This is a genomic window from Legionella sp. D16C41, from assembly GCF_048541585.1.
GTDB lineage: Bacteria > Pseudomonadota > Gammaproteobacteria > Legionellales > Legionellaceae > Legionella_C.
Genome location: NZ_CP183303.1, coordinates 1,535,755 through 1,651,097, shown reverse-complemented (window position 1 = coordinate 1,651,097; position 115,343 = coordinate 1,535,755). Strand labels below are relative to the sequence as shown.

The following is a 115,343-nucleotide window of genomic DNA, read 5'->3' as shown; positions in this document are numbered from 1 at the left end:
GCTTTTTTAAGCATGATTGTTAGTTTATAGTATAAAAAGTATTTTCTTCTGAATTGCTTAACTGTTTTTAACAACAGGCTCATGAGTAAAACATAATCGATTAACAATTATCTTTTTTTGTATTTTATTATTAATTGAAAGAGTAAAATGACCGTTACAAGCCGCTTTTTTAAGTATCGGCGTAAAAATTAAATAGTGCTTTGATTGAAATCCTTGCCAATCTATTTTAATTGTTCTCGTATATTGTTGCCAAACTCTTATTATATTCTCTTTATCAGGCTTATGTTTTTTATTATCAATAAATAAAACCATTCCCGCTGACCAATTAAAGTTGTCTAAAGGAACAAGTGCTAAAGTAGTGCCTTGAGCAAGCGCTTTATAACGACCATATCTGATAGCACTTTTTAATTTATCACTAATAATTTGTAATTGGTTTTTTTCATAAAGCTGGTAATCAGAAGAAGTAGAAAATAAAAATAACAGGCTAACAATACTTATTACAATTAAAAGCTCAATTAAGGTAAATCCTTGCTTATATATCATCTTTAGTTAATAACGCTTGCAAATAAAGTAAATCTTGATAAGCTTTCTTTTTATCACTTGGTTTGCGCAGTAAATAAGCAGGATGATAACTTACAATAAAAGGAACTTCTCTATAATGGTGTAATTGTCCACGCATCCGATTAAGTGGTTGCGCTTCTTTAAGCAAATATTGGCCTGCAAAACGACCTAAAGCTAATAATAACTTAGGCGTTACTAGCTCAATTTGCTGAGCAAGATAGGCGCTGCATTGATTAATCTCTTCAGGCCTAGGATCCCGGTTATCAGGCGGTCGACATTTTAAAACATTGGCAATATAGACATCTTCCTCTGTAAGTCCAATTGTATTTAGCATCTGGTTTAACAACACACCTGCTCTGCCAACAAAAGGCAATCCCTGTTTGTCTTCATTAAAGCCTGGCGCCTCACCAAGAATCATTAACTTAGCTAGGGGATTACCACGCGCAAAAACAGTATGAGTACGGCTTTGAGCTAAAGGACATTTAGTACAAGTGGCAACTACGTTAGCTAACTCAGCTAGTTTCTCTTTTGTACATAAATTAGCTTGACGAGGAATCCAAATATCTACTCCCAATTGCTGTAAATAATAATTATGATCCTTTTTTGCCATAAAGTATTACAATGCCCAAAAAAGCTTAATTATACATCTTAAAGTGATAATTGACTAACCATGGCTGCAGGCTCCGCTAAACTATGCTCCTCTACAATATTAGGTTGCTTAGCGGTGATCGCTTCAACTATTGGATCATTTGCTGCTAAATTTCCAGATATTGGATTAGTACTTTCAGTTTTTTTAAGAGAATTACACATCTCAGTTAGCGAAGACCACTCTATCTTTTCGAAGTCATCTATTATCCTTTTAACTTGATTATCCATAGCGTGCCATAGAGAATAATAAATGGGGTCATGAAGTGTATTTGCAGACCCAAGAAGGGTTTCAAAAATGCCTAGTTTCCGACATAAAGTTTCAAGATCAATTAATGCTTCTTTAAAATCTGTTAATAAGCGAATAAAAATATTAAGTAATAGATGAGTCTCTCCTTGTAATTTTTGTAAATAGGTAAGACACTCTAAAGGCCCCTTACTTGAAAAAGAATGTCTGGCCCATTTGTAAAGTTTTAAATCAAAAGCATTACTAAGAAAATTAAAAGGAAGTTTTAAGAAAATAGGATAGATAGCGGTAAATAAAATTATATTACTACTTAAGTCTTTAATTTCTGCCTCAGAATCAATTTCTTTAGCAATAGTCTCATTACTTACATCAGTATTATCAATATTAGGTTTCTTAAAATAACGCTTCCTGAGTTGATAAATATCATATTCATCAGAGCCTGCTAATAAAGCTTGACTAGCAAAATATTCAAACCAATCTCTTCGACCTCTATAACAAGCATAATACATAGCCTCTTGGATATTAGTAAACGTTGAATATAAATATTCTTCATTTACTGCTGCAGAATTTAAGTCATCCTGACGATAACGAGCATCGATATAATTTTTAGCAGCCTCATAACCATTTTCAAATAAACTAACTTGTTCTTGCGTACCAATATTAAATTGGGTAGAGCCGATACCAGCGGATGAAATTAGTACTACTTGATTACCCTGATTTCTCAATTTAATACGCTCACGCTCCCAAGCACTTACCGGATCTTTAACACCTGTTACTAATCCATAAATGAAATTTAGCAAAAAATTTTCTCGGTATACTCGCGTAAAGAAGTTATCAATAATACCCCGTTCATGACCATTATCAAATTGGAAAGCGATTAATGTTAAGCTGTTATTATAAGGCGACTCTAAAAAGGTAGAGTAATCATCATTAAAAACTTCCGTTGGTAAATTATTCAAAATACCGCCATCATTATATTTTTCTCCTTCAAAAATAGCTGGCTTAAAAATAACTGGAAAACTAGCAGAAATTGCACAGGCTTCACTAATTTCCATAGTCGGTGTTAAGCTATAGGAGAAATATCGTGTCTCACGCTTTTTAATATTGGTTGCTGTAACGACTAAATCTTCTCCTAAACTACAATCAGGATAGGCTTTTTTCAGATTATGAAGTGATTGAAAGGTGATTTTGCCCTCTTTAAAAACTTGAGTAGCTAGAAAATGTTTACCTTCAATAGTTTGATCTAAGTTATATAATTTAATAATTTCATTAACTTTTTTAAGCACCATAAAATCAAGCGCTGCTTTTAAAGCTTGCGTATCAGATAAGCCATACCGATCAATATCATAAAAAATTAAATGTTCTTTGCGAAAACCTTTAAAAAACTCGAAAATCTCTTTAGACGAAAAGCCTAAATAGCAAAGTGCTGCCATAACGGCACCAGCAGAACTTCCAGCAAATTTTTTATATTTAATTTGCGCGTCTTCAAAAGCTTTATAAGCACCTATATGACCAAAAAATAATACGCCACCACCGCAGTATACACTTGTATCTAAATCTGGACGCTTTTCTATAATTAAAATTTCACCATTGTCCGGCCTTTGATAAATTTGAATTTTATCTTTTTTAATTAATAATTCATGTGCTTTATGTTTTTTTACTTCTTTTGGTTTAACTTCCTCAGCAATGGTTGCAGTTATAAATAAGGACTTAATCCATCGCCATAATCGTATATACCAGCTCAGTGAAAAAATAAGACCTTGAACATGTCGGTATTCATGCATTGCTTCAATACGTTCGCTCAGGGATTTTACCTGAACTGCAAAAGGATGTGGTTCAAATAATATAGTGTTATAATCCCAGGCGTTTAAATCAGTGGCAATTAGCTGTTTAACTAAACTGTCATTTAAAAATACTCGCTTGGTATTACGTAGAGGCTTTTCTTGATTATCGTTATCGAGATGATATTTATTAGCAGTAGGTTTTGTTGCATGTTGATTTAAACCAATAAGCAAACCATGTTCACCCTCAGCTATTTCGATGCTATTTAATTGATAATCTGTAGTTAATTCTAAAGGTGCTAAATGCCATTTATATGTTTTTTTATGATGAAATAATAAATTAGTCACTCTGCCCCACCAATTAACGCCTACCTCTGAGGTATAACCTCGATAATCATTAATGGTTGCACCGCTTAAAAATGTGCGATGTGCATCTTTCTGATGTGGTGTTAAAAACCAATTTAAAAATTCGTTTCTCGCAGACTTACTTAAATGAGTAAAATCAAAGATCATTCGCTCATCATCAAATACATATTCATTTAGGGAAAATTGGGAATCAGGGGGAAGTCCATTTACTCTAAACCAGCCATAATAGGAACAAAGTAAGAATTTTTTTAATAAAATACTATTATTATTTTCTTTATCTTTCTGATGCAGTAACCCACTTAATACTCTTCCTTGCTTCATAGCCTACTCCTAATAGCCTTTTAAAAACGTTGCGTTTTTATCAGAGCTAACTATTTGTGGTTTATGCAGCACTTAAACATAACTGCACTTCTTAGCTATAGATATGCTGATTACTTTTTACTCTAAAAATTTTTTTTTATTATCCTTATGCGCTTTCGCTCTTACATTTTGAAGTTATTTCTATTTGCTATAGCAGGCAATTTGTTTTCAAAAATTTGTAAGTCACTTGCTGAATTATGTAATAAAGCGTGCTCTATCAATCCTGCAATTAAGCTCATTAGACTGTAGATTTACTCCTTGATAAATAATTAAGCTAATTAATAACTAACATAAATTTTATAAGAAATGAATAGCAAGCCACTAACTAATAAACAATTTATCACTTTTTTGTTAAATAGTTATCGTTAATTTTGTTAGCTTGCTAAAGAATCTAGAAGAGTATTAATGACTAACTTAGGATTTTCGGCGCGTGTAATCGGCCGGCCAATAACTAAAAAGTCACTACCGTTAGCTATTGCCTGTTTGGGGGTCATAATTCTTACCTGATCATCACAACTATCGTTAGTTAGACGTATTCCAGGCGTAACTGTTATAAATGATTGTTTACAAAGTGACTTAACTAATGGTACTTCTTGCGCTGAACAGACTACACCATCAAGGCCTGCTTCATAAGTTAATTTAACTAAGCGGCTAAGTTGCTCTTCTAACGGCGAAATGATCCCTAAGGAAGGTAAGTCTTGACTTGCCATACTTGTTAATACTGTTACGCCAATTAATAATGGCTTGCTTGAGCCGTAAGATAACAAAGCTTCTCGCGCAGCTTGCATCATTTTTAAACCGCCAGAGGCATGAACATTAACCATCCACACGCCTAGCTCAGCTGCTGCCTTACATGCGTGAGCCACTGTATTAGGAATATCGTGAAACTTTAAATCTAAAAAAATTTTATAGCCTTGAGCAACTAAATTGCGTACAAAATCTGGGCCAAAAAGAGTAAACATTTCACTGCCTATCTTTAAGGCGCATTTGCTTGGATCTAAATTTTTAATTAAATTAAGTGCATCTTTTTGGTTAAAAAAATCAAGCGCTACAATAATTTTAAAATTCATTTAATTCGTTACTCGCATATTGTGAAGACAGTTTTTTACAGCATTTACTACTGTTTGTTGTTCTTTCAAAGTTAAATAAGGGTGCATAGGTAAACTTATTACATGTTTACTAGCCTTTTCTGCATTGGGGAAATCTCCTGCCTGGTAATTTAAATAAGCTAATGCTTTTTGACAATGCAGAGCAATGGGATAATGTATGGCTGTAGGAATACCTAAGCGCTGTAATTCGTTTTGAAAATCCTCTCGATTAGGTACTTCTATTGTATACTGTGCATAAACGCTTTTATTATGGGGCAAAATAAAGGGCGTCTTTACAATATTCGCAAGTAAATCATCATAACGTTTAGCAACAGTTTGACGTAACTCGACTTCATGAGTAAATAATTTCATTTTCTCTAATAAAATTGCAGCTTGTATTGTATCCATACGACCATTGAAACCTATACGCCTATGAAGATAACGTTGTTCTTGGCCATGGTTACGTATTTCACGTAATTTTGCTGCAATATCATCATCATTAGTGAAACAGGCACCTGAATCGCCATAACCACCAAGCGGTTTTGAAGGAAAGAAACTTGTACAGCCTATTGTTGATAGTGCACACGAATAGTGTCCAAAATGAGTCGCGCCAAAGCTTTGTGCACCATCTTCTATGACTGCAATCTGGTGTTTATTAGCTATATCATTAATAGTAGCCATATCAGCACACTGGCCATATAAGCTAACAGGCATAATAGCCTTCGTTTTAGAACTTATAGCAGCTGTTATTTTACTGGAGTCAATATTATAAGTATAAGGATCAATATCAACAAAAACAGGTTTAGCTTGGCATAAAGCGATGACTTCTGCAGTTGCAAAAAAACTAAAAGGACTCGTGATAACTTCATCACCAGGCTTTATATCTAAAGCTAGTAAGGACATTAACAAAGCATCTGTTCCACTAGCATTAGCGATAGCATGCTTTACGCCAATAAAATCAGCTAATTTTTTTTCCAAAGCTGCAATTTCTGGTCCCATAACATATTGACCATGATTAAGTACTTTTTGAATACTATTTAAAATCTCAGTTTCGATTAGTTTATATTGTTTTTTTAAATCGATAAATTGCATAAATTTCTCTAAAATTTAATAATTTTAATAAGTGTTTTACAGATAAAAGGACACATTTTAAATTCTATAAATCATTTATTAAATAAGTTAGTATTTAAAGTGTCTATAAAGTATGGTTTTAAACCTTCTCTTAACTACACCGGGTTATTATTTAAAAAAATTAACTAATCGCCTTCTAACCCATAAACGGGCTTCATTTTACCCCACTGTTTACAGCTTGGGCAATGCCAGTGTAGATGTTTACCACCAAATCCACACTGACCACAACGATATTTAGGTTTGTTTTCCAAAAACTTGCTTGTTATTGTATATAAGATTTGCAATTTGGTCTTAACCTTGCCATGAGCACTTTCTAAATGCCAATAAATTAGGCGATTTAAACCTTTAATTGATGGGTAAGTACTTAATTTTTCTGAAACAAAATCAATAGCTACATCCATACTTTTTTCTTTCTGTAATTCATCAGCAATAACAAAAATGGTTGATGCACGAGGATTAATAACGAGTGTTTGTTGTAAATACTCAATGCATTCTTCCATAGCGTCTAACTGGCGATAACAATATACTAAGGGTTCAATAATTTCTGTTAGATAATCTGGGTCTTGTACTGGGACACGCTTTAAAGAGCGAAGTGCCTGTTTATAACGGCCATTTTTTATATCTAGAGAAGCTTGCAATAAACTTGCGCGGACTGATGCTTTATCAATAAGTAAAGCCTGACGAGTAGCGCTTTGCGCTTTATCAAATAAATTAATTTTCAACGCTTGCTCAGCGATTTCACAATAATAATGTGCTGCTTGATGCTGCAAGCTTTGGCCTGTAGAACTTTCTAGCTTTTGAATAATGTCTAATGCCTTTTCCCAAGCTTTTTCTTGTTGATAAATAGCTAATAAACCGTGCAAGCTATGAATTTCTTGATTACCACCAAGCTTGACAGCCTCTAAAAAAATTCGTTCAGCTCTATCAAATACGCCCGCACTCATATAATCTTGGCCTAAGGCACGCAAGGCTTCTTTGCGCTCAGTAAGACTTAACTGTGGTCTAGCAATAAGGTTTTGATGAATGCGTATTGCTCTATCAACTTCACCACGTCTTCTAAATAGACTGCCTAAGGCAAGATGTGTTTCAACAGTATCACTATCAACATCAAGCAGTTTAATGAAAACATCTACAGCTTTATCCGGTTGCTCGTTTAATAGATAATTTAAGCCAACCACGTATTCCCGTGATAAATAATTGCTATTTTTGGTGCCTTTAGATGAATAATTACGGCTAGCAACCCACCAGCCAGATAATGCTGCAGCAGGTAACAACAAAGGCCATAAATTAATCATGGAAAGATCCCTATCAGAATCAAGGAGAGCAACTTATTGTAATGCGATTTAGGATCATTTTGCTAGTACTATGTAAGCTCTTCCTAAATTAAATTTATTTTATTTTAATACAATAAGATATGTAAATAATTAGATTTTGTCTAGAATAAAAAAGATACAATTCTTATGTATCATTCCCGCGCAAGCTGGAACCTAGTGCCATACAGACACGGTACAAGCAATAAGATAGATTTCCGCCTACGCGGAAATGACAAGGTATCTTAAAGGATACCAATACTAGCTAGATTTTATTGTGTCATTCCCGCGCAGGCGGGAATCTATTCCTATACAGGCACAGTACAAGCAGTAAAGTAGATTTTCGCCGACTTGGAAATGACAGCGTTCTTAAATTGACGCCATTAGATGAGCTATTTCAAGGTTATGGTTGATCTTTTAAAGGCATAGTTCTTAAATTTTTAATTTCTGTCTCAGTAATTTTTAATTGATTTCTAACTTTAAAACATTCTAGTTTGAGTCGCCAATAACGATACAAAAAGAGTAAAAAACCAATAAAAAACCCTACTCCTAAGGTCAAAGCTATTAGTAACGAAATAGGTATTGTTAGTGTTGCAACATAGAAGTTTACTTGCACTGAAGCAGCATTTAAAGCGGCAAAGCTTATCCCTAATAATATCAAAAATAAATATAAAATTATCATTAATATACGCATCATTAATCCTTATCTTAGAGGAATAAGTAGGTTTATCTGCTTATAAAAGTTCAGTGTTAATTATCCAACTGCTTTTAGTGAAATGACTGGAGATAAGCATAAATCCTATTTTAGCTAGATTTAGAGATAAAAAAAGCGTAGTTAACTACGCTTTTAAAATATCATTACATCATTTAATTGACTATTCTGCTTCTTTATGAGCCATTTTCTCTTTAAGTAGATCCCCTAAAGTAGTTGCGGCTACTTCGCTACGAGAATATTTCTTAATAGCTTCAGCTTGCTCATGAGCATCTTTTGCTTTTACAGAAAGAGAGATAGTACGGTTTTTCTTGTCAATATTAACAATTTTAGCCTCTACTTCATCACCTTCTTTAAAAAGAGTAGTAGCATCATCGACACGATCTTCAGATAATTCATTAGCACGAATTGTTCCCATAACATCACGACCTAAGTCCACTGTTACAGTTTTTGGTTCAATACTAACTACTTTACCTTTAACGATAGCGCCCTTGTTATTTTCTTCAACAAAAGTTGCAAAAGAATCACCCTCAAGCTGCTTTAAGCCTAAAGAGATACGTTCTCTTTCTGGATCAATAGCTAAAATAATTGCTTCAAGCTCTTGACCTTTCTTAAACTGCTTAACGGCTTCTTCACCTGGAACAGTCCAAGAAATATCAGATAAATGAACTAAGCCATCAATATCACCTTCAAGTCCAATAAAGATACCAAAATCAGTAATTGAACGAATCTTACCACTTACTTTTTGACCTTTACTGTGAGTTTGTGCAAATTGATGCCAAGGGTTACCTACACATTGCTTCATACCGAGAGAAATTCGACGACGTTCTTCATCAATTTCAAGAACCATCACATCAACTATATCGCCCATAGAAACAACTTTACTTGGATGAACATTCTTATTAGTCCAATCCATTTCAGACATATGAACTAAACCTTCTACGCCTTCTTCTATCTCAACAAAGCAACCATAGTCAGTAATATTAGTGACTTTGCCTTTCATCTTTTTGCCGACTGGATAACGTTCTACTAAGTCAACCCATGGGTCATTGCCAAGTTGCTTCATGCCTAGGGAAACTCGATTACGTTCACTATCAAAACTTAAGACCTTAACTTTTACATCTTGACCAACGGTAAGAACTTCACTTGGATGTTTTACACGTTTCCAGGAGATGTCAGTAATATGCAATAAGCCATCAATACCGCCTAAATCAATAAATGCACCATAATCTGTAAGGTTTTTAACTATACCATTTAAGATTTGTCCATCATGCAAAGAATCTAATAAAGCTTGTCTATCTGCACTACTTTCTTCTTCTACTACAGCTCGACGAGAAACAACAATGTTGTTTCGCTTCAAATCCATTTTAATAACTTTAAATTCAAGCTCTTTGCCTTCTAAATAAGAAGGATCACGTACAGGTCTGACGTCAACCAAGGAACCGGGTAGGAACGCTCTTATAGTACCAATTTCAACTGTAAAACCACCTTTAACTTTACCAGAAATTAAACCGGTAACAGTATCATTATTTTCATGCGATTTTGACAATTTACGCCATGCTTCTTGACGTTTTGCTTTCTCTCGGGATAGTAACGTTTCACCAAAACCATCTTCAACAGAATCTAGAGCAACTTCAACGCTGTCCCCAATATGGATTTCCAGCTTACCATTTTTATCTTGAAATTCTTCTACAGCAACAATTCCTTCAGATTTCAAACCAGCATTTAAAGTTACATAATCATCATCGATATCAATAACTTTTGCGGTGATTATAGCGCCAGGATAAAATTGAGCACCAGCGATGCTTTGCTCGAATAACTCTTTGAAACTTTCAGACATGTTAATTAACTCTCTAGTAAAAAAAATAGCCATGTGACGTCCAGGTCACAAAGCCTCCCAATATTCAGTTACATCTTATACTAAGTCAGTCATTAACATTAGCATAAGAAGCTTAAACTCCGAATTTCATAACAATTGTGATTTAAAATCCAGATGCTTGTTCACTAATTTTAAAACATTATTGAACACTTGTACAATCGTTAAGCCAGTTGTATCAAAAAGAATTGCATCTGCAGCTGGTGTTAAAGGCGCATGTTGACGGCTCGTATCACGCTTATCGCGCATCAATAATTCCTTAATGACTTCGGCGAGGCTAACATCAATTCCACTATCTTTCAACTGTAAATAACGCCTATGTGCACGAACCTCAGGGGTTGCATGTAAAAATATCTTTAAAATTGCGTTAGGAAAAACAACTGTGCCCATATCACGCCCATCTGTTACCAAGCCTGGAAATTGGGCAAAAGCACGCTGTCTAGCCAGTAATGCCTTTCTAACTTCAGGAATAACTGCGATTTTTGATGCATCTTGACCACATTGCTCACTTCTTATTGCTTCATAAACCTCTTGATTATCTAGGATTACTGTACATTTTAAATGAGGATCTGTTTCAAATTTTACATTTAGTTTATGCGCTAACTCTACAATACTATTAACATCATTAAAATCTATTTCTTTTAATTTAACAGCGTAAGCTAACACGCGATAAATTGAACCACTATCAAGTACATTCCAATTTAAATGATCAGCTAACATATAGCATAATGTACCCTTGCCAGTTCCACTAGGGCCATCAATTGTAATAACAGGAACGCTATTATCTTCCTTCATTACGTTCCTCCTCAATAGCTAGTTGAATCATATTAGCTGTTTTGACAAAACTTGGGAAAGAAGTAGCAACGTTCTCACAATTTTTTATTTTAATTTTATCCTTAGCCACCGCTCCAGCTATGGCAAAGGCCATGGCAATACGGTGATCATGATAGCTTTCTATTTCACCACCTTGTAAAACACCACCATTTATAAAAACCCCGTCAATAAAAGCCTGTGTTTCTATTCCGAGTCGCTGTAAACCATCAACCATAGCACTAATTCTATCACTTTCCTTATTACGTAATTCATTAGCGCCATATAAACGAGTTTGCCCCTTAGCACAAGCAGCAGCAATAAAAATAACTGGAAACTCATCAATAGCTAAAGGCACTAAAGTTGTAGGAATATCAATACCTTCTAAAGGGGCATAGCGGACATGCAAATCAGCTACTAACTCTTCACCATAAAGTCGCTTATTTTTTAGTTCAATGTTCGCGCCCATCTGCTTTAGAATTTGAATAATGCCAGTACGTGTAGGATTTATGCCAACATTCCTTATTAAAATATCAGAATCAGGAATTAAAGTTGCTGCTACAATAAAAAAAGCCGCTGAGGAAATATCTCCTGGAACAATTATATCTGTACCAATGCACTCAGAATCTGCATTAATTATAATTTTATTGTCGCATTTGCGAATTGGGTAAGAGAATGTTGTCAACATTCTTTCCGTATGATCCCGTGTTACTCCAGGTTCAACGATAGTTGTATCACCATCAGCATATAAACCTGCCAATAGCAAACAGGATTTAACTTGAGCACTAGCCTCTGGCATTTCATAAGTAATACCTGTTAAAGATTGGCCTCCCTTAATAAATAAAGGCGGCTTACCTTCAGTCGTACTTATATCAGCTCCCATCTGAGTAAGAGGTCTACTAATTCTTTCCATAGGCCTTTTAAGTAAACTTGCATCTCCAGTTAAGACACTGTCAAAAGGTTGAGCAGCAAGTAATCCGGTCATAAGTCGTATACTTGTACCTGAATTACCACAATCTATAGTCGTACTAGGTGGCTGTAACCCATATTTACCTACACCATGGATAATTACACGCTGGTCTATAGGGCCTTCGATAGAAACACCTAGAGAGCAAAATGCCTTTAAGGTAGCTAAACAGTCTTCACCATCCAAAAATCCATTAATAGTTGTGGTACCATGAGCAATTGCACCCAACATGATTGCTCGATGGGAAATTGATTTATCACCAGGAACGGTAATATCACCGTGTAACTGCTTAACTGGACTACTAACAAAATCAAGAGCACTCATAAAACATTATCCTTGGCAAAATCATTCATAAATTCAATTAAACAATCAACACCTGCGATAGGCATAGAATTATACATACTCGCTCTAAGGCCTCCTACAGCTCGATGGCCTTTTAATGCTAATAACCCCCTCTTAGCAGCTTGTTTAAGAAAAGCCTCTTCAAGCGCATCATTAGCTAGCGTAAAACAAACATTAAAAAGCGATCTAGCATTTTTATCAATGTGGCACCGATAAAAAGGTGTACTATCAATATAATTATATAATTTTGCCGCTTTCTGACAATTTTGTTTATACAGTTCTGCTACACCACCTTGTTGTTCTATCCACTTAAACATTTTTAATGCCAAGTAACAATTAAAGGTAGGCGGTGTTGCGTAAAGTGATTTACTTTTAGCATGAACACGAAAATCAAGCATTGTTGGCAGTTTCTTTTGCTTGTTACTTTCAACTAAATCTTGCCGTATAATAACGATTGTTAAACCTGAATTAGCAATATTTTTTTGTGCTCCAGCAAAAATTAAGCCGTAATCAGCAATATCAACAGGCTCTGCTAATAAGCAAGAGGTCATATCGGCAACTAAAGGTATATTGGCATGTTGCGGCGGTGGCGCAAAACGCACCCCGTTAACAGTTTCATTTGGGGTATAGTAAATATAGGTAGTATTTTCTTTAAATTGCCATATTTGTTTTGGAGGTATTGCTAAAAATCCTGCTTCTTCACTAGAGGCAATAATATAGGCCTTTTTAAGACGTTTTGCTTCCTCATAAGCCATGGATGACCATATGCCTGTAATAAAGAATCCTGCCTGCTGACCTGTTTTAAGTAAATTTAGTGGAATCATACTAAATTGTGTTCGCGCAGCGCCACCTAAAAACAATACATAATAGTTTTGCGGGATATTTAAAATTCGGCGCAAACAATATTCAGCCTCTTCCATAAGCGCTATAAATTCTGATGTCCGATGGCCTAATTCCATTACAGACATCCCTAAGCCTTGCCAATTTAATAATTCCTGTTGTGCCTCAAGCAATATCTCGGTAGGCAACATGGCAGGGCCTGCACCGAAATTATAACCTCTATTCATTAGTCATTTCTTCGGTAGCAATTAAATCGTCTTCTGTTCCTTCAAGTTCTACAATACGTTGCATACTAACTACTAATTCACCAGCGTGTAAGTTCATTAAACGAACACCTTGAGTATTTCTTCCAATTACTGATAATTCATCTACTCTGAAACGAACCAACGTGCCTTTATCTGTAATGAGCATAGCTTCATCCCCGGCTTCTACTTGAAGCGCACGAACTACTTTACCATTTCTTTCATTAACTTGAATGGAAATAACACCTTGGCCGCCACGACCTGAAACTCGATATTCAGCAATATCTGTTCGTTTACCATAGCCATTTTCAGTTGCGGTTAAAATAGTACCTTCTGATTTAGCGACAACAAGAGATATGACAGACTGGTTATCCTGCAGGCGAATGCCACGTACACCGCGCGCCGTTCTACCCATTGGCCTAACTAATTTTTCATCAAAGCGAATAACCTTCCCTGCATCAGTAAATAGCATAATATCTTTACTGCCATCAGTAATATCAACACCTACTAAGCGATCTTCTTCATCTAAATGGACTGCAATAATTCCATTCGAGCGCGGTCTACTAAACGCTTCAAGCGGCACTTTTTTAACCGTACCATGTTTAGTTGCCATAAATACGAAATAACCCTCATCATAACCTCGCACAGGTAACATGGCATTAATGGCCTCACCTGGTGCTAAAGGTAAGATATTAATAATAGGTTTACCTCTTGAAATACGGCTAGCTAAAGGCAATTGATAAGCCTTTAACCAGTAAAGCTTTCCATGATTTGAAAAGCACAATAGTGTATCATGAGTGCTAGCGATAATAAGTTTTTCGATGAAATCCTCGTCTTTAACATTCGTTGCAGACTTACCCTTACCTCCTCGCCGCTGAGCCTGGTAAGCAGATAAAGGCTGATATTTTACATAGCCTTCATGCGATAACGTTACCACTACGTCTTCTTCTGTAATTAAATCTTCAATAGTTAAATCTTCTTGTGAAGCTATAACTTCAGTACGACGAGCGTCACCAAATTGAGTTCTAATTTCAATAAAATCATCATGAATAACTTGTAATAATCTATCGGGTGAAGCAAGAATATCTAATAGATCCTTAATATGTTCTACAAGCTCTTTAAATTCTTTAATAATTTTATCTTGTTCTAAAGCAGTTAAGCGATGTAATCTTAATTCTAAAATAGCTTGCGCTTGTTCTGGTGAAAGTCGATAACCAGCTTCTGATAGCCCAAATTCTGCTGATAAATTATCTGGTCGGCAAGCATCACTACCTGCACTCTGTAACATGCTTTTTACTAGTCCCGCCTGCCAAGTCTTTGCCAATAAGCGTTCTTTTGCATCTTGTGGGGTTGGCGATTCCTTGATTAACTCTATCATTTCATCAATATTTGCCAGAGCAATTCCTAACCCTTCTAATAGATGTGCTCTATCACGTGCTTTTTTAAGTTCAAAAAGAGTACGTCTAGTTACAACTTCGCGCCGATGCTTAATAAAATACTCTAGAACTTGTTTTAAATTTAATGTTCTTGGCTGGCCATCTACTAAGGCTACCATATTGATACCAAAAACATTTTGCATCTGAGTATGAGCATACAGATTATTTAAAATAACTTCTGCTACTTCACCCCGTTTTAGCTCAATAACAACACGCATACCTTGTTTGTCAGATTCATCTCTTAATCCTGAAATGCCTTCAATTTTTTTCTCCCGAACTAATTCGGCAATTTTCTCTATTAAGCGAGCTTTATTTACTTGATAGGGCAGCTCTGTAATAATAATTGCATGCTTGCCGGTATGAGCATCAGTTTCAATCTCAGTACGGGCTCTAATGAAAATTCGCCCTCGTCCCGTTTGGTATGCTTGAACAATACCAGCTCTACCATTGATAATAGCCGCCGTAGGAAAATCTGGCGCTGGAATATAATCCATTAATTCTTCAATAGATAAGCTTGGGTCTTTAATTAAAGCAATGCATGCATTTAAGACTTCAGTTAAATTATGAGGCGGGATATTAGTAGCCATTCCTACAGCAATACCCGAAGAGCCATTAACTAATAAATTAGGAATTCTAGTCGGTAAAACAGAAGGAGCAAATTCTGTTTCATCATAATTGGGCACAAAATCAACGGTATCTTTCTCTAAATCTGCTAATAAAGCATGTGCAAGCTTAGACATACGTATTTCGGTATAACGCATTGCTGCTGCTCTATCACCATCTACTGAGCCAAAATTTCCTTGGCCATCTATTAAGAGATAACGCATAGAAAATGGTTGCGCCATACGTACAATGGTATCATAAACTGCTGTATCGCCATGTGGATGATATTTACCTATTACATCGCCCACTACCCTTGCAGATTTTTTATAAGCTTTATTCCAATCATTTCCCAATTCATTCATTGCAAACAAAACCCGTCTATGAACTGGCTTTAAACCATCGCGTACATCAGGTAACGCGCGGCCTACAATAACACTCATTGCATAGTCAAGGTAGGACTGCTTTAATTCATCTTCAATATTAACTGATATAATTTCTTTGGCAGAATAAATCATGGTGAACAAAGATCCTTATGCAATTTTAAAAATAAGATTTTGTAAGGATACCATACAGATAGCTTTAATTGAATCACAATCACAATCAAGCTTTTAGGACTTAAAAGCATTAAATGCTTTTTCTTTTATATCAATTATATTATTGTATTAAAAGAAACACTTATGCACCAATAATTTAAACACCAAACCCTTAAAAAACCCAAACTGTATTATAATTACACAATTGGTATAAAAAAAACTGTAGACTCATTGACAGCATTTTTATATAGTCTTGGGCTTTAACGCATCTAGGCTCTCAAGCCATTACTCAGGAGACGCTATGACCAAAAAATTTGCCGAACTTAGGCTAGAGGGCCATGAGCCGGTAGAATTACCAATCTATAGTCCTACACTTGGTAATGATGTTATTGATATTAACAACCTAAGTCAGGTCGGCTTATTTACTTTTGATCCAGGGTTTGTTTCAACTGCTGCTTGTGAATCAAAAATAACCTTCATCGATGGCGATAAAGGTATGTTGCTCTATAGAGGATATCCTATTGAGCAACTTGCTGAAAAGAAAGATTTTTTAGACGTCAGTTACTTACTTTTAAAAGGCGAATTACCAGACGAAGAAGAAAAAAAGAGTTTTGTTAGTCTTATTAATAACCATACTATGGTACATCAACAAATGTATCAATTTTTAAATGGGTTTCGACGCGATGCGCATCCAATGGCCATTATGGTTGGAATAGTTGGCGCTTTATCTGCGTTCTATCATGATTCTACTGATTTAAACAATCAGCATGATAGATATATGTCTGCTATACGTCTAATTGCTAAAATGCCAACGCTTGCTGCTATGAGTTATAAATATTCAGTTGGGCAGCCTTATATGTATCCCTTAAACAAAATGTCGTATGCTGAAAATTTCTTGCATATGATGTTTGGTGTGCCCACAGAGAATGTTACACCTAACCCAATCATTGTTAATGCAATGGATACTATTTTTATTCTTCACGCTGATCATGAGCAAAACGCTTCAACTTCAACTGTAAGGCTTGCAGGTTCAACAGGGGCAAACCCTTATGCCTGTATATCAGCAGGGATAGGTGCTCTATGGGGACCTGCTCACGGCGGTGCTAATGAAGCATGCCTTAATATGTTAAAAGAAATTGGTGATGTTAAAAATATTAACCATTACATTAAGCGTGCTAAAGACAAAGATGATCCATTCCGCTTAATGGGCTTTGGCCATAGGGTTTATAAAAGCTACGATCCGCGTGCTAAAGTCATGCGTAAAACCTGTCATGCTGTATTACAAGCTGTAGGTGCACTAGATTCACCTCTCTTTAAACTAGCGATGGAACTTGAGCGAATTGCCCTTGAAGATGATTACTTTATTGAAAAGAAACTCTATCCAAATGTAGATTTTTACTCTGGACTGACATTAAGCGCAATTGGCATTCCTACTAATATGTTTACCGTTATTTTTGCCCTAGCAAGAACTGTAGGCTGGATGTCTCACTGGATGGAAATGGTTGCCAGCCGCTCTAAACTCGGCCGGCCACGTCAGCTCTATACCGGTGAAAAAACTCGAGATGTGCCTTAGTCACTTATTAGACCTCTTGCATAATAGGGTATGCGGAGGTCTATTCTTATAGCATCTATCTATAAACAGTCCTTTATTTGCTGATTGTTTAAAAATTATAAACATAATTTTAGACTTAATTTAAGGAACATTTGCCTAAGGATTCTGGCTTGATAGCTTTCTCTATAGGAGCTGCTGGGCTTTGAGATGTAAAAAAAGTATAGCCATAAGTAGCTAGAGTAGAAAGTGGTGGATATTGCCCTTCCAGTAAACTTAAATCTCTTCGATTTGTTACTATATCAGTTAAGCATTTAGAACGTTCATAAATTCTGATAGCGGAAATAGCTACATAATTATCATTTACTTTAGCAATAGCTAATGCATTTTGATGCCTATCATTTTCTTTAATTACACTCGCTCCTGCCTCCAATAGTACTGTAATTAACTCCATGCTTTTTTTAGATTTTTTACAGGCAAGCATAAGCGGCGTATCGCCATTACAATTTGTAGCATCAACATTTATACAAGTGTGCGTTAATAATAATTTAACTAATGACAAATTCCCAAACTCACACGCTAAACCTAAGGCTGTTGTGCCATCAGAAAGGCAAGCCATATTAATATCAAAACCATGTAAATACATTAACAAGGTCAGGATACGCATTTGATTACCATCTATAGCAAATTCTAAGGCAGTTCTAATTTCCTCTGGCGTTAAGAGGTAGCGCCTTGAATTATGTAACTTAACAAGCTCCGCTATACTTTGTTCATCACCGCTTTGCGCACAAATAGCTATAAAGCTAACCTCACGGCTATTTTTAAAAAGAAAATGCTTATGAGTAACTGGAAACATATCATTTAGCGCTGCTAGTTGCTTTCTTAGCGTTAAATTATCCAGGGCAATAAAATCAAAATTAATAATAAATTGGGCTTGCTCATTAAAACTAGTATTTAACTGATAACTTAATTGCTCATCATTAAGTATAAGATAAGGATAATCAGGTGATTGCCGATATAGGTAATTAATATCAAGCAATAACCAACCGCGCACATCTTTTTTTAAGCCTATTGAATGTCTCTCATTACTTATAACTATGGCTAAATTGTCAAATTTTTGAATTAAAAAAGCTAAATATTTAAAGTATTGTATTACCTCTGATGAGGTAGAAAATGCTACCGTTTTAGTAAAAACCCGCTTAATAGCTAAATCACCACAAATTAAACCTTGCTGAGCAATATTAATAATATTATCGACATTAGTTTGGGTTAGGCGCTTATTATAGAGCTCTTCATAGTTATTAGGAGATTGCGCAATGCAAACAGCTTCAATAAATGACTTTACTTCTAGTAATTGATTTTCTTGCTGATTGATTAATTGATGACTTCTAATCTTTCGCGTAATCACTCCCAACTTAGAAGCAAAATGAGCTTTTTCGTTTCTGACTAAATTAAGTCGTTCATAAAAAACAGCTTCTCTTACTGCAACGACATCCTGTGCCCAAGTTAACGTAAAACCAAAACAAATTCCTCCGCCAGGTTTATAATCAAACCGCTCCATTAATCTAATTAAATCATTATGAGTTAAACTATTGCTGATCTTAACTTTAGTAGAATCTAAATTGGTTGACTCCCAACTTATGTATTTATTAAGAGATAAACTAAGCTTTGCTAACATATTGTATTTAATCACAATAATTAGCATAAATAGAGTTAATAATAGATAAACCATAATTTCATTAAATCCTTTAATAAAAAACTAATGGCTTTAGAGGTTTTCTTAAAATTAAATTTCAAGCTTGAGCGCGAAACCAATTAAGTGTTAATAATGTAGCAGCATCTAATAGCTGTCTTTTATCCATTAACTCATATACCTTTTCTCGCTCAATAACCTGAGTGATAATTTGTTCGTCATCAATACCATGCAACTTGCCTTGTGGCGGCTTTGCTACTTCTGCATAAAACAGATAATTTTTTTCCGTTAATAAGCCTGGACTTTTATAAACATTAGCAATTAGCTGCAAATTTTTTATAACAAGTCCTGTCTCTTCCTTGACCTCACGACAAGCTGCTTCCTCTGGACTCTCTCCTGAATCAATATTTCCTGCAACGCATTCTAAAATAAAACTATTGTCATTAGTTGCATTTAAAAAAACACCTGGTCTAAATTGTTGGCAAAAAATAAAACTATCTAAACTAGGAAGATAAAGCAATATTGAAACTGAATCTGACGTTGTAATAACTTCTCGTTCAGATATCACAATAGCCTTTTTCTGATTAGCTAAACTTAAAACTTCGAAATTATACTTAGCTAGGCTTAAATATCCTTTATGTAGAGACTTTTCTTGAAGAATTTTTGCTTTTTTATCCATAATAATAAAATTTTTATTTAGCTTACTTAATTTTTCCTGAAAATAACTGCCTTGTCATTAAGATTATTAATTAATAATTTTAATCTACACAAATTATTAAAATTATGAAATGATTAGTTTGCATGCTTTGCATAAGATATAAAATAAAAAATAGCTTTAGCCTTCTTTTACCGTCCCGCCACTTATGCGATAGATTCATTAATCGCTGGTTTTGGGCTAACTATGGAAAGCAGGTCTGATGAAAAGTGTTTTTCAAAATTTTTTATTTTTGATCCTATGTAAAGGCTTGCTGTTATTAACTTATTTTAGGAAGCTTATAATAATGAAAAATAAAGGACTTATTAGTTTAATGGCACTGACTTTATCTGCCTCTAGTTATGCCACTGACTTAGCATCTAGGCATTATGAGTTTGAGCCTAATCAAGCAAAAATATTGACAAACCCATTTGTATGGCAACTTTCAATGAAATGTAAATTAGTGACTAAATCGAATAAGAACGTTTTGACTGCTGTGATGTTAAAACATTCTGGCAAAGTTAATAACCATGCCCTTAAAGAAGGTCAGCACGTATCGATTAAAGTTAAAAACAATGATGATCTAACCATCAGTGTTGATGCTAGTGCCGAAGTTGAAATTACCAATCATGGTAGCTCAACTGTAGTCGCTAACTGTGAAATTCAGTAATCTAATTAATAGATTTTCTGCTTTCTGAAAGGCTATATTTAGTGCATTTAAACAAAAAATCATATTTTAAAATAATAATGTAGCATGTTACACAGTGCATTTTAAGTATAATTTTTAATTAATTTGTAATTAAATTAAGCCTTTCACTAAGATTTAATCTTTCTATAGCCTCACCCACTAAATTTTAGAAAAGTCGCAAGTGAAAGAGGCAAAGGATGCACAGAGAAAGCTGAAAGAGCTTGCAACGAAGTATAAAGCTTAATGGCTGATGATATATATTATAAATTTTTATTTTTTTATAGCACCTGGATGAGATTCCTTTAAAATAAATGCAGCAATAATAAAACTTATAAAAAAACAACAGGGCATGACTAGTAGGGCTTTGTTATAACTTATCAAAGAATAAACAGGGATTTCATTTTGCTGCCATTGACCACTATTATGTAGAAAAATACCAACCAAAGGCTGAAATACTGCGCCGCCAATAAGTACTGATAAGTTATTAAAACCTGACGCTGTACCTACCAATTCAGGTGGATTATTATCTTTAACTACAGCAAAGCTAACTGTTTGACCACCAGCACCAAGCCCTAATACAAATAGAATTAAATACATCCAGTTTATGCCAATATTAGGCACATACAATAATAGAATAGTTGCCAATAAACCTAAAAGTGCACTAGTAATTAGCGCAATACGACGACTATAAATCCTATCACTTAACCAACCTAATAAAGGACTACCAACGCCAATACCTAACCAAATCATGCTACATAATCCTGAAGCGGCAAGGATTGTAATGTGAAATTTTTGTTGTAGATACGGTACCCCCCATAACGCTGCAAATACAGCAATTGGAGTCCATATCGCACAGGAATAAGCGCCAACAATCCAAGTATAGGCTCGGCCGCATACTTGTATAAGACGTTGCCACTCTTCACGTACATGACGCTTGGCTATGATCTGCCTGTGCTTTTCTGGATAATCACGAATAACTAACCAAATTAACAAAGCCAAGGCAAGGCCAATGAGTGCTAATACAAAACTTGCTTGCCGCCATCCTATTGCTTGAATTAAAGAGGCTAATGGCATTTCACCAAACATTGCCCCTACTGAACTCATTAATTGAGCAATTCCTGCTAGTAGAGCAAACTGTTGCGGCGGAAACCATCGAGAGACAAGGACTAAAACACCGATAAAGGAAAAAGCAGAACCAATTCCAATTAAAAATCGCCCTAATGCTGCAGTAAAAAGAGTATCAGTTGAAGCAAAAAAAAATGAGCCAATGGCACATAAAATCAACGCTCCAGTCATTAATTTACGTGGACCATAACGATCAAACAGCAATCCAGCTGGTAGTTGCATAGGCGCATAAGCATAAAAGTAAAAGGCAGAAACAATTCCAAACCCGGCAGCACCAACTTTAAAGGTTTTCATCATTGAATCAGCCATTACACTTGGTGCTACTTGTAAAACAAATTCATATAAATAAAAAGTTGCTGACAAGATAAAAATTATATAGGCATTTAATTTAAGATAATGCCCAGGCTCTGAATTTACTGCTCTCAAAATACTATCTTTGTCTAAAAGAAAACATGCATTACACCGCAAGAGAATTTAACTTGTCAATCCCTGCAGGATAAATTGCTCCTAAAATTGTAGGATGTTTGGCACCGGTAATTGAATTAAGATTGAGTGCAATGTTATTTAAGGTTTTATCAGCTAGCCAAGCAAACATGGCTGCTTCAATAAAATCAGGATTAATATTGATTTTTTGCGTTGATAAAACCCTAACGTCTGGAAGTAGATAAGTGAGTTCATTTAGTAAAGCATTATTGTGTGCTCCGCCGCCACAAATAAATAAATGGTGAGAGTTAGAAATTAATCCTTTTACGCTTTTGGCGATACCCATTGCTGTTAGTCGCAGCAGAGTCGCTTGTATATCTACAGCGCTATAATCATCATTAAAATAGCTTCTAAGCCATTTTAATGAGAAATATTCTTTACCAATACTTTTAGGCGCTTGACGTAAAAAAAAGGAATCTTGTAGTAAGCTATTTAATAAAGGCTTTATAACTGTACCTGAGGCTGCCCAATCACCATTTTTATCATAATCAACACCTAAGTGCTTATAAACCCAAGCATCCATTAAGCAATTTCCTGGACCAACATCATATCCACTAACATCATGCTCATTTTTAAGATAAGTTAAGTTTGCTATCCCGCCTACATTAACAACAGCTAATGGAAAACTAAAATCGCGAAAAATAGCCTGATGATAAATTGGTGCAAAAGGTGCGCCCTGGCCGCCAGCCACTAAGTCACGTGTTCTAAAATCAGCTACCACAGTAATTTTAGTCATTTCTGCAATAGTATGCGGGCATCCCAATTGAACGCTATAAGGGATATCTATTGCAGTGTTATGGCAGATAGTTTGCCCATGGCTACCAATGGCCGTAATATTTCGTGCACTTTGGTTACTTTTCTCTAATAACAATAAAACTGCTTTCGCAAATTCTCTGCCCAACAAAGTATTTAACTGACTAAAATAACCTAAATCATGAGCCTCTAAGCTCATAGTCTCTTTAAGCCTAACTTTAACCTCAGGATCATAAGGGCAAGTTATACCGTTAATAATTTCATTTTTAGTAAGATTAATTAAAGCAACGTCAATTCCGTCCATACTTGTCCCTGACATAATTCCAACATATAACTTCATGCCTGTATCCACTCCAATCCAATATTTAGACCTATTTTAAGTTAAAGGTATAAATCAATTAAGTTGAGTTAGTAGTTGCTTCCGATAATACATTGAAATTAATGCAATAGGCATTGTTTATAGAAATTAATCGAACTTGCAAATGAATTTTAACACTTCGCTATTTAAGTTTTTTAAATAATAATTTCTGAAATACTTCTTTTAGACATTTATCTGGATTTATAACCATTTCTCGGCTACGCCAAGCAACATGTCCATCAGGCCTTATTAAGACAGCGCCTGTGCTATTAATTTGATAAACTGATAGCCATTGCCCTGCTGGATCTTGTAAATCTCCCTGCTCCCCAATACGATAACTTATGAGGAGTACATTACTATACTTTAAAGCTGCCTTATGCCAAGCATCCGTTTTATCCGAACATAGCAACACAAAATTCTTATCAAAAAGATCAAGTGTTGATAATATTTTTTTCTCTTTTTCTAAAATATAATGAGGCGCTCTACAACCAGGCAAAGTTGACGGCTGATAATCAGATAAATCGGTAGGCGATGAGAAGGCCTCTTCGGCAATAATTGCCCCTTTTTCATAGCAAAAACCTAAATCCAAGTTAATTTGATTAACATGCTCATTTTGCTCTTCTATTGCAGCGGTCATCGTTTTATAATCACCACTTTGCAATGCTGTAAAAATTTTATTATAACGTAAGGCGTTTTTAGTACTCCACTGAATGTTGTGATAAGCAATAGGAGCACGCTCTTCAAAATAAGTATCTAACAATGCTTCCTCAGCATAACCCTTAATAACAGCGGCTAATTTCCAGGCAAGGTTATGAGCATCCTGAATACCAGTATTCATACCCAAGCCCCCTGTAGGGGGTAATCGATGCGCAGCATCACCGGCTAGCAAAATTCTCTTAACACGATAGCGTTCTGCAATCAATGCAGCCATTGTCCAGAAAGCTTTATTAATGAGTTTTATGTCAATAGTTTCATCTTGAATAATTTTTTTAATTTCTTGCAAGCAAAACGCATCGGTAAAACTTTCTCTTGATAAATCCGGGCGAACATCATAACGTATGCCAACTAACCATTTACGTGCCCCATCTTTAGATAGTAGTATTGTTCCCATAATATCTTCACGAGTAAAGATATACCCAATACTAGGCCTATCCTGCATGTATTTTGCTAAATCCATTTCACAATAAATATTACAAAATTCACCTAAATTCTCTCTACCTAGCATACCTATATTAAGTAGCTTTCGAGCAGGACTTGAGGCTCCATCTGCAGCGACTAAATAAGCTGAATTAATATGATATACTTTACCGCTTATGGTATCTTTTACAGTGGTTACTACGGATTCTTCTGTCTGCTTTATAGCAGTCATTTCGGCATTAAAATAATAAGTAATTTCGGGATAATCTTTAACCTTATTTAATAATTCTTGCTCGACCCAATCTTGGGAAATTAAAGCAATTGAGGTTGGGCTGTGTAGAGCTGGTCTAGGTTTAGCACTAATTCGAGTAAGCTCTTTTCCTTGTAAGGATTCAAACCAAATAAAGCGAAGCGCTTCTTTAGGTAATTGATATTGTCGTAAAGCGGCTTCCATTTCCCAAAGTCTAAAAATTTCCATAGTCCTTGTATTAATTCCACGCGCCTTAGGATGACTCGTAGTAGAAGCATGCTTTTCAATAATAATACTCTTAATACCTTGGCGAGCAAGGCCAATAGCCATACTTAAACCAACCGGACCGGCTCCAATAATAACAACTTGGGTTTTAGTTTGCATGGGGAATTAACCTAATTAATAATTAAACTAGTTTAAAACAACGCCTAAAATTTAGTGTAGTCTGACTTGCAACTTCTTCATAGGTAATTCCTTTAAGCTTACTAATAGCCTCAGCTACATACTTTACTAAAGCTGGATGATTCTGTTTTCCGCGATAAGGTACCGGAGCTAAATAAGGTGAGTCCGTTTCAATTAGTAATCGGTCTAGAGGTATACTTCTAGCTACGTCATGCAAAGCTGCTGCGTTTTTAAAGGTTACAATGCCTGATAAAGAGATATAAAAATTCATATCTATGGCTCTTTTAGCAATATCTAAGTCTTCAGCAAAACAATGCATAACACCGCCAATCTGGCTTGCCTTTTCCTCAGCCATAACCTGCAAAGTATCTTCTGCCGCTTGACGCGTATGAATAATTAGGGGCTTTTCACAAGCAATAGCTGCTTGAATATGTGCACGAAATCTCTCTTGCTGTTGTTTTTGCGCGTTCAATTCAAGCACACGATAATAATCAAGCCCTGTTTCACCAATAGCAATACAAGCTGAATGTTGTTTAGCTAACTCTACAAGTGTTGCCGCGCTAGGCTCGTGCTCTACTAAATTATTAGGATGTAAGCCTACTGAAATTTTAACTTGTTTATACTGATTAGCTATTTCACAAAGAATTGGGTAATCAGTCAACTCTACACAGACGCATAGAAGTGACTCCACACCATTTTGAAAAGCAGCCGCTAATACATTATCTAGTTGATTATCAAAATCGTTTAGGTCAAGAAGGTTTAAATGACAATGTGAGTCGATTAACATAGCTATATTGTGTCAGTTATTTGCGATGATTTTAGCATGGCAGCTAAATAGGTTTCTATTTTATTTTTTAATGCCGGGCTTTCTTCACCTATGAATTGTAGGCCTAATCCAGCAGGCTTGTTACCTTGCGATCCACGCGGTGTAATCCAGGCGACTTTAGCAGAAATAGTATATGGTTTAGTTTCATTAAGTAATTTTAATGATAATTGTACTTGAGTACCCAAAGTCAATACTAAATTTGTTCTTATAAATAATCCGCCATTGGTTATAAAAGGCATATAAGCTGTATAAAGAGCAGCTTCTGTTGGAAAATTTCCATTTATAATAGGCACGTCAATCATTTATACTCCTACTCGCACAGAAAGCTTAACAATAAATCTTCTAGAGTCAGTAATTGATTTATAGTTATACTATAGCTTAAATTTTTACTAGCTTGATTTAACTTATCAAGCAAAGTAAATAAAGAAGTAATTTTAAACCCTCGTGTTAATTCTTCTAATTTAAATGATATGTTTGAGTCTAGAGGTATAGTAGAAAAATAATTATGTATCATCTGTGCAATTATCAGATAGATAAACCGAGTTAGGTCGTTTAAATCATAAACTGACCATTTTTCTGCAATAGCATTTATAGATACCTGTTTCTTTTTAATATTTATTAAATCATCAAGAAACAATTCTTTCTGTTTAAGTAAAGTTGCTAGCGAACTTTCCACATTATATTGTTCAAATTGAGCAATGTAATTCTCGAGATTAAAATTAAAATCAGTAAAATACCATTTTTGACAACGACTAAGAATAGTAGCTGGCATCTGGCTTATAGACTCAATTATCAAAATAAAATATATACCATTTGGTGGCTCTTCTAACATTTTTAATAATGAATTTGCTGCAGCACGATTCATTCTTTCCGCATGTAAAATTAGAATTACTTTACTTTTAGCTACTTGTGAGGAAGTATACAAATAGTTATGTAATTCTCTAATTTGCTCAACTTTAATAGCAGTTCCAGGTTTTTCTGGTTTAATTTGATATAAATCAGGATGCTCATTATGTTTAATCAATAAACACGATTTACACACACCGCAGGGCCTGTTAGTCTCTTTACATAAAAGAGTAGTTATCATTTGGCCATATAGAGCCGTTAAACTCGCTGTAGATGAACCTTGTAATAAAAATGCGTGGTGTAGACGCTCTTGCTTATGTCCCTCCTCAAAAGTTTGCAAAAATTTAAGGTATTCAGGATTCGTAACGGCCAAATTAACAGTATGCATTTTCATCCAAAAAGATTTTTAATTGTAAGCAAATAGCTTGCTGTACGCTTTCTAAAGGCATACTCGCATCAATAATCACTACTTTTTTAGTCAGCTTTAATTTTTGCTGATAAGCTTGATATACACGGTTAAAAAAAGATAATGATTCTTGCTCAATACGATCTGTTTGGCCTCGACTATTAGCTCGTTCAAGCCCCTGCTTAGGGGAAATATCTAAAAATATAGTTAAATTTGGCTGCAGTTTGTCTAGGCAAAATTCAGATAAACTATCTAAAATAGCCTGACTAATGCCCCTGCCACCGCCTTGATAGGCATAGGTTGATAATTCAAAACGATCCGCGATTACCCATTCTCCCCTTGCTAAAGCTGGTTGAATAACATTTTGAATCAGCTGGACTCTAGCAGCATACAATAGTAACAGTTCACTGCGACTATCTAATGGCTCATCAGCAATAGCTTCTTTAATTAACGTCCTAATTTTTTCTCCAATATAAGTCCCCCCGGGCTCACGAGTGACTATAACTTTCTTTACTTTATCTTGAAGATAATGCTTTATTGTTTCAATTGCAGTTGTTTTACCTGCACCTTCAAGGCCTTCCACTACAATAAACTGTCCAGGAATCATTAATTCTCCTTATTCATATAACGAGCAATTGCTTTTTTCTGTTCCTCATAGGTTGTAGAGAAAATATGAGTTCCATCACCCTTTGCGACAAAATATAGGTAATTTGAAAACTGAGGATGAGCAGCTGCTTCAATAGCGTCGCGACCAACCATAGCAATCGGGGTGGGCGGTAAACCCCTATAAAGGTAAGTGTTATAAGGAGAGTTAGTTGCCAAATCTTGATGACTAAGTTTACCGGAATAAGTTGAACCTAGAGCATAAATCACAGTTGGGTCCATTTGAAGGGGCATTTGTTTTTTTATGCGATTAACTACAATACCACTAATAATTTTTCGCTCTTGAGACAACGATGTTTCTTTTTCCAAAATGGATGCGGCAATAAGTAATTCATATGGTGTTTTATAAGGTAGGTTTGGACTTCTTGTTTCCCAATTAGTATCTAAAATAGCTAATAGTTTTTTGTTTGCCGTTATTAAAAGTCGCTTTGCATCACTGCCAGCATCATAATAGTAGGTGTCCGCAAGCAATAATCCTTCAGCACTAGTGTATTTACCTATAATAGATAGCCAGTCATTGGGCTCGTAGTGAAGATATGGAGCTTGGGACAGCTTTTGTTTAATCTGATATAGATTACTCCCTTCAATTATTCGAAACGCAGCTATTAAAACATCACCAGCTACAATTCTATCAATTAAATCTGGTGCTGACTCGTCTGGCTGTATCTGATAAACACCTGCTTTTAATTGATTAGCTAACCCTTTATATTTAATATAATTTTCTATAGTAAATTTAGAATCAATAAAACCATTTTTATATAAATTTTGAATTAATGCTGTGGCTGTTGAATTTGGCTTTACTTCTAAGATAAGAGATTTTCCGGCTGTCATCATGGGTTTATTTAAAAGCATATAGAGCCAAATTAAAAGCAATACGGCTGTTAAGCCCAATAAGATTAAAGTTCTAACAACAATTTTTACGATTGGGCGCTTTTGTTTTACCTGGGCAGGTTGATTTTTTAAAGGAGAGCTGTCATCTTGCATTTATTACACCAATATTAGACGCTGCTTATATAATAGGCTTTTTTGCAGCATTGACAGCTAACGCTTATCCTGGTGCATGAATTAGCCCCTGTAAACTTGTTTCATACGTGATATTAAAAACGTTAAAGTCATTATTCTTACAGAAAAAATAGAAATTTAATCTATTTATTTTAATTCCAATATTGTTTGAATATCACAAATTTGTGGTACTTGATGTCGATGAATTACAGCAATACGGCCGCATAAATTAACAATCTAATTTAAATTATTTTACTGTTTAAGACAACAATACATTTCTTATTATACTAAGATTTAGACTTGCAAAGCTTTAAATTAATACTTTGCATTTTTGACCAACTGAAAGTTATTATTAAAATAAGTCTCAAACCATAGAATATTATTTTAAATGTATAGTAGACATTATTTAAAACGAAGTTAAATTAGTGATTTATATATAAGCCAGGCTTAATTATTATACTTTCAACAATAAAATTTATTTAATTAAACAGAAGTATAACGTTTAAATAATAGGCTGCCGTTAGTTCCACCAAATCCTAAAGAATTACTTAATGCATAATCTATCTTTCTAGATTGTGGCTCATGAGACACATAGTTTAAATCACATCCTTCATCAGGCTGATCTAAATTAATCGTAGGCGGTGCAATTTGATCTTGAATAGCTAAGATAGTAAATATTGCTTCTACTGCACCTGCAGCACCTAATAAATGGCCAGTCATAGACTTAGTTGAGCTTATTGCTAGTTTATAAGCATGGTCATCAAACACTCTTTTAACGGCTTTAGTTTCATTTAAATCATTTAAATAAGTAGAAGTACCGTGTGCGTTAATATAATCAACCATCGAAGGGCTTATATTTGCATCTTCAATAGCCGTTAGCATTGCTCGTGAGGCGCCATCTGCGTCCTCATCGGGTGCTGTGATATGAAAAGCGTCTCCAGACATACCAAACCCTACTAGTTCAGCATATATTTTTGCATTCCGAGATTTAGCATGTTCATACTCTTCAAGGATTAAAATGCCTGCGCCCTCACCCATAACAAATCCATCTCTATCCTTATCCCAAGGACGTGATGCTTTTTCAGGTTCATCATTTCGTTTAGATAGTGAACGTACGGCAGAAAAGCCAGCCAAACATAGTGGCGTAGTGGTCATTTCGGCGCCACCACAAACCATAACGTCAGCATCGCCATAGGCTATCATTCTACCTGCTAAACCAATATTATGTGTGCCTGTAGTACAAGCTGTTACTACCGAAATATTAGGGCCTTTTAATTTATATCTAATTGATATTTGGCCGGCAACCATATTGATGATACCAGCAGGTATAAAAAAAGGAGAAACTTTACGTGGCCCGCCGGTCATTAGTTTTTCTTGGTTATTAGTAATGGTTTCTATACCACCAATACCAGCACCGACAGCTACACCAGCACGCAAGCTTATTTTATCATCGATAATAAGCCCAGAGCTAGCTAAAGCTTCTTCAGCTGCGGCCAACCCATATTGCGTAAAAACATCCATTTTACGAGCTTCTTTGAGAGGGACATATTCTTCAATGTTAAAATTCTTTACTTTAGCCCATATTTTAGTTGGAAAATCAGTCGTATCAAACCCTTCAACAGAGTTAACACCACTTTTACCCGCCAAAATAGCTTGCCAAGTATCTTCTACATTTAGACCAAGCGGGGTAACCATCCCCATGCCGGTCACTACAACACGCCGCTTACTCAATGAATAGCTCCTTAATTATTAAGCTTCTTCTTTGTTCATATTTGCTTCAATATAGTCAATTGCTTCTTGAATAGTAGTAATCTTCTCTGCTTTCTCATCTGGAATTTCAGTTTCAAATTCTTCTTCAAGAGCCATAACGAGTTCTACTGTGTCAAGGGAATCAGCACCCAAGTCTTCAACAAAAGAAGCATCGTTTGTTAACTCATTTTCCTTAACACCTAACTGTTCACCAACAATTTTACGAACTCGCTCTTCAACTGTACTCATAACTTGTATTTCCTTTCTTAAGGTTAAAAAAATATATGGTGGGTAGTTTATTCATTTCTCGAGAGAACGCAAGCTTAATTATTATAAGTTTACCAGAATACCCTTAAAAAACCTTTTTTTCATTAATCCATGTATAAGCCACCATTAATATGGATAGTCTCACCGGTAATATAATTTGCACTATCAGAGGCTAAAAATGCAACAACTTCAGCTATATCATTTACGTGTCCAAAACGCTTCATAGGAATCCGCTTGAGCATTTCCTCTTTTACTAAGTCCGGTAAAGAATCTGTCATATCTGTTTCAATAAAACCCGGGGCCACAACGTTAACAGTAACACCACGACTCGCTAATTCTTGCGCTAATGACTTAGAAAAACCGACTACTCCTGCTTTAGCAGTAGTATAGTTGACTTGACCGGAATTTCCACTTGAGCCAACCACTGAACCAATAGTAATAATACGACCCCATCTGGCTCTAAACATAGATTTTACACAAGCTTTACTCATACGGTAAATAGAATTTAAATTAGTTTCTATAACGCGGTACCATTCATCATCATCCATGCGTAATAGTAAATTATCTGCAGTAATACCGGCATTATTCACTAAGATTGAAGGTAATTTTTTTTCATCTGAAAGTTGGGTCATCAAACTCTCGACACTATCTGCACTTGTAACATCAAGTTTTAAACCTTCTCCTGCAAGATTAGCATTATTAAAACTATTACTTATTAATAAAGCAGATTCGTCAGTGGTTGCCGTACCAATTACATAAGCCCCTCTCTGTGCCAAAGTTTCAGCAATAGCTTTTCCGATACCTCGACTAGCACCTGTTACTAAAGCTACTTTTCCTTCTAGGTTAACCATTTAAACCCCTATATTGAATCATCATTAATCTTTAAAATTAGATTGGTAAATTATTAATAGAATCAACCTCATTGGTCTTAAAATGAGACAAGGTTTGTTCAATTGAGTTTTTATCATGAGTATTAAATATTAATAACCCTCTATCAATACGCTTAATTAAGCCGGAGAGAACTTTGCCAGGACCACATTCTATAAATTGCCCTATACCATTTTTTTGCAACAACTGGATTATTTCGACCCATCTTACTGGTTTAAACAACTGCTCTTCCAATAAAGAACGAATTTGGTTAGGCGCCTCATAGATACTTAAATCAACATTACTTACAACTTTGACTTCAGGCGTTTTAAAAGGTACTTCGCGTAAAACTTCTGCAAAAGCGCTAGCAGCGTTTTTTAATAAAGAACAGTGACAAGGGACGCTGACTGGAATAACTTTAGCCATTCTAGCGCCTTTTAAATTTGCTTTTTCGATTGCGTTTTCTACTGCAAGACTATGACCTGCAATAACAACTTGACCAATAGTATTGTAGTTCGCCACAGAAACCTGTTCATAATCGTTACTAATTTCATTGCAAATTTGATTGACTACTTCATCACTCAAACCAATTACAGCGGCCATAGCACCTTGCCCTAGCGGAATAGTCTCCTGCATAAGCCGGCCTCGCTTTGCAACTAATTGCACACCATCTTCTAAACTCATAGCTTCAGCACAAACTAAGGCTGCATACTCTCCTAAACTATGGCCAGCCATCCACTTAGGCTGTGGCAAACCTAACTGACGCAATAAATTATAGACAGCTACATTAGCAGTTAACATCACTACTTGGGTAATTTCTGTTTGGTTTAATTTTTCTTCAGGGCCTTCTTGAATAAGTTGCCATATATCATAATTAACACGCTCTGAGGCACTATTAAAAGTTTCTTGAATAATTGGGTAGCTCTTAGCTAATTCCTCTAACATGCCTATAGATTGTGAACCTTGGCCAGGAAATACAACTGCTAAATTTGCCATATAAAGCCTCAATTTAATAATAAACGCTTACTCTACGCACCAAAAGACCGTATGTGATGTACAAAAATCATGCTTTAAACTACTCTAAAAGACTATACACCAATTTTTGAGCACAATTTTAATCAAAACCACACCAAATTCAATCTTACCGTGATTAAAACATGGTCTATGAACAATTACATTTAATGTTATCTATTTAATAAATATCTTTTAAAAGAATTTAAAAATTATAAGTAGTGTATTTTTTAAACGCTCTGAAATGAGCACCACTTAATTATTTGTGGTACTAGAATGTACAGGACAGTACATTATATAAATACAGCTAAATAAACCAATCGATTGACCGGTAATAATATTTTTAAAAGCGTTTATTAAATAACTCACTTAGCTATTAGTAACGAATAACCATTGCCCCCCATGTCATACCGCCGCCAAAAGATTCTAAAAGTAATAAATCACCTTTTTTTACTCGCTTCTCTTTAATAGCTAAATCTAATGCTAAAGGAATGGAAGCCGCAGAAGTATTACCTTGATTTTCAATTGTGACAACTACTTGTGACATAGATAAATTTAATTTTTTAGCGATACCTTGAATAATGCGAATATTAGCTTGATGCGGGATTAACCAGTTAATATCTGATTGCGTTAAATTACTTGCCTCTAGAATTTCGTCAACAACATCGCCCATAAGATTAACAGCAATTTTAAAAACCTCATTGCCACGCATCCCAATTAACGCTTTATTATCAAGCGATGTGTAATTAGGATAGGTTAATAAAGAATTAGCATCATAGGTGGCATGTAAAACACTTGCTAAAATCCCAGGACTGTCACTAGCACTCAATATTGCAGCCCCTGCACCATCACCAAATAATACACATGTAGAGCGATCAGTCCAATCAACGGCCCGAGACATAGACTCACTACCAATAACTAACACATTTTTAGCTGAACCAGCTTGAATATACTGTTTAGCAATATCCATAGCATAAATAAAACCACTACAGGCCGCCCCAATATCCAAAGCAGGGATATTAGAAGTTATTCCTAAAGCATTTTGAACATAACAAGCAATCCCAGGAAAGAAATTATCAGGCGTACAACTTGCAACGATAATTAAATCTATTTCGCTGGCCGTAACCGTTGACGCGCTGACAGCTTGCTTAGCCGCTTCAGCAGCCATATAAGATGTAGTTTCATGCTCTGATGCAATATGGCGACTGCTAATGCCAGTGCGCGAAACAATCCAATCATGAGAGGTATTTAGTCTAGTTTCTAATTCATAATTAGTAAGCCGGTTTTTCGGTAAATAACTGCCCGTTCCATTAATAACCGCATGCATCATAACAATAAACCTTGATTAATAAACTCATTTATCTGGTCGCGCACCAAATCAACTACATTATTTTTTACCTGTAACATAGCTTCCTCAATTGCATACTGGAAAGCTAATTCGCTAGCGCTACCATGACTTTTTACTACTATACCATTTAACCCTATCAAACTGGCGCCATTATATCTAGCAGGATCCATTCGCGTTTTCAAGCGTTTTAGCGCAGGCCAGGCAACAATACTCATTAAACGTGTTAAGTAACTTTTTAAGAAAGATTCTTTTAGGATTGCTAACATTAACTTAGCTAAACCTTCGCTAGCTTTTAAAGCAACATTACCAACAAAGCCATCACAAACAATTAAATCAACTTCCCCTGAATAAAAGCCATCACCTTCTACATAACCTACATAATTTAATAAATTACAGTCAGATAGCATATGTGCTGTACGCTTAATCTTATCATTACCCTTAATTTCTTCTTCACCAATATTTAAAAGGGCAATTTTAGGCTTTGTTTTTTTATCAGCGGCTTGAATTAGGGCTGATCCCATAACGGCAAATTGGAAAAGATGCTCAGCACATGAATCAACATTAGCGCCTAAATCAATAACGCGAGTTTTCGCTTGCAAGGTAGGTAATTCTGCAATAATTGCTGGCCTATCAATTCCAGGTAAAGTTTTTAGTACAAAACGTGCAGTAGCCATCAATGCACCAGTGTTACCTGCACTCACACATGCCTTGGCTCGGCCCTCTTTGACTAAATTTATAGCAACTCGCATTGACGAGTCTTTTTTATTACGCATAGCATGGGATGGTAGCTCATCCATACCCACAACTTCAGAAGCATGAATTATTTCGAACTGCTCATGGTTAAGCTTTCCATGCTTCTTAAGATGATTAGTAACCTGAGATTGATCACCAACTAATAACAATTTTAAATCTGGATTATTTTTCACCGCGCGAACACAAGCAGGGATTAGAACTTTTAGCCCATGATCCCCGCCCATCGCATCTATTGCAATGGTAATAGTTTTCAAGCGAATTACTCTTGCTCGTAGACGTTATCTGTATCTAATACTTTACGGCCACGATAGTAACCATCTGGCGTCATGTGATGCCGAAGATGAGTTTCACCTGTTGTGCTATCAGTGCTTAAAGTAGGCTCTTTTAAAGCATCATGAGAGCGTCTCATATCTCTTCTAGAACGTGATTTTTTATTTTGTTGTACAGCCATTGCATTACTCCTAGGCAATTTGTATTCATTGGTGCGAAATATTACATTATTTTTTGCCGTTAATCCAAGTATTACTTGCTATTTGTTATCTTCCAAAGGCATAAAATGGATAAATTTGCTCACTTCTTTATCACACTCACTAATATTCGGATGACTTTCAGGGCTATAAAGATGTAATTCATCAGTAATTAATTCTACCAGATTAATAGAAAAATCTTTAGCAACAATACATTCATAAATACTCATTAATCTTTCAGCACAAGCTTCTGAGTTACAGATTGCTACAGTCGTCTTATTATCATAATTATATAAAAAATTTTTTAGACAACGCTGACACTCAATAACAAGTTCGCCCTTAACTTCTAAGAATAAAACAAAATAGTTATCCACTTCTTTAACCAGATAATTACAATCTAGAGAGCAAGGAGGGCTAACTCTCTCGGGCAATCTTTCTTTTATATCAACATGTATTGTCTGCTGTTTACCTTGTTTTGCTTGTGTTTTAAGATCAATTAGCATATTAAGTAAGTCTCAATTATTATATAATAACCGCTTTTAAATTAAAAAATGTTTTCTTTTTTTATTAATAAATGAACATTAAATATATCATAAATTTAAGCAAATTGAGCTAGGATTTAAATTTAAACCTAAACTTTGAGAATTGTTGTAACGTATGAAAGCAAAAGTAATAGTTGGTATGTCTGGCGGTGTGGATTCTTCAGTAGCTGCATGGCTTTTAAAAGAGCAAGGTTATCAGGTTGAAGGTTTGTTTATGAAAAACTGGGAGCAAGATGACCAAGATAGTTATTGTGCGGCAGCTATTGACTTAGCTGATGCAGAGGCGGTTGCTAACCAATTAGGTATTCATTTACATACCATTAATTTTTCAGCTGAATATTGGGATAATGTTTTTACTCACTTCTTAAAAGAATATGAAGCTGGCCGTACACCTAATCCTGATGTTCTTTGTAATAAGGAGATTAAATTTAAGGCTTTTCTAGACTATGCATTAACATTAGGTGCTGATTTTATAGCTACTGGACATTATGCAAAAGTTGAGAATGGCAATTTATTTAAGGCGAAAGACAGAGACAAAGATCAAACCTATTTTTTACATGCTGTAGATAAAGCAGCCTTAAAAAAAACCTTATTTCCTATAGGTGATTATTTAAAATCAGAGATTCGTACCCTTGCTGCTAAATTGCAACTCGTTACCTCACATAAAAAAGACTCAACTGGCATTTGTTTTATAGGTGAAAAACGCTTTAAAGCATTTTTACAAGAATTTATTCTAGCTAAACCTGGCGACATAAAGAGTACCGATGGCAAGTTATTAGGCCAGCATGATGGATTAATGTTCTATACAATAGGGCAACGCCAAGGCCTAGGTATTGGCGGACGCTACGACAGCAGCGAAGAGCCTTGGTATGTGGTGGAGAAAGATGTCAAAACCAATACTTTACTTGTTGCACAGGGTAATGAGCATCCTATGCTCTATGCTCAGGGATTAATTTGTAGTGCGATTCATTGGCTTGCACCTTTCGATAATAAACTACCCTTGACGTGCTATGCAAAAACCCGCTATAGGCAACCTGATCAAGCGTGCGTAATCTCTCCTATCATAGACAATGGACATTGTGTCATGTTTTCAGCTCCCCAGCGAGCTGTTACCCCAGGACAATATATTGTTTTCTATGAGCGCAATCAGTGCTTAGGGGGAGCTATTATTGAGCAGATTATTCGGTAATTTTTAACTAAAAATGATTACAAACCAGCAAAAAATTAAGTTAAGTGTTACAATAGAAAGAAGTCTAATTTAATTAATGAATGACTAATTTCTTATCAAGGTCTTGTTAGGAGTAAATAATGAGCACTGTAAATTTATCATCTACAGCAATAGAGTCTCAACCAAAAACGGGTATCCATTTCTCTATAAGCGCAGCTGATAAAGTTGCTTCTTTAATTGCTGAGGAAGATAATCCTAAGCTGAATTTACGTGTTTATATTACTGGTGGTGGCTGCTCAGGATTTCAATATGGATTTACCTTTGATGAAGCTATTCAGGCAGATGATACGGTTATTGTCCAACATTGCTCGGATGGAAAGTCATCTGTTAAGTTGCTAGTTGATTCAATGAGTTATCAATTTTTGCATGAGGCAGAAATTGATTATATAAAAGGTATTCAAGGAGAACAGTTTGTAATTCGCAACCCAAATGCAAAAACAACTTGTGGCTGTGGCTCATCTTTTAGTATAGATGATGAAGATGAATAAATACCTCACACTTAAATAACGCCAACTTAAATGAATTTCTATGAGGTTGGGCCTTAGCCCAACTCCACGTAGTTACCTATTGTTAATCCCAGGCCTAGCCTACACTAAGGTTTACAATCGAAAATCACATTTTCAATTATTAATGTAACTTGCTTCCTTAATAAGGCCTTATTACGACCTTTGTTCCTACATTAATGAAATTGCCACTTAACCACTTAGCATCACTAGGTACTACCCGAATACAGCCATGGCTTGCATTATAATTAGGAACTTCATAAGAACCATGAATAGCATAATATTTAGAAAAGAACATGCAATAAGGCATTGGTGATCCACCTCGGCCAACTGGATAGCGGGTAGAACGACATCCAGGGCCTTGCTTACTAATTACAGTATAAGTGCCACTAGGTGTCTTACAACCTCTTCTTATGTCAGGACAATATTTTCTGCCACCCGACGCTTTACCACTCCTTACAACATGGCCATTTTGGTCAATAGCCGTCCAAGTTAACTTATTTGGGTTGAAAACAAAGGTATTAGCAAATTGTGAGGTTGAAACTAAAGAAAAAGAAACAAATATGAAAGGTACGGCAAGGTTTTTAACTAGCTTAGCTCCCATAATGAATCCTATCTGTGGTGAGGATACTTTAACTATAGGACAAAATTTAACTTATTTGTATAAATATTATTCAATATTTATTTTTTTAAATGAATATAAATTTAAGCTTTTGAATAAAATAGCAATTATCAGCCCTAAGCAATTTATTAAGAGGTAGGAAGGTATAGGAGATAATAATTTAGAGCTGTATAACGGTTATTAAACACAGTAAAAACCTTACAATAAAAATTGACTTCAAGTCTCTTTATCTGTTGGTTTTTTTGCCTCTTCCCAATGATTAAATCCTGATTTTTTAATCAAAAAATCAACAAATTCTTGATGACTAGTTACCTCTTCTGACGTAGCATAAATAATTGGTGAAGAACTTTGTAAAGCTACTTGATTAACAGCAACATCAATAATGGTTGATTTTGCCTGCTTAAGATTATCTTCAAATAAACTGGTTTGCCCACCTGTCATTGCTAAGTAAACTAAAGCTAGTATCTCTGCATCTAATAAAGCGCCATGTAACTGTCGATTGGAATTATCTATTTCATAACGCTTACAAAGTGCATCTAAACTATTTCGTTGCCCGGGGTGTTTCTCCCGTGCTAATAAAAGTGTATCTAATACTTTACAATAATTATTTAATTGGTGAGGCCAATTCAACAACGTTAATTCAGCATTTAAGAAACCAATATCAAACGCTGCATTATGAATAATTAGCTCAGCATCTTTAATAAATATTAATAACTCCTCCGCAATTTCGCAAAATTTTGGCTTATCAGCTAAAAACTCTGTACTAATACCATGAACTCTAAAAGCGCCTTCATCTACTTCGCGTTCTGGATTTAAATAAACATGATAATTATTGCCAGTTAATTTTCTATCAATTAACTCTACACATCCTATTTCGATAATGCGATGACCACTTTGTGGATCAATGCCTGTTGTTTCGGTATCTAAAACTATTTGCCGCATAATTATCTCACGTAAAAACTTACATTCTCTTTAATAACAGCTTTAATTATGGCGTAGATTTACTATTTTGTAGCTTCCAAAATGCCCTGATTAGCTAAGGCATCAGCTAATTCATTTTCATAATGACCATTATGCCCTTTCACCCAATGCCAGTTAATTTGATGCCGCCCTGCCAATTCATCTAATTGCTGCCAAAGGTCAGCGTTTTTTATAGCTTCTTTTTTAGCATTCCGCCATCCATTTTTCTTCCAACCAGCCAACCAGCTTGTCATTCCTTGGCGTAAATATTGCGAGTCAGTGTACAATTCTACCATACAAGGCCGTTTTAAAGCTTGTAAAGCTTTTATAGCAGCTGTTAATTCCATACGATTATTAGTAGTTAATAACTCACCACCATAAATTTTTTTTTCTTGCCCATTATACCTAAGTAAAGCACCCCAGCCACCTGGCCCCGGATTACCCTTACAAGCACCGTCTGTAAAAATTTCAACTATCATAATAATTAACGTACACCTTTTTAGTACTACATAATTTGCCACTATACCGCTGGATTCTGCGGCTAAACCGCAGAACGTAGGCCTTAGTTGCCGCTATATCTTGTGCCTCACCGTTTAGTCCATGCCTGATGCTTTATTCTACATTTCGTACTTCACTTTTATCCTATGCCCTATATTTCACCCTTCACTCTACATCCTATACTTCACCTTTACCCTACGTCCTGCGCTTCACTCTTTACCCTACATCCTGTAATTCACCTTTACCCTACATCCTGTAATTCACCTTTACCCTATGTCCTGCACTTCACCTTCACCTTACGTCCTGTACTTCACTCTTTACTCTACGTCCTGCGACTTGTTCGCAGGATCCAGTTTGAAGTATTTTTACTTTATTAGTGGAATCTACTGTTAAACTAAGGGAAAAAAGTATTAAATTTTTACTTATTTAGTTTAAGCTTACAACTTATTTATATTAGTGCTAGCAGCCTTACTACTCTTAATTTAATGTAAATCATCATTGCGAATACGAATACCTGCCCAATATCGCAGGAAATAATACAATAATTTTCCATAAGGTGGGTAAAGAAATGTAATTGATGACAGTCTACCTTGTTTAAAAACAGATTTTAGATTAGAAAAAGTATCAAAACCTTCTTGACTATGATAACGCCCGATCCCACTTTGACCAACTCCGCCAAAAGGTAAATCATCCATAGCAACTTGCATCACGGTGTCATTAATCGCTAAAGCACCCGATAGGGTTTCGCATTGTAGTTTTCTAATCTCTTCATTATTATTACCAAAATAATAAATAGCTAAAGGGTCAGTTAGAGAGGAAATATAATCTATTACTTGAGAGAAAGTATTGTAAATCATGATGGGTAATATAGGACCAAATATTTCTTCCTGCATAATCTGCATTGTTGGATTAACGTTAAAAACTAAGTAAAATGGCATTTTTTGCTCTTCATCAAAGTTACCAAATTGAACAATTCTGGCTCCCTTTAAACGTGCATCATCCAAAAGATTGCTAAGCCTTTGTTTATGGTTAGTAGAGATAATATTAGAATAATGCTTATTGCTCATTTCTGAGTAGCGCTTTTGCATAAATTTTGCAACTAGGCTTCCGATATGATCTTCCCATTTCTCATCAATTAATAAATAATCAGGCGCAAGACAAGTCTGGCCAGCATTAAATAATTTACCCATTAAAATTCGATCTAGAAAATGCATAGAAGCTGTAGAAGAAATAATGGTGGGCGATTTACCACCTAGTTCTAAAGTCAATGGCGTTAAATTTTTACTTGCAGCAGCCATTACTTTTTGGCCTATTTTTGTGGAACCGGTAAATAAGAGATGCGCAAAAGGCAGACTTGTAAACTGCTCTGCGAAGGCAGCATCACCATTATGAATACTAACAGCCTCTTTTAAATCATCAGATTGCTCAATTAAATCTTTAAGTTTTTGACCAGTTACAGGCGTTAATTCAGATATTTTAATCATAACCTGATTACCTGCAGCCAAGGCATAAGCTAGTGGCACTAAAGATAAATAAATAGGGTAATTCCACGGTGATACTATTCCTATAGTACCTAGAGGTTGAGCTAGGATAAATCCTTTACCCGTACCGAAATACCAATCTATTTTTCTTTTTCTAGGTCTTATCCATTTTTTTAAGTGCTTAATACAATAATTAATTGCATTGATAGTAGGATAGATTTCTAAAAGTAATGTTTCTTCCTGAGCACGATAGCCATAGTCTTTATTAACTGCTGCAGATAAACTCAACGCATTAATTTGCATCAACTTCTTAAGTTGTTGTAAATTTTTTAATCTCCTAGCTAGTGGCAAATAAGGATGGCTAGTAAATAAATGTTCATGTAGCTTAAAAGCAGTCTGCAACTCATCTTGATGGCTCACGATTATCCTTATAATTAATAACTAGAAAAAATCTTGCGCAACATAATGTTTAAATTCGCCTTGTATAATTTTTTCTTTAATTATTGCAATATCAGGTGCGAAATATCGATCTTGCTCAAGTGGCAAAACATAACTTCGTACTTTATCATAAACCTTTTCTAATAAAGGTGAAGTCTTTAATGGTTTATGAAATTCTAACCCTTGGCAGGCAGCTAATAATTCAATAGCCAAAATAGTTGCTGTATTGTTTATCATATTACTTAAACGTCTTGCGGCATTAGTTGCCATTGAAACATGATCTTCTTGATTAGCAGAAGTTGGTAAACTATCAACTGAGTGTGGATGGGCAAGAGCTTTATTATCACTAGCACAAGCCGCTGCAGTGACATGGGCTATCATAAAACCTGAATTAAGCCCGCTTTCAGTCACTAAAAAGGCAGGTAAGCCGCTAAAATTTTTATCAATTAATAAAGCGATACGTCTTTCAGCATTCGCACCAATTTCTGCAATAGCTAAGGCAAGATTATCGGCAGCCATAGCAATCATTTCTCCATGAAAATTCCCACCTGATAAAATTTCACCTTCAGCTGCAAATACTAAAGGATTATCTGTTACTGAATTTATTTCTACCTGTAGTGTCTCTGCAACAAACTTTATTTGCTGCAAAATTGCACCCATTATCTGTGGCTGACAGCGCAGCGAATACGGATCTTGTACTCGATTACATAGACGATGTGATTCTCTAATCTGACTACCTGATAAAAGTAGACGATATAAGCTAGCAACTTGCCGCTGCGTTTTATGACCCCGAATAAGATGAATACGATCATCAAACGGAATATCGCTACCCCTGGCAGCATCAACTGAAAGACTACCTGCGATTATAGCCGTTTTAAACAATAAATCAGTGTCAAATAAGGCCTTAAGGCATATCGCAGCTGAAACCTGTAAGCCATTTAATAATGCTAGACCTTCTTTAGGGCCCAGCTCGAGGCGAGGTAGACTGAGATCAGTTACATCACTAACTGATATCAATTGATTTTCGATACGTACTTGCCCCTCACCAAGTAAAGGTAACGCTAAATGAGCTAATGGAGCTAAATCACCTGAAGCACCAACTGAACCAACAGCAGGAATACAAGGGTAAATTTGCTGGTTATATAACGTTAAAAGTGATTCAATTAATTCTTTCCGTACGCCGGAATAGCCACAGGCTAACGCATTTATTTTTAACAACAAAATTAAGCCAACAATTTCATCAGTTAATAATTCGCCACAACCACAAGCATGTGATAAAACAATATTACGTTGTAATTGACTTAATTTTTCTGCCGAAATTCTTTGATAAGCTAAAGAACCAAAACCTGTATTTATTCCATATACTGTTTTGTCATTAGCGACAATAGCATTTACAATTTGATTTGATTTTTCAATCTGAGCTAAACACGCAGGATTAAGTGAAATTTTCGCTTTAGAATTTAGTAGAAATTGCACATCACTTAAATTCAATTGACCTGGGTTAAGCTCAAAACATTCAGCCATCCTAGCACTCCTTTAAAGCATTGGTAACCACAATTTATTTTCTTCTGCACATTGCTTGGCTAATTCATAACCAGCATCAGCGTGACGCATTACACCTGTAGCAGGATCGTTATGTAATACCCGTTGCAAGCGTCTATGAGCAGCTTCTGTACCATCTGCAACAATAACAACACCTGCATGTTGCGAAAATCCCATACCTACACCACCGCCATGATGGATACTAACCCAAGTTGCCCCACTGGCACAGTTTAATAACGCATTTAAAAATGGCCAATCAGAAACGGTATCACTGCCATCTAACATAGCTTCTGTTTCGCGATTTGGGCTTGCAACCGAGCCTGAATCCAGATGATCACGGCCGATTACAATAGGTGCCTTCAGCTCTTTATTTTTTACCATCTCGTTAAATGCTAAACCTAAACGTACTCTATCTTTTAAACCAACCCAACAAATTCTGGCTGGTAAACCTTGAAAAGCAATTTTTTCGCGTGCCATTTTTAACCAACGATGTAAATGCTTATCCTCAGGAAGTAATTGTTTAACTTTCTCATCAGTTGCATAAATATCTTCTGGATCGCCCGATAAAGCCACCCAGCGGAAAGGGCCAATCCCTTCACAAAATAGAGGTCTTATATAAGCTGGTACAAAACCTGGAATATCAAAAGCATTCGTTAAATTCTTTTCATAAGCCATTTGGCGAATGTTATTACCATAATCGAATACAGGAATACCTTGCGCTTGGAAATCTAGCATTGCTTTTACCTGTTCAGCCATTGACTGTTTAGCAGCTTGCACAACTTCATCAGGCGAGGTCTTACGCATAAACTCAGCATGTTCCAACGTCCATCCTTTAGGTAGGTAACCATTTAAAGGATCATGGGCGCTAGTTTGATCTGTTACCAGTGAAGGCTTTTCACCGCGGCGCAATAATTCAGGGTAAATTTCAGCTGCATTTCCTAATAAACCAACCGAGATTGGGTTTTTTTCCTGGCAAGAGCTATGAATTAATTGTAATGCTTCATCTAGATTATCAGTGAAATGATCAAGGTAACGAGTTTTTAAGCGTTTTTTAATTCGATTTAAATCGCACTCAACAGCAAGCATGCTAGCGCCAGCCATCACTGCGGCTAATGGTTGGGCACCGCCCATCCCGCCAAGACCCGCTGTTAATATCCACCGACCTTGTAAGTTACCATCATAATGCTTTCTAGCAGCAGCGCTGAAAGTTTCATAGGTTCCTTGAATAATTCCTTGCGAACCGATGTATATCCAACTTCCCGCAGTCATCTGACCATACATCATTAAACCTTTCTTATCTAGCGCATTAAAATGCTCCCAAGTTGCCCAATGAGGTACAATGTTAGAATTTGCAATTAATACACGCGGCGCATCTTCATGTGTAGTAAATACACCAACTGGCTTTCCTGATTGAATAAGCAGCGTTTGATTATTTTCTAATTTTTTAAGTACATCGATTATTTTAGCAAATGCAGTCCAATTACGCGCTGCTCGCCCAAGGCCTCCGTAAACAATTAATGATTCTGGCGCCTCTGCAACTTGTGGGTCAAGGTTATTGCAAAGCATTCGTAGTGCTGCTTCTGTTAACCAGCTTTTAGCTTCTAACTCTGCACCTGTTTTAGCTTTTATTGGCCTATTTTCCATAATAGATATTTATCCTTTATTAATTAAGTCAAAAATTATCGATCATTTATTTTAAGAAATTAAGGTAATAGAAATTGCTACTATAGGAGATTAATTATTTAATGCAATAAGAAACTTAATATAGAGCGTTTGTACATACGCACATGTCTAGGTGCATCAATATATAAATATTAGTTATGCAAAATGCCCACATTCAAAGAATCAACTAAATTTAAAACATTTTTTTATACACCCGGAATATAAATTAAACATCTATTTATGATAAAATATAAGTAATAGTTCTAATATAGAAATTAAAGTGCAAAATACAATCAAACACCCTCCTACTTTACGGGTATTTTTTGCTACAGAGATGTGGGAACGATATGGTTTTTATGTCGTTCAATCTTTATTAGCTTTATATATGGCGCTACACTTTAAATGGCCTGATGAGCATGTTTATGCATTAGTAGGCTCCTTTACGGCTATTACTTATTTATCACCTATTGTTGGTGGGTGGATTGCGGATCAATTACTGGGCCAAAAGAGAACTATATTAACTGGTGCTTTTTTCTTGTTTATTAGCTATCTTATTTTAGCCTTTGTAACATCTACTCAAGGTCTTCTTATCGCGCTAGCTGGTATAGCAGTAGGCACAGGTTTATTGAAGCCTAACATTTCTTCCTTATTAGGAAATATCTATGATGCTGATTCTCCGCAAAAAGAACGAGGGTTTACCATTTTTTATATGGGCATTACTTCAGGAATTATTTTAGGCACCACATTACCTAATTATTTAAATTTACATTTTGGGTGGCCAGTTGCTTTTGTTAGTGCAGCGATGGGCATGATTATTGCCAGCTTAGTGTTTATTAACGGGGTTAAGTTTTATCGTATTGCCGACTACCAACCTTATCAATACTCTCCTAGCAAAATAATTAAGGCTGCGCTATTAATCGCATGTCTTTGGTCTATTTCCTTTTTCATTTTATCTTATTCTCATTTTGCAGATTTAGCATTTTGTTTTGTAGTATTATTAGCTTTAAGTTACCTTATTTTAACTTATTTACATGAATCCCCAATGCAAGCTAATCGGACTCTAGTTATCGGTTTACTATGTGTTATATCTGTGGTGTTTTGGGCCTTTTATTTTCAGATGTTTTTATCACTAACTTTATTTATTGCGCGGGTTGTGCAACCTACCTTTCTAGGTATTAAGTTTCCTCCACCTTACTATGTTAGTATAGAAAGTTTTGGTATGTTATTTTTTGGTTATTTTATAGGTAAGAACAAACGGAAATTAACGCTTGAACAAAGTGGTATTAGAACGGGGAATAAATTTTTACTTGCTATGCTTTTTACTACGTTAGCCTATGTACTTATTCTCGTAGTTTGTCATTTTTCTGAAAGCACCAATACGCTATTATCACCTTTATTTTTTATACCTACTTATTTATTAATTTCGTTGGCAGAATTATTTCTTTCACCTGTTGGTTTGGCAGCAATTACTACACTTGCCAGTCGTGAACGAGTAAGTACGCTAATGGGTATCTTCTTTGTCTCATTGGGAATAGGAGCTTTCTTGGCAGGTAAATTAGCTAACTTTACTTCTATTAATCCTGATTTAGTATCTATAGCTGAGCTTAAGCTTCATTATAGTCAGACATTTACGCAGATGTTTATGGTATTATTAGGTGCAACTATTATTTGTTACTTATTAAATAAAGTGATTAAAAAATTACTTTTAAAATATGCAAATTTAAATACATTAACGGATATAACTTCTGTAGCTCAATAGCCTATAGATTAAAGCTATATATTCAAATATCACTTGCAAATAAAATTAAAGATATCAAAGCAAAAACCATCCCTAGAGCTTGCTTATAAGAAATTGCTTGTTTTAAGAAAATCACACTTAAAATTAATGTTACGGCTGGATACATAGACGTCATAAGAACTACTGGCATAGCCGGGCCTTTCCGTAAAGCCATAATGAAAAAAATACAAGCAATTCCACTAGCCAATCCATTTAGCAGGCCGTAAAAACTCCCTTTAATAGAAATCTCTGGTTTAAAATTTAATAGCATTAAAGCTACTATACCAGAAATAAGCACTCCCAAACTTGAATAAAAGGTAATGGATAAAGGATTAATAAAGTCTGCAGCTCTCGACCCCCAATAACCCCAAGCACCATACAATAAAAGAGCAATTAAAGAAGGGTAATACCAAGTGCTAAAACTCATTTAAGCAAACTCATTCTTAATTAACTGGCCACAGCATACTCTGCAATGCTTCAAAATAAAACCTTTCTTTAAGTGTTAAAACGTTCTTCACCAAAATAGGATATACTAACAGCCACATATTTGTTTATATACTATACTCTTGATATATTTTATATACAAATTAAATGATTATGTTACTCTATCGTGTTCCCTTAGTAGAGCAAAGTGTCATTAATACAAATGATGAGGTTAAAACCCTAAACGTCTGTTGGTTATATGCCGTAATTATTGCAAGCTGTAACACGCCAGAACTCGAAGAGTTTGCAGCAAAAAAACAAATGTTAGTCAATAAAATGCAGGACACAGGAATCTCTAGTGAAAATATAAATGCAATGATACAAAGAGGGGCTGGGTTTACTCCTGAAAAGTGTCAAACAATTAATGGAATTTTAGGAATTACCCACACTATGAGTTTAAATGACATTACTGGTGAATTTGCTAGCTATAAAAAAGCTTCTAATAAAGAAAAAAGATCGATATATACAAGATTGTATAATATATTAAATGATGTGGGGCCTTTGGTTTTAGAGTATCCTGCATTTGGCTTTAAAGCGATTCATAGAACCGCTGTTACTGGTATTCTTTTAGGTAAAAGTAGTAAAGATAATCAGGAAGAAATATTTTTTTTAGTCAATGACACAATGGATTGTAGAATTAAGGCTATACCAATAACAGATTTTTTAGAAAAACAATCTGTTAGCAATCTACCGATCAACTTCTTGTATTTATCAAAACAAGAGAAGAAACCAGTTAGATATACCACTCAAGAGATAGTTAATCTAATTAGTGAGCTTCCTTATAATAGATATAACTTTAACTTAAAAACTGATTTACTACTTGAGCTAGATATAGATAATCTTATCGATCACCTTTCAGGAAAAGTAGTAACCATTACTTCGTCGTCATCAAACAACCCTAAACAATTTTTTAATAATAGCCCAAATGCTGATATTGATTTAGTAAAGGATAGTCCAGAAGTGGAAGCGGCCGATTCGCTAAAAAAAGACGGCTATTGTTCTATAAATTAGAATAGCTTTTGCGGTTTTTATTTACTGATAGTCCATAGAGAATAAACAAAAATTGACTTTGAGCAAAGCATTTGCATACCATATCTGTAATCAACATTAATCATCCTAGGCTTACTTGATGGATTATCATTATTTTAAAGATATCATTAATAATATTTATGGCAGTTATGTTGGCTATGATAAAAGGCCAACGTTTTTTGATATTGAAAAAACTTTTCCTTCATTAGATAAAATAACAAAAAATTACCCTGCAATAAAACAAGAGTTCAATAACGTTCTCGCAAATAATACACAATTGCCCAGATATCATGACATAGATCCCGGGGAAGCCGATATTTCAGGTACAACCAAAAAAAACTGGAACGTTTTTATGCTTTATCTGCTTGGCTATCGATTAGAAAAAGCAGAAAAATTATGTCCAACTCTTTGCAAGCTTTTAAAAGATATTCCTCACTTAACCCAAGCTTTCTTTTCTATTTTAGAGCCTGGTAAATCAATTCCTCTGCATAAAGGACCTTATATCGGTTATTTACGCTATCATCTAGGTATTCATATTCCTAAAGAAAATCCGCCCCAAATTATTGTTAATAATAAGCCTTATACATGGCGCGAAGGTGAAGCAGTATTATTTGATGATTCATGGCCGCATGAAGTCAAAAATCAAAGCGATGATTACCGTGCAGTATTAATCATTGATGTTTTAAGGCCTATGCCTTTTATTCCGCATACTCTTAATCAATTTGTAACCAATGTGCTTGGTAGGTATTTTTATGGCCGAAAGGTTATTAAAAGAGCACTACAGTACAATGAAGAGATAAAACCACTTGCTCAGTAATAACTTTAGCCTAAAATAATTTAAGCGTAACTGTTCAAAGGATATGCCTGAAACTTAGTAAAATGCTTGATTTGAGCATCTATTGAACTTAAGTCAGACCAAAAAAGTGAAGGTGTAGCTTTTATATGAGTAGTTTGAAGTATAATTTTAGTTCAAAATATGCCCAATGCAGCTTTTCGGCGCATAGGGCGTGAACGTTTATATTTAAGCTAGCTTGAATTATTTCGGGTATGTCTGGTATTATGCAACGCTTTAAAAATGATTTAATTATGTTAGAACAGCCATCTGAACTCAAAAAACTTCACACTATTTTGGATGATAATCAAGCAATAGATATCGTCATTATCGATGTTAGCAAACAAACTTCAGTAACCGACTTTATGGTTATTTGCAGCGGCCGTTCATCTCGCCACATTCGAGCTATTGCTATGAATGTGCTAGAAAAGATGAAATTAGCAAGTATTCCTATATTAGGCTCTCATGGTTTAGACAGTGGTGAGTGGGCTTTAATTGATTTTGGTGATTTTGTACTTCATATTATGCAAGCAGACACTAGAGCTTTTTATAATTTAGAAGGCCTTTGGCAAGAAAATCCTTAAACTTAGAACTTATCTTTAAAGGCTATTAACGCCAATCTTTAATTAATAGCAAGAGGTATTAATGTTTAAAATTACTATTATTTCTTGCGGTAATAAAATGCCTACCTGGGTTGAGCAAGGAACTAATGAATATAGTAAACGCTTAAAAGAATATGTAAAACTCAACTTAATTGAAATTCCTTTAATAAAAAGAACTAAATCAAGTGATTTAAAACGTATTCAAGAAAAAGAAGCATTACTTATTAATTCCTCTATTCCTGAAAGCGCAAGAGTTATTGCGCTTGCGATTAATGGTGAAACTTTTAGTAGTGAGAAGTTAGCTACTAAATTCGCTACCTTACAAAGAATTAATAGCCATATTTGTCTTATCATTGGGGGCCCTGAAGGTTTAACCGAGCCTACCCTTGCTCGCTGTCAAGAACAATGGTCTTTATCAGCATTAACCTTGCCTCACCCTCTTGTTAGAATTATTCTCCTTGAAGCCATTTACCGCGCTTGGTCAATTCTTAATAATCACCCTTACCACAAATGATATTTTACGATAAGATGTGCATTCATTTTGCATTCGGCTTTTAAAAAACAATAACAAGATGCGTCTAAATCAACGTGTTAAAAATGAGCGGGATGAATTTTATATTCACTGTTCTCGCTTAAATTTACTTATTGCAATGATGATTTGCTTTTCAGCATTAATTATTGCAAGGCTTGGCTATTTACAATTAGCGCAATTTAAACAGTACGCAACCCTTTCTCTAAAAAACCAAATGAGTATCATTCCAATTGCCCCACCACGAGGAATTATTTTAGATAGAAAGGGGAAAATACTTGCAGAAAACATTCCGGTTTATGTATTAGAAGTTATTCCGGAACATGTTAAAAATTTAAAAAAAACGCTAAGCGATTTAAAAAAACTTATTCCATCTATCAGTGATGAAGACATCAATAACTTTAATCGAGCTAGACGGCAAAATCGCTCTTTTGTGCCTATTCCTTTAAAGCTTAAATTAACTCAAGATGAAGTCGCTATTTTCGCTTCTCATCAATATCAATTTACAGGTGTTAGTATTAAAGCGCGTTTAATGCGCTATTATCCTTTAGGTGAGGTAACTGCCCATCTTTTAGGATATGTTGGCCGAATAAATATTCAAGAATTACGTCAGGTTAATCAAACTAATTATCGAGCTACTAATTTTATTGGAAAAACAGGGATTGAAAAATACTATGAAAAACTACTTCATGGTCAAGTTGGCTATCAGTTAGTTGAAACCGATGTCAGCGGTCGCACTATACGCGTATTAGATAAACAAAATCCCGTCTCGGGTGAGAAGCTTTATTTAACACTTGATGTTCGTTTACAACAAGTAGCCTATGAGGCTTTAAAAGATAAACGTGGCGCCGTTGTTGCTATGAGTACGCAAAATGGTGATATCTTAGCAATGGCCAGCTCACCAAGTTATGATCCCAACTTATTTGTTAATGGTATCAATCTTAATGATTATCAAAAGTTAGCGAGCGCTAAAGACAGACCACTTTATAATCGAGCCGTGCGAGGCTTATATCCTCCAGCATCAACCGTTAAACCTTTTGTAGCACTAGCTGGTTTAGAAAAAGGTGTAGTCGATTTTAATTATCGTGTTTTTGATCCCGGCTGGTTTAAATTACCGGGTGTTAGTCATGAATACCGTGATTGGAAAAAAACTGGTCATGGGATGATTAATCTTGCTCGTGCTATTACTGTTTCTTGTGATACCTATTTTTACCAACTTGGCCATAAAATGGGAATTAAATCCTTAGAAGACATGTTACGAAGATTTGGTTTTGGCCAACTTACTAATATCGATTTATACGAAGAAGCGCCTGGGATTGTGCCTAATGCCCATTGGAAAAAAAGCAGCAAAGGAGTACCTTGGTTTCCAGGTGATACCTTAATTACAGCAATAGGACAAGGTTTTATGCTTGCTTCCCCATTACAATTAGCTAATGCAACAGCAGCATTAAGTCAAAAAGGTCGCCGTTATCGGCCACATTTATTACAGCAATCAATTCAAAGTGATAGGGACGAAATCCATCCTTTTAAACCTGTTGAAGAATATCCAATAAAATTAAAAGATGACAATTATTGGACGATTGTTGCAGAAGCTATGCATGCTGTAATTACCAATAATGAAGGAACAGGTTATCGTTTCGGTCGAACAGCTCCCTATTCTGTTGCTGGTAAGACGGGTACGGCGCAAGTATTTAGTGGCCGCCAATATGAAAAAAAACGTTACGAAGAAATACCTGAGTTTTTAAGAGATCATTCTCTATTTATCGCTTTTGCACCAATAGAAAAACCAGAAATTGCCATTGCTGTAATGGTTGAAAATGATTTTGCTGCCTCCAATGTTGCCCGTAAAGTGTTAGATGCCTATTTTCAATTTAAACAAAATGAGACTACTACATGAGACATTATAATCCTCGTCCAGTCTACAGACTTACTGCTAAATCAATACATATCGATTGGCCGTTATTAGGATTATTAATCACCTTAATGGCTGCAGGTATTCTTATTTTATATAGTGCATCTAATGAAAATATTAATATGGTAATTCGTCAATCAATGCGTTTAGCCTTTGCTTTTAGTATTATGTTAGTTTTTGCTGCTATCCCTCCGCATAAATATAAGATTTGGACGCCTTGGATTTATGGAATAGGTTTTACTCTACTGCTTGCAGTTATGATTATGGGAAAAATTGGTAAAGGTGCCCAGCGTTGGCTTGACTTAGGAATGTTTCGCTTTCAACCGTCTGAAATTATGAAATTAGCTGTACCCCTTATGGCAGCTTGGTACTTAGATCGAAAACCCATTCCTATGGATTTAAAAACTTTAAGTATTGTTAATTTAATTATTTTTATGCCAGCACTTTTAATTGCTAAACAACCAGATTTAGGCACCGCTATTATGGTTGCTTCAGCAGGGTTGAGCACGGTTTTTTTAGCTGGATTGTCAATACGTATTATTGCCTTAATTAGTGTAATCGCCGGACTTGCTGCTCCTTTTTTATGGCATGTTATGCATGATTACCAAAAACAACGTATCCTAACATTACTAGATCCAGAGCAAGATCCACTTGGTTCAGGATATCATATTATCCAATCTAAAATTGCAATTGGCTCAGGTGGTGCTTTTGGTAAAGGCTGGCTGCAGGGCTCACAATCTCATTTAAATTTTTTACCTGAACATGCAACTGATTTTATTTTTGCTGTAAGTGGAGAAGAATTCGGCTTTGTCGGAAGTCTAATTTTAATTACCCTTTTTATTCTTATTTCATTAAGAGGCTTACAAATTGCTAAACAAGCGCAAACTAGCTTTACACGTTTACTAGCAGCAAGTCTTGCTATGACTTTTTTCCTTTCTGCTTTTGTTAACATAGGTATGGTTATGGGTATTTTACCAGTGGTTGGCATACCCTTACCACTAGTAAGTTACGGCGGCACTGCTATGGTAACCTTCTTAGCTAGCTTTGGTATTTTAATGTCAATTAGCTCGCATCGAATTTTGTTTAATGCGCATCGTTAAGTTTAAATTACCTCCTGAACAATTAACGTTTGTTCAATGTTAACGTTTACAGCTAGTAGCTTAGCAACTGGCCCATAACTTTTGCGATGAATCGCGCAAGGACCGAGTTTTTGTAAGGCTGCCTGATGTTTAGCGGTTGAGTAACCTTTATGAGTAGAAAATTCATAACCAGGGTAAAGCCTTTCCATTTCATCCATTTCTCTATCCCTAGCAACTTTTGCTAAAATAGATGCAGCACTAATTTCTGCGACCAATAAATCGCCATGGACGATAGCCTCACAGGGGATATCTGTAGATGGCACATACAAACCATCAATCTTAACTAAGTGTGGACGAATAGGTAAACTTTCTATAGCTCGCTGCATAGCTAATAAAGTAGCATGATGGATATTTAATTTGTCAATTTCACTAACATCTGCGCGTCCATAGGCAAAAGCTAAAGCTTTTTGCTCAATTTCAAGCGCTAGTTTACTCCGCTTGAGAGCTGTAAGTTTTTTAGAGTCAGTAAGGCCATCAATGGGCTCATTTAAAATAACCGCTGCTGTTATGACAGGCCCTGCCAAAGGGCCGCGACCTGCCTCATCTACTCCTGCAATATATGTAAACATGCTAATTCTTAACCTTAATTAGTGATGTTATGTCTTTGTATATAGCCTTATTCAATAGCTTATAAATTTTAAGCTTTTGCAAATTTAAGTCAGGTACTTCAGTTCTAAGCCTTTGTTGTCTGATTCCTTTTCGCCTTGGCTAAAGCTTAATAACTGACGCTATACTAAAACAGCTAAGTTTACTTTTCAAATTGATTTCTCAGTAAAGAAATGCGATCATGCACTTAAATTACCCAATTCACATTTTCATGAACGTGCTAAACTGTGCTGTTATTGGTGTCGGCTATTTAGGCCGTTTTCACGCCCAAAAATATAAAAATTTACCTAACGTTAACCTTGTTGGGGTTTGTGATATTAATCAGGATGTTTGTGACCAAGTAGCACAAGAGCTTAACGTTCCTGCATATTATGATTATAAGAAATTATTTGGAAAAGTGGATGCTGTAAGTATAGCTACTACTACCAATCAGCATTTTGCAGTAGCTAAAGATTGCCTAGCCCAAGGCATTCATGTGCTTATTGAAAAACCAATTACTGAAACTACAGAACAAGCTGATTATCTAATTTCCTTAGCCAAAAAAAATAATGTCAAATTACAAGTAGGCCACTTAGAACGATTTAATTCAGCACGTTTAGCGCTAGAAGAACATTTAGAAAAGCCACTTTTTATTGAATCACAACGTTTAGCGCCTTTTAATCCTCGGGGTACTGATGTTAACGTGATCTTAGATTTAATGATTCATGACATAGACATTATTCAAACAATAGTACATAGTCCAATTGTCAAAATTGATGCGCAAGGGACGCCCATTCTCTCCTCTTCTATTGATATTGCTAATGCCCGTATTCGTTTTAAAAATAATTGTGTTGCAAACATTACAGCCAGTCGCATCAGTTTTAAAACAGAACGTAAAACGCGTATTTTTCAACCGAATTCTTATATTTCTATCGACTATCATAATAAGCAGTTTGCTGTGTTTCAGAAAGGTGAAGGAGAGATGTTTCCAGGTATTCCAGAAATTACGCGCCACCAATCTGTTTTCGAAAAAGGCGATGCTTTGTTAGAAGAAATTACAGCATTTATTCATTGTATTCGCACAGATAGCTTGCCTTTAGTTACCGGTCAAGAAGGCCGTAATGCGCTTGCAACAGCTCAAAAAATTACTGCCTTAATTAATACGGATTTAGTATCAAGGCTTGCTGATGCCTATGCCTAAACATATTGTTATTATTGCCGGCGAAGAATCTGGTGATCATCATGCAGCAGACTTAGTTAAAGAATTACAAACTCATGACTCTACCATTAAGTTTAGTGGTATGGGTGGCAAACATATGGAGGAAGCAGGTGTAAATGTTATTGCTAATCTTGCGAAATTTGGCATGATAGGTATTACTGCAGTCATTAAACATGCATTTGTTATAAAAAAAACTTTCCAAATCATTAAACAACATTTAAAAAATACTAAACCTGATTTATTAATATTAGTTGATTGCCCAGGATTTAATATTCCTATTGCGAAATATGCTAAACATGTACTTGGATTACGAATTATCTACTACATTAGCCCGCAAATATGGGCTTGGAAAGCAAATCGCATTCATACGCTTAAAGCCTGTGTTGACCATATGGTAGTGATTTTTCCTTTTGAAAAGGCAATTTATCAACAAGCAGGTATTCCTGTATCTTTTGTTGGCCATCCTTTGGTACAACGTGTACAACCTTCAAAAGATATCGCAAAAATTAAAGAATCTTTTAACCTTCCTTTAAATAAAAAACTAATTGCTCTACTACCTGGTAGTCGTCGCAGCGAAATTGAAAAGCATCTACCGATTATGGTTAAGACAGCTGAAAAGTTAGCAGCAAGTTATGATGATTTACATTATGTTATGCCAATTGCTCAAACACTTAACTCCGATATAATTAAAAAATACTTTACGGCTAGCGCGATAAACATCACCTTTATTCGCGGACAAGCAATTGATGTCATTGCTAGCAGTCATTGTGTTGTGGTTGCATCAGGCACTGCTTCCCTTGAATGCGCTTTAATGCAAAAACCTATGTGTATTATCTATAAAGGCTCTTTTTTAAGCTATCTTATTGCTGCTAAAGTGATTAAAGTTAAATATTTAGGTCTTTGTAATTTATTACAGAATAAAATGATTGTGCCAGAACTTTTACAATATGACTGCAATGCTGAAGAGCTTACGCAAACCTTAAAGGCCCTTATTACAGATAACTCTTTACAAGAACGAATGATTGCTCGACTAAAAAAATTAAAACACTCTTTATCTAATGAACAGGCAGATTGCTCAATGGTAGATGTAGTTAAAATGGAATTGAGTAGGGTTTAAAAGTCATTAAATAAAAGATAATTAAAAAGCTGATAAACGCAGGCCAACCTAAAATAAACCAATATTTAAAATACTTATCGTAAGCAGCAGGTAAAGGCGCATTTGTTCTTGCTGCATAAGATGTAAAATTGCGGATTTTAATTTGTAAATAAACAACAATAAGCCAACATAATAATGCAAAAGCATAGCAAATTAAGCTACCTATAATCCAAAAAGACATTAAGGGAAAACCTGTAAGGTAAACCATTGCAAGCCCCGTTAAAGGTTGCAGAATCATGGTACTACCGGTAAAAATCCAATCTACAATAACAACATATTCATTAATAGCCCCCATTACAGCAATATCTTTTTTGAAATGACCATAAAGCATAATAGCCGCTGTACCTATACCTGTGCCAAACAAGATAGTTGAGCTTAAGATATGAATATATTTTAACCATAAATAGAGCATATTAATCCAATAGATAAAGTATAATTATACTAATTAAGACAGGTACATTTTTAACAATAGAGCCAAAAGGTTCTATCCAAAGATAAGGGATCTTGATGGTAATAATAATAGTATAAGCAACCATTACCATAATTTGTATTAGACAGTTTAGTTTAGTTTTATAATTAAATAGCAAACTAAAGCCAAGAGCAGCATTAATAATACAAGCAACATAAAGTAATATAGGTTGCCAAAAATTATTCACGCCTGCTTTTGCTAAAAGCATAAATGATGCAGCTTTAGGAAAGAAAAAAGCACTGACTACTGCACTCGCTAACCACATAAATACTAAGCTTAAACGTAATAGAGGTTTTATAAAAAATAAACGCGCATATAAGCGATCTGATTTACTAACTGGTAATTGATAAGCACCTTCTTTAAAATTTTTCGGTACAAATCCTGCAAGCTTAGTAAATTTTTCTACTTCCTGTGGTGCAGCTATGTTACCTTGTTCAAGCATTGCAATAGCTGGTGTATTAATTGTTGAGAAAGGTAGATAATCACCAATTTTCGCGCCAACTTTAATTAAAGCCATGGGTATAGCTAAACTATAATTACCCTTAATTTGCAACCAATTACGTAGGGTTAGTAAAATTTCTTTGAGACTTACTGTTTTGGGGGATACAGCTGGTAAAATAATTGAGTCTTGCTTACTACAAATAATAAAATGACCTACAGCATAGGCTAAATCTTCTACATGAATAGGCTGAAATGGTTGTAATCCTTTACCTGGAAGAGGAATGATACCAGGAAAAGCAGCTAATGCCCGCATTAATGCCATTCCGCCTTCTGATGCTTGGCCATAAATAAAAGATGGCCTAAGTATAATACAGGGATTCGTAAGTGTTAATAAATAATCTTCAATAGCCTTTTTACTTTTAGCATAATCAGATTGATATTGATCTACACCTAAAGCTGAAAGATGAATAATCTTTTTAATATTAAGTTTGTTAGCAGCCGCAAATAAGGCTTTGGGCGTATAATAGTGAATAGCCCATATTATTTTAGGGTTTGAATGATAGAAAATACCAACACAATTAACAATAACATCAATATCCTCTAAGCGTGGCAGCCAAATTTCTTCTGTAGTATCTTTAACAAAATCACAAGCGATTACTTTGGCTTGTGGAAATAAATTTTCTGTATAGAGAGTATCTCTTACCGCTGCAACAACCTGATGTCCTTCTGCAATAAGCGTTTTAGTAATCCAGGCGCCAGCAAAGCCGGAAGCGCCAGTAATTAAAATATTCATGGTTACTCTTGAGATGATTCTAGATTTTTTAACGCTTGGCTATAGCCTAAATAACCTCCTAAACAGCTTGCGCCAGCACCTAAAATAAACATTATAAAAGTAATAAGTGCATTTAAAACTATGACTTTTTTATCAGCTTCTACAGCTACACTCATAGGTGCTTTTGAATTTAGAAATATTTCTGTTAGCATTGGCGCATCATTGGTAATCTTTATAGCCACTAAACTGGAAGTAAAATTAGCATGAAAAGCCACAAATTGAATCATATTGGTAATTAAAATAATCGTTAAAATTAATAATAAAGACCATGCCAAAAAACCAATAAAGCAGCCCCACATCTTTTTTAAGGATGGGTAAGAAAGTCTACCTGCTAACCAACCTGTCGAAAACATCGCAATGAGAGCTGCAAGACAGAAACAAATAAAGCCCCACAAAGAAAACTCAATTTTACCAGAAGCTCGAATAGTAAAGCTTGCTATACCCAATGCAAGAGCTAGTAAATTAAATAAAAAATTAAGGCCCACACCTGCAATAGCCGCCGAGATAACAGCTGACCAATTAATATAAAGTTTAATTTTAAAATCACTTTTATTGATGGTATCAATCATAATTATTTTGCTTTATGAAGCTGTAAATTGAAATACAAGCAAAAATATAAAAGCAATAAGGGCGATTAGTCCATGCCCTGCGACCATAAATTTTGGTACAGGCTTTTGCATAATATCGCGCCAAACAATATAAAAACCACCAATTGCGGCTAAAACAAACAGAACTAAACTGACAATAGGTGAAGAGCGGCTAGAAATTAAATATAAAATAAGTAAAACAATGCCAACTGCGGCAAAAGAACCATGGATCATTACAACCCCTTTAGGAGGGTTTTTACCTTGCAACATATAATTAAACAAATAAATACCTAAAATTGCAGCTAAAGCAAAAATAATAGTTGCGAAAATTAACACGATTGGCTCCTTATCGAGGTTCTTTTAAAGTTAAATCTGTCATAGCAGGTCCTTCAATGACCTTTCCTTTTTTAGTAAACCGACTGCCATGACATGGACAATCCCAGGTTTTTTCTGCTTTATTCCAGTTAACAATACATTTCATGTGAGGGCAAACAGCAGAAACCATATGTAGCTCATCATTATCACGACAAATAGCAAACTTCTCTTTATCAATTTCAACAATTTTACCGTCGCCTTCTTTAATTGAATCAAAATCAGTTTCTGAAAAGATAGGCAAATCTTTACTGTATTGTTTAGCGACATTAATATTTTCTTTAGCTAGAAAGCCTAATGAAGCACCAAACTTCTTACGATTAGCTTGATAAACGTCATTATAAGGCACTGCTCTATCAAGAATTAAATCAGCAATATCAATTCCTGCTAATGTGCCATAAGTTAATCCATCAGCAAAATAGCCAGTAGCCATGTAAGTATGTTTTGCTGTATTGGAAGCAAGGCCTATATAAGGAATACTATCTGCAGATTGGTAATGTTGAGCCGACCATTTAAAAACAATTTCTTGTATAGGTAAATAAGCTTTTAAATAAGATTCTAATTCTTCATAATGCTTTTCAGTATCCTCTCCCTGTCCTGTTTTATGATGACTACCAGAAAGCATTAATAATTCAGGGTTGTTAGTTGTATAAGCGTGCGCTGAGAAGATGTGCGATTTTTCACCAAAATCCCAAAAGTGCCCTTCTGGGCAAGAATTATTTTTCAAGCGCACCGCGACTACATAACTTCGGTAAGGCGCTGTATAAAAATGAGTATGATTAATCCCCAATGGGGTGTGCGTAGCTAAGATAAGTTTGCGTGCAGTGATTTTGGCATTTTTTGTATAAAGATAACATACTTCTTTTTCTTCAAAATTAATTACCGGCGTATTCTCATAAATCATACATCCTTTTTCATTTAAGTAGGAGGCCATGGAGATCACGTATTGAAGTGGATTAAATCTGGCCTGATTGGGCATCATGACTGCTTTTTTAAAAGGAACAGCCAAAGGCATTTCTAAGGTATAGTCAATAGCAATATCTAGGCGCTTTAATAACTCAACTTCCTTTTCAAGAGAGACACGCTCTTGGCCATTAGTGTAACCATACCAAGGCCTACGAGTAAAATGACAGTCGATATTTTTATCTACTACATTTCTTTCCACATAATCCATTGCTTTTTGCCGAGAATTAGCAACAACTCTAGCCGTCTCTAAATTAAATTTTTTCTTAATACTTTGATAAAAAGGCTGTACAGCAACATATAAATTACCCGTAGAATAACTTGTAGTAACGCCACCAATTTGGCCTGCTTCTAATATAGCAACTCGTTTACCAGCCTCTACAAGTTGGCAAGCTGCTGTAATCGCTGTAATACCTCCTCCTACGATAGCAACATCAACTTCGATATCTTTAACTAAAGCAGGGTAAGTTTTATCTCGCTTACTTATAGCAACCCACAGTGATTTCCCTTCTTGCATTAGCTCTCCTTAAAGTTAACTTCTCTTAGTTGAAGCAATTATTATAGTGTAGACTACCTCAAATTTAACTTAGATAAAAATATTATTAGGAGACAATATCTAAATACAAGAATATTCACATAGCCTTTTAACTTAATTAAACCGGCAATAATAGTTTGGCAAATGCTATACTGCTATCAACCTAGCTTGCTTTATAAAAGTCCTTATGAAATTAAATTTTGATAATAGTTTTGCGCAACTACCTAATAATTTTTTTACTAAACTTAATCCAGTTCCTGTCAAAAACCCGAAACTGGTACATGTAAATACTAATACTGCTAATTTATTAGGAATAAAACAAAAAGATATAGATAAAAAGACTTTTGCTGAATATTTTGCAGGTAATCGACTTTTAAGCGGCAGTGACCCGCTAGCGACAGTTTACTCAGGCCATCAATTTGGTTATTACGTCCCGCAATTAGGTGATGGCCGTGCTTTACTTTTAGGTGAAGTAGTGAACCCCGAGGGAGAGCGATGGGATATTCAATTAAAGGGTTCAGGCCTTACTCCCTATTCACGTATGGGTGATGGCCGAGCAGTACTGCGCTCTACGATTCGTGAGTATTTATGCTCAGCTGCTATGAACGCTTTGAATATACCAACTACCCGCGCTCTATGCCTTGTTGAGACTAATGAATTAGTTTATAGAGAAGAGCCTGAGCCTGGGGCTATTTTAACTCGAGTGGCACAGTCACATATTCGTTTTGGTCATTTTGAATATTTTTATTACACCAATCAACATGATGCTCTAAAAGAATTAGCAGATTATGTTTTAACACGTCATTATCCAACTATTCCAACTAATAAGGATGGTTATTTATACTTGTTTGAGCAGGCAGTAATTAAAACAGCTAAATTAATTGCCCAATGGCAGGCAGTTGGCTTTTGCCATGGTGTAATGAATACCGATAATATGTCCATTTTAGGTTTAACCATTGACTATGGCCCATTTGGCTTTCTTAATACGTTTAAAGCAAATCATATTTGTAATAGTTCTGATTATACAGGTCGATATGCCTATGATCAGCAACCCACTATTGCATTATGGAATTTATTGGCCTTAGCTCAAGCTTTAGTGCCTTTAGTTTCTGTAGATAAGTTACAAGATACGGTAGCCAAATTTGATAATGAGTTTCAACATCACTATTATCATTTATTCCAACAAAAATTAGGTTTTGAATGTAGCCAAAATACAGATAAGCAACTTATTGCTGATCTTTTGCATTTATTAGAGTCCAATCAAATTGACTACACCTTATTTTTTCGTCGTTTAAGCACTTATAATCCAGAAGTAAAAGATAATAATTTAGAGTATTTGTTTGTAAATCACCTTCAATTTTTAAATTGGCTTGAACGTTATAAAAAAAGATTAGAAATAGAAAAAATATCGACATCAATTAGACAAAAAAAGATGAAGGAAATTAATCCTAAATTCATATTACGTAATCACTTAGTACAGCAGGCGATTATACAGGCATATGACAATAAAAATTATGAAGAAATTGCAAAATTATATTCTATTTTACAAAAGCCTTTTGCTGATCAACCTGAATATGAATTATATTCTTTACCACCGCCCAAAAACTTAGCAGAAATTCAAGTAAGCTGCTCTTCATAATTTAAAAAAGCTTTATGATTAATTCAAAATAGCAAATTTGTTATAGATCCATTATGCTTTAAGTAATTATTAAATAAGGGTAACTGTTCACGCATATGCTTGAAACTTAGTGAAAGACTGAATAGACCTCTTTCCAAACTGGTAGTAATGAGACAAGGTCAGTCGAAAAAAAGCTGAAAAAGCGCAGTGTACATCAAGTACATGAGCATTTTGAAGACTTTTTTCGGCTGAGATTGGCCATTAATGCTAGTTTGGAAAGAGGTCAAATGTGAACGTTTAAAAATAAGGACTTTAATACCATGTTAGTCACCTTTACCAGCGAATCTTATGGCAAATTAACTTTTTTCGGTGATATTGCAAGGCGATTGATTCAGTTAATGGGCCATAGTAATAACATACCAGGCGCCATTACAGCTGATGATATAGATTTAGCACTTAATAATTTGTTAGATGGCCTAGACAAATTAAAAAATAAGGTTAAAGCTATGCAGTTTGATCAAGAAGACGAGCCTGATATTAGTTTAGCAACTCGAGCTGTACCTTTAATTGATATGCTTAAATCAGCAAAGGAAAATCGTGAATCCATTATCTGGCAATAGCTAACTTATGGTCATAAATTGCCTAATATTAACTTAATAACAGCTTTGTTATTCCCGTCAAGGTAAGTATTTATCTTTAGAAAGGATAGAACTCTTAAATAAATTTTTTATGTTGTCTTTCCTGCACCGGCAGAAAATTATGGCTATGGTGGCACCGGGCGAGTAGGAGGATGGATTTCCGCCTGCGCGGAAATGACAAAAGTCTTAAAGCGTACAACTAGAGGTATCAAGTTTTTATGTTGTCTTTCCCGTGCCGGCAGAAAACTATGACCATAGTGGCACCGGGCGAGCAGGAGGATGGATTTCCGCCTGCGCGGAAATGACAAGAGTCTTAAAGCGTACAACTAGAGGTATCAAGTTTTTATGTTGTCTTTCCCGTGCCGGCAGAAAACTATGACCATGGTGGCACCGGTCGAGTAGGAGGATGGATTTCCGCCTGCGCGGAAATGACAAGAGTCTTAAAGCGTACAACTAGAGGTATCAAGTTTTTATGTTGTCTTTCCCGCGCAGGCGAGAAACTATGGCTATGGCGGCACCGTGTGACTAGGAGGATAGATTCCCACCTGCGCAGAAATAACAGGGTGTTTAAATTGATGTTATTAACTGATCTCTTACACTTTAAGCATGTTGATAAGTAAGCGTATTTTCTTCATCTAGAAGAGCATTTTTAGAATAACCAGAATTGAAATAGATAAGATTACCTTGAGGAGTAAATTCTATTCTAGATTCTACTTGGTATGCTGAAATACTTACTGCCGCGCGATAACCATCTTGGATTTTAGTTCCAGCCTCTACTTGCTTTACTTGCAGTTCAGTTAAATTAACCTTATAACAAGATAGCCTTGAACAATTACCAATATATTGTTGCTCACCTTTAATAAGATCTTCTGGCGATTTATAAAAATGCCTATAAATATTTTTGGGCTCAGCTAAATACCACTTTTCTTTTTTTAGTCGCTCTACAATAGGTAAATAATAAAAATTATCTTGTTTTTCAATAGTAGAATTAGTACCTACGAGCTTGTTTTTTTGAAAGAATTCCAATTTCATAATTTTTATAGTTATTTCAGTAAATTTTAAAATGAAACTTTATTTAAAAAATAGTTAAACGAATTATCTAATGATAGTTAAGTATTAATATCAAAGCACTATATTTAAAAATAGTTTGAAACTTAAAAGCTCTAATTTATCAAGAAAATACTGCTAAGTTGGTAAAAAAGCAATAGCTATTTTAAAGTTTTCCCAATTAACCTAATAATCTAAGAACATCCTTAACAATTAACTAAAACTTCTATCTTAAGCCTACAATATTTATAGTACGGTAACTCTAGTAATAAAATAGCTACTAAAAATGAATTTAGTATTGTTAAAATTCTAGTATTTTTAATTAGGACTTTTATTAAACAGACTGCTAAAAATGCCTTACAAGATAACTAGAGAATATCCCGCTATAAGTTATAGTCAGGGAGGTTAAACAATTTTTAGAAAAAAACCGAATACCGTTCCGTACCTAGGTTCTTTTGATGAAAAATTTATAAGGTTTTAAATGCAATATAACCTTATTTAAAAAAATTACTTAATTTAGCAAAAAAATTATTTTACCTTTTATATTAGTTATATTAGTAAATTAATATTACCTTAAGGTTAAAAAAATATAATAGGAAGATAATATTTAAAATTTATTAATTTCTTATGACTTTTCTTTCTGAACTGAATAATAAATTAAAAAATTTTGTTGACTATCAATATCACTTAGCAAAAAAACAATTAATTTTTATTAATTGGGATGCATATAACTTTGTCAATTTAATTTTTCAGTCACTAAATTTAAACAATTTTATGACTATTTCTGATTTAGAAAACGCAATCGCGTTAATAGAAAAGTTACCCATAGACTCTCAAAATTACCCTTATATTGATCAGTTTATTATAGCAAATAATCATAAAATTCTAAGCCAAATAAAAAATGATATTCCGAATTACCCACACTTACAACTACCGAAAGCGAACTTGAGTTTAAGCGGTAAATGTATAGAAATTCTAATAGAAATTCATCAGACTCTATTAAATTATTATATAGAAGGATTATCGCATACAACTGGACAACAGGCTGTTAAAGAGACTCACTATGAGCCTAACATGATAGATGAATCAGAAGCTTTTTATGGTTTAGCTATCACTACAAGAGAACATAGAGCCGCTGATAATTCTACTATTATCCCAGATGTGCGTCGTAAAGGGGTTAGCTTTTGCGGTAAATTCATAGACCATGAAGGCCAAGATAATCCACATGATTCTAAAATTATTGAAGCCATTGAAAATTTTGCAGGTGATAGTATCAATAACCCGAATTCTAAAGCGAGTAAAATATTATATTTTGGTGGTCAATTTTTGGAAGCGGTCATTTTAAATGAATTTACCAATACCATGGAATTTACTAATGGCTTACCTGGGAGAATGGAGCGAGGAGCAGTTAAAGGACATATTGACTGGTCCAAAGATATAGAAAAAAATGAAATTTATGCAAACGTTAATATAAAAATATACACTTTTAATTTTGCCTATGATGATGCAGATAAACTACCAGAACTTTATGTGATTAGTAGTGATGGGAAAACCTTATTACCCCTACCAAGTACTGATAGTAATTTTGAACGAGTTTATAAAAACTATGATGATGAAAGGCTTGGCCATACAACTAACAATGCCCTTCATGTCTGTGAATATGAGGTTAAAATAAAATTAGTTTTCGATTCACTGACCCAGCAATATTATTTTAAAGTTGATCAATGCCAATTAAAAATTAATACCCCGCAGTTGACTTCTACTCGAGAAGAAAGTCTTGTTTGCTCTGCACAGATAATAAAATCTAATAATGTAAATAAGTCAGAAAATACTAATACTAATTTAGATGCTGAAGATGATAGCTCAAATTCAGATCAAAAGCTCTTTACCTTTAATCATTAAATCTAATAAGAATTGCTCACATTTTTTCAATTGTTCAAGCTCTACAAATTCATTAGCACGATGTGCTTGCTCAATGCTTCCTGGGCCACAAACAATTGTAGGTATTTGAACCGCTTGAAATAAGCCTGCTTCTGTAGCATAAGCAACTTTTTTTAATGTTTGCTGATTGTTCATTTCTTGACATAGTTTAGTGAAATTTGCCTCTAAATTTGCTGCAAAGCTCGCAACGCCTGCAAGCTCAATTAAGTTTATACTAGCTAAAGGATATTCACGCTGCATTCTTGGTAACAAGTAATCATTTATATAGGTTTCTATCTGCTTTTTAATAGTATTCGCTTCATGCTCAGGAAGATTACGAAATTCAAATACAAATTCACAAAACTCAGGAATAGTATTATAAGCATTGCCTCCTTGAATAACATTGGTTGTTAAACTAGTAAAAGGTATGTCAAAACCTTCATCTAACTGCTGCTTTTTAAATTTTTCTGCTAATTCCTTTAAAAAGATAATTAAGTTAGCAGCATACTCTATCGCATTACAACCTTGAGTTGTTAAGGAAGAGTGTACTGCTTTCCCTATAATTTTGCAGCGAAAAACATTAATTCCTTTATGTGCAATTACAGGCTGCATACTGGTTGGTTCACCAACAATACATGCTTTAGGCTTATAATTTAACTTTTGTAAATCATTAATCAGTAAAGGTGCGCCTAAGCAACCAACCTCTTCATCATATGAAAAAGCAAAATGGATAGGAAAAGATAATTTTAACTCACAAAATTTTGGTAATAACGATAAAGCAACTGCAATAAATCCCTTCATATCAGCGGTACCACGACCAAAAACTCTACCTTCTCGTATCTCTGCTTTAAAGGGATCACTAGTCCAAGCTTGTCCTGTAACTGGAACAACATCAGTATGTCCTGATAAAACAATTCCGCCTTCTTTATTACCATTAGCCGCAGGCAATGTGGCAAAAAGATTAGCCTTTTGGCGGTCCTTATCAAACGTTAATCTAGATTCGATATGATGCTCTACTAACCATTGTTTAATTCTATCTATTAATTCTAAGTTCGATTTTACTGATGTTGTATCAAAGGCAACTAAGGTAGTAAGCCAATCAATCGTTGTCATGTTTAATCCTCATTTATATTAAGCTTGTTTATTCACTTAGCTAACAAAGAGTTCTTTTTATAAATCAAATTTAAGTACTATTCGACCCATTTTTATAAATTTGGTCAACTTTAAATTGTATCATCCTAAGGTTTGAAAACTTTAATTTCATTAAATTGTTCAATTGGTCTAAGAAGTAAACAAGCTTGTATTGATGATTAAGATTTGCAACGTATGTTAGTAGATTATAAAAAAACCTTGAGGTACAATAATTCGGCTTTCGTCTTTCGAAAGCATTTGGATTAAGCTTTTAACGAAAATAAGGAAGTTACGATGAACGTGATTGATACACAAGCATCTGCTCAAGGTATAAAAACAGAACAAGGCCTTCAAGAACTAGTCTACACTCTAGTTACTCGTTTTCTTGCTGAAAATAAAAACAAACCTATTGATGATCTTTATGACATGATTTTGTCAGAAGTCGAGCCCCCTCTTTTGCAAGCAGTTATGGAAAAACGCCGTGGTAACCAACTACAGGCTGCTAAGATGTTGGGTATAAGCCGAGGCACCATTAGAAAAAAACTATTACGTTATTTCGGCACAAAATATTTTCGCTTAACTGACGAGTAATATTTAATTATAAGTTGAAGGCCCAAGACGTGGGCCTTTAAAATTACAACTTAAATCATAAATTTTAAAAAATTAAAAAATTAATTTCTTCTAAACCTTGTCTAATTGATAAGTAAAATCAACATTGCGTTTTTTAAATTCTACTGCAATTTTGTCTTTATGCTTAAGTGTCCCTTGCATGTAAGTATGGTTAGGTGACAAATCACCTTGAATGGTTATATCAAAATTGTCTACAAGTAAAAGAACCGATAAAAGTGCTTCTTGGATAGCAACTTTACGCCCTATACAATCACGCATACCTAAACCAAATGGCAGATAAGCTCCTTCATACTCAGGCTCTTCAAACGTATCTGTAACTCTAGAAGAATTAAATCTCTTGGGGTGAAAGTTATTTGGATTATCATATACGGTATCTAAGCGATGAGCTTGCCAAACAGCAATGAAAATTACCGTGCCTGCAGATAAACGTAAATCTTTAGAGGTATCCCGTTTTGCCATTAAATGTTGATATTCTTCCTTTGAGTGGTAGATGTCGTCTAAATTGGCCAAATAAAATTCGTTAGTAACTACTCGTGGGATGACTGGAACTGGTGGGTATAATCTTAAAGACTCTTTTAAAATTTTATGTAAATAAGTCATTCGCTCCAAATCCGGGCGTGTCCATACTCCATTACTAGGTCTATTCTTATCAATTTCTATTCGCAAATCTGCAAGAATCTCGGGGTGTTTTGCTAGTAACATAATAGTAAATTGCAATAATCTGGAGGTCGTTTCGTGTCCAGCAAGCAAGATAGATGAAGCATCCTGCAAAGAATTTGTTACAGCCTCTTCTACTAGAGCTGTATCGTCACAAGTTAAGATATCTTCGCTAATCTTACTGAAGTAATGGCGCAAAAAATTATCTTGTCGTATAAGATTTCTGATATTGGGCTTTACAAATAAATCACTGACAACTTGATCTACATTTTTCTTATTATCATCTAGACGTGTATTTAATTTAATGTTTACGTTTTCTGCAATCTTTTTTAAAGCAAGTATAAAGCAGCTAGCAGGATTACATGCGGTCTTCATAGCATTCCCAAAAGCATTAGAGATAGCCGGAGCTTCTGTAAATAATGATTCCGTATTAAGTACACTTCGAGAAAACAAGTCCATTGCTAAAGTGGTCATAAATGTTTCTAGGGAAGGCGTAACGCCTGATAACATAAGCCTCGCAATATACTCATCAATAATATCATTCATTTTATCCATAAGCTCATCTAAAGCACTTGTTGTAAAAATCCAGCGCTTTAACTCAGCACGCTTTCTTCGCCAATTTTCATCACTTGGTAAACCAAATATATTTTTATCACCAAAAATGAAGGTAAAAGGTTCTAATGCCTCATTTCTATCTACATCATGTTGATGCGTAACCATAATTTGCTTAATATCACTAGGGCGCGTTACAAACAAAAACGGCCTATTGCCTAAAGAGCCATAACACATTTTTCTTAAATCGAGACTTGCTGATTTAGCCATATTATTAAGCTCTTCACCTAAACCTACACCATCATTTTGGGTTGCATAACCTGCTCGTCCAAAGAAGGGGTTTCCCGATAGACGAGTAATTGTCGGGTGATACCAGCCAGTTAGCGAAGAGAAATTTACCGGAGCATGTTCATAAAGCCAATTCAATGTATTTTTTATTTTTCCGGTTAAATCAGATTCAGCAAAAAAAGTTACTCCGTTATTTAATGAAAACATATAGACACATCCTAATATCTGTAGTTGTAAACTTGTTGCCTAACTAGCAATTACAAGTTAACTTTTAAAGATTTTTTAAAGCTAGTTGAATCGCTAAGGTTTATAAAAACCAATAAATTCCTCAGGTGTATTTGTTGCATCATCCTCGGGTAAATATAGGATTACCTTATCTTTATTATTTTCAAATGTTGGCCTCCCAAATTGCAACTCTTCTGCCCTCTTAAATCCACAATGCTCATAAAATTGTTGAGCAGAATGATTAACTTTTCTAGTGTATAATTCCATACCAATTGCTTCGGGATAATAGTTAGTAATTTGCTCTAAAATTAATTTTCCTAAACCTTGTTGATGGCAACTTGGAGCAATAGTGACCCAGCGTAAATTAATTCTGCCGGATTTTTTATTTAATTCAGTTACAAAGAAAGCAATAGGTTGTTCTTGATATCGAACCACAAGATAATCTAATCGCTCCTTATGCAGTGCAATTTTCTCTCTCTCTTCTTTAAAATCCTGCTCAAATTGATACTTTAATGCTGTTAGCTTTATCAGCAATTCACGTGTCTTAGCAATATCATGATTCTTGCCCTGTAGATGAAGCTTTATATCAGTAAATGCTTGCTCTAATAGCTGTTGATTATAACTTAAATAGGCTTTTAATGGCTCAATTAAAGCTAATCTTATTGGCTCAAGGTTTTCTAAAGTTAACTCTTTAAAAGCCTTTTGCCATCTATTTTTTGCCTGCTGAATATATTGCTCACTTAAAGCTAAACTATTAAGCGAGCAGCCCTCATAGCTTTTTAAATAAGCTGCTACAAACAAACGTTGGATTGCTTGCCAATCAAATTTACTAGCAGCATTCCAATCAAATCTAAGGTCATGCCGATGTCGATTAAAAAACTTAGCAACCATTCTTAACTCCGAGTCATTAATAATTTATTATTTTGAAAGTATATAGATTGTAAACATTGATGTTTGTTATTAAATATTTTTTATTTTGCTATTTGACTAAACGTCACGATTATAATACCCACACAACTTAAAATTATTTTATAAGAGTTCAAAAATTGATTAGCATTAGCGCCTTTTAAAAAATTTCTTAAGGCGCTTTTAGCTAACATCTATACTAAAGTGGGCAATCACTAGTTGTAACGCCTACTTTATTAAACGCTGTTGTGACAGGTTTTAAATCTACATTTAAATCTTTAGCTGCATGTAATACACCACAAGCTGCACTACTAAAATTAGCTTTTGGCGTCCAGTAGGTGCTATTTGCAATTAACATAATATGATAAGCCTGCTTAACACCTATTTCTTGCGCTAAAAGATAAAATGCCTTGTTAAAAACACCACTTGCCGTATGGACAATATAACTTTGTCTGTAGAGGGAGTTAGGAATATTTTCTTTAGCGTACTTGACTAATTCTGCATAAGTAATTTTGCAGGTTTCACCATACCTTTCTGCAAGTTTCCTATTAACACAATCTGCAGAGTCACCATCTTCAGAAGGATTATTCATAAAACGTAGTGCTTTAAAGCCAAAGTCATCTTTTACAATTGTTTCCCCTATTCCCCAAGTTATTTGATTAGGTATAAGGTTTGATTTGTTAAAAAGCTTACGCTGTTTTTCTAAAAGATAAGCTCGAGCCGCTTGGCCTGCCATATCAGAAAATGATTCATTAAGCGCGCCTGATTGGCCATGATATTCAAGATTTGAATGTTGCTCAGTAAAGCCATGAGTAACCTCATGTCCCGCCACATCTAAAGCTACTAAAGGATAGAAACTATCGCCGTCGCCAAATGACATGGTTTCACCATCCCAAAAAGCATTATCATAACCTTGGCCAAAATGAACACGCATGACTAATTTCTTGGTTTTACCTTGTGGTGTTTGCAGTGCTGGAGTGTTGTACCAATTCTTATACATTTGAACAACAACATGACCGAAGTGATAGGCATCATTTATTGGTGAGTAACTACCATTAATGAACTCTTCCTTATTCTGCCCACAAGGATACTGATAAGCACTTAGTAAGGTATTTTCCCAATCCCAAGTAGAATCTAAATTAACTACTTTAACCGTTGCACTTTCCATGATGCACATATCATCCTTTTGCTGGACTCTAAGCATAGGCAATCCATCTTTGCCATACCAATACTCTTTAACCCTATCATTACCACCAGGGCCTACCTCATTGTAGGTTTTAATATTTTCCCATTGCTCTAGGATTTCACCACTATGCGCATCAATGATAAAAAAAGGCCAGGAAGGAAAACCTTTTTCATTTAATAACTTAAAAGAGACTTGATAGACTAATTTAAAATCATTTTTTTTGACTTCACGAATTTGTAACTCTACTTTTTCTACTTTTGTTTTTTGGTGCACAGTAGCATTAATATGAATAGCTTTAGCAATCTCTAGCGCTTTACTGGCAGTAATTGCGGGCTGAGTATCGATATTTAGCTCTTCAATTAAATTACCGTTTACTTGTGCTGAAGTAGTGAGTGATAAATTATTTGCTTTATCATAAACAACCATGACACGAGCGCCCGCAATAGGAATACCTTTATATAATTGTTGATAAGTTGAGATTAATTTATTGCCCTGCGCTGTTTGTTGAACTAATTGCAATTGATTACTAGACAGTGTTCCCGTAGCATTCTTTTGTTTAGCTATCTGAAACTTATTTAAAGTCGTGTAGGGAGCTTGATATAAGTTAATGGAGTTAACTGCAAATACCATAGTAGAAACGGCGCTGAGTGAAACAAAGGTGAGCTTTTTTATCATGATTTAATCCCTTAAAGTGAACTTAAGAACACTACTACTTCCTAAACTACTGTAAGTAGTAGAAAGAATATAACGTAGTATTATGTCTTTTACTAGCGCTAACTGTATAGAAGAATGTTGAATTGTTTTTTTTATATTAGTCATTGGATGGCATAAATTTGTTATAAGTGAATTTATTATATATTTATGCTGAATTTATAAACAACAAATTTCAAAGAAACTATAGTGTCACTTACTAGTTTTTAGGCAAAAAGACGCATGTAAAGAGAGAAATATACAGAAAGATCTTTAATATTTGTTTGAGCATTGCGCTCTTTTGGTATAAAGCTTATCAATAGAGTTATAAATAAAGAGATTTCAATCCGCCTAAAGTAAAGCGGATTGAATTTTAGGATAACATGCGAAATTATTTATTAAGCGGTAGTCATAAGTAACTTATTAACTCGGCTCACAAAATCAGCTGGGTTATCTAATTGACCACCTTCTGCTAGTACTGCCTGTTCAAATAGCATCATAACCCACTCAGCAAAACGCGCATCATCTTCAATACTATGTAATCGCTTAATGAGAGTATGTTGTGGATTAATTTCAAAGATTGGTTTAGAGCCAGGTACTTGTTGCCCTGCAGCTTGTAAGATACGCTGCATTTCTAATCCCATATCTTGCTCATCAGCAACTATACATGCAGGTGAATCAGTTAATCTATTTGTTAAAGTAACCTCTTTAACTTTATCACCTAACACCTCTTTCATTTGCTTTAGCATCGGTTCTAATGATTTTTCTTGCTCTTTTACATCCGGCTCATCAGCCTCGGTTTCTAAATCAATTTTTCCTTTACTAATAGATTGTAATTTTTTACCGTCAAATTCACTTAGATAACCCACCAACCATTCATCAATTCGATCGCTTAATAATAAAACTTCAATGCCTTTCTTTTTAAAGATTTCTAAATGAGGGCTATGTTTAGCAGCATTATAAGTAGAAGCTGTAATATAATAGATTTTATCTTGCTTTTCTTTCATGCGAGAAACATAGTCCATTAAAGTAACTGTTTGCTTTTCAGAATCTGTATGCGTTGAAGTAAAACGCAGTAATTTTGCAATTGCCTCACGGTTAGCAAAATCCTCCACAGGCCCTTCCTTCAATACCAGCCCAAATTCTTGCCAGAAATGCTGATATTTTTCTGGGTCTTGCGTGCTTAGCTTTTCAAGCATGGATAAAACACGCTTAGTGCAAGCAGCTTTAATTGATTCTACTTGCTTATTATCTTGCAAAATTTCGCGAGAAACATTTAAAGGTAAATCACTTGCATCAATAATACCTTTAATGAAGCGTAAATAACGTGGTAAAAATTGTGCAGCATCATCTAAAATAAACACACGTTTTACATATAATTTTAAACCATGCTTCACATCCTGCTGCCATAAATCAAAGGGGGCATGTGCAGGAACATACAATAAACTAATGTAATCTAATTTACCCTCTACGTGATTATGTGACCAAATTAATGGGTCTTGGTAATCATGAGAAATGTGCTTATACAATGCCTTATAATCTTCATCGCTAATCTCAGACTTAGGTAAAGTCCAAAGCGCTGTGGCTTTGTTTACTGTTTCATATTCAACTTGACTATCTTCTTTATTCTTCTCATCAGATTCAGGCTTTTCCTTTTTCATCACAATAGGCCAACAAATATGATCAGAATACTTACTAACAATACCTCGTAACCGCCAATCACTTAAAAATTCATCTTCCTCTTTTTTTAAATGAAGCGTCACCTCTGTGCCACGTGAAGCACGTTTTTCTTGCGCAATAGTAAACTCGCCTTCACCACTGGATTGCCAAACTATTCCTTCTTCTGGTGCTAAACCTGCACGGCGACTCTTAACAGTTACCTTATCAGCTACAATAAATGCTGAGTAGAAACCTACGCCAAACTGACCTATTAAGTGCGAATCTTTGCTAGCTTCACCCGTTAAATGACTTAAAAACTCTTTAGTACCTGATTTAGCAATTGTTCCTAGATTTTCAACTGCCTCATCCCAACTCATCCCAATACCATTATCAATAATCGTAATTGTTTTTAATTTTTCGTTGTAATCAATTGTAATCTTAAGATCAGAATCTTTTTCATATAATGATGAATTTGCAAGAGCAAGAAAGCGTAACTTATCCAATGCGTCTGAGGCATTAGATATTAATTCACGCAAAAAAATCTCTTTGTTGCTATATAGTGAGTGTACAACTAAGTGAAGCATTTGCTTTACTTCAGTTTGAAAACCCATCGTCTGTTTCTTACCCGACATTTAAAAATCTCCCCTAAAGCATTAAGATGCATTTAATAAAATTAAACTGTTTTTCAATATGAGGACAAACTATAAAATTTCAAGGTCTATGTGTTGGAGATGTGTATGGTACCATACCAACCCTTGCTCTTTGCATGTAGAAGGTTACCGGCTCACTAGTGCTCAATATGTCTCCATTAACCCCAATAATTTGTACCGCAATAGTATGTGCACCACGATTTACATTATTTAGTACGAAAGTATTATTAACTTGTGGCTTACCTAGTGCTTGACCATCAAAAATAAGTTGTAATAATTCACCCTTCTCTAATTTAGGCTCTGTATTAATAACTACTGACACATAACCTTGATTATTGCGAATTGTTGTCTCATGTTTAGGAGCTAAAATAGAAACTTTATAGCTTTCCTGATTAGCCACAGAATTGTCATCATCATTTGTAGTATGGGCTGTAGTATTGGTCGTTGGTATTTTAGTAGGTAGGGGACTAGATACTTGGGTAGGGGGCAATACTATTTTTTCCGCTCCTGGATGTGGCTCGTCGCTAAAATGCACAACACCTTGGCCATCTGTCCACTTATAAATTTCAGCAAATAATGGATTATTTATTATTAATAACGCAAAAATAATAATTTTTACCATGGTATTCCCTTAAAGAAGATTAATTAACATCCTTAACTATTACTTAAGAGGATAAAATGTTAAAAGACCAATTCTTTTGAAAAGAATTGATCTTTTATAATCGAGATTCTAATAACTCTTAGAGACTATAATAAAGTTCAAATTCAAACGGATGAACCAAACTTCTTACTTGGGCAATTTCAGCTTCTCTTAAAGAAATATAGCTTTCTATAAAGTCCTTAGTAAAAACATCTCCTTGCAATAAAAAGTCATGATCACGTCGCAAGTACTCTACAGCTTGATCAAGTGATGAGCAAACAGTAGGTACATCTGTTAGCTCTTCTGGTGGTAAATCATAAAGATCCTTATCCATAGGATCACCAGGATGAATCTTCTTTTGGATGCCATCTAAACCAGCCATCATCATTGCTGCAAAAGCCAAATATGGATTTGCCATTGGATCTGGGAAACGTACTTCAATACGTCGACCTTTAGGATTACTTACATGAGGTATCCTTATGGCAGCAGAACGATTACGTGCTGAGTAAGCTAATAATACTGGTGCTTCAAACCCAGGTACTAGACGCTTATAACTATTTGTAGCAGGATTGGTAAAAGCATTTAATGCGCGAGCATGTTTAATAATACCACCAATATAATAAAGCGCTGTTTCCGAAAGCCCAGCATACTTATCACCATTAAAAAGATTAATACCATCTTTCATTAAAGATTGATGACAGTGCATTCCATTACCATTATCACCAACTAATGGCTTAGGCATAAAGGTTGCTGTTTTACCATAATTATGGGCCACATTATGAACAACATATTTTAATAGCTGCATTTCATCAGCTTTATTTACTAAAGTACCAAATTTAGTTGCTATTTCACCTTGGTTAGCCGTAGCAACTTCATGATGATGCGCTTCTACTACAATATTTAAGCCTTCTAAGGTACGACAAATATCTGAACGAATATCTTGTGATGAGTCAACTGGGGGCACCGGAAAATAGCCTCCCTTTACAGCTGGACGATGACCAATATTCCCACCATCAAAGCTTTTTCCAGAATTCCATTGTGCTTCTGCTGAATCGATTTCATAAAAGGAATTATTTATAGTAGTTTTCCAACGTACATCATCAAAAATAAAGAATTCAGGCTCAGGTCCAAACAAAGCTGCGTCTGCAATGCCTGTTGATTGTAAATAAGCTTCAGCTCGTCTAGCCAGCGAACGTGGATCACGGTCATAACCCATCATTGTTTGCGGGTCAACTACATTACAACGAATAATTAATGTTGTATCCTGGTAAAAAGGATCAACTACAATTTTTTCGCAATCTGGAACTAGTGCTAAATCAGATTGATGGATTTTCTGCCATCCCTTAATTGACGAGCCATCAATCATTTTACCATTTTCAATAAAATCGTCATCCACAGCAGAGATAGGGAGCGTTATATGCTGCTCTTTACCTCGGGTATCCGTAAAACGCAAATCAACGAATTTAGCACCATGTTCTTTTATTGCTGCCTGAACTGCATTGTTACTCATTATCATCTCCAAGGTTAAACTATAGAACCTCTTTAAACTGGCTGTACTCTAGGTTAGGAACAGCTATACCTTCACTAAAGCATACAATTTAAGTATACAAGACAAAATGTGTGCCTATTAGGTATGAATAAAAGAGGCCTAATAATTATTTTACCTTAAGTGACTTCTGAAACCTAATAGATTAAACTGTTTAAATCGATATTATTGTAAAAAAACATGGCTGCTTATCATTATCAAGCCTTAACATCAGCCGGTAGCGCGAATAAAGGAGTAATAGAAGCCGATTCTGAGCGGCAAGCTAGGCAATTATTACGTGAGCAAGGTTTAATTCCAATTCAAATTCGCGCTATAACTAAGCAATCTGCCTCACCACGCAAGCGTGATAAAACTTCTGCGCAAGACTTATCTTTATTAACCAGACAACTAGCAACCCTTTTAGCCGCAGGAATACCTGTAGAAGAGGCTTTACGAGGTGTAAGCGAGCAAACTGAAAAAGAGCGCGTTAGAGGTTTACTGATAGGTATTAGAGCAAAAGTCCTGGAAGGTTATTCTCTTGCACAAGCAATGGGCGAATTTCCTAACTCTTTTCCTGAGCTATATCGAGCAACAGTAAGCGCAGGCGAACAAACTGGCCGACTAGATTTAGTTTTGGAAAAACTGGCAGATTATACGGAAAATCAACAAACCACTCGCCAAAAAATTCAGCATGCGCTGATTTATCCTTCCTTAATGATTATTGTCTCTATTACTATTATTAGTTTTTTACTCGCCTTCGTAGTGCCCAAAATTATTGAGGTTTTTACAAGTAGTGGTCAGTCTCTACCACAAATGACAAAAGTACTTATTATTGTAAGTGATCTAATTAAGGCCTATGGCCTATATGCTTTGGTTGTGATTGTTTTATCCTTTGTGGGTTTTCGCAGAAGCTTAAGAAATTTAACTATAAAAACGCTTTGGCATAAACTGTTGTTACGATTACCTATTGCTTCTTACTTAGTTAAATCAACAAATGTTGCACGTTATATCCATACTTTTGGTATACTATTTGCCGCTGGCGTTAATGTATTAGAAACTATGCGTGTTTCAGCAAGTGTCGTTAATAACGTTGTAATGCGCAGTGCTTTTGATATTGCTGCTACAAGAGTGCGTGAAGGGACTGGAATTAGTGTGGCTTTAAAAGAGACTCATTTTATAAGTCCAATGGCTATTCATTTAATTGCCAGTGGCGAGAAAAGTGGGCAATTAGCAGACATGATGGAGCGAGCAGCGTTACATCTTGACAATGAGGTTAAGCGCTTAATCGATACAGCCCTTACCCTCTTAGAACCAATGGTTATTATGTTTATGGGCGCTGTTGTGCTTTTTATTGTATTAGCAACATTATTACCTATTTTTTCAATGGAGCAATTAGTCACGTAAATCAAATAAATTAATGTCCATTTATTTTATACCGTGTTATTCAAAAAGCTTTAGGCGCAACGCACAAGTGAATAAAGAAAAGAAATGTGTATAGCTAAGAGCATATAACACCATATAAAGCTTGATAAATAATGCTATACCATTTTTATTAATTTAGTCTTAGGAGAAAGTATGCGATTACAAAAAGGCTTCTCGTTAATTGAAATTATGGTGGTTGTTGTAATATTAGGTATTTTAGCATCTATCGTTGTACCTAAAATTATTAGTCGCCCAGATGAGGCACGTGCTGTTAAAGCAAAACAAGATGTATTAGCTATCCAAAATGCGCTAGATCTTTATAAATTAGATAACGGTTTTTATCCAACAACAGATCAAGGGCTAATAGCACTGGTTGAAAAACCTACGAGTAATCCAACGCCAAGAGATTGGAAGCAATATTTAAAATCGGTACCTAGAGATCCATGGGGACGTGATTACTTATACTTAAATCCAGGTGAACATGGCGAGGTTGATGTCTTTACCCTTGGAGCGAATGGTCAGCCTGGCGGGACAGGCAAAGATGCTGAAATCGGTAATTGGGATGCGAAATAAAGAAGGCTTTACGCTCATTGAATTGCTCGTAGTTATCCTAATAATTGGCATTATTGCTAGTGCGGCCTTGTTTTCTTTCGGTGACTTTGGAACAGGCCGTAGGGTTAAATTGAATGCTGAACAGTTTAGGGCATACATTAAACTTGTTCAGCAGCGAGCTATATTGGAAATGACTACACTTGGTATCAATATCAATAATGAAGGCTATGAAACTTTTCGCTACAGTGATAATAATTGGCAATCTATGCCTAAAAATAGCCTTATTTTTCATCGCTTTTTTCCAAAGGATGTAGTAATTAGTTTACAAAATAATTTAAAAGATAGAACTGGCCCGAGTATTATTGTCACCCCAGCTGGAAATATGACTGAATTTAGGCTTATCTTTGGAACACCTACCGAACCTAATATCGTTACACTGACCGGTAAATATAATGGTGTTTTAACATTAGATAATTCGAAAAATAAATGACAAATGACTCTCAAACATCATCCCATCAACAAGGTTTTACTTTAATAGAAGTACTACTGGCTTTAGCTATTATCGCTATTGCGCTTACGGCCTTGCTTAAAGTAACTGCACAAAACGTTAGTAACACCGCTAGAATAAAAGACAAAACTATTAGCCATTGGATTGCTTTACAAGGTATAACGATGGTACAACTTAAATTGCTAAATCCAGATTTAGATAAAGAAATTACGCAAGTAACTACTATGTTAGGTCAGCGCTGGTATTGGCGAGTGAAAATAACTAAAACGCCTTTTAAGGATGTGCAAGAGGTCAATATTAAAGTAAGTAAAAATCAAGCAGGCCCTTTTTCTGAAGCTTTAATCGGTTATCGGTATTTTCATGAACAAGAATAAAACCGTGCCAGTAAAATTTAACAAGAAGCTACAAAGTGGCTTTACTCTTTTAGAAATTTTAATTGCTATTGCGATATTTGCTATACTAGCAACCTTAACGTCTTCTGCCCTCTATTATGCCTTTAATACGCGCGCCAGAGTCACGGCCCAATCTGATCGCCTAACTGATTTTCAACTAACAATTAGTCTACTACAACGAGATACTATACAAATGATAAACCGGCCAATTCGCGGCAACGAAATGCATCTTTTTCCTGCATTCATCGGCCAAGCTAATTATGTAGAGTTTACTCGGGGAGGACTAGGTAACCCAAATAGTACTGAAAAACGTAGTACTTTAATGCGAGTAAGCTTACTTTGTAAAGATAATCAATTAATTAGAAGAACCTGGTCGAGTTTAGATCCAGCTAATAAAGATCAACACGAGGATAAAATCTTATTAAAAGAATTAAGTAAATGCCAGTTTGCTTATTTAAATAAGAACCTACAAATCTTACCCGATTGGCATGAAAGCACAGGCGAACTGGAGCAAGTTGAACCATTACCAAAAGCAATTCAATTAACCTTATCAGTTAGAGAATGGGGTAAATTAAGTCTTCTTCTACCTATTCCTAAGGCACTGTATGCAGCGACTTAAAGGTAGTGCTTTAATTTCGGCTTTGTTTATTATGACTTTGGTAGCTATTGCAGCAACTGCTATGAGCCTTCGCTTACAACTTGATATTTATAAAACGCAATTAACCATAAATAGTGATAGACTCTATCTTGCTTCTCAAGTGATTTCCTTTTGGTCTATGGGTGAGCTTAACAATACTAAAAATCAATTTGCTATCGCCGATAAATATGGCAAGGTATTAGATTTTCCTAAAAAATATGCCACTATTTATCCTGGCATTACAATCAATGGTTCACTGTATGATTTACAAGCTCGTTTTAATTTAAATAATCTAAGCGATCGTAACTATTATCCAATTTTTTTAAATTTTTTAAGTAATACACTAACAAAAATACCCCCCGAAGAAAGAGAACGGTTAGCAGTAGCTATCTTCCAGTGGCTAGCGCCCTATACTCCTGGCCGGGGAAATGATGAATTTATTACCTATTATCTAAAACAGAAACCACCTTATTATCCTAGTAAACTACTATTCCAAAGTGTTTCGGAGCTGCGTTTAGTGCGTGGTGTCACAGCAATTATTTATCAACAATTAAGTAACTTTATTGCAGCATTACCTACGGTAACTCCTATTAATATTAATACTGCATCGCAAAAACTTTTGCTGTCACTAGGAAACAAATTTGGTGAAGAGCAACTTAACGAAATCCTTAACGCACGAGGTAAAACTGGCATTACAACTGGAAAAAAACTTAGTAAACTTTTAACTAAATTAAACTTACGACAAGAACTAGTCACTATAGAAAGTGAATACTTTTTAAGTATTGCTAATGTAAAAAGCAATGACTTAACTTTAATTAATTTTTCTATATTAAAACGTAGTAAAAATAAGGAAGGAAAATTAGTTATAAGCTTAATTGCTGAGAGTCTAAATACTTTATAGATAGATATAGCCTCGTGAAAATATGGATTTATTTTTATAAAATTGACTAATTAATATATAGTTAATATTTAAATGTTAAAATATGGAAAATTAAAAATATTAAATTAATATTATTATGCAGTTTGAAATTAATTTAAATGCAAAGGGAATTACTGGTGTAGATCCAAAGGATTTAGCAAATTTTTTTGAAGAACAGACAAAGGCTGGTGTCAATGTATGGATTAAAGGTGAAAAATACTGCCATAAGGGCCATACGTTTACTTTTAAAAATGATATTTATCAGCGCACGGGAAAACATGGCATACGTTATGAGGTAATTAGTAATAAAGCCGAGATAGGTCAAGGCGCTTCTGGGACTATAAAATTAATTAAATGCACAGTTTCTTTTAAGGAAAATGATATTTCTTATAAGAAAGAAAGTAAAAAAGATAAAAGTAGACGCATCGTTAAAATACAAAAATTTAAGCCTTTTGAAGCTAATAACGAATATAAACAGGCAAAAAAAGCACCTCATCTTGCCATGAAGCAACCTGTTACAGCACATGACTTAAGTAAGACTTACACTACAATGAAACAACTTCCAGGTAAAGAATTACAACAAGTATTAAAGGAAGACCTGGAAAATATTCGTATTTTAACTATCGCTGAGCGATTTAAGTTATGTAGAGCTTTGCTTTTAGCATTAAAAAAGCAAGTCACTGATCAACAAATTATTCACCGCGATATTAAGCCAAGGAACATTTTAGTTGATTTAGGGCCACCTATAATTGTTAATATTGTTGATTATGGTCTAAGTATTAGTAAATTAGATGGCAAAATAGTAGGCACTGAACCTTTTATTGCTCCAGAGATAATTAAAAATCCTGATACTACCAGTGTTAAAAGTGATATCTATTCAATGGGCCAAATTTTTGCGCTAATTTGGCGATTAAAAAAACCTAGTCAACCGGAAAAAAGGGTTGATAATCAGCGTAATTACGTTTCTGGACAAGCATTTGAACTTGCTGATTTATTTTTTAATATTGAGGAAGAGTTAGATAAAAGTAAGAAAAAGAATATTTATGAGTTTTTAACAAGTTTATTAGAAAATAATCCAGAAAAACGAATAGATATCGATACAGCGATAGCTAATTTTTCTAATATAGACAAAGAACTAGATGTATCGCCACCAGAGATGAAAGATAATTTAGAAGAAACGCAGTTTATAGGGAAAGAATTAAATACACTTAGTTTCTTTAATAAAAATAATTTTTCTCAAGAAGAAGATTACAGGCAACAATTTCTTAGAGAATATAAAAAGTTATTTTCTCGCGAATTACCTGTCCTTCGTAAGGCTAATATTACCGATAAAGAAAGCTTAGCAGCGATTTTAAAGCATGCAATAGAAACAAAAAAAAGTAAAAGTAGAAAAGTTTGTGTCAAGCTAGGTTGGTTAAATAAATATGGCGAATTAGCAACTAATGCACCAGATATTATTAAAAGTAATTATCCATTATTAGAAGACAAACCATATGCATTAGCTTTAACAAACTAGTTCTTATGAAATAATTACTAAATTTTCTAATAATAAGCTTAAATGGGTTTCTTTAAATTACCCATTTTTTAAAGTCTGCAGTCTGCATAGGAAATAATAAGTGAAAATCTATAAATTTTTATATTAGAAGTAAAATCTATTCATCGTCTGTCTTAGCCTTCTCAGTAACCGGACCTTTCTTTTTTAACTCTTGAAAAAGCTGTTCACCACGCTCTTTTTCTTGTGGTGTTAATTTTTTCTCTATCCGAGAAAGTTCATCGGCGGCATGGTCATTTTTATTATCAACAGCAAGCTTAAACCATGCATAAGCTTGAGCATTATCTTGTGTAACACCTAAACCTGCTAAATATAAATAGCCTAATTTACCCTGGGCAATAGGATCCCCTTGAGCTGCTGCTTTGCCAAACCAATAGGCTGCTTGTTGGTAGTCTTTTTCAACTCCTGTTCCACTTAAATAGAGCTGCCCTAATTCTGTTTGGGCTTCTGACTGACCTTGCTCTGCTGCTGCATGATACCAATATACTGCTTTTTTGGGATCAGCTGGCGTACCTAGACCATTTAAATATTGGTAAGCAAGATAAGTCTCTGCATTGCGATGCCCTTGATTAGCTGCTTTTAAAAACCACGAGGTAGCAGCTTCTTGATCAGGAGCAATCCCATATTTACCTGTATATAATAGTCCTAGGCTATATTCCCCTTTTGCATCACCTTGTTCTGCTGCTTGTGTATACCAATATAGAGCTTTTTCAACATTTTTTTCCACGCCAACGCCTGTCATATACTGATAGGCAACATTTACTTGTGCTTTAGCATAGCCCTTTTCAGCAGCCTTATTAAACCAGACAAATGATTGTTGATCACTGGCTGGAACGCCATCACCTGTAGCATACATAAGTCCGACATTGCGTTGTGCAATGGCATTACCCTGCTCGGCTGATTTCATATACCAATTAAATGCTTCTTTAAAATCTTGTTTTACTCCTTTGCCGTTATCATACATGTAACCTAAGCTAAGCTGGGCAAGTGCATTATTTTTTTCAGCGCCCTTACGATACCATTCAACGGCCTTTGTATCATCTTGATTAACACCAAAGCCATATTGATACATTCGGCCTATAAGATACATAGCATCATCATTACCTTGCTTTGCTGCTTGCATTAAATGAGGATAAGCCGTGGTATAATCTTCATTTTCATAAGCAGTAAAACCGATAATTTCATCAGCTATTGCCACGTTAGTAAACAAACACGCAGCAATAATAAATGAACGCATGTATGCTCCTTAGAAACACCTTTTGTCTTACTTAAAGCGTAGGATATTCACATGACAAATCAAATTTTAGGCATAAATTATTAATATTATTCAATTTAAGTACTTAATTATTTATTAAAATAGGTAAATTTTCTTAAAGCTAGCTTAAATAAACAACAATTATATTTGATTAAATATTAAACTGAGTTCTGATTGGTAATTAAATTAAAAATCAATAAAGCAGCTCGCATAGCTTGAATTGATAAAGAATTAACTTGTAATGTTTCTTGTGTTGAATGTGCTCCATTACCAACTGGCCCTAAGCCCGCTAAAGTATACGGCACGATAGAAGCAATATGAGATATATCACCAGCGCCGCGTGCACCTGGATCTAAAGCACTAACTTTAGCATAACCCAATTGCAGACTGATATTATTATATAATTGCAATAGTTTTAAGTTACTCGACCTTGGCGACATAGAGGGTATAGCCTCTTTAAATTCTATTTCTGCCGTTGTTCCAGGTAAGTGCCGCTTAACAATGGCAAGCATCTTTTGCTTAGCATTTTCTTTTTGTTGCTCTGTTAAAAAACGTAAATCCCCTTTCGCTAAAGCCATTTTAGCAATAACATTTTCTTTACCAAAAACAATATTACCACCTACACCTTCATCTTCTTTAATTAATGTTCCACCTACTATTAAACCTGGATTAATAGTTAAATACTTTTCTTTAGTTAATTCGGAGTTAAATGTATCTATAATTCGAGTTAATTCAAAAATGGCACCATAACCTGCTGCTTGCTTGAAAATTTGTGAGGAATGAGCTTCATTACCAGCACTTTTAATTTCCCAATCTATAATACCACGTCGTGCCACAGTAACTGTATCTGCGCTTACAGCCCATTCAAAATCCAATGCTACGTCAGCGTTTGTTGCTGCTTCTATTAAAGCTTTTCTGGAAATAGAAGTAGGCTTTCCTGAAGCCTCTTCATCGCCAGTGAATACAACAGTAATAGTTGCCTCTCGTAGAGCATCTATTTTAGCTAATGCTTTTAGCGCATAGATAATAACAACATCGCCTCCTTTTGCATCAATAACACCAGGTCCTGTTGCTAATTGACCATGACGTTCAAAACGTTGAAAAGGGCTATTAGCAGGAAATACCGTATCAAGATGACCAATGAGCAGTAATTTTTTTCCTTTAGTTCCTTTATGATACCCAATTAAAGTTCCTACACGGTTCATCTGTGATGGCAAAGATACCCAACGAGTACTAAAACCAAGTTGCTTTAATTCTTGCTCTAATATATCGCCAACATGCTTTACGCCTTGAAGATTTAAGGTACCACTATTAATGTTAACCAAGCTTTCCAATAACTTTAACTGCTCTCGAGAAGTAGCTTGTAAATAGTTTTTTACCTCTTTTTCATGTGCAGTTAGCGCAATTTCAGCTAAGGCTTGCAGTGAAAATAATAGTAAAAATAAGATACCAATATTTTTCTTCATAACTAAGGTCACTAAGGTGAAAATTCAAATAGATAATTTTAAATAACTATAGGTTATTTACATGATTTCATTTTCTTGATTTAACTAGCTACTGGATGCCGCGAACAAGTCGCGGCACGAAGTTAGGTGTAAAAATATATCCTCGAAGTAACTGTTACATCGCTTCAAAAATAGCAGCAGCTCCCATGCCTGTGCCAATGCACATAGTAACCATACCGTAACGACCCTTAGTACGACGTAGTCCATGTAGCAATGTCGCTGTACGAATCGTTCCAGTTGCACCAAGTGGATGGCCTAATGCAATGGCGCCTCCTACTGGATTGACTTTATCGCGAGGTAAATCTAGCGTTTTAATGACTGCTAAGGCTTGAGCAGCAAATGCTTCATTTAACTCAATCCAATCTAGCTGATCTAAGGTAAGACCTGCTTTTTGTAAAGCCAGTGGCACCGCACTTACAGGCCCAATACCCATTATCGCAGGATCAACACCAGCAACTGCATAGCTTAATAATCGTCCTATAGGCTGCAAGTCAAATTTTTTCAACGCCTCCTCACTTGCTAAAAGAGCAATACCGGCACCATCACTAGTCTGCGAGCTATTACCAGCTGTAACACTACCTTTAGCAGCAAAAACAGGTCGCAAGCGGGCAATCGCTTCATAAGATGTATCCGCCCGTGGACCTTCATCTTTATCAACTACCCGCTTTTTGATGATAACTTCAGAAGTATTAAGATCAGGATAGCGTTCGATAATTTCAATAGGAATAATTTCTTGATTAAAATCTCCCCGTTGCTGTGCAGCGACTGCTTTTGCATGGCTTGCTGCTGCAAATTCATCTTGCTCTTCGCGGGAAATATTCCACTGTTTTGCGACATTTTCTGCAGTAATTCCCATTCCATAAGCAATAGCTACATGTTCATCATTAAAGATAACGGGATTTGCAGTATACTTATTACCGCCTAAAGGAACCATAGACATGCTTTCTACGCCACCAGCTAATGCTAAAGGCATAGCGCCCTGACTTATAGCAGAGGCAGCGGTAGCAATACTTTGCACACCTGACGAACAAAAGCGGTTAATTGTCATAGCTGGTACAGATTGCGGCATGCCAGCAAGTAGTGATGCAATACGTGCTACATTCATTCCTTGCTCAGCTTCTGGCATAGCACAGCCAATGACTACATCACCAACCGCTGTCCAATCGACAGCAGCATTCCGATTCATAAGTGTTCTAATCGTGTGTGCTAATAAGTCATCAGGTAAGGTATGGCGAAATACACCACGCGGCGCTTTACCAACAGGAGTACGTAATACATCAACTATATAGATATTGCTCATTGATTGTCTCCTTGATTAATTGCGCAATGGCTTGCCAGTTTCGAGTAAATGTTTAATACGAGCTTGGGTTAATGGTGTCTCTAAAAGGGCCATAAAAGCTTTTCTTTCTAGATGCAGTAACCAATTCTCGTCCACTAATTCACCTTGATAAACATCTCCACCACACATTACTTCAGCCAATAAATTAGCTAAATAATAATCATGATTAGAAATGAAACCCCCTTCTAGCCAATTTACCAATCCTGCTTGTAATTTAGCATGTCCTTCCCGGCCGGCTACTTTAAATTTCTGTTGCAATGGAGATTGATAGTTACTCGCCAAAAGTGCTTTTACCTGAGCTAGCGCTGCATATAATACTTCTTCACTATGCATAACCCAGGTGTCAGTCGACTTTAAAAACCCTTTTTGTAATGCATCTGGCGCGCTACCTGCCACAGTGGCAGTTGCTGTTTGCTCAAAATAAGGTTGAATAAAAGTCATTAAATCTGCTTTTCCTGCAGCAAGGGCTGCACGTAAAGCCATTTCTTTACAACCACCCCCCGCTGGAATAAGCCCAACACCTACTTCCACTAAACCAGGGTAAGATTCAAAAGCCGCAACCGTTCTATGGCAATGCATCATAAGTTCACAGCCACCCCCTAGCGCACGACCTCGTAAAGCAGCAACTGTGGGGACTGCGCAATATTTAAGGCGCATCACTACCTGTTGAAATTGCTTAATCATTTCTTCAACAGCCGCCATCTTATGAGCTTGAACTAAACTTGCAACGCCTCGCAAATCTGCACCAGAGCTAAAATTTTCAGGACTGTTTTGATAAATAATTAACCCTTGACATTGACGCTCGGCAATATCAATTGATTGGTATAAGCCATCTAACACGGCTTGCCCAATGGTATTTGCTTTGCTTTTAAATGATAATAAAGCAATATTATCTTTAAATTGTGCCAACCTAACACCATCATTCTCAAAAAGAATCTCTAACTTAGCATGTCTTTCGCCAGGCAACTGCTGTGAAAAATATTGCCGTTGGTAAACAGGCAATGAGCTTTTTGGTATAAGACGATTTACAGAAGACGAATAAGCGCCTTCCTCAGTATAAAAATGTTTACAATCTTTTAGCCATTGAGGTAATGGAGCATCACTTAAAGTTTGTTTATTTTCACGACTGGTTTCTATAAATTGCCGCATTCGTTCAATGCCAGCAAGTTGCCAAGTTTCAAATGGTCCATTTCGCCAACCAAAGCCCCAACGCATAGCTAAATCAACATCACGCACACTACTGGCAATCTCTGCTAAGTGGAAGGCGCAATAATGGAAAAGATCACGATAGCAAGCTACTAAGAACTTTGCTTGTTTATCATCTGTAGCCAGCAAAGCCTCCATACGTTTTTCAGGCTGCTCAATGGCCATAATAGATTTTAATTCCGCACTAACTTGACCTCTAGCTTCTCGATAGGAATCATTTAAATAGTCATACACTTCAATGGTTTTACCAACTTTACGATAAATACCTTGCCCTGACTTTTGCCCTAAATAACCTTTTTCTATTAGTTTTAATAGCCAATCAGGTAATTTAAATAAATCATGCCAAGGATCTGCTGTTAGCTGTTCATGCATAGTATGAACAACATGTTGCATGGTATCTAATCCTACAACATCCATTGTTCTAAATGTTGCTGACTTAGGTCGACCAAGTAATATGCCAGTTAAAGCATCAACTTCATCTAAACCAAGCTGAAAATTTTGGGTATGGTTAATTGTTGCTAATAAAGAAAATACGCCTATTCTGTTGGCAATAAAATTTGGCGTATCTTTAGCAATAACTACACCTTTACCAAGATAGCTAGTCAGCCAAGTTTCTAAATGTTCTAATAATTCAGGCGTTGTACTTTTTGCAGGAATAAGCTCAGCAAGATGCATATAGCGTGGCGGATTAAAAAAGTGAACACCACAAAAACGGTCATGTAATGACTCTGGTAATACATTTGCAAGTTTATTAATACTTAAACCCGAGGTATTGCTAACTAAAATAGCATTATCATTAATAAAAGGAGCAATACGCTTATATAAATCTTCTTTCCAATCCATGCGTTCAGCAATGGCTTCAATAATTAAATCGCATGTTGCCAGCTCATTTAAGTTTTCATTATAATTTTTAGCTTGAATAAAGGAAGCTGTATCTGCTGTAGCGACCGGTGCAGGTTTTAATTTATTTAAATTTGCAATAGCTTTATCAACTAACGCATTACTTTTACCTTCTTTGCTTGCTAAATCGAATAATAATGTTTCGATACCAGCATTTACGCAATGAGCAGCAATCTGAGCACCCATTACACCTGCTCCAAGAACCGCGACTTTTTTAATTAAAAATGGCTCCTGCATGATTTATCCTTAGTTAAAATAAATTCGCTATAGAGATAAAACATATACTAAATTAACTAGATTTTGCGTTTATTCTCTATAACACTCTATAACTTCAATAGACTCCTTGAAAAGGACTAATCATAAAATACCAATCCAAGAAATCTAATACTTTAGTTAATACATAAAGATAGTATTCTTTCTTTGCAAAGAACAAAAAATGAAATACATTTTTAACCCTCTGCCTATATCATAAGACTTATTCGAAGGATAACCCTGCGCCAGTTCGCGCTGGATCCCGTGGACAAGCCACGGGACATAGGCCTTGCAAAAAAGACCTTATAACAAACTTTAGACTTTTAAACCTTCTCCTTACATCGTCTACGTCCCGCGACTAGTTCGCGGGATCCAGGGTTTAAGTTCACGCTGGATCCCAGGGCTAAGCCACGGGACGAGGCCTTGCAAAAAAGACCTAGTAACGGGCTTCCGACTTGTAAACCTTCTCCCTACATCGTCTACGTCCCGCGACTGGTTCGCGGGATCCAGGGTTTTAATTCGCACTGGCTCCCAGGGCTAAGCCATGAGAAGAGGCCTTGCAAAAAAGACCTTGCAACGGGCTTCCAACTATTAACCTTTCTCCCTACATCGTCTACGTCCCGCGACTGGTTCGCGGGATCCAGTGTTTAAGTTCGTGCTGGCTTCCAGGGCTAGGCTACGAGACGTAGGCCTTGCGAAAAAGACCTTGTAATTTAAGCAAAGACTTTTAACAGGCTTCAACTTTATTCTATGTATAAAGATTTTTTAAGTTAATAAAATATTAACCTAAATTAAAGCGAATACCTTGCGCTAATGGCAAATCGTCACCCCAATTAATTGTATTGGTTTGTCGACGCATATAAGCTTTCCAGGAGTCTGAACCTGACTCGCGGCCGCCACCTGTTTCTTTTTCACCACCAAAGGCACCACCAATTTCTGCACCAGATGTACCAATGTTAATATTGGCTATTCCGCAATCACTACCAAAAGCGCTTAAAAAACGCTCTGCATTTTTAAGGTTTTGGGTAAATAAAGCGGAGGATAAACCTTGCATAACCCCATTTTGTAGTGCAATTGCTTCTTTTATATCATTATAAGGCATAACATATAAAATCGGCGCAAAAGTCTCTTGCTGAACAATGTCCCAATGATTTTCAATATCGGTAACTAAAGTAGGTTGCACAAAGTAACCTTTTTCCATTAAAGGTTCACCACCGAAAGCTATTTTTCCACCGGCAGCTTTTATTTTTTCAACAGCTTGCGTAAATTGTTCAACAGCTTGTTTATCTATTAAAGGTCCCATTAAATTATTAGTATCTAATGGATCACCAATGGTGACTTGTTCATAAGCATGTTGTAACCGCTTTACTACATCTTTATACATAGTTTGATGAACAAATAAACGACGTGTTGTAGTACAACGTTGACCAGCCGTACCTACGGCACCAAAAACGATAGCAGGTATTGCTAAATTAAGATCAGCTGACTCATCTAAAATAATGGCATTATTTCCGCCCAACTCTAAAATAGTTTTACCAAGTCGTCCTGCAACTTTAGTTGCAACTTGCCTACCTACAGCGGTGGAGCCCGTAAAAGAAAGCAGTGGCATACGAATATCGTCCACCATTTTTTCTACTACATTATGTGAATGGGGAATAAATAAAGCGAAAATTTCAGGACAATTATTCTTTACTAATACTTCACTACAAATCTTATGTGTAGCAATTGCGCAAAGGGGCGTCTTTGCTGAAGGCTTCCAAATGGTTACATTACCACAAATAGCTGCAATAAAAGCATTCCAAGACCAAACTGCTACAGGAAAATTAAAAGCAGAAATTACACCAATAATGCCATAAGGATGCCATTGCTCATACATACGATGATTAGGTCTTTCAGAATGCATGGTGTTACCGTAAAGCATGCGTGATTGACCTACAGCAAAGTCAGCAATATCAATCATTTCTTGCACTTCACCATCGCCTTCCTGCTTAGATTTTCCCATTTCCAATGAAACAAGACTGCCAAGCCAATCTTTATTTTCACGTAATGCTTGACCGATTTGGCGAATGATTTCACCGCGCTTTGGTGCTGGATATTGCCGCCATTCAAGTGCCGCTTTTTCTGCTCGATTCATTAAAATGTTGTAATCTTCTTCAGTACAACCAGCTACTTCGCCAAGCTTTTCTTCTGTCGCCGGATTAATTGACACTAACCTATTTGAATTAATTTCACTTTGCCAACTTAAACCACTAAAAGCACCCGGGTTTAAGTCTTCTATTTTTAAATGCTTAAGAAAATCCATACTTCACTCCTAGGCGTAATATTGACCAAAACGGTTTGCTAAAACATCTGCTAAACGGAATTTTTCTTGCAATACTAAGCCACGATATTCATTTGCCTGACCCATGACTAAATCAACTACTGCACATACACCAGCAGCAGTACTTACTTGAATAGCAGACCATTCCAAACCATGGATAGTTTCAGGATATACTTTTTTTACATAACTTTTTTCAGTTAATTCGCCTTGTTTGATACCTTCAACAGTGACATAAACAATAACAATATCTTGGTAGGTTTTAGGAATAGCTCGTTCAAGTATTCGTTTAAGTGTTTCACGGTCCTCATTTAATTTTAGATCATTCATTAACAAACGCATTTTTTCACAATGGCCGGGATAGCGCATTGTTTTATAATTTAGTGTTTTTATTTTGTCCTTATATAATTCAGACAAACTACCTAAACCACCAGAAGTATTAAATGCCTCATACTCACATCCATCGATTTGTATCGACTCAAGTCCCTCTAAAGGTTTCATAACGACAGACTCACCTCGCTCAATACCATAGCAAGGGTTTCCATATTCATTAATTACCCCATCGGTCGACCAAGTTAGCGAATAATGTAGCGCATTATTTGCACGTTGTGGCAAAGCGCCAACACGAAGTTTTGCGTGAAAACATTGTTCAAATTCTTGCATTAAACTGTTAGCGGCTATACTAATAAACCCTGGTGCTAGACCACACTGAGGAACTAATGCAGTATTTGCTCCTTCTGCTATTTTCTTTACCGCCTCAGTTACTGCAGTATCTTCAGTTAAGTCAAAATAATGAGCTCTAGAAGCTTTTGCAGCTTCAGCAACATAGGTATTTAAAAAGTAAGGAAGACTAGAGATAACAGCAATAATATTATTTTCTTGTAAATAAGATTTTATTGAACCTTCATTGGTAACATCAAGAGCGACTGTTTTGATATTAGGTAAAGCTTGCAGCAACCGGCTGACATCTGTTCCTGAGAATTCCAAATCAGCTAAATGGACTTGGTAATCACCGCTACCTGCTAGCAAACAAGCAATTAAACTACCAATCTTGCCTGCTCCAGTAATCATAACATTGTACATACTTCCTTCTCCATGGTAAAACGACGAGTCATCCTACACTAAAAAATTAATTTCTTGAACCATTCTTATTTTTAATTTGAAACTGCTTGTCCATGTAATAAACAAACTAATGCATTTTAGTTTTAGTAAGCACCTAATAGTTCTTTTACTTATCACGTTACACGTAAGAACGAAAGTTTAACTGTCTAAGTATTGCGCTTATGAAAAATGCATACTATTTAATAAAGGGCAACACAATATTAATTTACGAAATAGCGCTACTAGAATGAGCTGTAAAATTCTTGATCTTTGAAAGCGAGTAGCATATTGTCTCATTTTTACAACATTTTGCCTGACCATATGATAAGTGCGTCTGTAAATAAATTTGAGTTCTTTTCAGCGCGTGCCTTAGAACGTTTTCCTTATCTGCGTTATTTCTTATCTGGCTTGTTGTTACCTTTTGGCTTTGCGCCTTTTCATTTACCGGCATTAACTATTTTAGGTTTAGCACTTTTTTATCATCAGCTATGTGATAAAAAAGACGACTCGCCTTTCTTAAGTGGTTTATTTTTTGGACTAGGATTTTTTGGGCTTGGAACTTCTTGGATTTTTGTTAGTATTCACGACTATGGCCACTTAAATACTGTTACCTCTGCTTTAATTACGTTTTTATTTTTACTTTACCTTTCTTGTTTTCCTGCCCTTGTCTCTATGATATTTTGCCGTCTGGCTGTTCCATATACGTTAAGTGCTAGTTTATTCTTTAGCGCCCTGTGGTTAATAGGTGAATATCTACGGGCTACTTTTCTAAGCGGTTTTCCTTGGCTACTTATAGGTTTTGGTCAAATTGATGCACCTACTCGATTTTTGCTCCCTATTATAGGCGTTTTTGGTGTCAGCTTTTTATCTTCTTTCGCCGCAACCTTACTAAGTAATGCAATTTATAAAAAGAAGACTGTTCTACGCTATAGTTATCTTCTCGTATTTATCACTATCTTAAGTTGTCCAATTCTCTTAAAAAATATTAATTGGGCGACTGTTGATAAACAGCCTATTTCTGTTGGTGTTATTCAAGCTAATTTATCTATGCGTGATAAATGGGATGAAAGGCTATTTTGGCAATTGTTAGACCGTTATCAGCAGGCAGTACAATCGCTGCTAGGTACAGAACTTATTGTCATGCCAGAATCAGCTATTCCTCTACCAGCAGCTTACATTAGCGATATCATAGACGACTTAGATGGAAAAGCTAAAGAAAAAGGAAGCGCAATTTTACTAGGTATCCCACAGCCAACTACTGTTGATGAGCATACTTTTTTCAACTCACTCATTAGTCTTGGGAAAGCCCAAGGTGTTTATCTTAAGCAACATTTAGTTCCATTTGGCGAATATATTCCAAGCGCATTTCAGCTTATTACTACTTGGTTAGGTATTGAAGATCCAAATATGAAACCTGGACTTACTAACCAACCATTAATGCAAGTCCAAAATTATCCTATTGCGACTCTAATTTGTTATGAGGTGGCTTATGGTAATTTACTGCGCGAACAATTACCTGCTGCTAGATGGATAGTTTCTATAAGTGATGACGGTTGGTTTGGACATTCATTGGCGCTATATCAGCAATTACAAATGGCACAAGTTCGCTCGCTGCAAACAGCTCGTTATCAAATATCTGCTAATAATGACGGTCTATCTGCTGTCATTAATCCTAGGGGAAAAATTGAAAACTTTTTACCAGCCTATAGTGAAGGAATCCTAAAAGCTACTATTTTTCCTGCAGAGGGTAAAACACCCTGGGTAACTCTAGGGGACACGCCAGCTCTCATTTTTAGCTTGTTAATTATTCTATTCTTTTCCTCTTATCAATTAATGTTTGCTAAAGTCACTGATCAAACTATTGCTGCAAAACACAAGAGGCGCTATCCTTACCAGCCCAGTTGAATATAACTTATAAACTATGGATAACAGCTATAAACCGCAAGAAATCGAAGAACAGGCACAACAATATTGGCACAAAAAACAAATTTTTAGTGTGGCCGAAGATTTAAATAAAGAAAAATTTTATTGCCTGTCTATGTTTCCCTATCCCAGTGGCACACTTCATATGGGCCATGTTCGTAACTATACCTTAGGCGATGTTATTGCTCGTTATCAACGTGCTTTAGGTAAGAATGTTCTACAACCTATTGGTTGGGATGCTTTTGGCTTGCCGGCTGAAAATGCTGCTATTAAACACGGTATTCATCCAGCAGAGTGGACAAAACAAAATATCGCTTCTATGAAGGAGCAATTCTTAAGATTAGGCAATGCTTATGATTGGAAACGTGAACTAGCAACTTGTGACCCCGATTATTATCGTTGGGAGCAATGGTTTTTTATAAAACTATATGAGAAAGGTCTAGTTTATAAAAAAAATTCTGTTGTTAATTGGGATCCAGTTGATCAAACAGTTTTAGCAAATGAGCAAGTTGTAGACGGACGCGGCTGGCGCTCAGGAGCCTTAGTTGAACGTCGAGAAATTCCTCAATGGTTTATCAAAATTACCGCTTACGCTGATGAGCTATTGCGAGATTTAGACACGTTAACCGAGTGGCCTTCGCAAGTGAAACAAATGCAACGTAATTGGATTGGTCGCTCTGAAGGTTGTGAAATTTATTTTACTGTTAATAATTATTCTAAACGTTTAAAAATCTATACAACAAGACCGGACACACTATTTGGTGTAACCTACTTAGCAATAGCACCTGATCATCCTTTAGCTAAAGAAGCAGGCCGCCAATCTACAGAAATTCAATCCTTTATAGATAGTTGCCAATGTGGTCGTGTTGCCGAAGCTGATATTGCTACAACAGAAAAACGTGGTATTAGCACACCATTTACTGCAATCCACCCTATTACCAATGAAGAAATTCCTATTTGGATTGCTAATTTTGTTTTAATGCAATATGGTTCTGGCGCTGTAATGGCGGTTCCTGCCCATGATCAACGTGATTTTGAATTTGCTGCCAAATACAATTTACCCCTTAAGCAAGTGATTAGGCCTCTCAATGAGGATCATGATTTTTCTAAATCAGCTTTTCTCAATGAAGGTAAACTTATTAATTCTGATCAATTCAATGATCTATTATCAACAGAAGCAATTAAAGTCATTGCCAATTATTTAGAAGAACAAGATTTAGGGCGCATGACGGTTAATTATCGCTTACGCGATTGGGGTATTTCTCGACAGCGTTATTGGGGAACGCCTATTCCTATGATCCACTGTGAAGATTGTGGAATTGTTCCAGTACCAGAAGAAGATTTGCCCGTCTTACTTCCTGACGATGTTGAATTGACCGGTAGTGGTTCACCACTGGCAAACTCAATCCAATTTACCCAAGTTCAATGTCCTAAATGCGGTCAGGATGCGACTAGAGAAACGGATACATTTGATACATTTATGGAATCATCTTGGTACTATGCCCGTTTTGCTTGTAAGGGGCAAGATAATGCTATGCTTGATGATCGGGCCAAATATTGGACTCCGGTTGATCAATATATAGGTGGTATTGAGCATGCTGTTATGCACTTGTTATATGCTCGTTTTTTCCATAAATTAATGCGTGATGAGGGCTTGGTTAACTCAGATGAACCTTTCTTACGTCTTTTAACGCAAGGTATGGTATTAAAAGACGGTCATAAAATGTCTAAGTCATTAGGCAACGTAGTTGATCCAAACCATTTAATTGATACCTATGGTGCTGATACAGCAAGGCTATTTGTTATGTTTGCAGCGCCACCCGAACAATCCTTAGAGTGGTCAGATACCGCTGTTGAGGGAGCGCATCGTTTTTTAAAGCGCCTATGGCATTTTGCCTATCAACATCAGCAATTGTTTATTGAAACAAATGATTTGATTTATGGTGGAAACGGTCATATTGATTGGGATTATGCTGAGCCACGCTTAAAGAAAGCATATCGACATATTAATCAATTGCTAGCGCAAGCTAGTCACGATTATGAACGTCAGCAGTTTAATACTGTTGTTTCCGGTTGTATGAAATTATTTAATGAGTTATCTAATTATGCTATTGAGACAGAAGCAGACAGATTTTTCTTAAATCGAGCGATGTGTATTCTTTTACGTCTTTTAGCACCCATTACGCCGCACATATGCCATCATCTTTGGATTAAATTAGGTTATGAGAAAATTATTATTGACGCACCATGGCCTAGAGTGGATAAGAATGCTTTAAAAAGTGACGAAACTACCTTTGTAGTTCAAGTTAATGGAAAATTAAGGGCCCAATTTACGATAGCAACTGATACAGATGAAAATAAATTAATTGAAATAGCAAAGGAGCAAACACAAAGTTTTATAGGAGAAAAAACCGTGATTAAAGCAATTGTAGTTATGCATCGTCAGCTTATTAACTTGGTTGTTAAATAATGATAAAGCGTTTAATCCTATTTTTACTTATTTTTTCTATAACTGGCTGTGGTTTTAAGCTTCGTGGTTTTACGGAAATGCCAATTGGGCTTACTAACGTTGCAATTATCATTCGTAGTACGCAACATGATTTAGCCCCTATGCTTAAAGATAACTTACAAGGCTATGGAATCCGTGTTGTAGACAATCCAACTCAAGCTAATTATCTATTGATTTTAGAAAAAGACTCTATGCAACAGCAAATTACAAGTGTCAGTGCAAGTACTAATCCAAGGCAGTATTTATTAATTTATACAGCGCAGTACTCTCTAGTCAAAGTTGGCGGTGAACAAGTTATTATGTCACGTACCGTAATGTCTAACCGACAGTTTACAGTAAATAATAACCGTATTTTAGGTTCCGATTCAGAAGAAATTATGCTTTATCGAGAGATGCGCCAAGATGCTGTAAGGCAAATTATGAGTCAGTTAAGTCAGCTAAAAATTTAATAGTTACATTCCGTGTAGGACAAAAATAAAGCGCTTTTAAAAGCGCTTTATTAGATACAACAAGGCCCGTGGCCTGTCTATAAAATTGTAGAAATGCAGACTTGGGCTTTTGACTAATAAACTATTTATTATTTTGTTAAGTCTTGAACCTAGTAGTGCTGTATTAAGACTATAGACTACGTCCCATTCCTTGAACATGGGCTCTAAAGCTCTAGTCCTTATACGAGATTCCTGGATTCCTCGGACAAGCTGAGGTAAGAGAAAAAAACATGTTTATTAAACACAGCAATTTAACTGTACAGCTCCCTAAAAGGCTGCCAGCGCTTTTTTTTCTTATAGGCCAAGACGCGTTTCAAATTAATCAACTTACACTGATAATTAAACAAGCTTGGCATCAGCAGAATAATGAAACTGAAATTACAACGCTTTTTATTGAATCTACTTCTGATTGGGAGCTCTTAGAGCAAAAAGCTAATAGTTATACTTTATTTGCTACTACTCATTTAATTGACGTTCGTTATGATAAAAAATCATTAGAAGCAGCTGGCAAAACATTTTTGTTAAACTATTTAGCTAACCCTAACCCAGCTTGCTTACTATTATTTAAAACGCCTAATTTACCATCTAAACAATTACAATTCCTTTTAAACCATGAGCTTGCTTATGTTATTCAAGCACTTACCCCAAGCTCGCTAGTAATAAAAAAATGGCTACAAGAGCGTTTAAGCCATTTTGGTCTCACTGATCCGAATGCTGCAACATTAGTTTATCAATTTAATGAAGGTAATTTGTTTGCATGCGCACAGCTTTTAGAAAAGCTAGAATTAATTCATGAACCTAACCAGTCTTTAAATTTAACCGATTTAAAAGATCACCTCCATAATCAGTGTAACTACTCACTTTTTGAACTTGCTGACGCTTGTCTCGGTGGTGATGCTGTAAAGGCTCTGCAAATTATACAACATAGTTATAATAATAAAGTCGAAGCTACTTTAATTTTATGGTTGCTAGCTCAAGAAATCCGGCTTTTGCTACAACTTAATCACCTTACATTACAAAAAGTCCCTCTTCAAGCTGCGGCAAGCCAATTAAAAATCTGGTCAAGTAAAATTAATCTTTATCAGTCAGCCGCTAAACGTTATAATTTTAATTTTTTAAGTCAGCTCTTAAAAACTTGTAAGTATTTAGACATGCAATTAAAAACTACCCAAAGCAAACAAGTATGGCAATTTATAGAACTTATTGCTTTGTCTTTATGTCAAGGACAGCTGGTAGGTGCACTTGGCTAATTTAGTTATTTTTGGAGGAACATTTGATCCTGTTCATAACGGCCATTTAAAAGTAGCTATTAAAGTACAACAACACTTTCATTTTGAGCGCTTTATTTTTCTACCTTGTAAAATACCTGTTTTAAAAAACAATGCACTTGCAACACCTAGTCAACGGCTAGATATGCTTAAGCTAGCACTTAAAGACTTTAATCAATCTGATTATCATTTTGAAATAGATGAAAGAGAAATAAATCGCCCTGCGCCTTCTTATATGGTAACAACTTTAGAAGATTATCGGTCTCAGCTAGGTAGTTCAATAGCTATTTCATTACTTATGGGAATAGATGCATTTACCACTTTACCTAATTGGTATCATTGGGAAAAGCTTTTACAGTTAGCTAACATCATTGTTATTGCTAGACCCGGCTATCTACTAGAATCAACATTATTACGTAATTTATTAAAAGACAAAGAGACTCATGATGCAAAGCTTATTCAAACTACAACACATGGGCTAATTTATCAATTTAATGCAGGCTTATATGACTTATCTTCCACACTTATTCGCAATCAATTAAAACAAGGTGAACTAAAAGTTGCTGATTTACCTTCCTCTGTTATTCAATACATTAAAAACAACCAACTTTATCAATAGCTTGTACTATTATTAATATCGACTTAAGTAAAATCATAAAATTAAAATTTTTAAGTAGCATTATACTAATAATTAATTATTTTATTGAACTAACAAATCTCATTATAACAACTTAGAGGAGTTATCTTAAATCTGGGTGAAAAATTAGACTGGTTTTGGCTAAGTCATACTAAAAGCAAAGTCTAGCCTTCTATATAGGCATTTCGAAGCATGCTGCTCATGTATTGCAGTTAATATATCTATTCGGTTAGTGGAGTCATATATTAAATGGAATTAAAAAAAATAGATCAGCAGGGTAACTATTGTGATTATCCAGGTATCACTGTTATTGCTAAAGTAGATAAAAGAGAGGCTCAGTTTTGGTCAGACCTCTATCATCTTGTCACACAAATAGAGTTAGAACAAAAATGTTACACTCCTCTACCTTGGGAAAGCTATCATATGACAGCGATAAGAGTAATTAATAAAGCCCAATATGGCCAATCCGATTGGCGTGAATTTTTAACTAGGCAAAAATTATATTTTCAGGAGTTAGCCAACTACCTTAATGAAAATTCATTTTTACCGGAAATTACCTTTGAAAAATTAAATATCACAGATACCGTATACTTATCAGTCAATCTACCCAATAATCAAAGTGAATTGATTAATAAAATTGCGGAGCAATTCAATTTATCTTTTAAGATATATAAACCCTTCCATATTACTCTAGCTTATTTTTATAAAAATCCGACTTTTGAACTTAAAAGTATATTACAAGAGCAAATTACTGAACGTTTAGAAAAATTATACAAACTGTATGGCAAAAAATTTACCTTAGAATCGCCTAAATTATGTTTTTATACTGATATGACTAATTTTATTAATTGGGATGGCGAAAATTACCCCTTTAATAAGTAATAATGAAAGTTTTACCTTAGCTAAAATAGTACTGGATAGTAAAACCATTTTCCTGCAAAATACTGAACTTAAGTCCCGGTGGCACAGCTGGATAGCGCAGCCCCCTCCTAAGGGGCAGGTCGGAGGTTCGAATCCTCTCCGGGACGCCATTAAATCAATACAATAGCTAATAAATGTTTAACAAAGTATATTTTACAGGGTGCAATATAGGGTGCAAATTGTATGTATAGCTATAAACGAATAGATAAATTTATGGCTTGCCGGGTCTTCCTCAAATTAGGATATCAATTAATCGGGTCTTATAAAACTTTCTAATAATTTCTTACTAATCATTCTATTTTCTTAAAATTAGTGCATAATTACGCGCGAGCTTAGACAGATAGTCCATTTAATTTAATATTATTTGTTGAGATATTAAGTTAGGAAAGCATAAGACAAGTCTATTTCTTTTAAGTAGAATTAAATCCATATAAAAATTGAGGTGTATTGATGAAATCTTTATTAGATAAACTTAAAGAAGAATGGGATGATTACAGCGAAAAAGGAAAGACAAAATTTCTTGAAAAAGCATTAAAAGAATATTCTGAAGCAACTTATTATGAAATAATGGGCGTTTCTGAATCAATGAATGAAACCGATAAAACTAACTTAAAAGTTAATTACAAGCAAATTGCCTTAAGATTTCATCCAGACAAAACAGCTAATCAAGTTTATAAGAGTTCAGCTGAAGAATTATTTAAGCTTGTTGGTAATGCTTATGACACTTTATCTGATCCAGTAAAAACGCAAAATTATAGGCTCAAACAAGGCCCCAAAAAATCTACTCAAAGCTCAAATTTTTCTTCTCAAGGTTCTCAGCATTACAGAAGCACGAATAACGACGACCCATCATTTAATTCTCAGCAATCTCAATCTCGCCCTCAATCATACACCTATACCACTGGCAGCGATACATTCGTATTTAATAATGGCTTTACCATGTTTTCTAAGCCACCCGTTCCTGATCAAGTTTATAATCGTGATATTCAGGAACACGAAAAAATTTCTGGTGAATCTGAAAATATTGTTATTACTGGCAATGTATATGGAACAGTAAAAAATATGGGTGGTAATATTACTGTTAATGGAAATGTATACGGAAAATTAAGCAATATGGGTGGTAATAATATTGTTCGAGGTAATGTTGCTGCTAATGGAAAAGTTTCCAACATGGGAGGCAATAATATAATTACCGGTGACGCCTTAGGCTCTGTAACAAATGCAGGCGGAATTAACCAAGTAGGTGGTACTAAAGGTCCAAATGTGAAAAAAGCACAACCTACAGCTACATTTTTTTCTACTAGTGGGGCAAATGTTTTTACCAATATTGGTACGTCATTCAACTTTGATGGAAATACCTTTGACTTTAGTTAATTTCATTAACAGATTTTAAAAGATAGCTTTCCTCGTTATGTAAAGTAATCAGTAGGGCTATCTATTTTTGACTTAAATATTTTGTGCTCTTTTAAAACCGATATTTAAGCAAATCCTAAGCTTCTGCAATTTAATTAAAAGATACAAAATTAAGATCTATAATATTGAAATAAATAAGACATATTTATGAAAAAACTTATATTTCTTTCCGTGATGTATTTTGTTCCTTCTTTATCTTCTGCTTTTAATTGTTATCCAGATATAAACCCTTTGTTACCACAATACATAATTGGATTTGGTAGTCTTATTGACGAGCAATCAAAAAAGCGAACAGTTCCCTTGGCAGAAGAGAGCCTACCAGTCTTAATTAGTGGGTATAAAAGAAGCTGGTCCAGTCATGAAAATTTACCTGGCTTAAATGCAACCTTTTTATCTGTTCAAGAAGATGGAAGCTCCTCTTTTAATGGAGTGGTTTGTAAGCGCTATCGTAGCCTGGATGTAGGCGCAGCCGTAATCCAGGATATTGGGCTTTGAGCATCCCGGATTTCGTTTCACTTCATCCGGGCTACGGTTGCGGTATATTGTGTTACCTATGGCTCGATAAGGACACCACGGTTTACTTGCATTACTCTTGGGTACCTTAATCTCCATTTCAATAGCTAAATCAATGAGTTATTTAGTCTAACTTGATTAAGGTATCCCTTAAATAAGAAAGATCCCCAATACTTAATAACCTAAAGCCATTCCAACTGCTCCACTAAGACCAACTGGTGAAATCGAGGTGCAAGTTGGAAAAGTGCCATCTGAGAGTATAGGACAGTAGTAAACTCTGTTTCCAAAATTGGTAACATAAGCAGTAGTATTGGTCGCATTAATAGTAATTCCTGCAGGTTGAGGAATACTTTGATTTGCTACAAAACAGCTTGTAAAATTAGTATTACAAGCATAAATAGTGTTGCTAGAATAATCAGCAACATAAACTAAACTTTCTGAAGGATTTAATGCAACATCTGCAGGTCCTTGAATTGTAATAGCGCCTACAGTATTAATAAGATTGCAAGAAGTCTCCACGGAAAGACCATTTACACTACAAACAAACAACCCTGAACTATAATCCGCAATATATGCAACAGTGCCTGCCCTATTAAGCGCAATTCCTTCACCAGAATTTGTTATGTTACTAGCTCCTGCATCAAAACAATTAGAATCAATATTGCCTGCTGTGATATTACAAGATACGACCTCTGGAGATGAATTTATATTATTCACTAAATAAGCTATCGTATTTTGTTGATTGACAGCCACCATACCATAACCATTTTGGTAGCCATTTGTTGTACTAATTGCAAGAGGTAATGCACAACTATTAAATGTACCATCTATTGAATTAATAGTGCATTGATAAACATCAGAAGTGCCATTTCCATTAGTAATATAGGCTTGAGTACCGGTGTTATTAAGAGCAATACCCTGTGGATTAGAACCATCAAGATTTGGACTTCCACCTGCATTTGTACAGGATAATATTGTTCCATCGGATGGGCTAAGTGTACAAACGAAAACCGAATTTGTTGGGGATCCATAAGGACTCGCCACATATAAATATCGAGCTACCGGAGGCGGAGGTGGTGGTGGCGGTGGTGGCGGTGGTGGCGGTGGTGGCGGTGGTGGCGGTTCAGGTGTTCTAGTAATAGATATATTATTATAGTTTTGACAAGATAAGGGCCCAGGGCCATTTAAGCACAGCGTAATATTCATTATTCCTGTTGGGCCATCAATCGATATCCTAGTTGGCATTTTATCATTAACTGAAAACAGGCAATAACCATTCACATAGGGTATGCACTCAGTCCCAGCATTTTTTAGTATGTAGCCTGGCGTGGTAATCCTTATACCTGCTTGAGGATAATTATGATTAGGTATGACGGTTTTAATATTTAATATCGTATTACTTGAGGTTACATCAAACAATAAACCAATAGGATTTGCATAAATTGTGTTACAAAACAATAAACCCGGTAATATCCCTATATTGGTTAAAAGCTTTTTCATTTAATCATCCTTAATTAATTATTTAGATATTTACAGAACAAGTTATGGCATTAGCGTAATTTTTGGGTGCTTTCTCATTTACGGGGCACTCGCTATTCAACACTAAAGCACTCTAACACGAGTTCTATAATTTTCGAAATTACGAAAGCCATAAGCTTTTCTTTGTATTAATTTTATTTTTTTATGAAAACCTACGGTGATATCATTAGACTTTTTAAAACGCCACATTCTGCCAATTTTTCTCGCCCGGGGTAATAGCTGGTGTTTCATGGTAGTATTTTATAGCTAGCGTAGCCTGGATGTAGGCGCAGCCGTAATCCAGGATATTGGGCTTTGAGCATCCCGGATTTCGTTTCACTTCATCCGGGCTACGCTTGCTGGATGACGCATTCGTAGTGACATATGCCACCGGTCTTCTTCATTAACATAAAAAAAAAATCGGTTACATCTGATAAACTTGGAGTTGATTATCAGCAATTATTTGGTCTTCAAGTTGCGATTTGAGATCAATAAAATCTTGAGTTCTTACTTTACATAATGCGGTTATGGCAGCTAAATCACAACGCCCCCCCTCCAGGTCCCGCAGCCCTTTTACGGCCGCAGCGGCCGCTCCGATCCAACCTTTATATATTCCAAAATCGACAGCCAACTTTGAATCAACACTAAACCAGTTTTCAGCCTTGTCAGTAGCCCCATTAAAAAATTGTTTTGATGAATTTGGCTGTGAATTAAACTGAGGTACCGGAAAAAAAAGCTCATCAGAACAGTACTCATCAACAACATGCATAGGCAGCAATTTTTGTGCCCCACCAACCTCTTCTCGCCACTGCTTATCAATGGCCTCCCAATTTTTAGCTCCTAGCGCGGTTAGGGAATCTACTTGCGTTTGTAGCGCTTTGATGATGGTATTATTGAAATCAAAATGCTGTTCAGTGACTGTTTTCCCATTAAGCTTATAAGTGACACCACAGGTGTTCACTTTGTTGTAAAGAGCCATCAATTTTGCGAATACCTTTCTGCCTTCTTCATTTTCAGGGATGCACTTAAGCATCATTGCCCACATATGTTTGTCAAGTGCCCACAGTGCGTATTCAAAACCACTAATAGACTCAAACGTACGACCGGAGCAATCTGTAACAATATCCCTCTTAACCAGTAAATTGATGTCTTTTTCTAACATGACTTTAACCGCCTCATGCTCGCCACGCACGACATGATGGATGAATTTTTGTAACAGTTGACGTTGTTCCAACAAGGGTCTAAAAAAAGTCCTATGTCCCTTTGATATCATAGACAGTCTTATCAAGTCAGGAGTAGGTAAATCGGGTACCGTTTCAACCCCCATTTCTTTCGGTAACTGACCAAGGAATTTAAATTTTTTTTCCATCTTGCTCACCATATTAGTATGGATTGGCTCTATTAAAAAGTCATTATATATGAAGAAATTGAAAAAAAAGAGCTATATGACTTATAATTAATCATAAAAAGAGCGTACTTAGAACTATTCTTATATTAATGCGAAGTAATACTCAACAAAATACATAAAAGTGAGATAAGTAAGATCGTAATAATTAAATAGATCGAAATAAAAATAGCAAAGCAACTTGTGTTTTATGATCAAGTCTCTAAGAGTTAGAGCAACCTATCGAATGTGAATGTAATTTTCTCTAGAATTTAAATGAAAAAAAATTTTTGTCTTATCATTAGCTTCTACGCTATTTAGTTATGTTTTGCTTACCCGATTGAACAAGGGTGCTAATCCTTTTATTGATACTGAGGGATATAAAAAGCACATTGTGCAAAAAAAGCGGGAGTTTTATGCAGAGCTTCGAAAACAAAAACCTGCTATGTCTCTTAAAACTGCAGTGAATATAGAGCAATCTAAAGTCATATCCGCAGTCAAAAGCTGCAAATTATATTCAAAAAAATGAGATAGAAAAATCAATTACTTAATTTAGAGAAAATTCCAATGATATTTTGCACTTATTTAAAAAATAGCTCCTTTAATAATGACCTTAACCTAACCCGTATGTAGGCATGTCCTTGTTAAAATAGCTATTAATTGGATTACAATCCTGTGAATAGGTTGTTTAGTTACGGCATATTGCTTAAAAAATTGCATACTTTTTGAAGGGCTTCTAATCCGTACATATAAAATTGTTTGACTATAATCAAAATATGGCCATTTAATAGTAGATTCCAAATGGGTGCGAAACAAACAGAGGATGTGAGAAAAAATGCTTGTAAAAAATTTTTAAGTTTTTTTCCTTCAGGCTTTGCAGATCCTAAATATATCTCTTGGGAAAGAGGTTATAAATGGAATGTACATCTACTTTGGCAAAAGTTATTAAATAAAAAACAATTTACCCATTTACTAGAAAATAAAAAGTATAAAGAAATTGCAGAAACCGCTTTATCAATAGAAGGTAAAACTCATTTATTATTTTCTTTTGAAAAGATGGCTATACGAGATGCTTTGAAAACCCGCTCAGCGTCAAAACAATTTTCAGAAGGTTTATATAATTTAATATATGGTCATGGGAAGAAAAGTGAACGTTTTAATAATTTTGTAGAAACCCTTGCTTTATTACCCAGAAAGCAAAGTCGGGTTTTAACTTGGCCTTTAGTAACCGTATTTGGTTTTATTGCAGACCCTAAACATTTTATATATTTAAAACCAATGGTAACGAAAGTTGCGGCAGAAAAATATGATTATGATTTTGACTATGTTTCCCGTCCCACGTGGCATACCTATCAAAGTTTAATGAACTTTGCAAAACTATTGAAAAGTGATTTGGAAGCACTAAAACCTCGCGATTACATCGATATACAATCCTTTATTTGGACTTTAGGCTCAGAAGAATATGCATAATAAAGTGGTCTATACTTTAAGAATAATGATCTTTTTCTAAGAAAAAATAGAAAAAGATGTGGAATAATAGAAAGCAGACCAGGGAAGATAAGCTAATAATAAAATAAAGAACTTAATTCAATATGATATCTAAAAAAAGTTTAGATGCAATCAACAAATTTATTTCCATCTTTGATAAATATTAAATACATCCTTCATAGCTTTTTGAGCAACTCAATTGTAATTAACAAGCATTTATTAAAAGGAATATTTATGAATACCAAGGAGAAAGACAAGAAATTTCTTGCCAGAAATACCGAGGCTTTTGATTCGGAAATTTCGCGAGCGGATGGTAGTGTTATTTATGATGTTAATAATAAAAAATATATTGATTTTACTAGTGGCTGGTGTGTAGGAAATTTCGGTTGGAATGATAAAAAATTAAAAGAAAAAATTAATGAATTTAATGGGCCTGATTATATTTATCCCTCTTATTTATATTCACCTTGGGCAGATTTAGCGGAATTATTAGCGCAAATTACCCCAGGAAATCTTACGAAATCCTTTCAATCAAATTCAACTGAATCTAAGAAATTCGATCAAATTTGCTCTTAAAAGGACTCTACATTAATTAATTCATTAATTAAAATTTAATACTGCACTGTCACCTAAGTGCTTAATAGAGCAGTTTACTAAAATGACCCTAGCAAAAAGGCAAATCGAAGACTTGCTTCTTCACCGAGACACCATTAAATCAACGTGTTACGTAACAGACTTAAAAAACCTTAGCCTGCAGAGTAAAAATTAAATATTCAACCCAATAATTGACATATTTTTTTACAAAATGTATAATTAAGTTACGAATTATAAGGGAGTATAATGAATTATGCGCACGGAATCAGAAGCTGAAGGTAAATATGAAAAATTAGAAAAAGAGTATAATAAACAGCATATAATACCTATGAGAAAAAGCGAGTTCTGGAAACAATTAGACTGTCTGCATTTTGTTTCTAGAAAAAAGGCTGAGAAATTATTAGATAGCCAACCTGTAGGCTCATTTTTAGTAAGGCCCTCTTCTCATAATGCTAGCCCAGGGCGCACAACCTATTTTGTGATCAGTAAGAAAGTACTCGAAAGTCAAGATCCTGAACTCGAAAATCAAGGTCCTAAACGTAAGATAAAAAAATATGATCACCAGTTGATCGTTGATAAAATAGTTCCTAAAGTAGGCCTTAATAAAAAGACACGTTCATATCACGACCTAGCAGTTGCAAAAAACCCACCTACGCAAACAATTCGCGATGATGCAATTTTTGTAGAAAATTTAGGCCGATATATTGATAAAAACTATGATACGAGTAAGGCTTTAATTAATAAAGCATCTTCAGGCTATAAATTTGCAGAAAAATTTAACAACTTACCAAGCTCAAGTGAGCCATCTATAGGCACATTACCATCAACGCAAGTGTCAGACACGCGTCATGAACACTCATTTAAACCCTAAGGTATTAGTTCTTAGAATAATCGCTTGTAATAAATTTATGTGCTCTACATTATAAATTTTTTTCCAATTTGGAAATAAGTGATTTCCAAACTAAGGTCTTCTCCTAAAGTAGCTACTGTTTTAAAATTTAACAATTTTCAAATACCAGGCACTTCATATGTACAGCAGCATTGTAGAAATCGTTGCAGATCAGCGATTAGAAAGCGGGCAAGACTTATTAATTCACCAGCTAAAAGATTATTTAAAAAGTAAATTTGCAATAGCTTTTAGAGTAGATAATGTACCGGCTTTGGATAATCAACTCTGTCTTGTAACTCACATGACAAAGGAAGAAGCGGATGAACTTAAAAATAAAATAGCAGTAACTTTAGGTAATAAAATCGCTTATGACTACTTTGCTGAAAATTCTTGCTTTGCTATCAGCGGTGTCGACTTATCTTTTCTGCAAAAAAAACAAGCGGAAGAAAGCAATCAGTCTTTTACTAAAGAATTAGTAGATGAATTTAAAAAAATGACTATAGAAAAAGATAGGACGGATGACGGTATTACAAATAAAGACGATGCCGCACCTATTAATAATGCTCCTAGCATGGCTAAACAAACAATCACCAAGAAAAACTTTTATCAAGAAGAATTTATTTTAGTAATTAAAAAACAATTACAAACGAGTAACAACTTATTGCAAATTAGAGTTGAAAAAAAGCCATTATTAAATCTGGTACTCGAAAATTTTTCTAAAAGCAAACATCTTGCGGAACTGTTTTTATACGAAGCGGTCTGTCGTGGCGAGCGATCTGTTTTTACAACACTGCTTAATTTAAAAGGTGAAGGAGTTGTAGAGAAAAAATCTGAAAAAAGAAGAGATGTTTTTTTTCTAGATGAGGGCTATAGAAAACTGAATACCGAAGTAAAAAGTAAACGTTATTCTTACGCCTTACAAGCTAATTTTGATGTAGTGAAATTCGCTGAATATTTGCGTGAAAAACAAAAAAGTAGCACCGTAGCTACATTTTTAGGTCTACAAGAAGACGTCGAGGATTGTATAGCTGATATTTATGGTAAAGATAGTAGTAGAACGAAAGCCATTTGCCAAAAGCTGCAAACGTTAAATGCTTATACATCTTTTGATCAAACATTTAGTTTCAATTAGGTTTTTAAGGTAGATAGCAAATGATAAGAAATTCTAATACTGAACAAAGCGTAAAAAATACGCCAGTTAGGTTTGACCTATTTTTAGATCTAGGATCCAAAAAAAATGAAATTCCCACTTATTTTAAACAAATGGAAAATAATTTAGGTATTTCAAGCGTGGGTTTATTTAGTTTATCATCAGAGATAGAGAGCGATATTTACAAGCAAACACCTAATGAACAAGTAATTACAAAATATACTCATTATTTAAGCAATTTCTTGAAGTATTTTCAAAACCCTTGTCATAGTGAAGCAACGGGTGGCTTCACTCAAGATATATTTCATGGTGAAGCTGCCTTTCTAGCTTTAAATGCTTACGGAAGATTGCGGTATATTATTGAGCAACTGAAAACCGGAACACCATTGAAAGAGATTGTAGAGCCTTTTACTGTCACTTATAATGATGATGATGATGATGATAAATCCTGCTTTCAAGATAGTTATTTAAATCGAGAACTTTATCTCTCGACCCTTAAAAAGGTTGCTCGCTATTATGTTGAGGATGACTTATTGGAGATATTACATCAGTCAATAACCAATAAAAAGTTTGGTGCTTATAATCTTTATTACTGGCACGATGTTCTCTATAAACTTACGGGCGACCTTTCAGTTTTAAAAAAATTTGTTCAATTTAATCTTTCAAAAGCAGTCACTACAAATGATTTATGGAACGTAATTTATAGTTTATCTGGGAAAATAGGATATTCCAGTGCGTCTAAATATAATTTATATATTTTGGAATTAATGGATTTATTTTTAGATAAAGATAGTTCAACTTTTAATCTTTTACAAAAAGGCAAATACTTAGATTGGGTTATTAACCATATACTAGAACCTTACCAATTTTTCGCAGAAGTACAATGCTTTACAACTATATGCTCCAAATTCCCGCATATCTATCCTGCTTTGATTTCAGAGTACAGAGAAATTAGTACTAATCCCCGTCATAAACCTTATTATTTATCAATAGTAGTTTTTACAGAAGAAAATGGGGATCTCTTTTTTAGTAAAGATGGCTTTTGGGAGCTTTTGAATACAGAAGGAAGCCTTTCAAACTATTTTTTTTTCGGAAATGCAGACAAAATAGGTCCTTTTATTTTGAAATATCCGCATGTGGTTCCTCAGGTCTGCATGAAAACTTACTTTAGTGATGTAATTGATTTTTTAAGAAAGAGTGTACCCTCGTTGTTAGATCCTAATCAAATGGCTTTATTTGAAAATGATAATTTCCGGCTATTACTTGCCTTAGGGTATTTTAATCAACTTCCGATTGATCAAAAATTTACTCCTATCTTTAAAAGATATCATGATGTTGCAAGTCATTTAATGTATGAAGCAGCTGCAGTGGGTGATATACCACGCTTTAAAGGATTGCAAAAACTCAGAGCAGATACCACTGTACAAACGGATAAACACTCAGCCTCGTCAACACCTGCGGTAGATGGCCCAGGATTATTTTCTAAAACTAAAACAGTTCATAAACAGGAAGTGACGCAATACAGTGAAACTGTAGAATTTAAACTCACGGACTTTGTAAAATATTTAAATGCTAAATATCAAGTAACAAAAGAAGAGGAGCGTGCTTCTTTATTTTTTATTCAGCATGTTGATCAATTTGTTGAAAATTTAACGGAAAGTGGCGTTTTAACTGATAAAAATAGAAATAAATTTTTAGATGCATTAGCGACTACTTTTCATGTAGATGTTGCAAGCTTGAAAAAAACGTCTGCAAATATTTCTGATGAAGAAAAAGAAGCACTACAGCAACGTGTAAAAACACTTGAACTCGAAAATGAGGCACTTAAAAAAAGGATGGTGGTTGTGGAGAATTTTTTATCAATCCTCCAACAAAATTCTGCATTTCAAACCATGATGGAATCAGTACATACTGAGCCCCAAACTGATATGAAAATCGTTAGCCCAAAATAAATGCTATAATTCATTCTATCTTGGGTAGTCTTACTTCTGTAACACGTAGGTACCTGGGGCTTTAGGTAATCTTTTATTAATAATCGGCGGAGACACACGCTTTTTAGTGCTATGTTGCACAAGCCAATCATGCCAAGCAATCCACCAAGAGCCCTCATATTTTTCTGATGTTTTTAGCCACTTATTGGGGCCTAAATAAGGCATATTTTTTTTATGCTCCTTCATAAAATAAAAACGCTCCTTATGACCCGGCTCACTGACAATTCCTGCATTATGGCCACCATTCGTTAATACAAAAGTAATATCTGTATAAGTCATCAAATGAATTTTATAGACAGACTTCCATGGAGCAACATGGTCTTTCTCAGTACTTACTGCAAAAATCGGCACATGTATATTTTTAGGGGCTACTACTTCGCCTTCTACTTTAAAATGTCCCTCAGCAAAATCATTATTTAAAAATAATTTTTCAAGATATTCAGTATGCATTTTAAAGGGCATGCGGGTAGCGTCAGCATTCCAAGCCAGTAAGTCAATCATTCCTCGTTGCTTACCACTCATGTAATCATCAACCATTTTGGACCAGATAAGTTCATAGGAGCGAAGCATTTGAAAAGACCCTGCCATTTGTTTAGTGTCTAAATACCCCCTCTCCCACATCATGTTCTCAAGGAATGAGACCTCACTTTCAGAGATAAACAGCATAAGCTCACCTGCTTTAGTGAAATCACCTTGTGCTGCAAGAAGAGATAGGCTTTTAATACGCATATCATTATTCCTTGCCATTGCAGCCGCCGTAATCATCGCTAGTGTTCCGCCTAAGCAATATCCCATCAAGTGAATTCTAGTTTTAGGCACAATATTACATACAGCATCAATTGCTGCCATAGCCCCTAGACGATAATAATCATCCATGCCTAGATTTTTGTCTTTTTCATCAGGATTTCGCCATGAAATAATAAAGACGGTATGCCCTTCTGCGACCAACCATTTGACCAATGAATTATGGGGTGATAAATCCAAGATATAATATTTCATTATCCACGCCGGTAAAATTAACACTGGTTCTTTAAAAACAGTTTTTGTTTGTGGTTCATATTGAATTAATTCAATTAAATGATTGGTAAATACAATTTTTCCAGGTGTAACTGCAACATTTTTGCCCGGTATAAAATTCTCTGCCCCTGGCGGTGGCATACCAGCAACTCGAGTAAGCATATGCTCAAAGGCAAGTTCCATACCCTGAATCAAATTCAATCCACCTGATTGTATTGTTTCATTAAACAAATAAGGATTAGACCAGATAAAATTGGAAGGAGACAATGCATCAAGTATTTGGCGCACGCAGAAAGAGATAGTGCGCTCTACTTGGTTAGATATACCAGGAATATCAGTTGTAGCGTATCGCCACCAATTTTCAACTTGCAGGAAAACCTCTGCATACACATGCCAAGGCAAGGCTTGCCAATTCTCTTTACAAAAACGAACATCAGCTTCGTTACCAAGCTGCTCACTACATCGTTTGTAGTGAATACTTTCATTATTATGCATTAGCGGGTAAAGAATAAGAGCTAATAAATGACCTGGTGATTGAGCTAATTGTAAAATCCAGGCACAATAAGCACTTCCTAGAGAAGCAGGGCTTATCCCTAAGCTTATTTTGGCAAGATTTGCTTGAAATAGCTTATTAATAACATTAAAACAATTATTTAGTTCATTAACAGGTATTCCATAATTAGGTTTATCGGTATTGCCTAGTAAGTAATCTTCACCAGGTATCAAGCTTGAGAAATCTGAAACTTCCTTTTTTTCTGACCTATTCATGCTATATTTCCCTAGAGCTAAATCCAAAGTTAATTAATATTAATTTATAGTTAATAAACTAGGGTAAAACCAGTATTATGCTAATTTTAATATGGTAACTAAAAGCCCTCTTAAATAAGGACTGTTTACAAGATTTACCATTTATCTCACCTAAATTATAAATAATTAACTATTTTGCAAAAGTGCAAGCCTTGGGACTTAAGTTGTTTAATATAACTAAACATATTGCCAGTACTACTTAGAACCTATTTATGTCTTAACTAATAACTATCTACGCATTTATTAATTAATTTATTACCGCTTTTTAAAATATAACCAAGATAAAAACTTAGGATTTTACTAAAAAAACTTAACATTGGTATATAATTAGTACTAATTGTACTAATTAATAACTATAAGTACTCTAGAGTCTTGTTAATTTAAGTTTTTATAGTGAGTTAAAGTTATGGGATTTTCACCTTTAAATAATAATGACTTAATGTCCGTTAATACACTAACCTCTTCTCCTTATGATCAATTTATCTACAATTGGCTGCAAGACACCATAAAAGATAGTGATCTTGAATCGCAGCATGGTCTACAAAATGTTCAACAAGTAATCTCTTTTTTAAAATCACCTGATGGCGAAAAAACTAGAAATCTAATACTAACTGAGGTAAATAAAATTATTGAACAAAAAGACAACCTCGTTAAGCAGATCACTGCAGAACAGATAGCTCAACTACAATTATTAGCCTATATGCTTAAGAGGCTTGCTGAGAGTGATGAGCAATTTAGAAGGTTTTTAGAATCAATTCAAACGCAAATCGATAAAACTTTAAGTGAAAATAAAAAACCTGCAAAAGTTATTGGCACTACTGAAAACGTCTTAGCTAAATTAGAAGACTTAAAAGTCCTTGAAAAAGAAATATCTATATTAATCAATAAATTATCTACGCATCAAAATCAATTAGCTCAATTAACTCAACAATTAACAACCTTACGAATAAATAATCAGGCCGTTCAACAGCAATTTCAAACCACTAATACAACAATGAATAATTTGGTTAATGCTGCGCAAACGCTCAATATATCGCATGCTCCTAGTCGAACTAATTTCTTAAACATGGTCAATAGCACGACAACACAATTAAATACTATGCGTTCTACAATGAGCACTGTAAATGAGAGCTTAAATGAAGAAGATACTCTTGATTTCAGTTATTTTGATAAAATGGATTCAGAGTTAAGTAAAGCAAAATCTATAGTATTAAATTATGAAGATAAAAAAAATAATAATGACACTACTGAAGAAGTTGATAAAGCTACAGAAGATGAAATAAAAGAAACGATGCAAAATACATCACAACTTTACCTATTGTTAAACCAACTTTACAATCTTAAATTTAATACCGCAGAACAGAAAATAGTAGATAAAGCTGCTCAGGAAAAAGCATTAATTCAACAAATTAGACGAACCTTAGCACCAAAGCTTAAACAAGCGCAGCAGAAATTAAAAGAACTTGAGGCTGAGAAGTCAACTAATACAAGTAGCGTACATATTAAACAAGACTTACAAGATTTAAAACAACAATATAATCTACTTAAGGAATTTGAAGAACTGCAAAACGACGATGAGGCAGAAAATTTATCATCTAAGCGAAGGTGAGGCTAAAAATGTATTATCTACTTCCTATGGAGGGAAAAACGGATAGTAATATAAGAATTGTCACAATTAAACTCTAAGATGCTAAATTAATAAGAAGTGATAACGACTTTAGCTATAATTAAGCAATGACTTCTTTAACTGCTGTATCATCGTTTTCTAACGCAGCGAATTCAAGTCCTGAGATTTCTTGTAAAGATTTACCAGCTATACCTTGCAAATCACCGTACATTCCAACCGTTGCTTGCATAACACGTTCAATCTGCTCATGGCGTTTTGCCCACTGTTTAAGGATAACTTTACGCTCCTTTTCTAAATCAGATTGCATAGTAGAAAAAGCTTCGACAATAGCTTCAATACGTTGTCTGAAACGTGGGCCCGTTAAGTATTGATAAACAAGCTCTGTTTTGGTTTGTTGCCCCTCTGATGCCTTACGTACCATAGCAATTTCTAATAATGTTTGTCTTAAAACCATCGCTACTGGAAATGCAGCTCGTGGGTGGGTTACCCAAACACCTTCTATCTGCTCAAACGTTTCAACATGTATTGGTAATGCCTGACTAACTATCACACAAATTTCTGCCTTAGCAACGCGTTGATCATCACGTAATTTTGTAAGCCAATGCTCATTCCAATGCTTAGTTCGCTTTGATTCCCATAAAATTGTGCCACAATGTTGTCCACTTAAAGCAAAAACACGCTGGAGAATATCACCACCAAATTCACCTTTAGCTACAGGTTCAATAACATCAGTTGGAAATTTAGTTTGTAGCATATTTTCTAGCATTAATTCTTGTACTTCGCCTTGCAATTGCTGTGAACCTTGTTCAGCTTTTCGTTTTAATTGTTCAATTTGCTTTTGCATTGCAAAAATGGTCTCTTCTTTTTCTTGTACCTTAAGTTGAAGGGCATCTTCTGCTTCACGTTGGGCTTTTACTTTAATTTCAGCTAAGCCTTCTTGAATACTTTTTTCAATTGTTAAATCCATTTCACGTTTAGCGTCTTCAAGTTCACGTTGTTGTTTTAACAATTGGGCTTGAACTTGTTGAGCTTTTGCTAATTTCTCTTCACGTAATGCTAAAATAGTCTGCAACTCAATTAGTTCTTGCGATTTAGCTTCTAATTCATTTCCTAGTACCAGTTTTGCTTTCCTTGCTTCTTCATTAGCTATAGAGATACGTTCTTTTTGCAGTTGCTCTTGAACTTGCGCTTCAATTTGGTGAGTGAGATTTTTCTGGGCTTCTTTTAATTGTGCTTCTTTTTTTCTATAAAATTCTTCTTTT

99 protein-coding genes, 1 tRNA gene and 1 pseudogene (1 of these 101 running past the window's edge) are annotated in these 115,343 nt (G+C 35.2%); 39 read left to right on the top strand and 62 right to left on the bottom strand.

Annotated features, from left to right (window positions below):
• Positions 1-57: 57 nt before the first annotated feature.
• From ACNVED_RS07230 to gyrA, 12 genes are all read right to left on the bottom strand, one after another.
• Positions 58-543, bottom strand: a complete 486-nt coding sequence (locus ACNVED_RS07230; protein ID WP_419421081.1) for a pilus assembly FimT family protein — start codon at positions 541-543, stop codon at positions 58-60.
• Complete coding sequence (locus ACNVED_RS07225; protein ID WP_419421080.1) at positions 533-1,171, bottom strand: uracil-DNA glycosylase; 639 nt, start codon at positions 1,169-1,171, stop codon at positions 533-535. Before ACNVED_RS07225 ends, ACNVED_RS07230 begins: the two co-directional genes overlap by 11 nt.
• A 38-nt stretch (positions 1,172-1,209) precedes the next feature.
• A complete protein-coding gene (gene vpdC, locus ACNVED_RS07220; protein ID WP_419421079.1) occupies positions 1,210-3,921 on the bottom strand; it encodes a Dot/Icm T4SS effector VpdC in 2,712 nt (903 codons plus the stop codon).
• Positions 3,922-4,334: 413 nt separating this feature from the next.
• Positions 4,335-5,030, bottom strand: coding sequence for an orotidine-5'-phosphate decarboxylase (gene pyrF, locus ACNVED_RS07215; protein WP_419421078.1), 696 nt, complete (start codon positions 5,028-5,030; stop codon positions 4,335-4,337).
• On the bottom strand, positions 5,031-6,140 hold the full coding sequence (locus tag ACNVED_RS07210) for a DegT/DnrJ/EryC1/StrS family aminotransferase (RefSeq protein ID WP_419421077.1): 1,110 nt from the start codon (positions 6,138-6,140) through the stop codon (positions 5,031-5,033).
• A 164-nt stretch (positions 6,141-6,304) separates the two neighbouring features.
• The gene (lapB, locus tag ACNVED_RS07205; protein WP_419421076.1) at positions 6,305-7,474 is read right to left on the bottom strand and encodes a lipopolysaccharide assembly protein LapB; all 1,170 of its coding nucleotides are present in this window, start codon (positions 7,472-7,474) and stop codon (positions 6,305-6,307) included.
• A 418-nt stretch (positions 7,475-7,892) separates the two neighbouring features.
• Entirely contained in the window at positions 7,893-8,171 is a 279-nt protein-coding gene (locus tag ACNVED_RS07200) for a lipopolysaccharide assembly protein LapA domain-containing protein (RefSeq protein WP_419421075.1), read from the bottom strand.
• 193 nt (positions 8,172-8,364) lie between these two features.
• On the bottom strand, positions 8,365-10,041 hold the full coding sequence (gene rpsA, locus ACNVED_RS07195; RefSeq protein WP_419421074.1) for a 30S ribosomal protein S1: 1,677 nt from the start codon (positions 10,039-10,041) through the stop codon (positions 8,365-8,367).
• Positions 10,042-10,167: 126 nt separating this feature from the next.
• Entirely contained in the window at positions 10,168-10,872 is a 705-nt protein-coding gene (gene cmk / locus ACNVED_RS07190) for a (d)CMP kinase (RefSeq protein ID WP_419421073.1), read from the bottom strand.
• On the bottom strand, positions 10,859-12,178 hold the full coding sequence (gene aroA / locus ACNVED_RS07185; protein ID WP_419421072.1) for a 3-phosphoshikimate 1-carboxyvinyltransferase: 1,320 nt from the start codon (positions 12,176-12,178) through the stop codon (positions 10,859-10,861). The genes cmk and aroA overlap by 14 nt, the downstream gene beginning before the upstream one ends.
• The gene (gene serC, locus ACNVED_RS07180) at positions 12,175-13,263 is read right to left on the bottom strand and encodes a 3-phosphoserine/phosphohydroxythreonine transaminase (protein ID WP_419421071.1); all 1,089 of its coding nucleotides are present in this window, start codon (positions 13,261-13,263) and stop codon (positions 12,175-12,177) included. Before serC ends, aroA begins: the two co-directional genes overlap by 4 nt.
• A complete protein-coding gene (gene gyrA / locus ACNVED_RS07175) occupies positions 13,256-15,832 on the bottom strand; it encodes a DNA gyrase subunit A (protein ID WP_419421070.1) in 2,577 nt (858 codons plus the stop codon). Before gyrA ends, serC begins: the two co-directional genes overlap by 8 nt.
• A 319-nt stretch (positions 15,833-16,151) precedes the next feature.
• Between gyrA and gltA the strand changes: the two genes are divergently transcribed.
• Entirely contained in the window at positions 16,152-17,423 is a 1,272-nt protein-coding gene (gene gltA, locus ACNVED_RS07170) for a citrate synthase (RefSeq protein WP_419421069.1), read from the top strand.
• 115 nt (positions 17,424-17,538) lie between these two features.
• On the opposite strand, the gene ACNVED_RS07165 is transcribed toward gltA, so the two are convergent.
• Both ACNVED_RS07165 and ACNVED_RS07160 read right to left on the bottom strand, forming a co-directional pair.
• A complete protein-coding gene (locus ACNVED_RS07165; RefSeq protein WP_419421068.1) occupies positions 17,539-19,131 on the bottom strand; it encodes an ankyrin repeat domain-containing protein in 1,593 nt (530 codons plus the stop codon).
• A 61-nt stretch (positions 19,132-19,192) separates the two neighbouring features.
• Positions 19,193-19,771, bottom strand: coding sequence for an NUDIX domain-containing protein (locus ACNVED_RS07160; protein WP_419421067.1), 579 nt, complete (start codon positions 19,769-19,771; stop codon positions 19,193-19,195).
• Between the two features lie 322 nt (positions 19,772-20,093).
• Between ACNVED_RS07160 and ACNVED_RS07155 the strand changes: the two genes are divergently transcribed.
• Entirely contained in the window at positions 20,094-20,456 is a 363-nt protein-coding gene (locus ACNVED_RS07155; RefSeq protein ID WP_419421066.1) for a hypothetical protein, read from the top strand.
• Positions 20,457-20,744: 288 nt separating this feature from the next.
• Here ACNVED_RS07155 and ACNVED_RS07150 read toward each other — a convergent pair whose 3' ends face one another.
• From ACNVED_RS07150 to ACNVED_RS07075, 16 genes are all read right to left on the bottom strand, one after another.
• Positions 20,745-22,025 (bottom strand): MFS transporter, encoded by a 1,281-nt coding sequence (locus ACNVED_RS07150; protein WP_419421065.1) that lies wholly within the window; start codon positions 22,023-22,025, stop codon positions 20,745-20,747.
• A gap of 31 nt (positions 22,026-22,056) precedes the next feature.
• Complete coding sequence (locus ACNVED_RS07145) at positions 22,057-23,175, bottom strand: anhydro-N-acetylmuramic acid kinase (RefSeq protein ID WP_419421064.1); 1,119 nt, start codon at positions 23,173-23,175, stop codon at positions 22,057-22,059.
• 160 nt (positions 23,176-23,335) lie between these two features.
• Positions 23,336-24,964: an FAD-dependent monooxygenase gene (locus tag ACNVED_RS07140; RefSeq protein WP_419421063.1), complete on the bottom strand. Its 1,629-nt coding sequence runs from the start codon at positions 24,962-24,964 to the stop codon at positions 23,336-23,338.
• A gap of 22 nt (positions 24,965-24,986) precedes the next feature.
• A complete protein-coding gene (locus ACNVED_RS07135) occupies positions 24,987-25,769 on the bottom strand; it encodes a TatD family hydrolase (protein WP_419421062.1) in 783 nt (260 codons plus the stop codon).
• 2 nt (positions 25,770-25,771) lie between these two features.
• Positions 25,772-26,110, bottom strand: coding sequence for a PilZ domain-containing protein (locus ACNVED_RS07130; protein ID WP_419421061.1), 339 nt, complete (start codon positions 26,108-26,110; stop codon positions 25,772-25,774).
• A gap of 8 nt (positions 26,111-26,118) precedes the next feature.
• Positions 26,119-27,042, bottom strand: coding sequence for a hypothetical protein (locus ACNVED_RS07125; protein ID WP_419421060.1), 924 nt, complete (start codon positions 27,040-27,042; stop codon positions 26,119-26,121).
• A complete protein-coding gene (tmk, locus tag ACNVED_RS07120; protein ID WP_419421059.1) occupies positions 27,029-27,667 on the bottom strand; it encodes a dTMP kinase in 639 nt (212 codons plus the stop codon). Before tmk ends, ACNVED_RS07125 begins: the two co-directional genes overlap by 14 nt.
• Positions 27,667-28,707 (bottom strand): endolytic transglycosylase MltG, encoded by a 1,041-nt coding sequence (gene mltG / locus ACNVED_RS07115; RefSeq protein ID WP_419421058.1) that lies wholly within the window; start codon positions 28,705-28,707, stop codon positions 27,667-27,669. Before mltG ends, tmk begins: the two co-directional genes overlap by 1 nt.
• Before the next feature lie 501 nt (positions 28,708-29,208).
• The gene (gene fabF / locus ACNVED_RS07110; protein WP_419421057.1) at positions 29,209-30,456 is read right to left on the bottom strand and encodes a beta-ketoacyl-ACP synthase II; all 1,248 of its coding nucleotides are present in this window, start codon (positions 30,454-30,456) and stop codon (positions 29,209-29,211) included.
• 18 nt (positions 30,457-30,474) lie between these two features.
• On the bottom strand, positions 30,475-30,723 hold the full coding sequence (gene acpP / locus ACNVED_RS07105) for an acyl carrier protein (RefSeq protein WP_419421056.1): 249 nt from the start codon (positions 30,721-30,723) through the stop codon (positions 30,475-30,477).
• A gap of 122 nt (positions 30,724-30,845) precedes the next feature.
• The gene (gene fabG / locus ACNVED_RS07100; protein WP_419421055.1) at positions 30,846-31,592 is read right to left on the bottom strand and encodes a 3-oxoacyl-ACP reductase FabG; all 747 of its coding nucleotides are present in this window, start codon (positions 31,590-31,592) and stop codon (positions 30,846-30,848) included.
• A 37-nt stretch (positions 31,593-31,629) separates the two neighbouring features.
• Positions 31,630-32,604, bottom strand: a complete 975-nt coding sequence (gene fabD / locus ACNVED_RS07095; RefSeq protein WP_419421054.1) for an ACP S-malonyltransferase — start codon at positions 32,602-32,604, stop codon at positions 31,630-31,632.
• Between the two features lie 391 nt (positions 32,605-32,995).
• Positions 32,996-33,949, bottom strand: a complete 954-nt coding sequence (locus ACNVED_RS07090; protein ID WP_419421053.1) for a beta-ketoacyl-ACP synthase III — start codon at positions 33,947-33,949, stop codon at positions 32,996-32,998.
• Positions 33,946-34,974 carry a phosphate acyltransferase PlsX gene (gene plsX / locus ACNVED_RS07085; RefSeq protein ID WP_419421052.1) on the bottom strand — a complete coding sequence of 343 codons (1,029 nt, stop codon included), beginning with the start codon at positions 34,972-34,974 and terminating at the stop codon, positions 33,946-33,948. Before plsX ends, ACNVED_RS07090 begins: the two co-directional genes overlap by 4 nt.
• Positions 34,975-34,979: 5 nt before the next feature.
• Positions 34,980-35,171, bottom strand: a complete 192-nt coding sequence (gene rpmF / locus ACNVED_RS07080) for a 50S ribosomal protein L32 (protein ID WP_419421051.1) — start codon at positions 35,169-35,171, stop codon at positions 34,980-34,982.
• Between the two features lie 78 nt (positions 35,172-35,249).
• Positions 35,250-35,690: a YceD family protein gene (locus ACNVED_RS07075; protein WP_419421050.1), complete on the bottom strand. Its 441-nt coding sequence runs from the start codon at positions 35,688-35,690 to the stop codon at positions 35,250-35,252.
• Between the two features lie 154 nt (positions 35,691-35,844).
• Between ACNVED_RS07075 and mnmA the strand changes: the two genes are divergently transcribed.
• Both mnmA and erpA read left to right on the top strand, forming a co-directional pair.
• Positions 35,845-36,918: a tRNA 2-thiouridine(34) synthase MnmA gene (gene mnmA, locus ACNVED_RS07070; RefSeq protein WP_419421049.1), complete on the top strand. Its 1,074-nt coding sequence runs from the start codon at positions 35,845-35,847 to the stop codon at positions 36,916-36,918.
• Positions 36,919-37,037: 119 nt separating this feature from the next.
• Positions 37,038-37,445 (top strand): iron-sulfur cluster insertion protein ErpA, encoded by a 408-nt coding sequence (gene erpA / locus ACNVED_RS07065; RefSeq protein WP_419421048.1) that lies wholly within the window; start codon positions 37,038-37,040, stop codon positions 37,443-37,445.
• A 157-nt stretch (positions 37,446-37,602) separates the two neighbouring features.
• On the opposite strand, the gene ACNVED_RS07060 is transcribed toward erpA, so the two are convergent.
• From ACNVED_RS07060 to hutU, 6 genes are all read right to left on the bottom strand, one after another.
• Entirely contained in the window at positions 37,603-38,064 is a 462-nt protein-coding gene (locus ACNVED_RS07060; RefSeq protein WP_419421047.1) for a L,D-transpeptidase, read from the bottom strand.
• A gap of 234 nt (positions 38,065-38,298) precedes the next feature.
• Positions 38,299-39,024, bottom strand: coding sequence for a DNA polymerase III subunit epsilon (gene dnaQ / locus ACNVED_RS07055; RefSeq protein WP_419421046.1), 726 nt, complete (start codon positions 39,022-39,024; stop codon positions 38,299-38,301).
• A 62-nt stretch (positions 39,025-39,086) separates the two neighbouring features.
• The gene (gene rnhA / locus ACNVED_RS07050; protein ID WP_419421045.1) at positions 39,087-39,521 is read right to left on the bottom strand and encodes a ribonuclease HI; all 435 of its coding nucleotides are present in this window, start codon (positions 39,519-39,521) and stop codon (positions 39,087-39,089) included.
• Positions 39,522-40,022: 501 nt separating this feature from the next.
• A complete protein-coding gene (locus ACNVED_RS07045) occupies positions 40,023-41,441 on the bottom strand; it encodes an aldehyde dehydrogenase family protein (RefSeq protein ID WP_419421044.1) in 1,419 nt (472 codons plus the stop codon).
• A 21-nt stretch (positions 41,442-41,462) separates the two neighbouring features.
• Positions 41,463-42,983, bottom strand: coding sequence for a histidine ammonia-lyase (gene hutH, locus ACNVED_RS07040; RefSeq protein WP_419421043.1), 1,521 nt, complete (start codon positions 42,981-42,983; stop codon positions 41,463-41,465).
• A gap of 12 nt (positions 42,984-42,995) precedes the next feature.
• Positions 42,996-44,645: a urocanate hydratase gene (gene hutU / locus ACNVED_RS07035; RefSeq protein WP_419421042.1), complete on the bottom strand. Its 1,650-nt coding sequence runs from the start codon at positions 44,643-44,645 to the stop codon at positions 42,996-42,998.
• Positions 44,646-44,943: 298 nt separating this feature from the next.
• Between hutU and ACNVED_RS07030 the strand changes: the two genes are divergently transcribed.
• Positions 44,944-46,422, top strand: coding sequence for a peptide MFS transporter (locus tag ACNVED_RS07030; protein ID WP_419421041.1), 1,479 nt, complete (start codon positions 44,944-44,946; stop codon positions 46,420-46,422).
• Positions 46,423-46,444: 22 nt separating this feature from the next.
• On the opposite strand, the gene ACNVED_RS07025 is transcribed toward ACNVED_RS07030, so the two are convergent.
• Positions 46,445-46,867: an EamA family transporter gene (locus tag ACNVED_RS07025; protein WP_419421040.1), complete on the bottom strand. Its 423-nt coding sequence runs from the start codon at positions 46,865-46,867 to the stop codon at positions 46,445-46,447.
• Positions 46,868-47,037: 170 nt separating this feature from the next.
• Here ACNVED_RS07025 and ACNVED_RS07020 point away from each other — a divergent pair, with 170 nt between their 5' ends.
• The 6 genes from ACNVED_RS07020 (at position 47,038) to rodA (ending at position 52,927) form a co-directional block, all read left to right on the top strand.
• Positions 47,038-47,934 carry a hypothetical protein gene (locus ACNVED_RS07020; protein ID WP_419421039.1) on the top strand — a complete coding sequence of 299 codons (897 nt, stop codon included), beginning with the start codon at positions 47,038-47,040 and terminating at the stop codon, positions 47,932-47,934.
• A gap of 118 nt (positions 47,935-48,052) precedes the next feature.
• Entirely contained in the window at positions 48,053-48,769 is a 717-nt protein-coding gene (locus ACNVED_RS07015) for an aspartyl/asparaginyl beta-hydroxylase domain-containing protein (RefSeq protein ID WP_419421038.1), read from the top strand.
• A gap of 269 nt (positions 48,770-49,038) precedes the next feature.
• Entirely contained in the window at positions 49,039-49,368 is a 330-nt protein-coding gene (gene rsfS, locus ACNVED_RS07010; RefSeq protein WP_419421156.1) for a ribosome silencing factor, read from the top strand.
• A 61-nt stretch (positions 49,369-49,429) separates the two neighbouring features.
• On the top strand, positions 49,430-49,900 hold the full coding sequence (rlmH, locus tag ACNVED_RS07005; RefSeq protein WP_419421037.1) for a 23S rRNA (pseudouridine(1915)-N(3))-methyltransferase RlmH: 471 nt from the start codon (positions 49,430-49,432) through the stop codon (positions 49,898-49,900).
• 58 nt (positions 49,901-49,958) lie between these two features.
• Positions 49,959-51,812: a penicillin-binding protein 2 gene (gene mrdA / locus ACNVED_RS07000; protein WP_419421036.1), complete on the top strand. Its 1,854-nt coding sequence runs from the start codon at positions 49,959-49,961 to the stop codon at positions 51,810-51,812.
• A complete protein-coding gene (gene rodA, locus ACNVED_RS06995; protein WP_419421035.1) occupies positions 51,809-52,927 on the top strand; it encodes a rod shape-determining protein RodA in 1,119 nt (372 codons plus the stop codon). The genes mrdA and rodA overlap by 4 nt, the downstream gene beginning before the upstream one ends.
• A 2-nt stretch (positions 52,928-52,929) precedes the next feature.
• Here the strand turns inward: rodA and rnhB are convergent, their stop codons facing one another.
• On the bottom strand, positions 52,930-53,535 hold the full coding sequence (rnhB, locus tag ACNVED_RS06990) for a ribonuclease HII (RefSeq protein WP_419421034.1): 606 nt from the start codon (positions 53,533-53,535) through the stop codon (positions 52,930-52,932).
• 248 nt (positions 53,536-53,783) lie between these two features.
• Between rnhB and ACNVED_RS06985 the strand changes: the two genes are divergently transcribed.
• Positions 53,784-54,752, top strand: coding sequence for a Gfo/Idh/MocA family oxidoreductase (locus ACNVED_RS06985; RefSeq protein WP_419421155.1), 969 nt, complete (start codon positions 53,784-53,786; stop codon positions 54,750-54,752).
• A complete protein-coding gene (lpxB, locus tag ACNVED_RS06980) occupies positions 54,739-55,887 on the top strand; it encodes a lipid-A-disaccharide synthase (RefSeq protein WP_419421033.1) in 1,149 nt (382 codons plus the stop codon). The genes ACNVED_RS06985 and lpxB overlap by 14 nt, the downstream gene beginning before the upstream one ends.
• On the opposite strand, the gene ACNVED_RS06975 is transcribed toward lpxB, so the two are convergent.
• The 5 genes from ACNVED_RS06975 to ACNVED_RS06955 are packed head-to-tail and all read right to left on the bottom strand — an operon-like array spanning position 55,862 to position 60,107.
• A complete protein-coding gene (locus ACNVED_RS06975; RefSeq protein ID WP_419421032.1) occupies positions 55,862-56,338 on the bottom strand; it encodes a DUF2269 family protein in 477 nt (158 codons plus the stop codon). The genes lpxB and ACNVED_RS06975 overlap by 26 nt on opposite strands.
• A 1-nt stretch (position 56,339) precedes the next feature.
• A complete protein-coding gene (locus ACNVED_RS06970; RefSeq protein WP_419421031.1) occupies positions 56,340-57,629 on the bottom strand; it encodes an SDR family oxidoreductase in 1,290 nt (429 codons plus the stop codon).
• A gap of 2 nt (positions 57,630-57,631) precedes the next feature.
• Positions 57,632-58,237: a hypothetical protein gene (locus tag ACNVED_RS06965; RefSeq protein WP_419421030.1), complete on the bottom strand. Its 606-nt coding sequence runs from the start codon at positions 58,235-58,237 to the stop codon at positions 57,632-57,634.
• 12 nt (positions 58,238-58,249) lie between these two features.
• Entirely contained in the window at positions 58,250-58,591 is a 342-nt protein-coding gene (locus ACNVED_RS06960) for a hypothetical protein (RefSeq protein ID WP_419421029.1), read from the bottom strand.
• Positions 58,592-58,601: 10 nt separating this feature from the next.
• Complete coding sequence (locus ACNVED_RS06955; RefSeq protein WP_419421028.1) at positions 58,602-60,107, bottom strand: FAD-dependent oxidoreductase; 1,506 nt, start codon at positions 60,105-60,107, stop codon at positions 58,602-58,604.
• A gap of 205 nt (positions 60,108-60,312) precedes the next feature.
• On the opposite strand from ACNVED_RS06955, the gene ACNVED_RS06950 reads away from it, so the two are divergent.
• Positions 60,313-61,764 carry a protein adenylyltransferase SelO gene (locus ACNVED_RS06950; protein ID WP_419421027.1) on the top strand — a complete coding sequence of 484 codons (1,452 nt, stop codon included), beginning with the start codon at positions 60,313-60,315 and terminating at the stop codon, positions 61,762-61,764.
• 299 nt (positions 61,765-62,063) lie between these two features.
• Complete coding sequence (locus ACNVED_RS06945; protein ID WP_419421026.1) at positions 62,064-62,363, top strand: DUF1840 domain-containing protein; 300 nt, start codon at positions 62,064-62,066, stop codon at positions 62,361-62,363.
• Between the two features lie 618 nt (positions 62,364-62,981).
• Here the strand turns inward: ACNVED_RS06945 and ACNVED_RS06940 are convergent.
• Complete coding sequence (locus tag ACNVED_RS06940) at positions 62,982-63,413, bottom strand: hypothetical protein (protein ID WP_419421025.1); 432 nt, start codon at positions 63,411-63,413, stop codon at positions 62,982-62,984.
• A 642-nt stretch (positions 63,414-64,055) separates the two neighbouring features.
• On the opposite strand from ACNVED_RS06940, the gene ACNVED_RS06935 reads away from it, so the two are divergent.
• Positions 64,056-65,330, top strand: a complete 1,275-nt coding sequence (locus tag ACNVED_RS06935) for a hypothetical protein (RefSeq protein WP_419421024.1) — start codon at positions 64,056-64,058, stop codon at positions 65,328-65,330.
• Here the strand turns inward: ACNVED_RS06935 and argE are convergent.
• On the bottom strand, positions 65,298-66,461 hold the full coding sequence (argE, locus tag ACNVED_RS06930) for an acetylornithine deacetylase (protein ID WP_419421023.1): 1,164 nt from the start codon (positions 66,459-66,461) through the stop codon (positions 65,298-65,300). The two genes, ACNVED_RS06935 and argE, sit on opposite strands and share 33 nt — an antisense overlap.
• A 312-nt stretch (positions 66,462-66,773) precedes the next feature.
• Here argE and ACNVED_RS06925 point away from each other — a divergent pair, with 312 nt between their 5' ends.
• On the top strand, positions 66,774-67,070 hold the full coding sequence (locus tag ACNVED_RS06925) for a helix-turn-helix domain-containing protein (RefSeq protein ID WP_419421022.1): 297 nt from the start codon (positions 66,774-66,776) through the stop codon (positions 67,068-67,070).
• Between the two features lie 90 nt (positions 67,071-67,160).
• Here ACNVED_RS06925 and ACNVED_RS06920 read toward each other — a convergent pair whose 3' ends face one another.
• The 6 genes from ACNVED_RS06920 to glnA all read right to left on the bottom strand — a co-directional run bounded on the left by ACNVED_RS06920 (position 67,161) and on the right by glnA (position 76,072).
• Positions 67,161-68,813 (bottom strand): cytochrome P450, encoded by a 1,653-nt coding sequence (locus ACNVED_RS06920; RefSeq protein WP_419421021.1) that lies wholly within the window; start codon positions 68,811-68,813, stop codon positions 67,161-67,163.
• A 93-nt stretch (positions 68,814-68,906) separates the two neighbouring features.
• Positions 68,907-69,722: a GNAT family N-acetyltransferase gene (locus tag ACNVED_RS06915; RefSeq protein ID WP_419421020.1), complete on the bottom strand. Its 816-nt coding sequence runs from the start codon at positions 69,720-69,722 to the stop codon at positions 68,907-68,909.
• Positions 69,723-69,936: 214 nt separating this feature from the next.
• The gene (locus ACNVED_RS06910) at positions 69,937-71,598 is read right to left on the bottom strand and encodes a M4 family metallopeptidase (RefSeq protein ID WP_419421019.1); all 1,662 of its coding nucleotides are present in this window, start codon (positions 71,596-71,598) and stop codon (positions 69,937-69,939) included.
• Between the two features lie 413 nt (positions 71,599-72,011).
• A complete protein-coding gene (htpG, locus tag ACNVED_RS06905) occupies positions 72,012-73,904 on the bottom strand; it encodes a molecular chaperone HtpG (protein ID WP_419421018.1) in 1,893 nt (630 codons plus the stop codon).
• Between the two features lie 79 nt (positions 73,905-73,983).
• Positions 73,984-74,544, bottom strand: coding sequence for a DUF4124 domain-containing protein (locus ACNVED_RS06900; protein WP_419421017.1), 561 nt, complete (start codon positions 74,542-74,544; stop codon positions 73,984-73,986).
• A gap of 118 nt (positions 74,545-74,662) precedes the next feature.
• On the bottom strand, positions 74,663-76,072 hold the full coding sequence (gene glnA / locus ACNVED_RS06895) for a type I glutamate--ammonia ligase (protein WP_419421016.1): 1,410 nt from the start codon (positions 76,070-76,072) through the stop codon (positions 74,663-74,665).
• 216 nt (positions 76,073-76,288) lie between these two features.
• Between glnA and lspF the strand changes: the two genes are divergently transcribed.
• From lspF to ACNVED_RS06860, 7 genes are all read left to right on the top strand, one after another.
• A complete protein-coding gene (lspF, locus tag ACNVED_RS06890; RefSeq protein ID WP_419421015.1) occupies positions 76,289-77,491 on the top strand; it encodes a GspF family T2SS innner membrane protein variant LspF in 1,203 nt (400 codons plus the stop codon).
• A 171-nt stretch (positions 77,492-77,662) separates the two neighbouring features.
• Positions 77,663-78,082: a GspG family T2SS major pseudopilin variant LspG gene (gene lspG, locus ACNVED_RS06885; protein ID WP_419421014.1), complete on the top strand. Its 420-nt coding sequence runs from the start codon at positions 77,663-77,665 to the stop codon at positions 78,080-78,082.
• Positions 78,051-78,551: a type II secretion system minor pseudopilin GspH gene (gspH, locus tag ACNVED_RS06880; RefSeq protein WP_419421013.1), complete on the top strand. Its 501-nt coding sequence runs from the start codon at positions 78,051-78,053 to the stop codon at positions 78,549-78,551. The genes lspG and gspH overlap by 32 nt, the downstream gene beginning before the upstream one ends.
• Entirely contained in the window at positions 78,548-78,943 is a 396-nt protein-coding gene (gene gspI / locus ACNVED_RS06875) for a type II secretion system minor pseudopilin GspI (protein ID WP_419421012.1), read from the top strand. The genes gspH and gspI overlap by 4 nt, the downstream gene beginning before the upstream one ends.
• Positions 78,930-79,580, top strand: coding sequence for a GspJ family T2SS minor pseudopilin variant LspJ (lspJ, locus tag ACNVED_RS06870; protein ID WP_419421011.1), 651 nt, complete (start codon positions 78,930-78,932; stop codon positions 79,578-79,580). Before gspI ends, lspJ begins: the two co-directional genes overlap by 14 nt.
• The gene (gene gspK / locus ACNVED_RS06865) at positions 79,567-80,499 is read left to right on the top strand and encodes a type II secretion system minor pseudopilin GspK (RefSeq protein ID WP_419421010.1); all 933 of its coding nucleotides are present in this window, start codon (positions 79,567-79,569) and stop codon (positions 80,497-80,499) included. Before lspJ ends, gspK begins: the two co-directional genes overlap by 14 nt.
• Before the next feature lie 115 nt (positions 80,500-80,614).
• Positions 80,615-82,033: a protein kinase domain-containing protein gene (locus tag ACNVED_RS06860; protein WP_419421009.1), complete on the top strand. Its 1,419-nt coding sequence runs from the start codon at positions 80,615-80,617 to the stop codon at positions 82,031-82,033.
• 136 nt (positions 82,034-82,169) lie between these two features.
• Here ACNVED_RS06860 and ACNVED_RS06855 read toward each other — a convergent pair whose 3' ends face one another.
• The 6 genes from ACNVED_RS06855 to ACNVED_RS06830 form a co-directional block, all read right to left on the bottom strand.
• Complete coding sequence (locus ACNVED_RS06855) at positions 82,170-83,306, bottom strand: tetratricopeptide repeat protein (protein ID WP_419421008.1); 1,137 nt, start codon at positions 83,304-83,306, stop codon at positions 82,170-82,172.
• 176 nt (positions 83,307-83,482) lie between these two features.
• On the bottom strand, positions 83,483-84,790 hold the full coding sequence (locus ACNVED_RS06850; RefSeq protein ID WP_419421007.1) for a M20/M25/M40 family metallo-hydrolase: 1,308 nt from the start codon (positions 84,788-84,790) through the stop codon (positions 83,483-83,485).
• 154 nt (positions 84,791-84,944) lie between these two features.
• Positions 84,945-86,129 carry an acetyl-CoA C-acyltransferase gene (locus tag ACNVED_RS06845; RefSeq protein ID WP_419421006.1) on the bottom strand — a complete coding sequence of 395 codons (1,185 nt, stop codon included), beginning with the start codon at positions 86,127-86,129 and terminating at the stop codon, positions 84,945-84,947.
• Between the two features lie 15 nt (positions 86,130-86,144).
• Positions 86,145-88,511: a 3-hydroxyacyl-CoA dehydrogenase NAD-binding domain-containing protein gene (locus ACNVED_RS06840; RefSeq protein ID WP_419421005.1), complete on the bottom strand. Its 2,367-nt coding sequence runs from the start codon at positions 88,509-88,511 to the stop codon at positions 86,145-86,147.
• Between the two features lie 796 nt (positions 88,512-89,307).
• Positions 89,308-90,828, bottom strand: coding sequence for an aldehyde dehydrogenase family protein (locus ACNVED_RS06835; RefSeq protein ID WP_419421004.1), 1,521 nt, complete (start codon positions 90,826-90,828; stop codon positions 89,308-89,310).
• A gap of 9 nt (positions 90,829-90,837) precedes the next feature.
• Positions 90,838-91,926 carry a saccharopine dehydrogenase family protein gene (locus tag ACNVED_RS06830; protein ID WP_419421003.1) on the bottom strand — a complete coding sequence of 363 codons (1,089 nt, stop codon included), beginning with the start codon at positions 91,924-91,926 and terminating at the stop codon, positions 90,838-90,840.
• A gap of 306 nt (positions 91,927-92,232) precedes the next feature.
• Here ACNVED_RS06830 and lnt point away from each other — a divergent pair, with 306 nt between their 5' ends.
• From lnt to ACNVED_RS06785, 9 genes are all read left to right on the top strand, one after another.
• Complete coding sequence (gene lnt, locus ACNVED_RS06825; protein ID WP_419421002.1) at positions 92,233-93,849, top strand: apolipoprotein N-acyltransferase; 1,617 nt, start codon at positions 92,233-92,235, stop codon at positions 93,847-93,849.
• Between the two features lie 16 nt (positions 93,850-93,865).
• Positions 93,866-96,337, top strand: coding sequence for a leucine--tRNA ligase (leuS, locus tag ACNVED_RS06820; protein WP_419421001.1), 2,472 nt, complete (start codon positions 93,866-93,868; stop codon positions 96,335-96,337).
• A complete protein-coding gene (lptE, locus tag ACNVED_RS06815; RefSeq protein WP_419421000.1) occupies positions 96,337-96,825 on the top strand; it encodes an LPS assembly lipoprotein LptE in 489 nt (162 codons plus the stop codon). Before leuS ends, lptE begins: the two co-directional genes overlap by 1 nt.
• Positions 96,826-97,094: 269 nt before the next feature.
• Positions 97,095-98,114, top strand: a complete 1,020-nt coding sequence (holA, locus tag ACNVED_RS06810; protein WP_419420999.1) for a DNA polymerase III subunit delta — start codon at positions 97,095-97,097, stop codon at positions 98,112-98,114.
• On the top strand, positions 98,107-98,751 hold the full coding sequence (gene nadD, locus ACNVED_RS06805) for a nicotinate-nucleotide adenylyltransferase (protein ID WP_419420998.1): 645 nt from the start codon (positions 98,107-98,109) through the stop codon (positions 98,749-98,751). Before holA ends, nadD begins: the two co-directional genes overlap by 8 nt.
• A gap of 267 nt (positions 98,752-99,018) precedes the next feature.
• Positions 99,019-99,651 carry a DUF1868 domain-containing protein gene (locus ACNVED_RS06800; protein ID WP_419420997.1) on the top strand — a complete coding sequence of 211 codons (633 nt, stop codon included), beginning with the start codon at positions 99,019-99,021 and terminating at the stop codon, positions 99,649-99,651.
• Positions 99,652-99,723: 72 nt separating this feature from the next.
• Positions 99,724-99,800, top strand: a tRNA-Arg gene (locus ACNVED_RS06795).
• Between the two features lie 340 nt (positions 99,801-100,140).
• A complete protein-coding gene (locus tag ACNVED_RS06790; protein WP_419420996.1) occupies positions 100,141-101,064 on the top strand; it encodes a DnaJ domain-containing protein in 924 nt (307 codons plus the stop codon).
• A gap of 186 nt (positions 101,065-101,250) precedes the next feature.
• On the top strand, positions 101,251-101,598 hold the full coding sequence (locus ACNVED_RS06785) for a hypothetical protein (RefSeq protein WP_419420995.1): 348 nt from the start codon (positions 101,251-101,253) through the stop codon (positions 101,596-101,598).
• Between the two features lie 192 nt (positions 101,599-101,790).
• On the opposite strand, the gene ACNVED_RS06780 is transcribed toward ACNVED_RS06785, so the two are convergent.
• From ACNVED_RS06780 to ACNVED_RS06770, 3 genes and pseudogenes are all read right to left on the bottom strand, one after another.
• The gene (locus ACNVED_RS06780) at positions 101,791-103,116 is read right to left on the bottom strand and encodes a hypothetical protein (protein ID WP_419420994.1); all 1,326 of its coding nucleotides are present in this window, start codon (positions 103,114-103,116) and stop codon (positions 101,791-101,793) included.
• A 102-nt stretch (positions 103,117-103,218) separates the two neighbouring features.
• Positions 103,219-103,356, bottom strand: a pseudogene (locus ACNVED_RS06775) (transposase); the annotation flags it as partial.
• Positions 103,357-103,558: 202 nt separating this feature from the next.
• Positions 103,559-104,503, bottom strand: a complete 945-nt coding sequence (locus ACNVED_RS06770; RefSeq protein WP_419420993.1) for an F-box protein — start codon at positions 104,501-104,503, stop codon at positions 103,559-103,561.
• A gap of 816 nt (positions 104,504-105,319) precedes the next feature.
• Between ACNVED_RS06770 and ACNVED_RS06765 the strand changes: the two genes are divergently transcribed.
• The 5 genes from ACNVED_RS06765 to ACNVED_RS06745 all read left to right on the top strand — a co-directional run bounded on the left by ACNVED_RS06765 (position 105,320) and on the right by ACNVED_RS06745 (position 110,591).
• On the top strand, positions 105,320-105,988 hold the full coding sequence (locus ACNVED_RS06765; RefSeq protein WP_419420992.1) for a hypothetical protein: 669 nt from the start codon (positions 105,320-105,322) through the stop codon (positions 105,986-105,988).
• A 252-nt stretch (positions 105,989-106,240) separates the two neighbouring features.
• Positions 106,241-106,582, top strand: a complete 342-nt coding sequence (locus ACNVED_RS06760; RefSeq protein WP_419420991.1) for an aminotransferase class III-fold pyridoxal phosphate-dependent enzyme — start codon at positions 106,241-106,243, stop codon at positions 106,580-106,582.
• A 271-nt stretch (positions 106,583-106,853) separates the two neighbouring features.
• Entirely contained in the window at positions 106,854-107,471 is a 618-nt protein-coding gene (locus ACNVED_RS06755) for an SH2 domain-containing protein (protein ID WP_419420990.1), read from the top strand.
• 157 nt (positions 107,472-107,628) lie between these two features.
• Positions 107,629-108,621, top strand: a complete 993-nt coding sequence (locus ACNVED_RS06750; protein ID WP_419420989.1) for a hypothetical protein — start codon at positions 107,629-107,631, stop codon at positions 108,619-108,621.
• A gap of 20 nt (positions 108,622-108,641) precedes the next feature.
• Positions 108,642-110,591, top strand: coding sequence for a hypothetical protein (locus ACNVED_RS06745; RefSeq protein WP_419420988.1), 1,950 nt, complete (start codon positions 108,642-108,644; stop codon positions 110,589-110,591).
• A 30-nt stretch (positions 110,592-110,621) separates the two neighbouring features.
• Here ACNVED_RS06745 and ACNVED_RS06740 read toward each other — a convergent pair whose 3' ends face one another.
• The gene (locus ACNVED_RS06740; protein ID WP_419420987.1) at positions 110,622-112,415 is read right to left on the bottom strand and encodes a PHA/PHB synthase family protein; all 1,794 of its coding nucleotides are present in this window, start codon (positions 112,413-112,415) and stop codon (positions 110,622-110,624) included.
• 445 nt (positions 112,416-112,860) lie between these two features.
• Here ACNVED_RS06740 and ACNVED_RS06735 point away from each other — a divergent pair, with 445 nt between their 5' ends.
• The gene (locus ACNVED_RS06735) at positions 112,861-114,063 is read left to right on the top strand and encodes a hypothetical protein (RefSeq protein WP_419420986.1); all 1,203 of its coding nucleotides are present in this window, start codon (positions 112,861-112,863) and stop codon (positions 114,061-114,063) included.
• A gap of 118 nt (positions 114,064-114,181) precedes the next feature.
• Here ACNVED_RS06735 and ACNVED_RS06730 read toward each other — a convergent pair whose 3' ends face one another.
• Positions 114,182-115,343 carry the 3' portion of a DUF2130 domain-containing protein gene (locus ACNVED_RS06730; protein ID WP_419420985.1) on the bottom strand. Its footprint extends 137 nt past the window's final position, so only the last 1,162 of its 1,299 coding nucleotides appear in the window; its start codon lies off the right edge, out of view; its stop codon occupies positions 114,182-114,184.

What these genes read in the sequence shown, in the direction of transcription:
- gyrA (WP_419421070.1), bottom strand. Translation starts at nt 15,832, where the DNA reads ATGATTTATTCTGCCAAAGAAATTATATCAGTTAATATTGAAGATGAA.
- ACNVED_RS07020 (WP_419421039.1), top strand. Translation starts at nt 47,038, where the DNA reads ATGTTACTCTATCGTGTTCCCTTAGTAGAGCAAAGTGTCATTAATACA.
- ACNVED_RS06750 (WP_419420989.1), top strand. Translation starts at nt 107,629, where the DNA reads ATGTACAGCAGCATTGTAGAAATCGTTGCAGATCAGCGATTAGAAAGC.
- mltG (WP_419421058.1), bottom strand. Translation starts at nt 28,707, where the DNA reads ATGCAAGATGACAGCTCTCCTTTAAAAAATCAACCTGCCCAGGTAAAA.
- leuS (WP_419421001.1), top strand. Translation starts at nt 93,866, where the DNA reads ATGGATAACAGCTATAAACCGCAAGAAATCGAAGAACAGGCACAACAA.
- ACNVED_RS06740 (WP_419420987.1), bottom strand. Translation starts at nt 112,415, where the DNA reads ATGAATAGGTCAGAAAAAAAGGAAGTTTCAGATTTCTCAAGCTTGATA.
- lspF (WP_419421015.1), top strand. Translation starts at nt 76,289, where the DNA reads ATGGCTGCTTATCATTATCAAGCCTTAACATCAGCCGGTAGCGCGAAT.
- ACNVED_RS06975 (WP_419421032.1), bottom strand. Translation starts at nt 56,338, where the DNA reads ATGCTCTATTTATGGTTAAAATATATTCATATCTTAAGCTCAACTATC.
- acpP (WP_419421056.1), bottom strand. Translation starts at nt 30,723, where the DNA reads ATGAGTACAGTTGAAGAGCGAGTTCGTAAAATTGTTGGTGAACAGTTA.
- ACNVED_RS06955 (WP_419421028.1), bottom strand. Translation starts at nt 60,107, where the DNA reads ATGCAAGAAGGGAAATCACTGTGGGTTGCTATAAGTAAGCGAGATAAA.
- ACNVED_RS07135 (WP_419421062.1), bottom strand. Translation starts at nt 25,769, where the DNA reads ATGTTAATCGACTCACATTGTCATTTAAACCTTCTTGACCTAAACGAT.
- ACNVED_RS07155 (WP_419421066.1), top strand. Translation starts at nt 20,094, where the DNA reads ATGAAAAATAAAGGACTTATTAGTTTAATGGCACTGACTTTATCTGCC.
- ACNVED_RS06985 (WP_419421155.1), top strand. Translation starts at nt 53,784, where the DNA reads ATGAACGTGCTAAACTGTGCTGTTATTGGTGTCGGCTATTTAGGCCGT.
- ACNVED_RS07075 (WP_419421050.1), bottom strand. Translation starts at nt 35,690, where the DNA reads ATGCTAATTGATCTTAAAACACAAGCAAAACAAGGTAAACAGCAGACA.
- holA (WP_419420999.1), top strand. Translation starts at nt 97,095, where the DNA reads ATGTTTATTAAACACAGCAATTTAACTGTACAGCTCCCTAAAAGGCTG.
- mnmA (WP_419421049.1), top strand. Translation starts at nt 35,845, where the DNA reads ATGAAAGCAAAAGTAATAGTTGGTATGTCTGGCGGTGTGGATTCTTCA.
- vpdC (WP_419421079.1), bottom strand. Translation starts at nt 3,921, where the DNA reads ATGAAGCAAGGAAGAGTATTAAGTGGGTTACTGCATCAGAAAGATAAA.
- ACNVED_RS06785 (WP_419420995.1), top strand. Translation starts at nt 101,251, where the DNA reads ATGAAAAAACTTATATTTCTTTCCGTGATGTATTTTGTTCCTTCTTTA.
- hutH (WP_419421043.1), bottom strand. Translation starts at nt 42,983, where the DNA reads ATGGCTGAATGTTTTGAGCTTAACCCAGGTCAATTGAATTTAAGTGAT.
- ACNVED_RS06920 (WP_419421021.1), bottom strand. Translation starts at nt 68,813, where the DNA reads ATGTTTTCATTAAATAACGGAGTAACTTTTTTTGCTGAATCTGATTTA.
- ACNVED_RS07060 (WP_419421047.1), bottom strand. Translation starts at nt 38,064, where the DNA reads ATGGGAGCTAAGCTAGTTAAAAACCTTGCCGTACCTTTCATATTTGTT.
- htpG (WP_419421018.1), bottom strand. Translation starts at nt 73,904, where the DNA reads ATGTCGGGTAAGAAACAGACGATGGGTTTTCAAACTGAAGTAAAGCAA.
- ACNVED_RS07140 (WP_419421063.1), bottom strand. Translation starts at nt 24,964, where the DNA reads ATGCAAACTAAAACCCAAGTTGTTATTATTGGAGCCGGTCCGGTTGGT.
- lpxB (WP_419421033.1), top strand. Translation starts at nt 54,739, where the DNA reads ATGCCTATGCCTAAACATATTGTTATTATTGCCGGCGAAGAATCTGGT.
- ACNVED_RS06900 (WP_419421017.1), bottom strand. Translation starts at nt 74,544, where the DNA reads ATGGTAAAAATTATTATTTTTGCGTTATTAATAATAAATAATCCATTA.
- ACNVED_RS06830 (WP_419421003.1), bottom strand. Translation starts at nt 91,926, where the DNA reads ATGTACAATGTTATGATTACTGGAGCAGGCAAGATTGGTAGTTTAATT.
- rodA (WP_419421035.1), top strand. Translation starts at nt 51,809, where the DNA reads ATGAGACATTATAATCCTCGTCCAGTCTACAGACTTACTGCTAAATCA.
- ACNVED_RS06835 (WP_419421004.1), bottom strand. Translation starts at nt 90,828, where the DNA reads ATGGATTTTCTTAAGCATTTAAAAATAGAAGACTTAAACCCGGGTGCT.
- rnhB (WP_419421034.1), bottom strand. Translation starts at nt 53,535, where the DNA reads ATGTTTACATATATTGCAGGAGTAGATGAGGCAGGTCGCGGCCCTTTG.
- ACNVED_RS06800 (WP_419420997.1), top strand. Translation starts at nt 99,019, where the DNA reads ATGGAATTAAAAAAAATAGATCAGCAGGGTAACTATTGTGATTATCCA.
- lspG (WP_419421014.1), top strand. Translation starts at nt 77,663, where the DNA reads ATGCGATTACAAAAAGGCTTCTCGTTAATTGAAATTATGGTGGTTGTT.
- lapB (WP_419421076.1), bottom strand. Translation starts at nt 7,474, where the DNA reads ATGATTAATTTATGGCCTTTGTTGTTACCTGCTGCAGCATTATCTGGC.
- pyrF (WP_419421078.1), bottom strand. Translation starts at nt 5,030, where the DNA reads ATGAATTTTAAAATTATTGTAGCGCTTGATTTTTTTAACCAAAAAGAT.
- dnaQ (WP_419421046.1), bottom strand. Translation starts at nt 39,024, where the DNA reads ATGCGGCAAATAGTTTTAGATACCGAAACAACAGGCATTGATCCACAA.
- ACNVED_RS06925 (WP_419421022.1), top strand. Translation starts at nt 66,774, where the DNA reads ATGAACGTGATTGATACACAAGCATCTGCTCAAGGTATAAAAACAGAA.
- cmk (WP_419421073.1), bottom strand. Translation starts at nt 10,872, where the DNA reads ATGAAGGAAGATAATAGCGTTCCTGTTATTACAATTGATGGCCCTAGT.
- ACNVED_RS06850 (WP_419421007.1), bottom strand. Translation starts at nt 84,790, where the DNA reads ATGAAGAAAAATATTGGTATCTTATTTTTACTATTATTTTCACTGCAA.
- ACNVED_RS06745 (WP_419420988.1), top strand. Translation starts at nt 108,642, where the DNA reads ATGATAAGAAATTCTAATACTGAACAAAGCGTAAAAAATACGCCAGTT.
- ACNVED_RS06855 (WP_419421008.1), bottom strand. Translation starts at nt 83,306, where the DNA reads ATGCGTTCATTTATTATTGCTGCGTGTTTGTTTACTAACGTGGCAATA.
- hutU (WP_419421042.1), bottom strand. Translation starts at nt 44,645, where the DNA reads ATGGAAAATAGGCCAATAAAAGCTAAAACAGGTGCAGAGTTAGAAGCT.
- ACNVED_RS06940 (WP_419421025.1), bottom strand. Translation starts at nt 63,413, where the DNA reads ATGAAATTGGAATTCTTTCAAAAAAACAAGCTCGTAGGTACTAATTCT.
- gltA (WP_419421069.1), top strand. Translation starts at nt 16,152, where the DNA reads ATGACCAAAAAATTTGCCGAACTTAGGCTAGAGGGCCATGAGCCGGTA.
- aroA (WP_419421072.1), bottom strand. Translation starts at nt 12,178, where the DNA reads ATGAGTGCTCTTGATTTTGTTAGTAGTCCAGTTAAGCAGTTACACGGT.
- erpA (WP_419421048.1), top strand. Translation starts at nt 37,038, where the DNA reads ATGAGCACTGTAAATTTATCATCTACAGCAATAGAGTCTCAACCAAAA.
- ACNVED_RS06935 (WP_419421024.1), top strand. Translation starts at nt 64,056, where the DNA reads ATGACTTTTCTTTCTGAACTGAATAATAAATTAAAAAATTTTGTTGAC.
- ACNVED_RS06760 (WP_419420991.1), top strand. Translation starts at nt 106,241, where the DNA reads ATGAATACCAAGGAGAAAGACAAGAAATTTCTTGCCAGAAATACCGAG.
- gspI (WP_419421012.1), top strand. Translation starts at nt 78,548, where the DNA reads ATGACAAATGACTCTCAAACATCATCCCATCAACAAGGTTTTACTTTA.
- ACNVED_RS07125 (WP_419421060.1), bottom strand. Translation starts at nt 27,042, where the DNA reads ATGCATACTGTTAATTTGGCCGTTACGAATCCTGAATACCTTAAATTT.
- tmk (WP_419421059.1), bottom strand. Translation starts at nt 27,667, where the DNA reads ATGATTCCTGGACAGTTTATTGTAGTGGAAGGCCTTGAAGGTGCAGGT.
- ACNVED_RS07230 (WP_419421081.1), bottom strand. Translation starts at nt 543, where the DNA reads ATGATATATAAGCAAGGATTTACCTTAATTGAGCTTTTAATTGTAATA.
- ACNVED_RS06860 (WP_419421009.1), top strand. Translation starts at nt 80,615, where the DNA reads ATGCAGTTTGAAATTAATTTAAATGCAAAGGGAATTACTGGTGTAGAT.
- rpmF (WP_419421051.1), bottom strand. Translation starts at nt 35,171, where the DNA reads ATGGCTGTACAACAAAATAAAAAATCACGTTCTAGAAGAGATATGAGA.
- ACNVED_RS06840 (WP_419421005.1), bottom strand. Translation starts at nt 88,511, where the DNA reads ATGCAGGAGCCATTTTTAATTAAAAAAGTCGCGGTTCTTGGAGCAGGT.
- ACNVED_RS06770 (WP_419420993.1), bottom strand. Translation starts at nt 104,503, where the DNA reads ATGGAAAAAAAATTTAAATTCCTTGGTCAGTTACCGAAAGAAATGGGG.
- rsfS (WP_419421156.1), top strand. Translation starts at nt 49,039, where the DNA reads ATGTTAGAACAGCCATCTGAACTCAAAAAACTTCACACTATTTTGGAT.
- glnA (WP_419421016.1), bottom strand. Translation starts at nt 76,072, where the DNA reads ATGAGTAACAATGCAGTTCAGGCAGCAATAAAAGAACATGGTGCTAAA.
- ACNVED_RS06970 (WP_419421031.1), bottom strand. Translation starts at nt 57,629, where the DNA reads ATGAATATTTTAATTACTGGCGCTTCCGGCTTTGCTGGCGCCTGGATT.
- ACNVED_RS06965 (WP_419421030.1), bottom strand. Translation starts at nt 58,237, where the DNA reads ATGATTGATACCATCAATAAAAGTGATTTTAAAATTAAACTTTATATT.
- ACNVED_RS07090 (WP_419421053.1), bottom strand. Translation starts at nt 33,949, where the DNA reads ATGATGCATGCGGTTATTAATGGAACGGGCAGTTATTTACCGAAAAAC.
- ACNVED_RS06915 (WP_419421020.1), bottom strand. Translation starts at nt 69,722, where the DNA reads ATGGTTGCTAAGTTTTTTAATCGACATCGGCATGACCTTAGATTTGAT.
- mrdA (WP_419421036.1), top strand. Translation starts at nt 49,959, where the DNA reads ATGCGTCTAAATCAACGTGTTAAAAATGAGCGGGATGAATTTTATATT.
- ACNVED_RS06790 (WP_419420996.1), top strand. Translation starts at nt 100,141, where the DNA reads ATGAAATCTTTATTAGATAAACTTAAAGAAGAATGGGATGATTACAGC.
- rnhA (WP_419421045.1), bottom strand. Translation starts at nt 39,521, where the DNA reads ATGATAGTTGAAATTTTTACAGACGGTGCTTGTAAGGGTAATCCGGGG.
- ACNVED_RS06910 (WP_419421019.1), bottom strand. Translation starts at nt 71,598, where the DNA reads ATGATAAAAAAGCTCACCTTTGTTTCACTCAGCGCCGTTTCTACTATG.
- lptE (WP_419421000.1), top strand. Translation starts at nt 96,337, where the DNA reads ATGATAAAGCGTTTAATCCTATTTTTACTTATTTTTTCTATAACTGGC.
- ACNVED_RS06845 (WP_419421006.1), bottom strand. Translation starts at nt 86,129, where the DNA reads ATGAGCAATATCTATATAGTTGATGTATTACGTACTCCTGTTGGTAAA.
- rpsA (WP_419421074.1), bottom strand. Translation starts at nt 10,041, where the DNA reads ATGTCTGAAAGTTTCAAAGAGTTATTCGAGCAAAGCATCGCTGGTGCT.
- lspJ (WP_419421011.1), top strand. Translation starts at nt 78,930, where the DNA reads ATGAACAAGAATAAAACCGTGCCAGTAAAATTTAACAAGAAGCTACAA.
- fabG (WP_419421055.1), bottom strand. Translation starts at nt 31,592, where the DNA reads ATGGTTAACCTAGAAGGAAAAGTAGCTTTAGTAACAGGTGCTAGTCGA.
- ACNVED_RS06755 (WP_419420990.1), top strand. Translation starts at nt 106,854, where the DNA reads ATGCGCACGGAATCAGAAGCTGAAGGTAAATATGAAAAATTAGAAAAA.
- ACNVED_RS07165 (WP_419421068.1), bottom strand. Translation starts at nt 19,131, where the DNA reads ATGGTTTATCTATTATTAACTCTATTTATGCTAATTATTGTGATTAAA.
- ACNVED_RS06735 (WP_419420986.1), top strand. Translation starts at nt 112,861, where the DNA reads ATGGGATTTTCACCTTTAAATAATAATGACTTAATGTCCGTTAATACA.
- fabD (WP_419421054.1), bottom strand. Translation starts at nt 32,604, where the DNA reads ATGGCAAATTTAGCAGTTGTATTTCCTGGCCAAGGTTCACAATCTATA.
- ACNVED_RS07025 (WP_419421040.1), bottom strand. Translation starts at nt 46,867, where the DNA reads ATGAGTTTTAGCACTTGGTATTACCCTTCTTTAATTGCTCTTTTATTG.
- ACNVED_RS06780 (WP_419420994.1), bottom strand. Translation starts at nt 103,116, where the DNA reads ATGAAAAAGCTTTTAACCAATATAGGGATATTACCGGGTTTATTGTTT.
- ACNVED_RS07225 (WP_419421080.1), bottom strand. Translation starts at nt 1,171, where the DNA reads ATGGCAAAAAAGGATCATAATTATTATTTACAGCAATTGGGAGTAGAT.
- ACNVED_RS07210 (WP_419421077.1), bottom strand. Translation starts at nt 6,140, where the DNA reads ATGCAATTTATCGATTTAAAAAAACAATATAAACTAATCGAAACTGAG.
- argE (WP_419421023.1), bottom strand. Translation starts at nt 66,461, where the DNA reads ATGACAACGATTGATTGGCTTACTACCTTAGTTGCCTTTGATACAACA.
- gspH (WP_419421013.1), top strand. Translation starts at nt 78,051, where the DNA reads ATGCTGAAATCGGTAATTGGGATGCGAAATAAAGAAGGCTTTACGCTC.
- ACNVED_RS07145 (WP_419421064.1), bottom strand. Translation starts at nt 23,175, where the DNA reads ATGAAGTTATATGTTGGAATTATGTCAGGGACAAGTATGGACGGAATT.
- ACNVED_RS07200 (WP_419421075.1), bottom strand. Translation starts at nt 8,171, where the DNA reads ATGATAATTTTATATTTATTTTTGATATTATTAGGGATAAGCTTTGCC.
- ACNVED_RS07160 (WP_419421067.1), bottom strand. Translation starts at nt 19,771, where the DNA reads ATGGATAAAAAAGCAAAAATTCTTCAAGAAAAGTCTCTACATAAAGGA.
- serC (WP_419421071.1), bottom strand. Translation starts at nt 13,263, where the DNA reads ATGAATAGAGGTTATAATTTCGGTGCAGGCCCTGCCATGTTGCCTACC.
- rlmH (WP_419421037.1), top strand. Translation starts at nt 49,430, where the DNA reads ATGTTTAAAATTACTATTATTTCTTGCGGTAATAAAATGCCTACCTGG.
- ACNVED_RS06950 (WP_419421027.1), top strand. Translation starts at nt 60,313, where the DNA reads ATGAAATTAAATTTTGATAATAGTTTTGCGCAACTACCTAATAATTTT.
- ACNVED_RS06945 (WP_419421026.1), top strand. Translation starts at nt 62,064, where the DNA reads ATGTTAGTCACCTTTACCAGCGAATCTTATGGCAAATTAACTTTTTTC.
- ACNVED_RS07015 (WP_419421038.1), top strand. Translation starts at nt 48,053, where the DNA reads ATGGATTATCATTATTTTAAAGATATCATTAATAATATTTATGGCAGT.
- ACNVED_RS07130 (WP_419421061.1), bottom strand. Translation starts at nt 26,110, where the DNA reads ATGATTGACGTGCCTATTATAAATGGAAATTTTCCAACAGAAGCTGCT.
- ACNVED_RS06765 (WP_419420992.1), top strand. Translation starts at nt 105,320, where the DNA reads ATGGGTGCGAAACAAACAGAGGATGTGAGAAAAAATGCTTGTAAAAAA.
- gspK (WP_419421010.1), top strand. Translation starts at nt 79,567, where the DNA reads ATGCAGCGACTTAAAGGTAGTGCTTTAATTTCGGCTTTGTTTATTATG.